79 protein-coding genes, 3 tRNA genes, 2 pseudogenes and 1 riboswitch are annotated in these 99,917 nt (G+C 62.3%); of the genes and pseudogenes, 31 read left to right on the top strand and 53 right to left on the bottom strand.

The window, feature by feature from the left end:
- Positions 1-142: 142 nt before the first annotated feature.
- Positions 143-912 (bottom strand): IS5 family transposase gene (locus MPC4_RS07405; RefSeq protein WP_425312431.1). Its coding sequence is split into 2 segments (ribosomal slippage): positions 143-595 and positions 598-912, totalling 768 coding nucleotides; the frame shifts between segments, so codons are not numbered across the junction.
- 164 nt (positions 913-1,076) lie between these two features.
- On the opposite strand from MPC4_RS07405, the gene MPC4_RS07400 reads away from it, so the two are divergent.
- A complete protein-coding gene (locus MPC4_RS07400) occupies positions 1,077-1,259 on the top strand; it encodes a hypothetical protein (RefSeq protein WP_174511954.1) in 183 nt (60 codons plus the stop codon).
- A gap of 27 nt (positions 1,260-1,286) precedes the next feature.
- On the opposite strand, the gene MPC4_RS07395 is transcribed toward MPC4_RS07400, so the two are convergent.
- The 5 genes from MPC4_RS07395 to fabB form a co-directional block, all read right to left on the bottom strand.
- Positions 1,287-1,661, bottom strand: a complete 375-nt coding sequence (locus MPC4_RS07395) for a hypothetical protein (RefSeq protein WP_174511953.1) — start codon at positions 1,659-1,661, stop codon at positions 1,287-1,289.
- Between the two features lie 129 nt (positions 1,662-1,790).
- Complete coding sequence (locus MPC4_RS07390) at positions 1,791-2,081, bottom strand: hypothetical protein (RefSeq protein ID WP_174511952.1); 291 nt, start codon at positions 2,079-2,081, stop codon at positions 1,791-1,793.
- A gap of 164 nt (positions 2,082-2,245) precedes the next feature.
- Positions 2,246-2,335 (bottom strand) — tRNA-Ser (locus tag MPC4_RS07385).
- Between the two features lie 186 nt (positions 2,336-2,521).
- A complete protein-coding gene (fabI, locus tag MPC4_RS07380) occupies positions 2,522-3,325 on the bottom strand; it encodes an enoyl-ACP reductase FabI (protein ID WP_174511951.1) in 804 nt (267 codons plus the stop codon).
- 28 nt (positions 3,326-3,353) lie between these two features.
- Positions 3,354-4,577, bottom strand: coding sequence for a beta-ketoacyl-ACP synthase I (fabB, locus tag MPC4_RS07375; RefSeq protein ID WP_174511950.1), 1,224 nt, complete (start codon positions 4,575-4,577; stop codon positions 3,354-3,356).
- Between the two features lie 607 nt (positions 4,578-5,184).
- Between fabB and MPC4_RS07370 the strand changes: the two genes are divergently transcribed.
- Positions 5,185-7,224 (top strand): acyltransferase family protein, encoded by a 2,040-nt coding sequence (locus tag MPC4_RS07370; protein WP_174511949.1) that lies wholly within the window; start codon positions 5,185-5,187, stop codon positions 7,222-7,224.
- 42 nt (positions 7,225-7,266) lie between these two features.
- On the opposite strand, the gene fabA is transcribed toward MPC4_RS07370, so the two are convergent.
- Positions 7,267-7,788 carry a bifunctional 3-hydroxydecanoyl-ACP dehydratase/trans-2-decenoyl-ACP isomerase gene (fabA, locus tag MPC4_RS07365; protein ID WP_134491630.1) on the bottom strand — a complete coding sequence of 174 codons (522 nt, stop codon included), beginning with the start codon at positions 7,786-7,788 and terminating at the stop codon, positions 7,267-7,269.
- Between the two features lie 240 nt (positions 7,789-8,028).
- Between fabA and MPC4_RS07360 the strand changes: the two genes are divergently transcribed.
- Together MPC4_RS07360 and MPC4_RS07355 are read left to right on the top strand one after the other, a co-directional pair.
- Positions 8,029-9,000, top strand: coding sequence for a Tim44 domain-containing protein (locus MPC4_RS07360; RefSeq protein ID WP_174511948.1), 972 nt, complete (start codon positions 8,029-8,031; stop codon positions 8,998-9,000).
- 55 nt (positions 9,001-9,055) lie between these two features.
- A complete protein-coding gene (locus MPC4_RS07355) occupies positions 9,056-9,670 on the top strand; it encodes an HAD family hydrolase (protein ID WP_174511947.1) in 615 nt (204 codons plus the stop codon).
- A gap of 124 nt (positions 9,671-9,794) precedes the next feature.
- Here MPC4_RS07355 and MPC4_RS07350 read toward each other — a convergent pair whose 3' ends face one another.
- The 6 genes and pseudogenes from MPC4_RS07350 to MPC4_RS21175 form a co-directional block, all read right to left on the bottom strand.
- Positions 9,795-10,154 carry a HesB/IscA family protein gene (locus MPC4_RS07350; RefSeq protein WP_174511946.1) on the bottom strand — a complete coding sequence of 120 codons (360 nt, stop codon included), beginning with the start codon at positions 10,152-10,154 and terminating at the stop codon, positions 9,795-9,797.
- Positions 10,155-10,281: 127 nt separating this feature from the next.
- Positions 10,282-13,800, bottom strand: coding sequence for a transcription-repair coupling factor (gene mfd, locus MPC4_RS07345; RefSeq protein WP_174511945.1), 3,519 nt, complete (start codon positions 13,798-13,800; stop codon positions 10,282-10,284).
- Positions 13,801-13,858: 58 nt separating this feature from the next.
- A complete protein-coding gene (locus MPC4_RS07340; protein ID WP_174511944.1) occupies positions 13,859-14,155 on the bottom strand; it encodes an FAD assembly factor SdhE in 297 nt (98 codons plus the stop codon).
- A 186-nt stretch (positions 14,156-14,341) separates the two neighbouring features.
- A complete protein-coding gene (locus MPC4_RS07335; protein WP_174511943.1) occupies positions 14,342-14,773 on the bottom strand; it encodes a hypothetical protein in 432 nt (143 codons plus the stop codon).
- Positions 14,774-14,994: 221 nt separating this feature from the next.
- Positions 14,995-15,774, bottom strand: coding sequence for an outer membrane protein (locus MPC4_RS07330; RefSeq protein WP_174511942.1), 780 nt, complete (start codon positions 15,772-15,774; stop codon positions 14,995-14,997).
- 227 nt (positions 15,775-16,001) lie between these two features.
- Positions 16,002-16,551: pseudogene (locus tag MPC4_RS21175) on the bottom strand (transposase); the annotation flags it as partial.
- Positions 16,552-16,598: 47 nt separating this feature from the next.
- Here MPC4_RS21175 and recG point away from each other — a divergent pair.
- Positions 16,599-18,677, top strand: coding sequence for an ATP-dependent DNA helicase RecG (gene recG, locus MPC4_RS07315; RefSeq protein ID WP_174511940.1), 2,079 nt, complete (start codon positions 16,599-16,601; stop codon positions 18,675-18,677).
- On the opposite strand, the gene MPC4_RS07310 is transcribed toward recG, so the two are convergent.
- From MPC4_RS07310 to MPC4_RS07295, 4 genes are read right to left on the bottom strand one after another with little or no spacing between them, the layout of a single operon-like run.
- Positions 18,678-19,892: an MFS transporter gene (locus tag MPC4_RS07310; protein WP_134491614.1), complete on the bottom strand. Its 1,215-nt coding sequence runs from the start codon at positions 19,890-19,892 to the stop codon at positions 18,678-18,680. It lies immediately after the preceding gene.
- Positions 19,892-20,617, bottom strand: a complete 726-nt coding sequence (locus MPC4_RS07305; protein ID WP_174511939.1) for a class I SAM-dependent methyltransferase — start codon at positions 20,615-20,617, stop codon at positions 19,892-19,894. Before MPC4_RS07305 ends, MPC4_RS07310 begins: the two co-directional genes overlap by 1 nt.
- 37 nt (positions 20,618-20,654) lie before the next feature.
- On the bottom strand, positions 20,655-21,113 hold the full coding sequence (locus MPC4_RS07300) for a DNA polymerase III subunit chi (RefSeq protein ID WP_174511938.1): 459 nt from the start codon (positions 21,111-21,113) through the stop codon (positions 20,655-20,657).
- 28 nt (positions 21,114-21,141) lie between these two features.
- On the bottom strand, positions 21,142-22,779 hold the full coding sequence (locus tag MPC4_RS07295; protein ID WP_174511937.1) for a leucyl aminopeptidase: 1,638 nt from the start codon (positions 22,777-22,779) through the stop codon (positions 21,142-21,144).
- A 575-nt stretch (positions 22,780-23,354) separates the two neighbouring features.
- On the opposite strand from MPC4_RS07295, the gene lptG reads away from it, so the two are divergent.
- The 5 genes from lptG to rsmA all read left to right on the top strand — a co-directional run bounded on the left by lptG (position 23,355) and on the right by rsmA (position 30,010).
- Positions 23,355-24,440: an LPS export ABC transporter permease LptG gene (lptG, locus tag MPC4_RS07290; RefSeq protein ID WP_134491606.1), complete on the top strand. Its 1,086-nt coding sequence runs from the start codon at positions 23,355-23,357 to the stop codon at positions 24,438-24,440.
- Positions 24,440-27,082: an LPS-assembly protein LptD gene (locus MPC4_RS07285; RefSeq protein ID WP_174511936.1), complete on the top strand. Its 2,643-nt coding sequence runs from the start codon at positions 24,440-24,442 to the stop codon at positions 27,080-27,082. The genes lptG and MPC4_RS07285 overlap by 1 nt, the downstream gene beginning before the upstream one ends.
- Before the next feature lie 72 nt (positions 27,083-27,154).
- Complete coding sequence (locus MPC4_RS07280; protein ID WP_174511935.1) at positions 27,155-28,102, top strand: hypothetical protein; 948 nt, start codon at positions 27,155-27,157, stop codon at positions 28,100-28,102.
- A gap of 13 nt (positions 28,103-28,115) precedes the next feature.
- On the top strand, positions 28,116-29,150 hold the full coding sequence (gene pdxA / locus MPC4_RS07275; protein WP_174511934.1) for a 4-hydroxythreonine-4-phosphate dehydrogenase PdxA: 1,035 nt from the start codon (positions 28,116-28,118) through the stop codon (positions 29,148-29,150).
- A complete protein-coding gene (rsmA, locus tag MPC4_RS07270; protein ID WP_174511933.1) occupies positions 29,135-30,010 on the top strand; it encodes a 16S rRNA (adenine(1518)-N(6)/adenine(1519)-N(6))-dimethyltransferase RsmA in 876 nt (291 codons plus the stop codon). Before pdxA ends, rsmA begins: the two co-directional genes overlap by 16 nt.
- A 90-nt stretch (positions 30,011-30,100) precedes the next feature.
- Here rsmA and MPC4_RS07265 read toward each other — a convergent pair whose 3' ends face one another.
- From MPC4_RS07265 to MPC4_RS07250, 4 genes are all read right to left on the bottom strand, one after another.
- Complete coding sequence (locus MPC4_RS07265) at positions 30,101-30,970, bottom strand: formate/nitrite transporter family protein (RefSeq protein WP_174511932.1); 870 nt, start codon at positions 30,968-30,970, stop codon at positions 30,101-30,103.
- A 168-nt stretch (positions 30,971-31,138) separates the two neighbouring features.
- On the bottom strand, positions 31,139-31,948 hold the full coding sequence (locus tag MPC4_RS07260) for an SGNH/GDSL hydrolase family protein (RefSeq protein WP_244628895.1): 810 nt from the start codon (positions 31,946-31,948) through the stop codon (positions 31,139-31,141).
- A complete protein-coding gene (locus tag MPC4_RS07255) occupies positions 31,897-33,003 on the bottom strand; it encodes an OpgC family protein (protein WP_174511930.1) in 1,107 nt (368 codons plus the stop codon). Before MPC4_RS07255 ends, MPC4_RS07260 begins: the two co-directional genes overlap by 52 nt.
- Positions 33,004-33,185: 182 nt before the next feature.
- Positions 33,186-34,787 (bottom strand): NAD(P)H-hydrate dehydratase, encoded by a 1,602-nt coding sequence (locus MPC4_RS07250; RefSeq protein WP_174511929.1) that lies wholly within the window; start codon positions 34,785-34,787, stop codon positions 33,186-33,188.
- A gap of 137 nt (positions 34,788-34,924) precedes the next feature.
- Here MPC4_RS07250 and hspQ point away from each other — a divergent pair, with 137 nt between their 5' ends.
- Entirely contained in the window at positions 34,925-35,254 is a 330-nt protein-coding gene (gene hspQ, locus MPC4_RS07245; protein WP_134491585.1) for a heat shock protein HspQ, read from the top strand.
- On the opposite strand, the gene MPC4_RS07240 is transcribed toward hspQ, so the two are convergent.
- The 4 genes from MPC4_RS07240 to dctA all read right to left on the bottom strand — a co-directional run bounded on the left by MPC4_RS07240 (position 35,251) and on the right by dctA (position 41,184).
- Positions 35,251-35,967 carry a potassium channel family protein gene (locus tag MPC4_RS07240; RefSeq protein ID WP_244628894.1) on the bottom strand — a complete coding sequence of 239 codons (717 nt, stop codon included), beginning with the start codon at positions 35,965-35,967 and terminating at the stop codon, positions 35,251-35,253. The two genes, hspQ and MPC4_RS07240, sit on opposite strands and share 4 nt — an antisense overlap.
- A 182-nt stretch (positions 35,968-36,149) precedes the next feature.
- A complete protein-coding gene (gyrA, locus tag MPC4_RS07235) occupies positions 36,150-38,915 on the bottom strand; it encodes a DNA gyrase subunit A (protein ID WP_174511928.1) in 2,766 nt (921 codons plus the stop codon).
- A 279-nt stretch (positions 38,916-39,194) separates the two neighbouring features.
- Complete coding sequence (ssb, locus tag MPC4_RS07230) at positions 39,195-39,701, bottom strand: single-stranded DNA-binding protein (RefSeq protein WP_174511927.1); 507 nt, start codon at positions 39,699-39,701, stop codon at positions 39,195-39,197.
- A gap of 157 nt (positions 39,702-39,858) precedes the next feature.
- On the bottom strand, positions 39,859-41,184 hold the full coding sequence (dctA, locus tag MPC4_RS07225) for a C4-dicarboxylate transporter DctA (protein ID WP_174511926.1): 1,326 nt from the start codon (positions 41,182-41,184) through the stop codon (positions 39,859-39,861).
- 258 nt (positions 41,185-41,442) lie between these two features.
- Between dctA and uvrA the strand changes: the two genes are divergently transcribed.
- From uvrA to MPC4_RS07205, 4 genes are all read left to right on the top strand, one after another.
- Entirely contained in the window at positions 41,443-44,433 is a 2,991-nt protein-coding gene (gene uvrA / locus MPC4_RS07220) for an excinuclease ABC subunit UvrA (RefSeq protein ID WP_174511925.1), read from the top strand.
- A 74-nt stretch (positions 44,434-44,507) separates the two neighbouring features.
- Complete coding sequence (locus MPC4_RS07215; RefSeq protein ID WP_174511924.1) at positions 44,508-44,681, top strand: hypothetical protein; 174 nt, start codon at positions 44,508-44,510, stop codon at positions 44,679-44,681.
- Positions 44,671-45,651, top strand: a complete 981-nt coding sequence (locus tag MPC4_RS07210; RefSeq protein ID WP_174511923.1) for a class I SAM-dependent methyltransferase — start codon at positions 44,671-44,673, stop codon at positions 45,649-45,651. The genes MPC4_RS07215 and MPC4_RS07210 overlap by 11 nt, the downstream gene beginning before the upstream one ends.
- The gene (locus MPC4_RS07205; protein WP_174511922.1) at positions 45,648-46,388 is read left to right on the top strand and encodes a pseudouridine synthase; all 741 of its coding nucleotides are present in this window, start codon (positions 45,648-45,650) and stop codon (positions 46,386-46,388) included. Before MPC4_RS07210 ends, MPC4_RS07205 begins: the two co-directional genes overlap by 4 nt.
- 39 nt (positions 46,389-46,427) lie before the next feature.
- On the opposite strand, the gene MPC4_RS07200 is transcribed toward MPC4_RS07205, so the two are convergent.
- The 3 genes from MPC4_RS07200 to MPC4_RS07190 all read right to left on the bottom strand — a co-directional run bounded on the left by MPC4_RS07200 (position 46,428) and on the right by MPC4_RS07190 (position 49,288).
- On the bottom strand, positions 46,428-47,009 hold the full coding sequence (locus MPC4_RS07200; protein WP_244628893.1) for a nucleoside deaminase: 582 nt from the start codon (positions 47,007-47,009) through the stop codon (positions 46,428-46,430).
- A 20-nt stretch (positions 47,010-47,029) separates the two neighbouring features.
- Positions 47,030-47,527 carry a DUF2165 family protein gene (locus MPC4_RS07195; protein ID WP_174511921.1) on the bottom strand — a complete coding sequence of 166 codons (498 nt, stop codon included), beginning with the start codon at positions 47,525-47,527 and terminating at the stop codon, positions 47,030-47,032.
- Between the two features lie 66 nt (positions 47,528-47,593).
- A complete protein-coding gene (locus MPC4_RS07190; RefSeq protein WP_174511920.1) occupies positions 47,594-49,288 on the bottom strand; it encodes an autotransporter outer membrane beta-barrel domain-containing protein in 1,695 nt (564 codons plus the stop codon).
- A 369-nt stretch (positions 49,289-49,657) separates the two neighbouring features.
- Positions 49,658-49,757, top strand: a riboswitch (TPP riboswitch).
- Between the two features lie 73 nt (positions 49,758-49,830).
- On the opposite strand from MPC4_RS07190, the gene thiC reads away from it, so the two are divergent.
- Positions 49,831-51,663 (top strand): phosphomethylpyrimidine synthase ThiC, encoded by a 1,833-nt coding sequence (gene thiC, locus MPC4_RS07185; protein ID WP_174511919.1) that lies wholly within the window; start codon positions 49,831-49,833, stop codon positions 51,661-51,663.
- A gap of 109 nt (positions 51,664-51,772) precedes the next feature.
- On the opposite strand, the gene phbB is transcribed toward thiC, so the two are convergent.
- Positions 51,773-52,498 carry a beta-ketoacyl-ACP reductase gene (gene phbB / locus MPC4_RS07180; RefSeq protein WP_174511918.1) on the bottom strand — a complete coding sequence of 242 codons (726 nt, stop codon included), beginning with the start codon at positions 52,496-52,498 and terminating at the stop codon, positions 51,773-51,775.
- A gap of 294 nt (positions 52,499-52,792) precedes the next feature.
- On the bottom strand, positions 52,793-53,965 hold the full coding sequence (locus MPC4_RS07175; RefSeq protein WP_174511917.1) for an acetyl-CoA C-acetyltransferase: 1,173 nt from the start codon (positions 53,963-53,965) through the stop codon (positions 52,793-52,795).
- 399 nt (positions 53,966-54,364) lie between these two features.
- Here MPC4_RS07175 and phaR point away from each other — a divergent pair, with 399 nt between their 5' ends.
- Positions 54,365-54,961 (top strand): polyhydroxyalkanoate synthesis repressor PhaR, encoded by a 597-nt coding sequence (phaR, locus tag MPC4_RS07170; RefSeq protein ID WP_134491532.1) that lies wholly within the window; start codon positions 54,365-54,367, stop codon positions 54,959-54,961.
- 148 nt (positions 54,962-55,109) lie between these two features.
- Here the strand turns inward: phaR and MPC4_RS07165 are convergent, their stop codons facing one another.
- Both MPC4_RS07165 and gloB read right to left on the bottom strand, forming a co-directional pair.
- Positions 55,110-55,568, bottom strand: coding sequence for a cupin domain-containing protein (locus MPC4_RS07165; RefSeq protein ID WP_174511916.1), 459 nt, complete (start codon positions 55,566-55,568; stop codon positions 55,110-55,112).
- 5 nt (positions 55,569-55,573) lie between these two features.
- Positions 55,574-56,344, bottom strand: a complete 771-nt coding sequence (gene gloB / locus MPC4_RS07160) for a hydroxyacylglutathione hydrolase (protein WP_174511915.1) — start codon at positions 56,342-56,344, stop codon at positions 55,574-55,576.
- Between the two features lie 240 nt (positions 56,345-56,584).
- Here gloB and MPC4_RS07155 point away from each other — a divergent pair, with 240 nt between their 5' ends.
- Positions 56,585-57,337 carry a class I SAM-dependent methyltransferase gene (locus MPC4_RS07155; RefSeq protein ID WP_174511914.1) on the top strand — a complete coding sequence of 251 codons (753 nt, stop codon included), beginning with the start codon at positions 56,585-56,587 and terminating at the stop codon, positions 57,335-57,337.
- Here MPC4_RS07155 and MPC4_RS07150 read toward each other — a convergent pair.
- A complete protein-coding gene (locus tag MPC4_RS07150) occupies positions 57,321-58,019 on the bottom strand; it encodes an alpha/beta hydrolase (RefSeq protein WP_174511913.1) in 699 nt (232 codons plus the stop codon). The two genes, MPC4_RS07155 and MPC4_RS07150, sit on opposite strands and share 17 nt — an antisense overlap.
- Before the next feature lie 292 nt (positions 58,020-58,311).
- Here MPC4_RS07150 and MPC4_RS07145 point away from each other — a divergent pair, with 292 nt between their 5' ends.
- A complete protein-coding gene (locus tag MPC4_RS07145) occupies positions 58,312-58,527 on the top strand; it encodes a hypothetical protein (RefSeq protein WP_134491522.1) in 216 nt (71 codons plus the stop codon).
- A gap of 108 nt (positions 58,528-58,635) precedes the next feature.
- The gene (locus MPC4_RS07140; protein ID WP_174511912.1) at positions 58,636-59,628 is read left to right on the top strand and encodes a protein NO VEIN domain-containing protein; all 993 of its coding nucleotides are present in this window, start codon (positions 58,636-58,638) and stop codon (positions 59,626-59,628) included.
- 83 nt (positions 59,629-59,711) lie between these two features.
- Here the strand turns inward: MPC4_RS07140 and msrB are convergent, their stop codons facing one another.
- The 7 genes from msrB to htpG form a co-directional block, all read right to left on the bottom strand.
- Complete coding sequence (gene msrB, locus MPC4_RS07135; RefSeq protein WP_174511911.1) at positions 59,712-60,116, bottom strand: peptide-methionine (R)-S-oxide reductase MsrB; 405 nt, start codon at positions 60,114-60,116, stop codon at positions 59,712-59,714.
- A gap of 88 nt (positions 60,117-60,204) precedes the next feature.
- Positions 60,205-62,670: a DNA topoisomerase (ATP-hydrolyzing) subunit B gene (gyrB, locus tag MPC4_RS07130; RefSeq protein WP_174511910.1), complete on the bottom strand. Its 2,466-nt coding sequence runs from the start codon at positions 62,668-62,670 to the stop codon at positions 60,205-60,207.
- A gap of 297 nt (positions 62,671-62,967) precedes the next feature.
- Positions 62,968-65,562, bottom strand: a complete 2,595-nt coding sequence (gene clpB / locus MPC4_RS07125; protein ID WP_174511909.1) for an ATP-dependent chaperone ClpB — start codon at positions 65,560-65,562, stop codon at positions 62,968-62,970.
- Between the two features lie 254 nt (positions 65,563-65,816).
- A complete protein-coding gene (locus MPC4_RS21730; RefSeq protein ID WP_423136036.1) occupies positions 65,817-66,056 on the bottom strand; it encodes a GCG_CRPN prefix-to-repeats domain-containing protein in 240 nt (79 codons plus the stop codon).
- A 111-nt stretch (positions 66,057-66,167) separates the two neighbouring features.
- Complete coding sequence (locus MPC4_RS07120; RefSeq protein WP_244628892.1) at positions 66,168-67,220, bottom strand: DUF4167 domain-containing protein; 1,053 nt, start codon at positions 67,218-67,220, stop codon at positions 66,168-66,170.
- 448 nt (positions 67,221-67,668) lie between these two features.
- A complete protein-coding gene (gene prmC / locus MPC4_RS07115; protein WP_174511907.1) occupies positions 67,669-68,559 on the bottom strand; it encodes a peptide chain release factor N(5)-glutamine methyltransferase in 891 nt (296 codons plus the stop codon).
- A 34-nt stretch (positions 68,560-68,593) separates the two neighbouring features.
- Entirely contained in the window at positions 68,594-70,567 is a 1,974-nt protein-coding gene (gene htpG, locus MPC4_RS07110) for a molecular chaperone HtpG (protein ID WP_174511906.1), read from the bottom strand.
- Between the two features lie 345 nt (positions 70,568-70,912).
- Between htpG and MPC4_RS07105 the strand changes: the two genes are divergently transcribed.
- Positions 70,913-71,344, top strand: coding sequence for a DUF2794 domain-containing protein (locus MPC4_RS07105; protein WP_174511905.1), 432 nt, complete (start codon positions 70,913-70,915; stop codon positions 71,342-71,344).
- Between the two features lie 5 nt (positions 71,345-71,349).
- On the top strand, positions 71,350-72,276 hold the full coding sequence (locus MPC4_RS07100; RefSeq protein ID WP_174511904.1) for a DUF4436 family protein: 927 nt from the start codon (positions 71,350-71,352) through the stop codon (positions 72,274-72,276).
- Between the two features lie 65 nt (positions 72,277-72,341).
- On the opposite strand, the gene MPC4_RS07095 is transcribed toward MPC4_RS07100, so the two are convergent.
- The 4 genes from MPC4_RS07095 to MPC4_RS07080 form a co-directional block, all read right to left on the bottom strand.
- Positions 72,342-73,127 carry a Bax inhibitor-1/YccA family protein gene (locus MPC4_RS07095; protein WP_174511903.1) on the bottom strand — a complete coding sequence of 262 codons (786 nt, stop codon included), beginning with the start codon at positions 73,125-73,127 and terminating at the stop codon, positions 72,342-72,344.
- 139 nt (positions 73,128-73,266) lie between these two features.
- Positions 73,267-75,876: an ABC transporter permease gene (locus MPC4_RS07090; protein WP_174511902.1), complete on the bottom strand. Its 2,610-nt coding sequence runs from the start codon at positions 75,874-75,876 to the stop codon at positions 73,267-73,269.
- Between the two features lie 25 nt (positions 75,877-75,901).
- Positions 75,902-76,249 carry a cupin domain-containing protein gene (locus tag MPC4_RS07085; RefSeq protein WP_174511901.1) on the bottom strand — a complete coding sequence of 116 codons (348 nt, stop codon included), beginning with the start codon at positions 76,247-76,249 and terminating at the stop codon, positions 75,902-75,904.
- A 74-nt stretch (positions 76,250-76,323) separates the two neighbouring features.
- Positions 76,324-77,019, bottom strand: a complete 696-nt coding sequence (locus MPC4_RS07080; protein ID WP_134491501.1) for an ABC transporter ATP-binding protein — start codon at positions 77,017-77,019, stop codon at positions 76,324-76,326.
- A gap of 2 nt (positions 77,020-77,021) precedes the next feature.
- Here MPC4_RS07080 and MPC4_RS07075 point away from each other — a divergent pair, with 2 nt between their 5' ends.
- Positions 77,022-77,801, top strand: coding sequence for an arylesterase (locus MPC4_RS07075; protein WP_174511900.1), 780 nt, complete (start codon positions 77,022-77,024; stop codon positions 77,799-77,801).
- Positions 77,802-77,920: 119 nt separating this feature from the next.
- Positions 77,921-78,454 carry an RNA 2',3'-cyclic phosphodiesterase gene (gene thpR / locus MPC4_RS07070; protein WP_174511899.1) on the top strand — a complete coding sequence of 178 codons (534 nt, stop codon included), beginning with the start codon at positions 77,921-77,923 and terminating at the stop codon, positions 78,452-78,454.
- A gap of 20 nt (positions 78,455-78,474) precedes the next feature.
- On the opposite strand, the gene MPC4_RS07065 is transcribed toward thpR, so the two are convergent.
- On the bottom strand, positions 78,475-79,881 hold the full coding sequence (locus MPC4_RS07065; protein ID WP_174511898.1) for a cytochrome P450: 1,407 nt from the start codon (positions 79,879-79,881) through the stop codon (positions 78,475-78,477).
- Positions 79,882-80,021: 140 nt separating this feature from the next.
- On the opposite strand from MPC4_RS07065, the gene MPC4_RS07060 reads away from it, so the two are divergent.
- Positions 80,022-80,097, top strand: a tRNA-Glu gene (locus MPC4_RS07060).
- A 176-nt stretch (positions 80,098-80,273) separates the two neighbouring features.
- Complete coding sequence (locus MPC4_RS07055; protein WP_174511897.1) at positions 80,274-81,974, top strand: SulP family inorganic anion transporter; 1,701 nt, start codon at positions 80,274-80,276, stop codon at positions 81,972-81,974.
- A 1,331-nt stretch (positions 81,975-83,305) separates the two neighbouring features.
- Here the strand turns inward: MPC4_RS07055 and dinB are convergent.
- Both dinB and MPC4_RS07045 read right to left on the bottom strand, forming a co-directional pair.
- The gene (dinB, locus tag MPC4_RS07050) at positions 83,306-84,424 is read right to left on the bottom strand and encodes a DNA polymerase IV (protein WP_174511896.1); all 1,119 of its coding nucleotides are present in this window, start codon (positions 84,422-84,424) and stop codon (positions 83,306-83,308) included.
- Between the two features lie 93 nt (positions 84,425-84,517).
- Complete coding sequence (locus MPC4_RS07045; protein ID WP_174511895.1) at positions 84,518-86,587, bottom strand: ATP-dependent helicase; 2,070 nt, start codon at positions 86,585-86,587, stop codon at positions 84,518-84,520.
- Between the two features lie 415 nt (positions 86,588-87,002).
- Here MPC4_RS07045 and MPC4_RS07040 point away from each other — a divergent pair, with 415 nt between their 5' ends.
- From MPC4_RS07040 to MPC4_RS07025, 4 genes are all read left to right on the top strand, one after another.
- Positions 87,003-88,961: a hybrid sensor histidine kinase/response regulator gene (locus tag MPC4_RS07040; protein ID WP_174511894.1), complete on the top strand. Its 1,959-nt coding sequence runs from the start codon at positions 87,003-87,005 to the stop codon at positions 88,959-88,961.
- A gap of 380 nt (positions 88,962-89,341) precedes the next feature.
- Positions 89,342-89,899: a DUF4142 domain-containing protein gene (locus MPC4_RS07035; protein WP_174511893.1), complete on the top strand. Its 558-nt coding sequence runs from the start codon at positions 89,342-89,344 to the stop codon at positions 89,897-89,899.
- Between the two features lie 234 nt (positions 89,900-90,133).
- The gene (locus MPC4_RS07030; RefSeq protein ID WP_174511892.1) at positions 90,134-90,451 is read left to right on the top strand and encodes a hypothetical protein; all 318 of its coding nucleotides are present in this window, start codon (positions 90,134-90,136) and stop codon (positions 90,449-90,451) included.
- Positions 90,452-90,543: 92 nt separating this feature from the next.
- The gene (locus MPC4_RS07025; RefSeq protein ID WP_174511891.1) at positions 90,544-91,821 is read left to right on the top strand and encodes a DUF763 domain-containing protein; all 1,278 of its coding nucleotides are present in this window, start codon (positions 90,544-90,546) and stop codon (positions 91,819-91,821) included.
- Between the two features lies 1 nt (position 91,822).
- On the opposite strand, the gene MPC4_RS07020 is transcribed toward MPC4_RS07025, so the two are convergent.
- On the bottom strand, positions 91,823-92,119 hold the full coding sequence (locus MPC4_RS07020; RefSeq protein WP_174511890.1) for a DUF3175 domain-containing protein: 297 nt from the start codon (positions 92,117-92,119) through the stop codon (positions 91,823-91,825).
- Between the two features lie 193 nt (positions 92,120-92,312).
- On the opposite strand from MPC4_RS07020, the pseudogene MPC4_RS07015 reads away from it, so the two are divergent.
- Positions 92,313-92,507: pseudogene (locus MPC4_RS07015) on the top strand (hypothetical protein); the annotation flags it as partial.
- A 198-nt stretch (positions 92,508-92,705) separates the two neighbouring features.
- On the opposite strand, the gene MPC4_RS07010 reads toward MPC4_RS07015, so the two are convergent.
- The 5 genes from MPC4_RS07010 to MPC4_RS06990 form a co-directional block, all read right to left on the bottom strand.
- Positions 92,706-95,507 (bottom strand): hsp70 family protein, encoded by a 2,802-nt coding sequence (locus tag MPC4_RS07010; RefSeq protein WP_174511888.1) that lies wholly within the window; start codon positions 95,505-95,507, stop codon positions 92,706-92,708.
- 63 nt (positions 95,508-95,570) lie between these two features.
- Positions 95,571-97,412: an Hsp70 family protein gene (locus MPC4_RS07005; protein WP_174511887.1), complete on the bottom strand. Its 1,842-nt coding sequence runs from the start codon at positions 97,410-97,412 to the stop codon at positions 95,571-95,573.
- Positions 97,413-97,507: 95 nt separating this feature from the next.
- Positions 97,508-98,122: a DUF2760 domain-containing protein gene (locus MPC4_RS07000; RefSeq protein WP_174511886.1), complete on the bottom strand. Its 615-nt coding sequence runs from the start codon at positions 98,120-98,122 to the stop codon at positions 97,508-97,510.
- A 286-nt stretch (positions 98,123-98,408) separates the two neighbouring features.
- Positions 98,409-99,653, bottom strand: coding sequence for a hypothetical protein (locus MPC4_RS06995; RefSeq protein WP_174511885.1), 1,245 nt, complete (start codon positions 99,651-99,653; stop codon positions 98,409-98,411).
- Between the two features lie 139 nt (positions 99,654-99,792).
- Positions 99,793-99,869, bottom strand: a tRNA-Met gene (locus MPC4_RS06990).
- Positions 99,870-99,917: the final 48 nt, after the last annotated feature.

The raw sequence follows: 99,917 nt of genomic DNA, 5'->3' as shown, positions 1-99,917 counted from the left end.
TCGGGGGACCGCCGCCACAACCGAGCCTGCCGGCCATCAGACAAGCCATTCTCGACCTCTTCGCACGGCCTCCACCCAGACGATGCCCCCACTGTGAGAAACTCATCGCCGACGCCGTCGAACCAAAAGTGCCAAAGTAGTGCTAGGTCATCGACTCATTATGGCGCAACCAGATGCGTATTGAGGCGAGCTTGACTCCGGCGAGGAAATTGTCGGCTCGTTTGTCGTAGCGCGTGGCGACGCCGCGGTAGTGCTTGATCTTGTTGAAGAAACGCTCGACGAGGTTCCTGTAGCGATAAAGGTAAGAGCTGAACGCCGGAACGTTCTTGCGGTTTGGCATGGGCTTGATGTTGGCCCATGCGCCGCGAGCGTCGAGGCTCTGGCGCAGCGCGTCGCTGTCATAGGCGCGGTCGGCCAGAAGAATTTGCCCGTCGGCCAAAGCCTCCAGCATGTCGGCTGCGCTGCGCCCGTCATGCGCCTGACCTTCGGTCAGCTTCAGGTCGATTGGCAGACCTTCCGCGTCGACAAGCGCGTGAATTTTCGTTGTCAGGCCGCCCCGCGAGCGACCCATGCAATGGGATCCGTCGACTTTTTTTGGGTATTGGCGGCGTGCTGATGGACGCGGATCGAGGATGAGTCGATCATTTGGATATCGCCGTCATAAGCCTTTGACACGCCTTTGAGAATGCGGTTCCAGACACCAGCCTTGCGCCACCGGTTGAAGCGGTTGACGCAGGTTGTGTGCGGACCGTAGCGCCGCGGAATGTCCGCCCAGGGCGCGCCAGTCCGCAAGCGCCAGAAGATACCGTTCAAGACGCGACGATCATCGACGCGCGGAACACCCCGCGGCTTGTTCGGCAACAACGGCTCAATCACCGACCATTCGAAATCCGTCAAATCAAACCGCGCCATCTCAGCCTCCATGATCCGAAGGTTGAATCACGCCACAGCCGATTCGGGAATCCCGATAATGGGTCTATGACCTAGAGCATTTTCCCATCTGAATGAATCGTTGGGATTCCCGAATCGGCTGCTTTCTGATTCAAGCTGCGTGCTGGCGAAGGAGGCTGGCATGCATGGCCAAAGCTTTGTTGCTCGATCTTCGGCCGATCCTCGACCGCCTTGAGATGTGGCTGATATCATTCGGATCGGCCATTCAGGCGCAGGCCTCCGCGGCGGTTCGAAGCGACGCGAGCCTCATGTCGTTGAAGTCGTGTCCGGACGTCGCCATGAACAGTCGAATGACGAGCCACGGGTAGGCGCGTGAAAAGCCCTTGGCCCCCCGCTCATAGGCCATGCGCGTGAAGAAGGGCGCTGTCGCCGTCGCCCAGCAAACACAGATCCTCGATACTGCGCGCGATCGGGATCAACGGAAAAGCAGGATCATCTTTCGGCTCGTTATTCGGGACGAACAGCCGCCGCTCGACGGCGTTGTGATCGGCCTTTTTTAAGGTCGGATGGGGTACGCGTCCGGCCGTCGGCCCGCATAGATTGCCGAGGTCGACCGCCGCCCGAAACTCTGCGCCATCGAGCAAGAAATCATCGGCATCACGCATGGCGAGAAAAACCGACAACACCGTCTCGATTCTCTCGCCGAGGAAGAGACGGCGCAGGGGTTTGCAATCGCCAGGAAAGTCCGAGCCGTCGCCGCCCTTGACCAAAAGGATCGCGCCGCCCTTGATCGAGCCTCACGCTTTTTTTGCCGGCAGGATCTCGCCAGTCTCAGGACGTGCGATCAGCACTTTGCCCTTGGGCCGGCCGAGATCGATCCATGTCCGCAGACCCGGCCGTCAGGGCCTTCGATGGCCGCGATCAGCGCCGGGCCGGAATGAATGATCTGGCCGCTTTGGTTCTTCGGGCGGATCCCATAGCGGCGCGTTGGCGTGCAACCGCAGCCCCGCGCCGGGCGGCAGATAGGCTTCGCCAGGCGTGCCGGCGATCGGCGCGGCCTTGGTCCAAAGCTTACGCGCCGCCCCACGCTCGCGAAAACGCTGCGCGGAATCGGTCTCGTCCTGTTCGCGCCGCTGGCGATCGGCATCGCGGCCGGGCTTCGTCAGAGTCGCGATCGCGCGCGCGGACAATCTGTTGATTCTACTAACCACCGATTTTCGTCCGCTTCCCTTTCTGTCCTAGTCGCTGACAAGGATTGAGACAAATAATGAGGGACATGAGAAAACGGATTATCCGTCAACACGTTGATTTTTTAGGGCGCTTCGGACAATTAGGGACGGCTGAAAATGGGGGCTGGCGGAGAGGGAGGGATTTGAACCCCCGATAGGCTTGCACCTATGCCGCATTTCGAGTGCGGTGCATTCGACCACTCTGCCACCTCTCCGTGGACCGCAACGGGTTGCGCAGCCCGGTTTTGCCGAACGCGACGCAATTGATCCGGAAGCGCTTTTCGTTGCTCGAACGCAAAACGCTTCAGGCTCGGCTGCGGATGGTCGACCGGGCAAATAGCATGGCGCTTCCGGCCTTACAAGCGCTTCCATTCGTTCGCGCGGTCGGCGGTTACGCGGCCTTAATCCGGCGGCGGCGCGCCATTGCCTTTCACATCGTCCGGATGCGGCATCGAAATAATGTTGTAGCCCGCATCGACATAGTGAACCTCGCCCGTGACGCCGCTCGAAAGCTCCGACAGGAGATAGAGCGCGGAGCCGCCGACGTCCATTATGGTGACGGTGCGGCGCAGCGGCGCATGGGATTTCTGGAAGTTGAACATGAATCGCGCGTCGGTGATGCCGGCGCCGGCCAGCGTGCGCACCGGACCAGCCGAAATGGCGTTGACGCGAATCCCTTGCGGCCCGAAATCGGCGGCGAGGTAGCGCACGCTCGCCTCGAGCGCGGCTTTCGCGACGCCCATGACATTGTAATTCGGCATGACGCGCATGGAACCGCCGAACGTCAGGGTCACCATCGACCCGCCGGCCTTCATGAGCTTCGCCGCGCGGGCGGCGACCTCGGTGAAGGAAAAGGCCGAAATGAGCATGGTGCGCTGGAAATTGCTCCGCGTCGTGTCCGCGTAGCGTCCCTTCAGCTCGGATTTATCCGAAAAGGCGATGCAATGCGCGACAAAATCGAGGCCGCCCCAAACCTCGGCGATCGCCGCGAACGCCGCGTCGACGGAGGCGAGGTCTTCGACGTCGCATGGCAGGACAAGGCTCGAGCCAAGTTTTGCGGCGATCGGCTTGACCCGCTTGCCGAGCGCCTCGCCCTGATAGGTGAAAGCGAGTTCCGCCCCCTGCTCGGCGAGCGAGCGCGCGATCCCATAGGCGATCGAGTGATCATTGGCGACGCCCATGATGAGACCGCGCTTGCCGGCCATCAGGGAGCCTTTAGAGGCGAAACCGAGTTCAGGCGTCGACATGCTTGAAGACAAGGCTGGCGTTGGTGCCGCCAAAGCCGAAGGAATTCGACAATATGGCGCGCAAATTCACATTATCGCGGCGCTCGCGCACGATATTCATGTCGGCGAAAGCGGGATCGATCTCCTCGATATTGGCGCTCTCGCAGATGAAGCCGCTCTGCATCATCAGCAGAGAATAAATCGCTTCCTGCACCCCGGTTGCGCCGAGAGAATGGCCCGTCAGCGATTTCGTCGCCGAAATCGGCGGCGAAGCCTCGCCGGATCCGAACACGGCGCGGATCGCCTCGATTTCGCGCAAATCGCCGATGCCGGTCGAAGTGGCGTGCGGATTGATGTAGTCGATCGGCGTCTTGACGTTCTCGAGCGCCATATTCATGCAGCGCACCGCGCCTTCGCCTGAGGGCGCAACCATATCATAGCCGTCGGACGTCACCCCGTAGCCAACGATCTCGGCGTAGATTTTCGCGCCCCTCGCCTTGGCGCGCTCATATTCTTCCAGCACGACGACGCCTGCGCCGCCCGCGATGACGAAGCCGTCCCGGTTCTTGTCATAAGCTCTCGAGGCGACGGCCGGGCGATCATTATAGGAGGAGGACATGGCGCCCATCGCGTCGAAGAATACCGACAGGGTCCAGTCGAGCTCCTCGCTGCCGCCGGCGAACATGACGTCCTGCTTGCCATATTGGATCATCTCATAGGCGTTGCCGATGCAATGATTGGACGTCGCGCAGGCCGAAGAGATCGAATAGTTGACGCCCTTGATCTTGAACCAGGTGGCGAGCGTCGCCGAAGCGGTCGAGGACATCGCTTTAGGCACCGCGAAGGGACCGACTTTCTTCGGGCCCTTGGAGCGCGCGATGTCGGCGCCGTCGACGATGGTTTTCAGCGAGGCGCCGCCCGAGCCCATGATAATGCCGGTGCGCACATGCGAGATCTCTTCCTCGCCCAGGCCCGCGTCGAGGATCGCCTGCTCCATCGCGACATGGTTCCAGGCGCCTCCTTTTGCGAGGAAGCGCAGCGCGCGGCGATCAATCATCGGGTCCGGATCGAGCGTCGGCATGCCATGAATCTGGCTGCGGAAACCCATCTCCGCATATTTATCCGCCCGGACGATCCCGGACTTTGCTTCCCGAAGCGATGCAAGCACTTCCTGGGAATTATTGCCGATCGATGAGACGATCCCCATTCCCGTGACGACGACACGTCTCATACGATTACTCCTGCTCAACTCGAGCTTATCTATTTCTTCGCGAAGCCGATCGTTTCGCGAAAACAAAACCTGTTCAATCGACGCCGCAAAGCCCGCGCCGATTGAGCGCCCGTTCAGGCGCCCCGACAGGCTGAACATTCAGCCAAGCCGGCGCGGCGCCCTCTCATCCCATCCCAGCGGCTTCGCGCGCCATTTCAACCTGAGGCGGGCGATCGTCGCGCGCCTTCTAACATAGGGATTGCAAAGCCGGAAGTCGCCAGCGCGGCAAAGGCTTTTCGCAAATGCCCGGCCCTTTTCCGCGCGCCGGCCCGGACCGGCCCCGGCGGCGCTTTTTTCCACACGGATCCGGCATTCGCGGCGCTCTGGCTATTGCCCCAGCGCGCGTCTCATCGTTAAGCTCGCGTTAACGCCCGCGTGCTGGTTTATTCATTCGGCGAGGGGCGTGGGCGCCCGACGAAAGTCACAATCTTTGAAGAATAAATGTGTGCGGGCAGCTTTCGATGAATTGACCAGCCTTCCCGGTCGGATTTGAGAAGACAGGTGCGAGGATCGATCCTCAGATCGGTATTTTATTCGGCGATTTAAGACAATTGGCGCGCAGGGGCGAATGACGAAATTCAGATACGACATAAATGCGCTACGCGCTTTGGCGGTCACCTCGGTCGTTTTATATCACTATAACGTCAATTTTGTTCCGGGCGGCTTTGTAGGCGTCGATATTTTCTTCGTCATATCCGGCTATCTGATGACTGACATTATCGTCAGCCGGATGCAGAACGATAATTTCAACGTTCTAAAATTCTACTATGATCGCGCAAAACGGATCGTTCCAGGACTGGCCGGCCTTTGCTTCGGGCTTCTTGTAGTCGGCTATTTTATGATCGATCCAGTCCGCTACAATACTTTGAGTTACACAAGCGTTTCCGCCCTTTTATTTTATTCAAACATCCTTTTCTATCAATCTCAAGGCTATTTCAGTCCATCGGTCAATACACAGTGGCTTTTGCACACCTGGAGTCTATCCGCCGAGTGGCAGTTTTATTTGGTATATCCCCTCGTACTCATGGCGCTCAACAGGTTTTCGGCGACGAGACGCCACCTGGCGCTGGTCCTCATAACGGTAGCGTTGCTATCTTTGGCGCTCTGCATCTCGCTGTCGAGCACAGATGAGCCGGCGGCATTTTATTTGCTCCCACAGAGAGCGTGGGAAATGGCGGCGGGCGGCGTCGTCGCATTGAAATTCAAGACATGGGCGCCGAAATACGCGAGCCTATTGCTGGGCGCCGGCTTCCTGCTCATCGCCTTCTCCCTCATCTATTTCGATAAAAATACGATCTGGCCTTCTTACCGCGCCTTGATCCCGGTGATCGGCGCCTGTCTGGTCATCGCCGCGAATCGGGCCGCCGCCGCGCCTTTCAGGCTCCCCGTCGTGCAAACGCTGGGACGATGGTCCTATTCCATCTATCTTTGGCACTGGCCGATCGCAGTCGCTTTTGTCTATTTCAACTTCAAAAAGACGAACGCCGCGCTTGTCATCACTGAGCTCGCGATCCTGGCGGCGATTATTTCCGGCGGCGCCCTGCTTTTGTCAGCCGTGCGGAAACTTGGCGACGCGTCCGGCTGGCGGACAGCCTCTCCCCGGCCTGCGCGGGCCGTGGCGGCGCTCGCTTTCGGCTTTTCGATCGCCCTTGGCCTGGCGCTGACGGTCGACGTCTATCGCGGCTTTCCAAACCGCACCCCGGAAATCGCCAAGCAGGTTGCAGCCTATCGGGTGGCGTCTACGGACTGGGATTTCCCGCGTGACTGCGACGGCTCGAACGCGGCCGGCGGCGTAAGACCTTGCCGGCTCGGTAAATCAACGGGGCCAGAGACGCTGATCCTCGGCGATTCCTTCGCCATGCAGATCTACCACAGGCTGGAGGCCGAAAAAGCCAATCTTCATGGCTCGTTTGTCTTTCTGACATCCTCTGGATGTCCGCCCGTGACAGGCATCCGATTCGTCTCGGACCCGCTTCACTGCGACGGCTTTTTCGAAAAAGCCCTTGAATACGCCGCCACGCAAAACCCCAGCCGCATCGTGCTCGCGTCGAACTGGTTCGCCTATTTCCATCCCGACAATGAGAAGCTTTGCTTTATCGAAGGCGACACCTGCGTCACGCGAATACGCGATCTGCCGTGGTTTACGCCGCATGTGGAAGCCGTTTTCGCGGCGCTTGGCGAGCGCCTGCGGGCGTTCCGCGATCGCGGAGCCGAGGTCGTCCTTGTTTCGGCAACGCCCTATGGCGAGTGGGACGTCCCGTCAGAACTCCTGAAACGGCAATTCCTTGGGATGGACCTGCAAGCAATCTCTTATTTTGACCGCGACCAGTTCGACAAAACGGCGTCTCTCGTGAACCGCAATCTGGCCACGATCGCGGCGTCGATCGGCGCGACCCTGATCGATCCGGCCAAATTCCTCTGTGAAGAACATCGCTGCCCGGCGATCGACCCAGATGGCGTCTCCTACTACCGGGACAACGGGCATTTTCGCGCCGCGGCGGTCCGAACGGACCGCTTCCACTTCTTCGACGAGGCGGTCGGCGTCAACAAACAGTACACCAGCGTGCTGCCGGCGCCGTATGAGAAACAGGCGCCGGACGGCGATTGATCGTTCCGCCGGGAGTTCCGGGAGCCGCGAAGATCCTGCCGATCAGGTCGCCGCCCGGAACAATCCGACTTTCAGATCCTTCGCCTCATAAATGCGCGTTCCATCGGCTTCCAGCCAGCCGTCAGCGATGCCAAGGACAAGCTTTGTCTTAAACACGCGCTTCAGATCGACGCCATAAATGATCCGTTTGACGGTCGGCAGCACCTGATCAGCAAATTTCACCTCGCCGACGCCAAGCGCGCGGCCACGCCCCGGCAGATCGAGCCAGCCAAGATAAAAGCCGAGCAACTGCCATAAAGCGTCAAGGCCAAGACAGCCCGGCATGACCGGATCGCCCTTGAAATGGCAGCCGAAAAACCAGAGATCGGGATTGATCGCAAATTCCGCGCGAATCATGCCCTTGCCGTTGGGGCCGCCCGTTTCGGACACCTCCGCGATACGATCGAACATCAGCATGGGTGGCAACGGCAATTGCGGGTTGCCGGGCCCAAACAGCTCTCCGCGGCCACAGGCTATGAGGTCTTCATACTCGAAGCTCTGGCGCCGCTTGCTTTCTTGCGTCACTCTTTGTCTCTCCGTGCTGCGGCCGGGCGGCTGGGCCGTCGGAAATGCGGCCTTCTAACACAGGCGTCGAAGCGCCGGAAGCGCCGCCGGGCGAATTTGCGCTCCGAGGCGCGATTCCCTTGGCGCGGCAGGCATATTCTGAGGCGCGCGCGGGGCCGCGCCCTTCCTTTAGCGCAGTCCCGATCTTATATAGCTGGCGTTGGGGCTTCTGCGTCCCGCTAACGGCAGGATACGATTTCCATGGCGATTCGCCACAAGACGTTGATTTTGACCTTTGCGCTGATGCTGGCCGCGGGTTTTTCAGCCGACGCTTTCGCGCGCGCCGGCAGCGGCGGGTCCTTCGGCAGCCGCGGCTCGCGCACGTTCGGCGCGCCGTCCTCGACAATGACGGCGCCGAATGGCGCCTCGCCCTTCAGCCGGTCGATGACGTCGCCAAACCAGGGGATATTCCGCCCCGGTTTCGGCGCTTCCGGCGCGCGCGGCGGCTTTTTCTCCGGCGGCTTCGGCCGCGGCCTCCTCGGCGGCCTTCTCGGCGCCGGTCTCATCGGCATGCTGTTCGGCCATGGATTTGGCGGCGGCCTTGGGGGCGGCATGTCCTTCATCGGGCTTTTGCTGCAGCTCGCGCTTTTATTCTTCCTCTTCAAATTCGTCATGAGCTTCCTCCGTAACCGGACCCCCGCCATGCAGGGAAGCTCGTATGATCGTTCCCCCGCGCCGGGCGCGGCGCCTTTCGGGGGAAACGCCCAAGGCGCCGGCGGATACGGCGGGTTCGCCGGCAGCGCCTCGCAAGGCTCCAAGCTCGATGTCGGTCCGGCTGACTTCAGCGCTTTCGAACAGCGGCTTGGCGCCGTTCAGAAAGCCTATAGCGATGAAGATATGACCGCTTTGCGGTCGATGACGACGCCGGAAATGGCCTCTTACTTTGCTGAGGAGCTCGCGGAGAGCGCCAGGAAGGGCCTCGTCAACAAGCTCTCCAACGTCGCTTTCCTGCAAGGGGATCTGTCGGAAGCCTGGCGCGAGGCCGGCGGCGACTATGCGAGCGTCGCCATGCGCTATTCGCTGAACGACGCCATGCTCGACCGGACGACAGGGCGGGTTGTCTCGGGCGACCTCGCAACGCCGCAGGAAGCGACCGAAATCTGGACGTTCACGCGCTTTCCGGGCGGCTCGGCAAATGATTGGAAATTATCCGGGATTCAGCAGGCCACGTAGCAATCGGCTTGGCGGCGGTCTTTAAGCCGTCGCCATTTTTCGTTAGGCTGAGCGCATGAACCCTTCAGCGCCAACCATCATCTTCGATCTCGGCGGCGTCCTCATCCGCCACGACAACGACATCCTCTATGATCGGCTCGCCGCCTGTTGCGCCGACCCGGGCGGCGCCCGCGCCGTCATGGAAAACATTCTTGGCGATGAGGAGATCGGGACCGGCCAGCTCGGCGTCGACGCCCTGCACGCCCGTCTCGTGTCCGAGCAGGGCTTCGGGCAAAGCTTTGCCCATTTCCTTGACCTCTGGAGCAGCCATTTCAGCGCGGAGCCCGGGATGGAGCCGCTCCTCCTCGCCCTTGCCCAACGCTATCGCGTCGTTGTGTTCTCGAACACCAATTCGGCCCATATCGAACATATCCGGGCGAACTACCGCGTGCTCGAACATGCCCACGCCGCCTATATGTCCTACGAACTGGGGCTGGTGAAGCCTTATGCCGACGCCTTCAAGAAGGTATTGGAGCTCGAGGGACGGCGCCCCGAAGAATGCATTTTCATCGACGATCGCCCGGAGAATACAGCGGCCGCCGCGGCCCTCGGCATTAAAACGGTGACCTTCACGGACCGCGAGGCTCTGAAAGCCGCAATCGCCGAATATGGCGTCGCGGTGGACGCCTAGCGCATAGTCCGATCAGATCGGTTCGGTCTGATCGACAAGAATATGCTCAAGCTTTTGAATCTGGAGCGATTTCTGATCGATCGAATGACTCCATTCGATCGGAAAGCGCTTGCGCAGAATGCGTTCAGTCGGCCGCTGGCGTAATCGAAACCGATTCGCCGCAACCGCAGGCCGCAGTCTGATTCGGGTTCTGGAAAGTGAACGCCGAGGTGAATTTACTGGTCTCGAAATCGAGTTTCGTGCCAAGGAGAAACATCAGATCCTTCGGCGCGATCAAAATATTGACGCCCTGATCCTCGATCACTTCATCGCCCGGCAGAACCTCGTCGGCGAGGTCCAAAACATAGCTCATGCCGGCGCAGCCGCCATTTTTGATGCCGACTTTGATGCCGGCGACCGGTTTGCCGGCGGCTTCAATCAGCTCACGCGCGCGAGCGGCGGCGGCTTCGGTCAGGGAAACGGCGGCAAATTTCGGCTTGAGCATCAATCCCTCCAGGGCGCTGGCTGGCGCTTGGGCTTAATCCCCTATATAGCGCGCCTCGGCGCGAATGTTTAGGGGAATCACATCGATCGACGCCGGGACGCGCAAATGACGCCCCGCTGCGACCAGCTCAAGCCGCCTTCTTCACTGCGATGGCGGCAAGCGCGCGCATGATTTGCCGCGTTCCTTCGAGCCGGTCCTTCACCTCGTCGAAATCGCGCGCGAAAACGATCTTCATATCCGGCCGCACTTTGGCGTCGCGGCCCTGCTCGGCGACATAGCGAACGAGCCCTTGCGGATTGGCGAAGGAATTGTCGCGGAACGAGATGATGACGCCCTTTGGCCCGGCGTCGACCTTCTCGACATGGGCCTTGCGGCACAAAACCTTGATCGAGACCAGCTTCATCAATTGCTCGACTTCCGGCGGCAGAGGCCCGAAGCGATCAATCATCTCCGCGGCGAAGCTCTCGATTTCCTCGTCGGTCTCAAGACCCGCAAGACGCCTGTAGAGGCCGAGCCGCAAGGGGAGATCGGCGATGTAATCCTCGGGGATCGTCACCGGCGTTCCAAGCGTGATCGTCGGCGACCAAGCCTCGTCCACAGGCTCCGCTATGCCGGCCTTCAAGGCTTCCACCGCCTCCTGCAGCATTTGCTGATACAGTTCATAGCCAACTTCCTTGATATGGCCGGACTGGTCGTCGCCGAGCAGATTGCCGGCGCCCCGGATGTCGAGATCATGGCTCGCAAGCTGGAAGCCGGCCCCCAGCGTATCGAGCGACTGCAGCACTTTCAGCCGCTTTTCGGCCTGCGGCGTCATGGCGCGATCGGCGGGAACGGTGAACAGCGCATAGGCGCGGATCTTCGAGCGCCCGACCCGCCCGCGCAATTGATAGAGCTGCGCGAGCCCGAACATATCGGCGCGGTGCACAATCAGCGTGTTGGCGGTTGGAATGTCGAGGCCGGATTCGACGATCGCCGTCGAGAGCAGCACGTCATACTGGCCATCGTAGAAGGCCGCCATCTTGTCTTCGAGCTCGGTCGCGGCCATCTGGCCATGCGCGATGACGAATTTAACTTCGGGCACATGCTGGCGCAGGAAGGCCGCGGCCTCCTCTATGTCGTCGATCCTTGGGCAGACGTAGAAGCTCTGGCCGCCGCGATAGCGCTCGCGCAGCAGGGCCTCGCGCACCAGCAGCGTATCGAATGGCGTGATGAAGGTTCTGACCGCCAGCCTGTCGACCGGCGGCGTCGCGATGATCGAAAGTTCGCGCACCCCTGTCAGAGCCAGCTGCAGGGTGCGCGGGATCGGCGTCGCCGAAAGCGTCAGGACATGCACCTCGGCGCGCAGCTCTTTCAGGCGCTCCTTGTGCTTGACGCCGAAATGCTGCTCTTCGTCGATCACGACAAGGCCAAGATCCTTGTACTCGACGCCTTTGCCGAGCGCCGCATGAGTGCCGACGATGATGTCGATGTCGCCCGAGGCGGCGCCGGCTTTCGCGGCCTTGAGCTCGGCCGTGCTGACCATGCGCGACATCTGCGCCACTTTGATCGGCAGATGGGCGAAGCGGTTGGAGAAATTCTTGTAGTGCTGACGCGCCAGAAGCGTCGTCGGCACGATGACGGCGACCTGCTTGCCCTCGATCGCCGCGGCGAATGCGGCGCGCAGCGCGACTTCCGTCTTGCCGAAGCCGACGTCGCCGCAAACGAGCCGGTCCATCGGCCGGCCCGAGGCCATGTCTTCCAGCACGGCCTCGATCGTCGCGAGCTGATCGTCCGTCTCATCATAGGGGAAACCGGCGCAGAATTCGGCGTAAAGTCCCTCGGGCGGGGCGAGCTTGGCCGCCGCCTTGGTCTGGCGCGCGGCGGCGATCTTGATGAGGCCCGCCGCCATTTCGAGGATGCGCTTGCGCATCTTCGCCTTGCGCTTCTGCCAGCCGCCGCCGCCGAGGCGATCAAGCTGGACCTCGGTGTCCTCGGAGCCGTAGCGCGACAGAAGCTCGAGGTTCTCCACCGGCAGAAAAAGCTTCGCCCCTTCCGCGTAATGCAGTTCGAGGCAGTCATGCGGCGCGCCGCCCGCCTCGATCGTCTGCAGGCCGATGAAGCGGCCGATGCCATGATCGACATGGACGACGATATCGCCCGCCGTCAGCGCGCCGACTTCACTAAGGAAGTCCTGCGCCTTGCGGGCTTTCTTGCGGGCGCGCAGCAGGCGGTCGCCGAGAATATCCTGCTCGCCGATGACGACGAGGTCGTCCGCCTCGAACCCCGCCTCGAGGCCGATGACGGCCAGAGCGACGCTTGCGCGCGGCAGCTCGAGCGCCTGCGCCAGCGAGGAAACCGGCGCCGGGTTGGCAAGGCCGTGATCGACGAGGACATGGGAGAGACGCTCGCGCGAGCCGTCGGACCACGCCGCCACGATCACGCGCTTCTGCTGCGCCTGAAGCGCATGGACATGCTCGACCGCCGCGCTGAAAACATTGGCGCTTTCATCGGCCCGTTCCGGCGCGAAGCTCCGCCCCGGCTTCGAGCCGCAGTCGATGACAAGGCCGCGCGCGCCCTCCGGCTGAGCAAAGGGCGTCGTGCGGATCACGCGCGCGCCGCCAAGGCGCTGCTTCCACTCCGCCTCGGAGAGATAGAGCTGGTCGGGCTTCAGCGGCTTATAGTTGGAATGGACGGGGTCAGCGTCATGGGCGCTCTTTCGCGCGTCGTAATAGTCGGCGATCAGCGCGATGCGCTCATGCGCCGCCTCATCGGCGAGCGGATCGAGAATCAGCGGCGCGCGACCGGCGTAATCGAGAATTGTGTCGAGGTGGTCGTAGAACAGCGGCAGCCAATGCTCATAGCCGGGGTGCCGGCGCCCTTCGCTGATCGCTTCATAGAGCGCGTCGCCGCGCGTCTGCGCGCCAAAATTCGCGACATAGGCCTGCCGGAAGCGCCGCATCGTGTCGCTTGTGAGCTGCACCTCGCTCATCGGCACGAGGTCGAGCCCGCGCAAGGGAAACATCGTGCGCTGCGATTCAGGATCAAAAGCGCGGATCGATTCCAGCGTGTCGCCGAAGAAATCGAGGCGCACGGGCTGCGCCATGCCGGGCGCGAAAAGATCGAGAATGCCGCCTCTCACCGCATATTCGCCGGCGTCGCGCACGCTGGAGGCCCGAGCGAAGCCATTGGTCTCCAACCACAGCGTCAGCGCGTCCATATCGACGACATTGCCGGGCGCCGCCGAAAACGTGTCCGCCGCCATCTGCTGAATGGGCGCGACGCGCTGGACCAGCGCCTTGACGGTCGTGCTCAAAATGCGCGGGCGCTCGACGCTCGAACGCGAACGGGCGAGGCGCGACAGAACGATCATGCGCCTCGCGGAGACCGAGGCGTTGGGCGAAACCCGGTCATAGGGCTGGCAGTCCCAGCCCGGAAAATCGAGGATTTCGATGTCGGGCGCTGCGAAAGACAGCGCCTCGGTAAAGGCCGCGGCGCGCTGGCTGTCGCGCGCGACATGCACCAGCACGACGGCGCGATCCTCCGCCTCCCTTGCGAGCGCGCGCGTCAGATCGGCGGCGCAAAAGGCGTCAAAACCATCGGTCAGGGAGGAAAGCGTCAGCGAGCCGCCTTTGGCGAGTTCGGCGAGCGCACGTTTAAGATCAGCCACGTTGCAAAATCAATTCAAGCGTTTTTCCTGGCGCAAGCGTCAGGGAGTAAAAAAGCGATCAGACGTTCGCAGGATCAAAACCGGCATGGAAAGCGACGATTCTGTGGAACAGCGGCGTATCATAGGCCTCGGGCGTTGGCGCTTCGCCGGTCGCCCAGCTGAACACATCGCGGTCGAGAGCCTCGAGCAGCGCCTCGAAATCATCGAGCTCATTCTCACTCAGACGCTCCACCTCGGCGTCGGCGAAACGGCCGAGCAGGAGATCGGTTTCCAGCATGCCGCGATGCCACGAGCGAAATTTGATGCGCCGGCGTCTTGCGTCGACGGTCACGTCAGCCGTTTGCGGGACGGACATGGATGGATCTCCGGTCTTCAAGGCGTTTCCCCGCCGCGCGCGGAACTCCCCGCAGCCATATAGTCTTTGCGCGCACAACTGTCAGCCCTTTCCGGCGGCGGTATAATGCGTGGAGCGCTCGGACGGCACGCCGGCAAGCCCCCGCGTGACGCGCAGGCGGGGCGCCTTGTTTACTGGTTTACTGTTTTACTGGCAAAATTCGAGCAGCGCGGCTTTCCTAGCGTCGCTGGCGATGATGCGCCCCCTCGCGTTCGGCTGCAACGTGATCCCGCCCGGCTCGAAGCCCGCGGCGAGAAGCACCGCCTCCACGGGCGCGAAACTGCTCTTGACCGCCGTCTCCGCGGCTAGATCGGAATGCCGCGAGTTCGAACGGCGGCACATCGGGATTATGCTGACTTGAGTACCGGTTGTCGAAGATAGCGTAGGCTTTTTTTCGTCCCCTGTCATCGTGTGGATAGACGCGAGCGAAAATGGCGCCTGAATTTTGCGATACGTCAGGGCTCCAGCGTCGAAGATCCAAAGTTTGTCGCTGTCGTAGGCGATAAATGCGAAATGGTCGTCGAAACAATATGCGGCCTCGACCTCCATGAAATTATAGGCATCGCGCGGCTCTTTCATCTAGTTTGAGATTGCGGGCAGTTGACCGTCGACATCATCGAACTGGCCAAGGCCTATGGCCGCTACGGCTACCGACGCAGAACGGCGCTGCTGGGTCATGCCGGCTGGGCTGCGAACGCCATAGACAATGCGTCAGTTTGATGGTCTTACGCAAGAGAAAGGCCCGGCGAACCATTCGCCGAGCCTTCTGCTTCTCACCCTGAAAGTTGACGTGTGGTTCTTTAGTATTTGGCAACGACCGGCACCGGAGCGGCGGTGTCGAACTTGTAGCTGACCCCGACCTCCACGCGGTTCAGGTTGGTCGTGCGACTGGCGATAACGCCGAGCGCGGCCAGGCCGGGAGTGGCGAAGGCGTTGTCGGCGGCAAAGCTGGAATGACCGAATTGCGCGTAACGGTATTCGGCGCGAATCGACCAGTTGTTGGTGACGGCGTATTCAAGCCCGCCGCCGACAGTCCAGCCGACGCGGGTCGACGAGGAGCTAACCTGGCCGCCAAAGGGCCCGTAAATGGTGCCTCCGACGCCCGCGAAGGCGACGCCGCCGGTGGCGTAGAGGAGGACGCGATCCCAGGCGTAGCCGACGCGGCCGCGGATCGAACCCATAATGTCCGCTTTGGTGGACACCGTGACCGGCACAGAACCAAATCCTTCGAAGAAGGGGCTGCCCGACCTGGTTTTGCTGAGGCTGGTTCCCTCAACGTCGCCCTCGAGGCCGACCACGAACTGGTTGAACTGCAGATTGTAGCCAATGTGGCCGCCGCCGATGACGCCGCTGTTACTGCTCTGGAAGCTTGCAAAGTCGCCGAAGCTATCGGTGACATTGATGTTGGACGTGCCCCAGGCGTAGCCGATCTGGGCGCCGACATAGATGCCGGTCCAGGTGAAGATCGGGACCGGCGGCACATAGACCGGCGGCGGAGCGCGGGAGGGAAGATCGGCGGCGAAGGCCGATCCGGCGAGCGCGATCGCGCCAGCCGAAGCGAGTAACAGGCGACGTAACATGAGGTGCCACTCCTTTTGGATATCAGAGATAACGCGAATGTGATGGAGGCTACGTGGTTTGCGTGCGGTTGCAATTTCAAATTGCAACCTGACGGCGATTCAAGGTCGCATTTTGGAATGGTGTGGCGGATTTACAGCAGTGAAGAGTTTTCAGACCGGATGTGACGCGATGTCACACTTCGTCATCGGTCTATCACTATTTGCATCGGAATTTTGCCCGTTGCTCATCAAGCGCGCTCAAAAACAATCTTCCCCTCGCCCGCGCGATACTTGCAGCGCATGCAGACTGTGGTGAGGAAGTTTATGGCGTTTCGGTCATAGCGCGTAGCCACGCGCCTGAAATCTTTCAGACGGCAGAACATGCGTTCGATGGCGTTCCGGTTTCGATAGAGAAGCAGTTCTTCCATTTGCGATTGGCCTTGGGCGGGATGTTCGGCATAGCTCCGCGCTCCTCGACTTGCCGGCCGATGGCGTCGCTATCGTAGCCCTTAGGGCCGTGCAGGATTTCGCAGACGGAAAGCTTTTCCAATAAATGCGCGCCCGCCGTGCAGTCGGCGACGTGGCCGCCGGTGAGCATAAAGGCGAGCGGCCGATGGCCTGATTTTTCTCCCCCTTCGCCGCCGCTGGCCAGCGATGCGCCTTCACCGCCGAGGAGTCGATGAGCACTTGCACAGGCGGCCCGCCTGCTTGTGCAAGCGCGTGGAACAACTCACTACCGTCGAACAGGGTCCGCGCGGCGGGCCGTCCGATGCGTCCCGATAGGATCATTGCCTCCCCGGCGGCGGGCGGCGCATAAAGCGGGAAACCCGCTGAGCATCGACCCCATGCGCCCATCGATTCTGAACCCCCTCTTCGCCTCGGCCGCAAGCCTGCCGGGCGTTGGGCCCAAAACCGGCAAGCTGCTCGACCGGCTGCTGGCGGAGGGCGGCAAAGAGGCGCGCGTTCTCGATCTCCTGTTCCATCTGCCGGTCGGCGTCCTCGATCGCCGCAACCGGCCGAAGATCACCGAGGCCCCGCTGAATACGGTGGTGGTGATCGAGGGAACGATCATTGAGCACCGGCCGCCCCGCGCGAAGGGTCCATATCGCGTGCTGATCGAGGATGAGACCGGCGATGTTCTGCTCGTGTTTTTCCTCGCCAATCATCAGTGGATCGAGAAAAGCCTGCCCGTCGGCGCGCGGCGCTGGGTGTCCGGCAAGCTCGAACTCTGGGACGGCCATCGCCAGATGGTTCACCCTGACCGGATTCTCGACGCCGAAGGCCTCGCCAAACTGGCGCCCGTCGAGCCGATCTATCCTTTGACCGAAGGGCTCTCATCGCGGCTTCTCTCAAAGGCCATCGAGGGCGCATTGGCTCGCTTGCCCGCGCTGCCGGAGTGGCGCCCCGCTCCCGCTCTGCCCTCTTTCACCGAGGCCCTGCGCCGCGTGCATCGCCCGCAGACGCCGGAAGAAATCGCGCCCGACGCGCCGGCGCGCAAAGGCCTCGCCTTTGACGAAATGCTCGCCGGCCAGCTCGCGCTGGGGCTGATGCGCGCAAGAGCGCGGCGCGCGCCGGGCCGCGCCAACGCGGGCGACGGGCGCCTCGTTGATAAAATCCTCAATACCCTGCCCTTTACGCCGACGGACGCGCAGAAAGACGCCTTCGCGGAAATCCGCGCCGATCTCGCAAGCGAGGCGCGCATGTTGCGGCTGCTGCAGGGCGACGTCGGCTCTGGCAAAACGGTCGTCGCGCTGCTCGCCATGGCGTCCTGCGTCGAAGCCGGGCGGCAGGCGGCCCTGATGGCGCCGACGGAAATTCTGGCGCGCCAGCATTTTGCCGCGCTCGGCGCCTTCGCCGGCGCCGCCGGACTGAGGCTCGCGCTGCTCACTGGCCGCGACAAGGGCTCCGGGCGGGCCAAAACGCTCGAGGCGCTGGCCTCGGGCGCGATCGACATCATCATCGGCACCCATGCGCTGTTTCAGGAGAGCGTCGCCTTCCACGATCTCGGCCTTGCCGTGGTCGACGAGCAGCATCGTTTCGGCGTGCATCAGCGTCTGGCGCTCGGCGAAAAAGGCGAGCGCGCCGACATTCTGGTGATGACCGCGACGCCGATCCCGCGCAGCCTCGTACTCACCTATTTCGGCGACATGGACGTCTCGCTGATCCGCGAAAAGCCTGTTGGCCGCAAGCCGATCGAGACCCGGGCTCTGCCGGCCGAGCGAATCGGCGAACTCGTCGAGCGGCTGCGCGGGGCGTTGGAGACTGGCGCGCAGGCTTTCTGGGTTTGCCCGCTGGTCGAGGAAAGCGAACTTCTCGACGTCGCCGCCGCCGAGGAGCGTTTCGCGGATCTGCGCCAATTCTTCGGCGACGAGGTCGGCCTTGTCCACGGCAGGATGAAAGGGCGCGACAAGGACGCGGCCATGGCCGCCTTCGCTGGCGGAGAGACGAAAATTCTGGTGGCGACGACGGTGATCGAGGTCGGCGTCGACGTGCCGAAGGCCAGCATCATGGTCATCGAACATGCCGAGCGCTTCGGCCTCGCGCAATTGCATCAGCTGCGCGGCCGGGTCGGACGCGGCGCGGCGAAGTCGTCCTGCATCCTTCTCTATAAAGGCCCGCTCGGCGAGACCGCGAAGGCCCGCATCGAAATTCTGCGCGAGAGCGAGGATGGGTTCCGCATCGCCGAGGAAGATTTGCGCTTGCGCGGCGAAGGCGAGGTGCTCGGCTCGAAACAGTCCGGCCTGCCGGGCTTTCGCCTCGCTGACCCCGCCGCGCATGGGGATCTGCTGGCCGAGGCGCGCCGGCAGGCGCAAGGCATCGTCGCGGAAAATCCCCGGCTCGAAGGAGAGAACGGCGAGGCGCTGCGCCTTTTGCTCAATATTTTCGAGCGCGCCGAAGCGATAAGATTGCTGGGGGCGGGCTGACTACGCCTCGCCCGGGAAAAACCTCAGCGCGAACATCGCGAGGGCCGCGAAAATGGCGAGAGCGGCCAAGAACATCGCCGTCGCGCCATAGCCGAAAGCGCCGATGAGCAGCGCCTGCGGATAGGGCATCAGGAAAATGCCGATGTTGAACGCTGTATTGAGCAGCGCCTGCGGGCCGGCGCGCTCGGCCGGCTCGACCCCTTCGCTCATCCAGGCGGACAGGACCGGATAGACCACGCTATAGCCTATGCCAAAAAGCACGCCCGAGACGACGATCAGCCATGATTGTCCGGCGTAGGCGAGAAGCACGAAGCCCGCGCCCTGCGCCAGAAATCCGCCGGCGACGAGAACGCGCCGGTCGAGAGACTCGAAAATGCCCATCGCAAGAAAGCGGCTGGCGAAAAGGGTTGTCGTCGAGGCGAAGAAAAACGCGCCGATCGGCAGCGCCTTCGCCTGCAACAAGGCGGCGAGATAGGCGGCTGTGAAGCCGAACATCGTTCCGTTGACGAAAACGGCAAAAAAAGCCGGGATGCGGCTGCGCCGCAGGCCGCCCAGAAAATTGAGCGCGCGCGCCTGCCGCGGGCGCGGGATCGGCCGGACGCCGAAGGTGAGCGCAAGCCCGAGACAGGCGGGAATGGCGCCTTCCAGAAACATCGCCGGAGCGCCGAACTTATTCAGGATAAAGGCGCCGAATGGCGGCGCGAAGGCCTGAGCCACGGCGAACATGCTCGAAAACAGCCCGTTCAGATAGACGAACTTGCGCGCATTGAGGCGGCTCTGCCCATAGGTGACGAAGGAGCTGAGCAAGAGCCCCTGCCCGACGCCCTGAACGAGACGGGAGGCGAGCGCCGGCCAGAACGCGCCCGCGGTATAACGCAGGCTGAAAAAGCCGACGACCATGAGGGCCACGGAGACCCGGCAGGTGTTGAGAACGCCAATGCGCGCGGCCACAGCGCCGGACAAAAAGGTGAAAAGAATGACCGGAAATGCGTAGAGCGAGAGCAAAAGCCCGACCGTATGAAGATCGAAACCTTCGCGGGCGAAGACCACGGCGAGCAGCGCGGCGTGCGAATACATGAAAGAGACGAGAAAAGCGGCCAGCGCCAGCTGAAAATATTCGCGCCGCGCCCGCGCGTCGATGAAGCCGGCTCTGATCGCGCGATCTTCAGACTCTGGGGCGATGGGCGCATCGGATGCGCCGCGCAAGGCGCCCATCAAGCCGCGTCGGAGCGGCGCAGCAGGGCGCGCCAATGGCGGATTGGAACCTCCGCCGTCGCGGCGATGTCCTCGATGACGATCCTGCGCAAGCCGTGGCGTTCGGCTTCTGCGAAAATTGACGGCGGCAGCGGCCAGGGCGGCCCCGAGGCTGGCGCGTCCTCGTCACGCGCCCGCGCGATCACCAGAAGTTTTCCATCTGGCGCAAGAAGCGAGGCGAGAGCGGCGAGCGCCTTCGGCAGGAGTTCTGGCGCCAGGGCCTGCAAAGTGTAGCATTCATGGACAAGATCGAATTTCTCGCGCCACTCGGGAGGGACTTTGAAGAGATCCTCCGCGCTGTAGGCGACTTTGCTATCTGGAAAACGCCGTTTTGCCCATTGGACGGCTTCCTCGACCAGATCGAAAGCCGTAACGTCAGCGCCGGCGGCGGAAAAACACTCGGCATTGTCGCCAAGGCCGCAGCCGACGTCGAGCGCGCAAAGCCCTTCGAGGCCGCGGATTTGCAAATCGACGAAAGATCGGGTGAGCGGATGGGGCGAAAGATTGGCCCAGGGCACCCGCGCGGCATCATTTTCGGCAAGGGCATAGACAGCCTCGAACCAGCCCCTTCGCAGCGGATCGGAGGCGTCTGGCGCCGCCCCTTTGGCCGGATCGATCGCGTCGAGCTCGATCCGCGCCCTGGCGCGGCGCTCGGCAAAGCCGGGATCGGACGAAAATCCGCTCATGCTGCTTTTCCTTTCAGGGATTGAGGCGCGGCCGCGTTCAGGCCTTCTTTTCCCAGCGCCCGGCCTCGCTCTGCTGCCAATAGGTCAAAGCAAAGCCCCGTTCCTTCAGCTCTTTCCATTGCAGCCGGGCGGCGGCAAGCTCGTCCTCATTGGCTCCGTCGAAGACGACGATCGCGCGTTCATAGGCCGCATCATCGCCGAGCGAGGCGGCAATCTGCGCCCCCTCGACAAAGAAGCGCGCCGCCGCGCCATTCGGATTTTCCGCCCCCGTGCAAAGATAGACCGGCTGCGATTCGACATCGCCGTCGGCGGCGCGGCCATGCGCGATAAAGCTGGCGTCGGAATAAGTCCAGAGCCACTGATCCAGCGCCTCCAGCCGCTCTTCGCTTCGCGCCTGGATGACGACGCGCCAGCCTCTCTCGAGCGATTTCTCGATGAGGCCGGGAAGCGCCTGGTCGAGGCTTTGGCGCTGGAGGTGGTAGAACCAGATCTCCATTACGGCATGGGCTCCGACGCCATCAGGGTCATGCCTTGTCCGCGCTCGCCTCGTAATTGTCGAAGACGAGCCGGTCCAGAAGCCGGACGCCAAAGCCGGAGGCCCAGCCCTGATTGACGTCGCTCGCCGGCGAACTCATGCCGGTGCCGGCGATGTCGAGATGCGCCCAAGGCGCGCCATTGACGAATCTTTGCAGGAACTGCGCGGCGGTGATCGAGCCCGCGTGACGCCCGCCGGTGTTCTTCATATCGGCGAATTTCGAGTCGATCAGCTTGTCATAGGCCGGGGCGAGCGGCAGCCGCCAGAGCTTTTCCCCCGTCGCCTTGCCGGCGGCGAGCAGCTTCTCGCCAAGATCGTCGTCGTTGGTGAAAAGTCCGGCGTGCTCCTGGCCAAGGGCGACCAGCACGGCGCCGGTCAGCGTCGCGAGGTCAACGATGAATTTCGGCTTGAAACGGTCCTGCACATACCACAGCACGTCGGCGAGTACGAGACGGCCTTCGGCGTCCGTATTGATGACCTCGATCGTCTGCCCCGACATGGACGTCACGATATCGCCCGGGCGCTGCGCTTCCGGCCCCGGCATGTTTTCGACGAGGCCGACGACGCCGACGGCGTCGACCTTGGCCTTGCGGGCGGCGAGCGCCTGCATGAGGCCGACGACGCAGGCGGCGCCCGCCATGTCGCCCTTCATATCCTCCATGCCGCCGGCCGGCTTGATCGAAATGCCGCCGGTGTCGAAGGTGACGCCCTTGCCGACGAAGGCGACCGGCTGGGCCTTGCCCTTGTAGGAGCCCTTTCCTCCGCGCCAGCGCATGACGACGACGCGGCTTTGCCGGGCGGACCCCTGGCCAACCCCAAGGAGCGCCCCCATGCGCAGCGCCTTCAAGGCGGGCTCATCGAGAATCTCGACCTCGACGCCGATCTTTTCGAGCTCCCGCGCGCGACTGGCGAACTCCTCCGGATAGAGCACATTGGCGGGCTCGTTGACGAGGGTGCGCGCGGTAAGAACCCCTTCCGCGACGGCGGCGCGACGCCTCGCTTCGCCGCGCGCGGCGGCGGGGTCCGCGACGGCGAGCACGAGTTCGCTCGATCCATTGTCGTCGGAATCGTCCTTTTTCTTGGTCTTGTAGCGGTCGAAACGATAATCGCGCAGCTGAGCGCCTAGCGCGAATTCGGCGGCCGCCGCGGCCGGATCGGCCGGCGCGTCCGGCGGATCGAAGACAATTGTCGCCGCGCCGCCGCGACCCAGCTTGCCAAGGACAAAACCGCCGAGATTGGCGTAATCGACGGGCGCGGGAGCGGCGGGTTTGATCTTGGCCGCCTCCGGCGAATCGGCGTCGTTGCGCTCGCTTGCCTCGGCTTGCGGGCCCGGCGCTCCGATGACGAGCAGGCGATCAGTCGCGATCCCGGCCGGAGCGATGATGTCGAGCGCCGTCGAAGCCTTGCCCTTGAACCTGGCGACGGCGGCGGCTTTGCGAATCAGAGCTTCCCCATCGGCGCCGAGCAGCTTCAGCGTCGCATCGCCGAATTTGAAGTCAGGTCCGCTGAAAACCACCAGCGATTGCGCGCCTTTCGCGGGTTGGGCCGCCGTCTTGGCGTCGGGCTGCGGCCGGGCGCCGGTCAACGAAGCCAGCGCGGCAAATTCGATTTTCACGGACTGCGACATTTGATCCTCAAAAAAGCGTGACCGCCGCGCTCACGGCGTCCTCGACGGGAGCCGAACTCGACGGCGTAAATCATGCGAAAGAACGGGGAAACTGGTTCAGGTCATATCAAACTCGCATTGAAAATGCCTTTTCATACGCATATGTCGGACCGTGAGCGGTTCAGCAAGGGCAGCCCGCGCCGCCTGGCCGTCGCCCTGGCGGCGGGGCCGCGCCGAAAAATTGCCGTGAGCTTCGACTTTAGTCACGCCGGCTCCAAAGCAAAAGGGCAAAAGCCCGCTTTTGCGCCAAGAGGCGCGGTCGTGTCTTTCTCGACGGTTCGCCGGCGGAGGGCGATCTGTGATGCGAAGGTCACGGGATGGGAAATATCGCAGCGCAACAGCTCCAACAGGGGCGAGATGACTGGCGGCGGCGGCTGCATTGTAGCAAATTGGGCGCGGGGCGGTACGGGTTTGAGTTTCAAAATGTCGAGCATCACCGTTGACGCTGCCAACCCCATCGGCCCCGCGCCCGGCGATTGCCGCCGCCAGGGCGCGGCATGCCCTGTTGTTGCGCGCGCGGACGGATTCGCGGCGCGATGATTGGTTGGACCCTCGGCCGCTATTTTTCAGCCCGTTTTCTGACCCTGATCATGGCGGTGTTTCTGACCGTCTGCGGCATGATCTTTGTCGTTGATTTCGTGGAAATGCTACGCCGCACCAATGACATGGTAGGCGCTTCGACGCGCTCGGTCGCGGTTCTGTCCTTGTTGCGCGCGCCTTCCGCCTCGGAACAGTTGATGCCGTTCTGCGTCCTGTGCGGCGCCATGGCGGCGTTTCTCGACCTGACGCGCAAGCTGGAGCTCCTCGTCGCGCGCGCCGTCGGCGTTTCGGTTTGGGGCTTTCTCGTCCCGCCCGTGGCGATCGCCATCATCATCGGCGTTGGCTCCGTCACGCTGTTCAATCCGGTCTCGGCCATGATGAAGCAACGCGCCGACCGAATCGAGACGCAGATCTTCGGCCGCGTGACCCAAGCGGACCCCGAATCAGGAATTTGGCTCCGGCAAAAAGGGGTCGACGGTGAAGCGATCATCAAGGCCAAGTCTGCTTCCCGCGACGGCTCGCATATCGCCTCCGTGACGGCCTATGTCTACGATCGGCGCGGCAAGTTCGAGGCCGAGGTGGAAGCGAGGCGCGGAGAGCTCCAGCCGGGGGTCTGGCGGCTCGAAAATGCGCGCATTTTCATGCCGGGAGAAGAAATACAAGAAGTCAGCGCCTATCTTCTCGCCACCAATCTGACGCCAGAGCAAGTGGCGAAGGGGCCGGTGGCGCCGGACTCCGTGCCATTTTGGGACCTGCAGGCGATGCGCCGGGAGACCGACAGGGCGGGCCTCGACTCGACAGGCTTTAAACTGCAATTTCAGTCGCTTCTGGCGCGGCCTCTGCTGTTCGTGGCGATGGTTTTGATCGCCGCGGCCTTTTCCTTAAGATTTTTCCGTTTTGGTGGAATCGGCAAGATGGTTGGCGGTGGCGTGGCGACGGGCTTCGTGCTTTATGTGGCGACTAAGCTTGTCGGCGACCTCGGCGGAGCCGGATTGCTCAGCGCGCCTGTCGCTGCGTGGTCTCCCGCCATCGTCGCCAGCATGCTCGGCGCGCTCGCGTTGCTGAATCAGGAGGATGGTTGATGGGGCGGCGTTTTTGCCCCAATGGCGCGCGGGCTTGCGTATCTGGCCTTCGCGGCTTGTTTGGCCCTGTCCGGGGCCGGATTTTCCACGCCCTCGCTTCGGCGCCGCCCCAGCGTTCCCCGGCGCGGGCGTCGCTCGCCGCCCTCCTTGCCCTCCTTTGCCTCGCCGCCGTCAGCGCCCCCGCCGCCATCGCGGCGACGGAGCGGGCGCCGCAGCCGCCGGCCGGCCAGCCGCCCGACAAGATGTTCGTCGAGGCGAACGAACTTCGCTACGATACGGTGAAGAATACGGTTGCCGCCGTCGGCGATGCGCGCGTCTATTATAAGGGCCGCGTTCTCGAAGCCGACCGCGTCACCTATGACCGCAAGACCGGCCGCGTCTTAGCCGAAGGTCACGCCAAGCTCACCGAAACCGACGGCAGCATCCTGCACGGCGATCAATTCGACCTGACCGACGATTTTCGCGACGGATTCATCGAAAGCCTGCGCGCCGACACCTCGGACAAGACCTTTTTCAGCGCGCCGCACGCCGAGCGCATCGAGGGCGACACCACCGTTTTCAACAAAGGCACCTATACCGCCTGCGCCGCCTGCACAGGCAGCCCCGACAAGCCGCCGCTGTGGCGGGTGCGCGCCAAGCGCATCGTCCACAAGAACGACGAGCAGATGATTTATTACGAGGACGCTTCGCTCGAGTTCCTCGGCGTTCCGCTCGCCTATGTGCCGTTCTTTTCGGCGCCCGATCCCACGGTCACGCGCAAATCCGGCATTCTGTCGCCGCATCTCATCGACAGGTCGACGCTCGGCTATGGCGTCGGCATTCCAATCTTTTGGGCGCTCGCGCCCGACTATGATTTGACGTTCACGCCGACCGCCCTGTCAAAGCAGGGCTTCCTCGCCAGCGGAGAATGGCGCCAGCGCTTCGACATCGGCCAATATTACATCAGGGCGAACGGCATCTCGCAGATGAACCCGAGCTTTTTCCCGACGTCCCCGTGGGGCGCCGGCAACCAGACGCTGCGCGGATCGTTCGAGAGCGCGGGCGAACTCGCCATCGCCGATCAATGGAAATTCGGCTGGGCGTTCACGCTGCTGTCGGATAAATGGTTCCTGAATGATTACAACGTCCCGAGCCAGACACTTTCGTCCAATTATATCGCCGAGACGACCTCGACGGTTTATCTGACCGGCCAGAGCAATCGCGGCTATTTCGACCTGCGCGGCTATTATTTCGAAGGTCTGTCGACGCACGACTTCCAGCCGCAGCAGCCGCTCGCCCACCCGGTCTGGGATTACAACAAAACGATAGACATCGATCCGGCAAATTCCTGGGGGATCGGCGGCGAGGTTGAGGCCGACTTCAACCTGACGAGCCTTTCCGCCGCCGCCGCGAGCTATCAGTCCGTCGGCACGCAGGTGCTCGACAACGCCTATCAAATGTATAACGTCTGCACCAATTATGTGCCGGGCACCGTCGCCGGCAAATGTCTTCTGCGCGGCGTCGGCGGCGAATATACGCGGACGACGGTGGATATTTCCTGGAAGCGCAAGCTGATCGACCCGATCGGCGAGGTCTGGACGCCTTTCGCCTTCGCGCACGTCAACGGCGAGTGGCTCGATCTCAACACCACGAATTCCTATACGTTTTCGTCGAGTTTCGGCTCCTCGACGTTCAGCAATTCGTCTCAGCTGAACTTCCTCGGCAACCGGGACGTGAGCTTCTACGGCGCGTTCGTGCCCGGCGTCGGGCTTGAATATCGCTATCCATTCTTCGCAAAACTTGGCTTTGGCTCGGTCACTGTCGAGCCGATCGCGCAGATCATCATGCGCCCGAACAATCCGATCGGCGCTTTTTCCAACGTCAATCTCGACGCGCAAAGCCTCGTCTTCGACGAGTCGACTTTGTTTGATTGGAATAAATATTCGGGCTACGACCGCTTTGAGACCGGCATGAGAGCCAATTACGGAGGCCAGTTCACGCTGAACTTCAAAGACGGCGGCTACATCAACGTCATCGGCGGCCAATCCTATCAGGTCGCCGGCACCAATTCCTATGCGACGGCGGACGCCGCCAATGTCGGGCTGAGCTCGGGCCTCGACACGAGGGCTTCCGACTACGTCGGCGCGCTTTCGATCGCCCCCAACTCCGCGTTCTCATTCACCGCCAAAAGCCGCTTCGACGTAAACACCTTCGAGCCAAGGCGCATCGACCTTGTCGGCAACTATAACCTCGGCGCCTGGACAGGGGGAATCCAATATGCAAATTACCAGGCCCAGCCGGTGATCGGATATTATGTGCGCCGGGAGGGTCTTTCCCTGAATTCGCGCTATAAGATCAGCGACAACTATTTCGCTCAGGGAAACATTACCTTTGACATGAGCCGTCAGTTCTATCCTGCTGCTCTCATCGGCTATACGAGCCCCGGTCCTTTCGCCATCGCCGCGTTTGGCATGGGCGCCGGCTATAACGATGATTGCACTACTTTCTCGGTGAATTATTCTTCGATTTATCAGGACAATGGCAATGGCGCTCTTATTCGTAACCAGACAGTCCTGTTACAACTGCAATTGCGGACCCTTGGCGGCACCAAACTCAGTGAAAGCTTCAACAACACCGCCGCGCTTGACGGCGTGAAATACTGACCGCCGCCGCGCCGGTTCGCCGACGCGCGGCGACGCCGCTGCAAAAAATGGGAATCGGGCTTGATGCGGAGAATGAATGATGTGCGTAAGGCCGGCCCCTGCGCCGGCGCTCTTTTCAGAACCTGTCTCCTGATGGCGGCGCTGGCCGGAGTATCGCTCCTCGCCGCCCGCCCGGTTCACGCTCAAACGATCGTGTCGAGCATCAATGGCGATCCCATCACCAATATCGACATTGATCAGCGCATGAAGCTGCTGCGCGTGCTGCGCAAGCCAGCGACGCGCGAAGCGGCGATCGAAAGCCTGTTCACCGAGCGCCTTGAAATCCACGAGGCGGAAAAATACGGCGTCAATCCAAAGGTTTCCGATCTTCCGCAGGAGATCGTCAGGGTTGCCCAGGAAATGAAAGTGCAGCCCGAGGCGCTGATAGCTGAGCTTCAGCGCGCGGGCGTCTCGCAAGATCATTTTCAGGCGTATTTTCGCGCCAATCTCGCCTTTGGCATTCTCGTGCAGGCGCTGAACAAGGGCGTCGAGGCGAGCGAGACGCAGGTTCGTGAGGAACTCGCAAAGGCAGGCGGCAAGGCCGCCGCCGGCACCGCCTATACCGTGCAGCAGATCATCTTCGCGCTGCCGACGACAGCAACTCCCGCCGCCGTCAGCGCCCGCGCGCATGAGGTCGAACAGCTGCGCGCACGCTTTTCCGATTGCGCGACGGGCGTTCCCATCGCCCGCGCAATCAACGACGTGACCGTGCGCGATCCCCTGACGCGAACTTCCCACGAGATCAATGACTCGCTCAAGCAATTGCTCGACAAAACGCCTGTCGGCCACTTAACGCCGCCTCAGCGCTCGGCCAACGGATTCGAGATGGTCGCCGTTTGCAGCAAAGGCCCCGCCAAGGACGACACCGCCGTGCGCCAGGCCATCGCGCAGAGGCTGCTCGCCGCCCATATCGCCGAGGACTCCGCACGACGCCTGAAGGAATTGCGCGCAAGAGCCGTCGTCGTGAAAGCGTCTCCTTGAGAGAACAGCCTTGATGACCGGCGAGCCGCATGGAAAGACCATTCTCGCGCTGACCCGCGGCGATCCATCCGGCATCGGTCCCGAGCTCGCCCTCAAGGCCTGGGCCGCGATGCATCAGGATCCGGAGGCGCCCGCGTTCCTGATCGCCGCCGAGCCGGATCATCTCGCGGTGCTGGCGCAGCGGCTGCGGCTTGCCGTTCCGATCGAGCCGATCGGCGCTGCGACGGACGCGGCCGCCCTGTTCCGACGGGCCTTGCCGGTGCTCGACTCGAAGCTGACGGTCAAGGGCAAGCCCGGCTCGCCCCACGCCGAGGACGCCGCCGGAACGATCGCCTCCATCGAGACCTGTGTGAACCTTGTCAGAACGGGCGCGGCCGCCGCGATCGTCACCAACCCGATCGCCAAAGAGGTTCTTTATCGCGCCGGATTTCCGCATCCCGGGCACACCGAATTCCTCGGCGCTCTGGCCGAGCGGCTGTATCAGTCCAGCGTACGCCCTGTCATGCTGTTGTGGTCGCCCGAACTCGCCGTCGTTCCCGCGACGATCCATATTGCGCTGAAAGACGTCCCTGCCCGCCTGACAACGGACCTTCTCTTCGAGACCGGGCGCATCGTGGCGCATGATTTCCGCCAGCGTTTTGGCCTCGCGCATCCCCGCCTCGCCTTCACGGGCCTCAATCCGCACGCAGGCGAGGGAGGCGCGATGGGGCGCGAGGAGATCGACGTCATCGCTCCAGCGCTTGCACAGCTGAAAGCCGCAGGGATCGACGTCTCGGGTCCGCATCCAGCCGACACGCTGTTCGACGCCAAAGCCCGAAAGACCTATGACGTCGTTATTGCGATGTATCACGATCAGGCTCTGATCCCGATCAAGACCATCGCCTTCGCTCACGCCGTCAACGTGACCCTTGGCCTGCCCTTCATTCGGACCTCGCCCGATCACGGCACGGCCTTCGCCATCGCCGGCCAGGGCGTCGCCGATCCCTCGAGCCTCATCGAGGCTCTGCGGTTGGCCGGGCGATTGGCGAACGAATGCCCGGCCCGTTAGACGATCTCCCCCCGCTGCGAGAGATCGTCGCCGCGCATGGGCTCGACGCGAAGAAAGCGCTCGGACAGAATTTCCTTTTCGACCTCAATCTCACGTCCCGCATCGCGCGCGCGGCAGGGCCGCTCGAGGGCGCGCTCATCGTCGAGATCGGACCTGGCCCCGGCGGCTTGACCCGCGCGCTGCTGGCCGAGGGAGCGAGAAAAGTCGTCGCCATCGAACGCGACGAGCGCTGCCTCGCGGCGCTCGCCGTAATCGCGGCCCACTATCCGGGCCGCCTCGACGTCATCGCCGGCGACGCGCTCGAGATTGATCTTGGCGCTCTTGTCGGCGAAGCGCGCCCGGCGCGGATTTGCGCCAACCTGCCTTACAATATCGCCACGGCCTTGCTGACGCGCTGGGTCGAGGCCGAAGTCTGGCCGCCCTGGTTCGACCGGCTGACCTTGATGTTTCAACGCGAGGTCGCCGAACGCATCGTCGCATCCCCATCCCAGCGCGCGGCCTATGGACGTCTTGCCGTCCTGTGCAATTGGCGCTGTGAGACCCGCATCCTGTTTGATGTGTCGCCCTCCGCCTTCACGCCGCCGCCGAAAGTCACCTCCAGCATCGTCGAGTTGCGCCCTCGCGCCGCGCCGCTTCCCTGCGAAGCGAGGCTGCTTTCGGAGGTGACGCGGGCCGCTTTCGGGCAGCGCCGGAAAATGTTGCGGCAATCGCTGAAATCCTTGCCGGTGCGCGAGATCGCAGCGCTTCTCGCCGCGGCCGGGATCGAGCCGACCGCACGCGCCGAAGAAATTGGCGTTGAAGGCTTTGCCGCTCTTGCGCGGGCTTTGCGCGATCAGCGAGCGGCGGTCCAGCCTCTCTGAGCGCGCCGCGCGCCAGCGAAAATCGGCTCCCGCTCTTCAAGCTTTCGTTTTAGCGCCTGGTCGGGTCCGACAACCCGCAGCTTTCCGGCATCATGTTCTGGGAAGGATCGGATCGGCAAGCTGAGGCGCGACCTGACCATAATTCAGGCCGGCGACGAGGGCGACGCCGCCGATCACATTGCCGAGCAGCGTCGGCAGAAAGAAGCGCAAGGCATAGTCGGCAAAGGACGCCTCGCCAGCTTCGACCGCATAGAAGGCGTCGACCGACCCGGCGATCAGATGAGAGAAGCCCGCAATGGCCACGACATAGGTGATGATGATGATGATAAACGGCCGCGCCGAGCCGACGGCCGGGAGAATCCAGACCATCAATGCGATCAGCCAGCCGGCGAAGACCGACTTCAGAACGACGGCTCCAAAAGAGCCGCGCACCGCATGGACGCTGATCTCGACAAAAGCCTTCTGAACGCCGGCGTCGAAAATTGAGAAATGCGCGAGGGCGGCTGCGAAAATCCATGTCGCCGCGATATTCGCCGCCAGCACGAGCGACCAAAGCCGCGCCACCTTGATCAGCGTTTTCCTGTCCCGGTTATGAAGCAGCGGCAGGATCGGCGTCAGCGTATTCTCGGTGAACAATTGCTGACGCCCCAGCACGACGATCAAGAATCCCGTCGTATAGCCAAAGGAGCTGATCAAAGGCCGCCACGGCGCGTCGGGAAGGCTCGCCTGCAGCACGCCCTGCACCACGATGGAGAAGCCCATCGAGAGCCCGGCCGCGAAGGCCGACAGGACCAGCGCGGTCTTGGTGCGATTAAGTTCGGCTTCGCCTTCGGCGCGGATCGTTTCATGGATAAGAGCAGCGTTAGGGTGGCTTTGCTCGGCGACCGCCGCCTTTTCCGCGCCCGAAAGATCCTCCAGCTGCGAGGCCGGGCTGAGGCTGTTGCGCTCATCGCTGGTCAAATCGGAGCCTTTCGATTGCCCGCTCACGAAAGGCTGGCGCGTTGATGGTAAAAAAGCGGCTTGGCCTGCCGGCTCGCCGCAGTCGCGGCCGATGGCCTGTAACACGGCGCGGGCTGTTCCGGTTCCAGCCAGCTTTGCCTGCGCCGCGGCGTGCGAGTGCGCGTGCGGTCAGTTCGACAGAGGCCGCACTCTTTTCATGAACAGGCTGATGATGACGGCATGGGCCACATGCTCGGCCATGCATTGATAGCCAAGATCGTTCAGGTGGAAATTGTCGCGCGACATCAGCTGCAGATTGGCGCGCGTCTGGGCGATGAACCGCATGGCGTCGTAGCGGCTGATGTAGAGGACATTTTCCTTGGCGGCGATGCTTTTCAGCGCGTCGCGGATCGCCGCGTAATTGGAATCGCGGGCGAGACGGGGCGCATATTGGAGGCCGACGAGCACGACGTCGACCTGGTTTTCCTTCAGCCATTCAATGGTGGATTGAACGGTCGCCTCGAAATCCGCAGGCGAAACCCGTGCGAGAGCGTCATTGGTCCCAAGCTGCCACAGCACCAGATCAGGCTTGCTCAACGCGACCTCGTTCCTGATGCGTTCAGAGGTGCTTTCCGCCACCTCGCCGGGCAAGCCGCGGTTGACGACGATGATATCGACGCCTTTCAGCGCATGTTCAAGGATAGCCTCGAGCAGTGACGGATAGGATTTGTTCGAGCCGGAGGATCCTATGCCGACCGTCGAGGACGAGCCAATCGCCAGAATATGCACGGCTTGATGTTTTTGCAGCGCCGCCGCGAAATTGGGAAGCGACGCAGGCGTCGCGATATCGACCGCCGGCACCTCGCATGAGGGGCTGAGCGGCGGCGCGGCGACGGGAGCCGGCGCCTCCTCGGCGCGCAAAGGAAGCGCGGCGCAGACGCAGAACGCTAGGGCGAGGGCGCCCTTTTGGGCGGATTCGCCGATAGTCTTCCGCGCCATTCCGAAGCCCATGCAACCACGCCCATAACCGATACGCCGAGAATAACGATCAGCGCATCTGTTGCAATATGTCCACCGTATACAAAGCGGAAGATCTGGCAAATGAGGCTGAGCAAAGACGCCGCGCAAAAGACGTTCAGCGAATTACGCCCAAGCATGGATAAATATTTCGCAAGGAGGGGCAGCGCCTGCCGGATGGTTACGAAAGAGCCTGCGAAAAAAGCTGTGAGCGCGAGACTATGGATGAGCCGCGCCGGCGACAGAAATGTCTTGTCAAACATGAACACGAGCTTTGGCGCCGGGGCCGCGATCGGATTGGGCGAGAAATTCATCAAGGCGACAACTGCGCCCACGAGAATGATCGGCAGCGCCACGAACCAGAGGACGCGCCGATGGCGCCGGGCGAAAGCGCCAAGGCCGTCCTTGCCGCCCAGCGCGAAGCCAAGACAATAGATCAGCTGCCAGCAGAGCGGATTGAAGAACCATGTTCCCTCGACCGGCCAGGTGGGCAAATTGACGCCCGTTATCAAGGCGAAAGCGTAGATCGTAAAGGAGATCGGGAGCAGAAGCTGCGGCGCGAAGCGATGCGTCAGCGCGATCAAAGGGGCGGCGAACACCAAGACGACATAGAGCGGCAGAATGTTGAAATAGCCAAGCTGATGAGTGAGCAGGACAAGCCCCACATGCGCCCGGACGGGATCATTGAAGACGGCCGAGGCGTTGTGCCAGTCGAGAAGAAACGGGGCGTCGAAAAGCAGCGCCGAAGCTGCGAGAAGGGCGATCGCGATCTCGGTGATGACGGTCTGGGCGACATAGACATGCAAGGCGCGGCTTTCGAGCCGGAACACGAGAGCGCCGGCCGATAGCGAGGCGACGGGGCCGTCGATCAGCTTGCGCATCGCCCAGCCGGCGAGGAACACGAAGAGTTCCGCGGAATCCGACAGCGACACGTTGCGATAGGTGAAGCGCTCGAAATAGAGGCCAGGAACATGGTTGACGAAGATCGTCAGAAGAGCAAAGCCGCGCCAGAAATCGATTTCATTAGGTGCGCGCATGAGTCTTCCGACATACGTCCCGCCGCTTCTCGCGACAGCCGATATCCTCATCGGGACATCGAAAGCCGCGTCGGCATTCTAACGACCGGTTGTTGCTTCGAACGTCCGCAACTTCCGCGCCAACTGTTGGAGCAAAGTCAGGCAAAGTAGAGACCGCGCGAAGCCCGACTCCGCGCCGCGCCTCAAGGAAAGGTCAAGCCGAAGCTCTGGAAAAGGGCCCGAAGGACCGCCGGCAGGCTCTCGGGTATATCCTCAGCCACGAGCCCAGGACCAAAATGGCGTGCGCCCGCTCCATGCAGCCAGACCGCGGCCGAGGCGGCCTCGAAAGGCGGCATGGATTGCGCGCAGAGGCCCGCGATCATTCCGGCAAGAACATCGCCCGACCCCGCCGTTGCGAGCCAGGGCGGCGACGTATCGTCGATCATTGCCCGCCCGTCGGGATGCGCCACCACCGTATCGGGGCCTTTGAGCAGCACAATGGCGCCGGCGAGGGCGGCGGCCGCCCGCGCGCGCTCAAGTTTCGAGACAGACCTCAGGCCGTTGAGCCGCTTTTGCAGCGTTTCTGGGTCCGCGTCCGACTTCAGCCAGCGGCGCTCGTCATCAGCGGAAAGATCGCCGAAAAGCCGGGCGAATTCGCCATCATGCGGCGTCAAAACGACAGGGCCGCCCGAGCCCCTGATCGCCTGCGCCAGGGAAAAGGCGTCGCCCTTGAAGCTCGACAGCGCATCGGCGTCGAGAATTTTGGCGCGCGATGCCGGCGCCAGCGCGCTAAGCGTCAGGGCGCGGGTCGCCGCGCCAACGCCAAGCCCTGGCCCCAGCACGAGGGCGTTCTTGCGCCCGTCCTCGAGGATCGCCGCGAGCTCCTCCGGACCGTCGCACACCGCCGTCATGATCGCGGTCAGCGCCGCCGCATGGGCGCCGAGCGCCTCCCTCGGCGTCGCGATGGTCACGAGGCCGGCCCCCGCACGCAAGGCGCCGCGAGCCGCAAGCCGCGCCGCGCCGGTGTGGGCGAGGTCGCCGGACAGAACAAGGGCGTGGCCGCGCGCGTATTTGTGGCCGTCGATGCGGGGAACCGGGTAGAGGCCGCCCCAGACCTCCGGCTCGTTGGCCTGCGTCGCCGGCCTCACGACATCAAGCACCGCCGAAGTGATCCCGATGTCGGCGACGATCGTCTCATTGCAATGCAGCCGTCCCGGCAGCAGCAGATGACCCGGCTTGCGACGAAAAAAAGTGATGGTTTTCGAGGCCCACACCGCGACGCCCCGGACCTGCCCGCTCGTTCCGTCAATGCCGGAGGGAACGTCAACCGCGAGCACCGGCTTTTTTCGCTCGCGCGAGAAGGCGTTGAGGCGATCAACGGCCGCCCGCGCCGGCCCGTCAAGGTCGCGGGCGAGGCCAGCCCCGAACAAAGCGTCGATGACAAGATCGGCTGCGTCGAGGTCCAGCGCCTCGATGGCGGTGATTTCGCCATTCCAGGCTCTGGCGGCGGCTGCGGCGTCGCCGCGCAACGCGTCGATGCTGACAAGCAATCCGAGCGTGACGGAAAAGTCCCGCGCCTTCAAAAGCCGGGCGGCGACAAAGCCGTCCCCGCCATTATTGCCCGGTCCGCAAAGGACCACGATGCGTCCGTGACGCGGCGCGAGCCAGCTCGCCTCCAGGGCGACCGCGGCCCCGGCGTTCTCCATCAGCGCATAGCCGGGGACCCCCGAGGCGATGGTCAGCCGGTCGGCCTCCGCCATTTCCGAATTGCTCAAAAGTTCAGGCGGCAGACGATGAGAAGTCATAGGGAACGCTTCCAGGGATCAGCGCCAGCCAAGTTGACATTGACGCAAGTGACAGATACCCGAATAATGTCCGGAAAGTTCGTCCTGACGCGGGTTTGACTGCGTCCGGCGGCGATTTTGAGTGCGGACGAGACGTCATGAAGCCTCTTATCGCAAAGTTTGGCATTGGTCAGGTGGTCAGGCACCGGAAGTATCCCTTCCGGGGCATCATCTACGACGTCGACCCGGTCTTTTCCAATACCGACGAATGGTGGCAGTCCATTCCCGAAGAGGTTCGTCCGCGCAAGGACCAACCCTTCTATCATCTCTTCGCGGAAAACGCCGAAACGGAATATATCGCCTATGTCTCGGAGCAGAATTTATTGCCCGACACGTCCGGTGACCCCATCCGTCATCCGCAGGTCGATGAAATCTTCGTGCGCGCGCAGGACGGCGCCTATCAGATCAGGACCGCGCGCCGGAACTAATCCTTGCCCTTGAGGCGATCGTGGCGGTCCTGCAGTTCGAGCGTCACCAGGCGGGCGAGCAAGGTCGCTGGAAAAAGCTGCCCGATAATCCCTTCGAGATTTGCGAGCGCGCGCGCCATTGGGTGAACCGGCGCGATGTCGCCGTACCCGACCGAGGTCAGCGTGACAAAACTGAAATAGATGACGCTGCTCGCCATCCCCTTTTCGTGATAGACGACGAGGCCGGAAAACGCGTTCGGAGACCACAGGCCGACAAGCGTGTAAAGCCCGACAAAAGTCATGCCTATGGTCAGATAAAGCAGCACCGCGCCATTGACGCGATGATAGGTGACGCGGCCGGGAGCAAACACCGCTCCGGCGATGACGAAAATCAGCGCGATGTCGATGATCACCCACGCAATCGCTTCAAGGAGGATGTCGACGGCCGAGGGGGATCGGGAACGAAGGACCACGGCGGCGGCGGCCAGCGCGACGCCGCTGAACAGAACCACCAGCACGACCCATCTTGTCGACTGCATGAGCACGCAGCTGGCGAGCAAAAGGACGATGATGAAGCCGTAACCCTCGGCCGAGATCGTTCCCGCGGCATGGAGCGGCACGATCACGAAAAGGAACAGGATCAGCAAAAGGGTGAGCACGGAAAGAAGCGGGTCGCGCAACTCGTCCCGCTTGGCGCGGAAGCGGGTTACCGCGACCCTTTTGATCATCGCCATCGGCCGCTCCGCCAGCATCAGTCTTATAACAGCCGCCGCCTTCAGGCGTTCTGGCGTCGAAACAGCGCGGCGCGATCATCCGAGGCTAGAGCATGACGCCGAAAAGCTGCAGCTTGCATTAGCCTCTTAATGAGAAACTTTGAATGGAATCGCGGCGCGATTCCGTCCAAAGCCGTCGGGCGCTAAGCGTCGTCGTCCGGCTGCGCCGCCGGCGGTTCTTCATCCGCCTCGGTCCGGGCGGCGTCTTCCTCGCTGATCCGCTCGACCGACACGACCTGTTCGTCTGCGCCGGTGTTGAAGACGATGACGCCTTGCGTGCCGCGCCCCGCGACGCGGATGCCATCGACAGGACAACGGATCAACTGGCCGCCGTTAGTCACCAGCATGATCTCGTCGCCGTCTTCGACCGGCATTGAGGCGATGAGCTGGCCATTGCGCTGGTTGACCGCCATGGCGACGATGCCTTTGCCGCCGCGCCCGGTGATCCGGTATTCATAAGACGAGGTGCGCTTGCCGAAACCATTGGAGGACAGCGTCAGAATGATTTGTTCGTCTGCCGACATCCGCGCGTAGCGCTCGGGGCTGAGGCTCAAGGCAGGCGCCTCCTCGGCGCCGGCTTCCTCCGCCGCGGCCTCCGCATTGCCCTCGATCGTGGCCTCGCCGGCGACGGCGCGCCGCATTTTGAGATAAGCGATGCGCTCGCCGCTGTCAGCCTCGATATGGCGTAAAATCGCCAGCGATATCACGCGGTCGCCCTCACCCAGCAAGATGCCGCGCACGCCCATCGAATCCCGCCCCTTGAACACCCTGACGTCGGTGACCGGGAAGCGGATGCACTGGCCTTTCGCGGTGGTGAGGAGCACGTCGGCGTCTTCCGAGCAGATCTGCACGTCGACGATTTCTTCGCCCTCGTCGAGCCGCATGGCGATCTTGCCGGCGCGATTGACCTGCGCGAAATCGGACAGCTTGTTGCGCCTCACCGTGCCGCGCGTCGTTGCGAATACGACGTCGAGCGTCGCCCAGGCGGCCTCGTCTTCCGGCAAAGGCATGATGGTCGTAATGCGTTCGCGCTGCTCGAGCGGCAGGATGTTGACGAGCGCCTTGCCGCGCGCCTGCGGAGCCGACAAAGGCAGCCGCCAGATTTTTTCCTTATAGACCTGTCCGCGCGACGAAAAGAAAAGCACCGGCGTATGGGTCGAGCCGACGAACAGCCTTGCGACGAAATCCTCGTCCTTCGTCTGCATGGCGGCGCGACCTTTGCCGCCGCGTCTTTGCGCGCGATAGGTCGCCAGCGGCACGCGCTTGATGTAGCCAAGATGCGAGACGGTGACGACCATATCCTCGCGCTGGATCAGATCCTCATCCTCGACGCCGGGCGCGCTGTCGAGAATGATGGTGCGGCGCGGCGTTGCATGGGCGCCTTTGACCGCCAGCATCTCATCCTTGATGATGCCAAAGAGGCGCTCGCGCGAATGCAGGATTTCGAGATAGTCGGCGATTTCGACGGCGAGCTTGTTCAGCGCTTCGGCGATTTCCTCGCGTCCCAGCGCCGTCAGCCGCTGCAGGCGCAATTCCAGAATGGCGCGCGCCTGCGCCTCCGAGAGACGGCAATGGCCGTCCTCCGACACGATATGGCGCGGATCGGCGATGAGCAGGATCAGCGGCGCCATGTCGTGCGCCGGCCAGGTGCGGGCCATCAAAGCCTCGCGCGCCGCGCCGGCGTCCGCCGAGGTGCGGATCAGCCGAATGACTTCATCGATATTGGCGACCGCGATGGCGAGGCCGACCTGGAGATGGGCGGCGTCGCGCGCCTTGGCCAGCAGGTGCTTTGTGCGCCGTGTGACGACCTCTTCGCGGAAATCGATAAAGGCGGTCAGGAAATCCTTGAGCGTCAGCATTTCCGGACGGCCGCCATTCAAGGCGATCATGTTGCACGGAAAGCTCGACTGCAGCGCGGTGAAGCGCCAGAGCTGGTTCAAAACAACGTCGGCGACGGCGTCGCGCTTCAGTTCGATGACGATGCGCATGCCGTCGCGGTCGGATTCATCGCGCAGATCAGAAATGCCCTCGACGCGCTTGTCGCGCACGAGTTCCGCGATCTTCTCGATCAGGGTCGCCTTGTTCACCTGATAAGGGATCTCGGTGACGATCAGCGCCTCGCGCTCCTTGCGCAAAACCTCGACCTCGACCTTCGCCCGCGTCAGGATCGATCCGCGTCCGGTAAGATAGGCGGACTGGACGCCGGCGCGGCCGAGAATGGCGCCGCCGGTCGGGAAATCCGGCCCCGGCACATAGGCGATCAGCTCTTCGATCGTGAGTTCGGGCTGCTCGATCAGCGCGATCACCGCGTCGATCACCTCGCCCAGATTATGCGGCGGGATGTTCGTCGCCATGCCGACGGCGATGCCGCCCGCGCCATTGACGAGAAGGTTCGGAAAGCGCGCCGGCAGCACGACCGGCTCATGTTCCTTGCCATCGTAATTCGGCTGAAAATCGACGGTATCGGAATCGATGTCTTCGAGCAGCGCCATGGCCGGACGCGCGAGGCGCGATTCGGTGTAGCGCATCGCCGCCGCCGGATCGCCGTCGACCGAGCCGAAATTACCCTGGCCGTCGATGAGAGGCAGACGCATCGAAAAGGATTGCGCCATGCGCACCAGCGCATCATAGATCGCCGAGTCGCCGTGCGGATGATATTTACCCATGACGTCGCCGACGATACGCGCGCATTTGACGTAAGGACGGTCGGGCGTGTGGTTGTTCTCGTTCATCGAGAACAAAATGCGCCGGTGCACCGGCTTCAGACCGTCTCGCACGTCGGGCAAGGCCCGGCTGACGATCACGCTCATCGCATAATCGAGATAGCTGCGGCGCATCTCGTCAGAGATGGAAACGGGTCTGATGTCGGATCCGGGGGCAGCCGGTCCGGTGTCGTCAGTATCGGCCAATGAAAGCTAATCCAAAAATGAGTTCAAGGCCCAATATTAGAGGCCCACGCGCCAAAACGCCAGCTTTACGCGGCGAAAACCGAGCAAAACCAGAGATTGCACACAAAGGCCCGACCGCACGGCGACAGGCCGGGCAGCCTTCATGGCGACTACATTCGCAGAACGCCTAACCACTTTCCGATCGAATGGAGTCATTCGATCGATCAGAAATCGCTCCAGATTCAAAAGCTTGAGCATATTCGCGTCGATCGTATCGAACCGATCTGATCGGAATATCCTCTAGAATGGAATATCGTCGTCGATGATGTCGGCGGTGCGGCCAGCGCCCGCAGTGGCGGGACGGCGATCGGGCACGCGCTCCATCGGCGACGACCGGCCGAAACTCGAACTCGCGTCCTCAAATCCGCCGCGGTCAGCCTCCGAATCGCCTCGGCCGCGGCTATCGAGCAGAGTCAGTTCGCCGCGAAATCTTTGCAGCACGACTTCCGTCGTCTTGCGCTGGTTGCCTTCCTTATCGGTATACTCGCGCGTCTGCAGTTGACCCTCGAGATAAACTTTCGAGCCCTTTTTGCAATACTGCTCCGCGATTTTCCCGAGATTCTCGTTGAAGATCACGATGTTATGCCACTCAGTGCGATCCTTGCGCTCGCCGGTCGCCTTGTCGCGCCAGGACTCCGTCGTCGCCAGGCTGAAACTTACCACCGCGTCGCCGGAATTCATCCGCCGCGTTTCCGGATCGCGGCCGAGATTACCGACGAGAATTACCTTATTGACGCTCCCCGCCATTCTTTATGCTCCCTGGAAACGTTTGCAAAAAACTCGGCTGATCCGATCACTCAATGCAGTTAGCGGCACCGCGCGCGGCTTGTCCACCACCGCGCCTATGTTCTATGTATGTTCTAGCAGCCGACGCTCGCGGCGGCAAGCGCCGAAGACGGAAATCTCAGCCCGTCGAGACGCCGGCGCGAACGTCGGACACGTCGACCTTGCGGTCGAGCGCGGCCTTGAGCTTGGCGCGATCAAGTTCGCCTTCCGACCATGAAATGACGACGGTTGCAACGCCATTGCCGATGATATTGGTCAAGGCGCGGCATTCGCTCATGAATTTGTCGACGCCAAGCACGATCGCCATACCCGGAACAAGCGCCGGATCGACCACGGCAAGCGTGCCGGCCAGCGTAATGAAGCCAGCCCCCGTGACGCCGCTCGCGCCCTTTGAGGTCAGCATGGCGACGATGAGAATGGTCATCTGCTGGCTAAAACTCAGGTCGACGCTGAGCGCCTGCGCGATGAACAGGGTCGCCAATGTCATATAGATATTGGTGCCGTCGAGATTGAAGGAATAGCCGGTCGGCACGACGAGGCCGACGACCGGCTTCGAGCAGCCGAGACGCTCAAGCTTCTCCATCAGCGCCGGCAAAGCGCTTTCCGATGAGCTCGTGCCGAGCACGATCAGAAGCTCGGATTTGATATAATTCAGGAATTTGAAAATATTGAAGCCGGCGATCCGGGCGATCGAGCCAAGGATCAGGATAATGAACAGGGCCGACGTCAAATAGAAGGTCGCGACAAGGCCAAGAAGATTGCCGAGCGAATGCGCGCCGTATTTGCCGACGGTGAAGGCCATGGCGCCAAAAGCGCCGATAGGCGCCGCCTTCATGACGATATTGATGACGCCGAAAACCGCGTGCGCCAGATCGTCGACCAAAGACAGGATGGTCTTTCCGCGCTGGCCGAGCGCCATCAGGGCGAATCCGAACAGGATCGCAAAAAGCAGCACCTGGAGCACATCGCCCTTGGCGAAGGCGCCGACAACGCTGTCTGGAATGATGTCGAGCACGAAATCGACCGCATGATGCGCTCCGGCCTGTTTCTCGAAGCCCGCGACCGCGGCGGCGTCGCCATGTCCCGTAAAGCCCGCGCCCGGCCGCAGCAGATTGCCGAAGACGAGGCCGAAGACGAGCGCGAAAGACGATACAATCTCAAAATAGACGAGAGCCTTGACGCCGACCCTGCCGACTTTTCGCGCATCCGATATATGCGCGATGCCGGAGACGACCGTGCAGAAGATGATCGGCGCGATGAGCATTTTGATCAGCTTGACGAAGCCGTCGCCGAGCGCCTTGACCCAGGCGTTGGTCGCATATTCGGGCAGGAGCCATCCGAACAGAGCGCCGAGCACGATCCCGATCAGAACCTGAACATAAAGAATTTTGTAGAAAGGCTTCGCCGCAGCGCCAGCGGGGGAGCTTGCCGAAATCGCGACCATTGGAGTCCGCTTCCAAAGCTGTCCGTGGTCCCGCCCGCGGCCGGACCACGTTTTTTTTTGTTTTTTGCCCGCGCGGGGCCGCCGCCGTCACCAGCGTCGCGCGCTCTTCAGCAGGCAGGCTTTCAGGATTCGCCCAAAATGCAATGGCAAATTGCGCGAAGCTCGCTAAATTAGGGACAGCAAAGACATGCGGAGGGCGGGCCAAATCGAGCCGTGGCCGCGTCCTGACGCTTCGATCACTCAAAGCCAGACGGATCAATGAAGACACAAAAGCCGTCCGCCGGCCGCAAGGCGGCATCGGCCTCGCCCAAAGCTGAGCCGAAGGCCGCCCCGAAGCGCGCGGCGGCGTCTGTGCCGGCCGTGCGCGCCTTCGACGGCCGCACCATCGTCATCCGCGGCGCGCGCGAGCACAATCTCAAGAATGTCGATCTGACCATTCCGCGCGACAAGCTCGTCGTTTTCACGGGGCTTTCCGGCTCGGGCAAATCATCGCTGGCGTTCGACACGATTTATGCGGAGGGCCAGCGCCGATACGTCGAATCGCTGTCGGCCTATGCGCGGCAGTTCCTGGAGATGATGCAAAAGCCGGACGTCGACCAGATCGACGGCCTCTCTCCGGCAATCTCGATCGAGCAGAAAACCACCTCCAAGAACCCGCGCTCGACGGTCGGCACCGTCACCGAAATCTACGACTATATGCGGCTTCTCTATGCACGGGTCGGCGTTCCCTACTCTCCTGCGACAGGTCTGCCGATCGAAAGCCAGACCGTGAGCCAGATGGTCGATCGCGTCATCGCTCTGCCTGAACGCACGAGGCTCTATCTGCTGGCGCCTGTCGTTCGCGGCCGCAAAGGCGAATACCGCAAGGAAATCGCCGATTTCATGAAGCGCGGCTTTCAGCGCCTGAAAATCGACGGCGAGTTCTACGAAATCGCCGACGCGCCGGCGCTCGACAAAAAGTTCAAACACGACATCGACGTCGTGGTCGACCGGATCTCGGTGCGGCCGGACATCACGCCGCGTCTTTCGGAGAGTTTCGAGACCGCGCTCGAACTCGCCGACGGCATCGCCATCGCCGAATATGCCGACGAAAAGGATGAGAAGGGCGCGCCGAAACGCATCACCTTTTCGGCCAAATTCGCCTGCCCGGTCTCCGGCTTCACGATCCCCGAGATCGAGCCGAGGCTGTTTTCCTTCAACAATCCCTTCGGCGCCTGCCCGCATTGCGGCGGCCTCGGCTTCGAACAGACCGTCGATCCCGATCTGATCGTCCCCGATCCGAAGCTGACGCTGCGCAAGGGCGCCATCGCGCCCTGGGCCCGATCGAGCTCGCCCTATTATATGCAGACTCTCGAGGCGCTCGCCCGCCATTTCAAATTCCGCCTCGACGCGCGGTTCGAAACGCTTCCAAAAGAGATCCAGGACGTCATCCTTTACGGCTCGGGCAAGGAGAGCGTGCGCTTTACCTATGAGGACGGCTTTCGCTCGCATGAGACGAACAAGCCCTTCGAGGGCGTCATACGCAATCTCGAACGGCGCTACCGCGAGACGGAGAGCGAATGGTCGCGCGAGGAAATCGGCCGCTATATGACCGCGACGCCCTGTAGCGTCTGCCTTGGCGCGCGGCTGCGGCCGGAGGCGCTGGCGGTCAAGATCGACGGGCTCCACATCGGCGAGGTCACCTCCTTTTCGGTTCGCGCGGCGGCCGCCTGGTTCGACGCGCTCGCGGAGAAGCTCGACCCGAAGCGGCGCGAGATCGCCGCCCGCATTCTGAAGGAAATCCGCGAGCGACTGTCGTTCCTGATCGACGTCGGGCTCGATTATCTGACGTTAGGCCGCGCCGCCGGCACGCTGTCGGGCGGCGAGAGCCAGCGCATCCGCCTCGCCTCCCAGATCGGCTCCGGCCTCACCGGCGTGCTCTATGTGCTGGACGAGCCCTCGATCGGCCTGCATCAGCGCGACAATGCGCGCCTGCTCGATACGCTGCGGCGCCTGCGCGATCTCGGCAATAGCGTCATCGTCGTCGAGCACGACGAAGACGCGATCCTCGCCGCCGATCATGTCGTCGACGTCGGGCCGGGCGCCGGCATTCATGGCGGCGAAATCGTCTCCCAGGGGACGGCGGCGGAGATCATGGCCGATCCCCATTCCCTGACGGGGCAATATCTCACCGGCGTTCGCGAAGTCGCGCCGCTTCGCCATCGCCGCAAGCCGGACGGCAAGCGCAAGCTCGACATTATCCACGCCAGCGGCAACAATCTGAAAAATGTCTCGGCCTCGATTCCGCTCGGGCTCTTCACCTGCATCACCGGCGTCTCGGGCGGCGGCAAATCGACCCTTGTCATCGACACCCTCTATAAGGCCGCCGCGCGCCGGCTGAACGGCGCGGCCGAGCATCCAGCGCCCTTCGAGCGGATCGACGGCCTTGAGCATCTCGACAAGGTCATCGACATCGATCAATCGCCGATCGGCCGCACGCCGCGCTCGAACCCCGCGACCTATACCGGGGCCTTCACGCCGATCCGCGAATGGTTCGCCGCCCTGCCCGAAGCCAAGGCGCGCGGCTATCAGCCGGGCCGCTTTTCCTTCAACGTCAAGGGCGGGCGCTGCGAGGCCTGCCAGGGCGACGGCGTCATCAAGATCGAGATGCATTTTCTGCCCGACGTTTATGTCACCTGCGACGTCTGCAAGGGCAAGCGTTATGATCGCGAGACGCTGGACGTCAGATACCGCAACAAATCGATCGCCGACGTGCTCGACATGACCGTCGAGGAGGCCGCTGATCTGTTCAAGGCGGTGCCGTCGATCCGCGAGAAAATGGCGACGCTGGCGCGCGTCGGGCTCGGCTACATCAAGGTCGGCCAGCAGGCCAATACGCTCTCGGGCGGCGAAGCCCAGCGCGTAAAACTCGCCAAGGAATTGTCGAAGCGCTCGACCGGGCGCACGCTCTATATCCTCGACGAGCCGACCACCGGGCTGCATTTCCACGACGTCGCCAAGCTGCTGGAGGTGCTGCAGGAGCTTGTCGATCAGGGCAATACCATTGTCGTCATCGAGCATAATCTCGAAGTCGTCAAAACCTCCGACTGGGTGATCGACCTTGGCCCTGAAGGCGGCGACGGCGGCGGCGAGATCGTCGCCGAAGGAACGCCTGAGACAATCGCCAAAACAAAAAAGAGTTATACAGGCCAGTTTTTGCGCGAAGTGCTGGAGCGACGGCCTCCCGCCAGCGTAAAAGCGGCTGAATAGCGAATCGTTTTCATCCACCGCAAACCGAGAGGGCCTTGTCCTTCTGGAGCAGAATTATTCTTTTGGAGCATAAAATGGCGCGCAAACCGAACTATGATTTTGAACGCAGGGAGCGCGAAAAGGCCAAGGCCGCGAAAACCGCGGAAAAGGCCGCCGCGCGCAAAGCGGAAAAGGAAAAAGAGAAAGCCGACGCCGACAAAGCCGCCGGCGTCGCCGGGGAAAGCGCCCCCGAGACCGATGGCGAGTGACGCCGCGGCGCCTTTGAGCGATGTTTTGCCGCCGCGGCCGGGAAGCGAGCGCCCGTCCGAATCCGAACAATGCGGCGTCTATGGCGCGCCGCCAGTCGAACTGGCCGCCGCCCCTCCCCGCGCCATCCAGTTCTCGCCGCTCGTTCCGGGCGCGGCAGTGCTCGATACGCAAGCGCCGGAGACGCTTGCCGGAATGACCATGCTAGGCCCCCCCGGCACAGTGGAGCGCCGCCGCGCGCTCGCCCTTGCATTGCGTGCTCTACGGCAAGGGGCGTTGCTGACCGCGCTGGCCCCCAAAGACAAGGGCGGCTCGCGCATCGCCGCGGAATTGCGCGCCTTCGGCTGCGTGGTGGACGAAAGCTCAAAACGTCATCATCGCGTTTGCGTCTGCGGGCGTCCGGCCGTCCTGAAAGGGATCGAGGACGCCGTCGCGGAAGGCGCTTTGCAGCGCATCGAAGAGCTCGGCCTCTGGTCGCAGCCCGGCGTCTTCAGCTGGAACCGGATCGATCCCGGCAGCGCGCTACTGGCCGCGAACCTGCCCGCCCTTTCAGGCCGCGGCGCGGATCTTGGCTGCGGCGTCGGCTATCTCTCCATCGCCGCGCTCGCCTCGCCGAAACTCGCCGAAATATCGCTGATCGACATCGACCGCCGCGCGATCGAGGCGGCGCGCCGCAATATCCAGGATCCCCGTGCGCGTTTCTTCTGGGCCGACGCCCGGCGCGAGGACGCCGACCTCAAAGACCTCGACTTTATCGTCATGAACCCGCCTTTCCACGATGGCGGCGCGGAAGATCAAAACCTCGGCAAAGCATTCATCCTTCGCGCGGCGAAAATGCTGCGCAAGGGGGGCGCGCTCTATCTCGTCGCCAACCGGCATCTGCCCTATGAGGCCGCGTTGAAACCCTTGTTCCGGCATGTCGCCATGAAGGTCGAAACGGGAGCCTACAAGATTTTCGAAGCGCAGAAATGAGCGCGTCCCTGCGGCTCGACAGGCTGCTCGCCAATCTCGGCTATGGCACGCGCAGCCAGGCGCAACAGTTGCTCCGCGCAAAGCGCGTCAGGCTGGATGGATCGGTGGTGGACGATGGCTCGCTCCGCATTGCGCTGACGCCGGATTTGTCCGAGCGCATGAGCGTCAACGGCGAAAAGCTCGATCCGCCGCCGGGGTTGGCGCTGATGCTTAACAAGCCCTGTGGCGTCACCTGTTCGCACAAGGAAGCCGGGCCGCTCGTCTACGACCTGCTGCCGCCGCGCTATCGTCTGCGTGAGCCGCCGCTCTCGACCGTCGGCCGTCTCGACAAGGAGACGTCCGGCCTGTTGCTCATCACCGACGACGGCGCGCTCCTACACAAGATCATCTCGCCGAAAAACCATGTGCCAAAGCGCTATCTCGCCACGCTCGAATCTTCCCTGCGCGGCGATGAGGCCGGGATTTTCGCCTCTGGACGTTTGATGCTGGAAGGCGAAGAGAAGCCGCTATTGCCTGCGACGCTGGAAGTTATCTCGCCGACAAGCGCCTATGTGACCGTGACCGAAGGGCGCTATCACCAAGTCCGCCGCATGTTCGCGGCGGTAGGCAATCATGTTGTGGCGCTGCATCGCGATCGCGTTGGTGGGCTGGAGTTGCCTGTTAGTCTCGCGCCGGGGGAGTTTGTGGGGTTGGGCGTAGCGGAGGCGGCGGCTGTGGTGTTTAGCGAAGCGATTTGAATTTACGACCGGGTTTGGCTTCAACGCAATATCGTCTCCTCACCCAAACAGCGCGATCGACTCCGCCGCCAGCACGCCGCCTGTGATGGCGATATTGGCGAAGGGCGCCGCCTTGGCCAATTGCTCGCTCGTCACCATGATCTGCCCGATCTTTTGCGACAATTGCTCGATCGAGGCGGCGAAGACGATCCGCCCGATCCCGCACCAGAGAATTGCGCCCATGCACATCGGACAGGGCTCGCCGGAGGCATAGAGCGTCGCGCCTTTCTTCAGCACGCTCTCGCGGCGCTCGGCAATCAGGCTGCGCATCGCGACCATCTCGGCATGCGCCGTCGGATCATCATTCGTTTTGCCAAGATTGCGGCCTGTGGCAATCACCTTTCCGTCGCTGACGATGGCCGCGCCAAAGGGAAAATCGCCTTTCGCCGCTTCCGCGATGGCGATGCGCATGAAGCCTTCGTCTTCAGGCAGGGGAGGCGTCTTTGTCGCTCCCGCCGAGGCGTGCTGCGGCGCGCTGAACAGAGCGCCCGCAAGGCCCGCGCCAAGCAGCGCCGAAAAGCTTTTGCGACGGCTGAGGCCCCATTCATGTCCTCGACCGCACCGGCAAAAATCATCGCTCATGTCGCCTCCTCCTGTTGGCCTCACCCCAGATCCTCATCCCTCATCGCGATGAAAATCAACACGCCGAGCATTGTGATGGCGATGCGGAAAGCGCTCGGCAGCGCCTCGGCGCCAAGGGGCGAACGCCACATGCCGAACCATTCGCCGCCAATGGCCACGAAGCCGCCCTCAAACAGCAGGAAGCCAAGCGCAAGCCCTATGATCGCGGGGCCTTTTGCACGCGCAAACGCCTGTCCCTCGGCCTTGCGGGCGCCAATCATCGACAACAGGCCAACGCCCATCAGCGCAGTGATGGCGATCTCCGTCGCGATGATCGCAAGATAGGCCGCATGGTGCAGCGCCGGCGAGGCAAGCGCGCGCCAGCCGATCATCGAGCCGCCGGGAATCCCATCCATATCGAGCACATGCGCGACATAGGCGAAATTCGTCCCGTAATCCGTGACATTGCCGAAAGCGACGAGGGCGATGAACAGCGCGACGGCGCCAACACAGCCGATTTTAGCCAACCGAACAACCACGCAGAACCCCTGCAAGCCATAAAGGACGCTCAAACGGCAGCCACGCGCCGGAGTTGACGTCACATTTCAAAACGACACGCGTAGACCCGCCGTTGCGCTGTTGATGGAGGCCTTGCTGGCGAGGATGCCATCGTAGCGGATGAAGAGATCCCCTGGCTGCCACGGCAGCGTCAAGCGGAGGCCGACCGCCGCGGCGTCTCGCGGCGCGTTGACCCCGGCGACCGCGAAACTCGCGTCCGACAGGCCCTGAAAGCCGGCGACGACGCCACGGTGGGTATCGGCATAATCATGCGCCCATCCGACGCGCGCCGCGACATTCAAGGCGACAGAGTTCACCGGGATGTCATAGGCGAACTCCGTCCCGAGAACGCCCAGCGCGGAAGCCGTGGTGGCGGCGTTGACACGCAAGCTGATCGCGCCGGCGCCGCTTTCGCCGAAGCCGTCCTGTCCGACGACGATGCCTTGCATCGACGCGAAGGGCGTGATCGTCGCGCGATCAACAAGGGCGAAATGATAACCGGCCTCAACCCGGGACAGGAAGGCGCTGGCCGCCCAATTGGCGAAGGCCTCGCGCGACACGCCAGGAAAGGCGATAGTGCGGTTCGCCGCCGCGCTGTTGTAGGAATAGCCGAGCGCCCCATCGATATAAATATTCCCGGCCGCATAGCCGGCGTAAGTTCCCAGGGCGAAGCTGTCGAGGCTGCCGCTGCCGGAAATACCGCTGGTGTTGAAGGCGCTGCGGACGTAGGCCGCCGCGACGCCGGCCTGCAACGACGGGTTGAAAACATAGTCCACGCCGACCGCGCCGCCGCCGCCGCCATAGCCCAATCCATGAACGTCATTGCCGCCGAACAAAGCGCCGCCGCCGCCGAAGCTGCTCATCCAGGGCCGCAACCCGCTACCGTTGTTGAGGCCCGTGAGGCTGCGCGCCAAATGCGTCTGATCGTGCAAAACGTCGAGGAACATCTGGCCGACGTTGATCGCAACCGATGGCGCATCGGCGTAGATCTCGCCATCGAGTTGCGTCAACGCCAGGCGCAGGGGCGTCGGATCGCCAACATTCAGGAGATCGAGCGCGTTGTAGATCGAGTCCATGTCGCTGAACAATGGCGGCAGCATCGCGTGATCAAGAGCGTTCGCGACGGCGCCGGCGTTGCCCCCGCCTGCGCGCGGCGTATAGGCCAGGGCGTAAGCGCCGACGGGCTGCTGGTTGACATAGTCGGACGGCGACAGGCGTTGCGCGCCCTCGCATCCGGGGTTCGCGCTCGTGCCGATCAGATATTCCTGCGCCGGGCCGCCCTTCCCCCAGGGGCCCGCAGGATAGCCGCTCCGGCCTGGCACTCCAGGAAAATGTCCGAGGACCGGGCCGCCTGTCCCGACGAGGATGCAGGTTCCCGCGGGGATCGTCACGATGGTCACGTCCTCGGGCAGCCAGGGCAGCGCCAGCGCGTCCTTGATCTGCGCCGGGGTCAACCCGCGCACCGTATTTGAGCCGGCGAGAAAGCTCCCGAGCGCGGTGCTGGCGCCCGCGTTGCCCGTGGCCTTGGCGCCTTCGGGCGAATAGAAACGCACATATTGTGTGGGCGTCGAGGTCCGCACGACAACAGCCGGCGCGGAATCGAGAAAGGAAAAAGGCTCGTGAGTTTGGCCCAGATAGGCGTTGGCTTGAGCGCCGTTGATGATCGAGGGCACTGAGCCGTCGCCCCGGATGAACACTGGCCCGACGATGATCTGGCCAGGAGGCGCGGGCAACCCGTCCACGCTCTGAGCGGCCGCCGAACCGGCCAATCCGGCCGTCAGGATTATGGAGAAATACAGAAGCAAGCAGCGACGCTGTACGTGATGGAAAATATTCATAGCCGCGCCCCTGCTCAGGAATTGACTTGAATGATCCGTTCGCCGCCGCGTTTCAAGCTTTGGTCAATTTTTATTGATCATTGAAAGATGTGATATTTCGTGAATCGGCGCAATTCATTGCGCATCTCTTCAGTCTCCGAGATTTTGTTTTCAGACAGTCAGTGCTTTAGCGGCAACACTGGAGACGGGCGGCGTGGCCGATCTGTTCGCCATGCGGCGGCGCGCATAAAGTTCGCGCCCGCTTGCTCAATCCGGCGTGGCGCGCTACGCTGAGCATTCGCCCTGGGGTGCTGCTGGAGACGGCGGCTGAGATCACACCCATAGAACCTGAATCTGGATAATGCCAGCGCAGGGACCGGCAAGTCGGCTGAAGCATCGACACGATTCGCTCCATGCCCGCCGCACCCGCCTCCTGCCCTAATGTCAAACAATGAGCGGAGGAACAGATGAATATTCACGACAAGCCACAAAATCTCGCGCCGCAATCCGTGACCTCGGGTCCGCTGCCGGGCTCCAGGAAAATCTATGCGCGGCCGGCGGGGCGCGCCGATATCGCCGTGCCGCTGCGTGAGATCGCGCTTGACCCTTCCGCCAAGGAGCCGCCTGTCCGCGTCTACGACGCCTCGGGCCCCTATTCGGAAGACGATCCGCAGATCAATCTGTCGGCGGGCCTGCCGCGCGTCCGCGAATCCTGGATCGCCAAGCGACAAGGACTGGAGTTCTACTCAGGCCGCGAAGTGCGCCCCGAGGACAATGGCGTCGTCTCTCCCGACCGGCTCGTTCCGCCCTGCCCGGCCAATACGTCGCCGCGCAAGGCGCGCGACGGCGCGCTCGTCACGCAATATGAATTTGCGCGCGCGGGGATCATCACCGAGGAGATGATCTACGTCGCGGCGCGCGAAAACCTCGGCCGCGAACATATGGTGGAGGGCGCCGAGGCGCGGCTCAATGACGGCGAAAGCTTCGGCGCTTCGATCCCCGCTTTCATAACGCCCGAATTCGTGCGCGACGAAATCGCGCGCGGGCGCGCCATCATCCCGGCCAACATCAACCATTCCGAACTCGAGCCGATGATCATCGGCCGCAATTTCCTCGTGAAGGTCAACGCCAATATCGGCAATTCGGCGGTGACCTCCTCCGTCGCCGAAGAGGTTGAGAAAATGGTGTGGGCGATCCGCTGGGGCGCCGACACCGTGATGGACCTCTCGACAGGGCGCAACATCCACAATATCCGCGACTGGATCATGCGCAATTCGCCAGTGCCGATCGGCACTGTTCCGATCTATCAGGCGCTCGAAAAAGTCGACGGCGATCCGACCAAGCTCACCTTCGAAATTTTCCGCGACACGCTGATCGAACAGGCCGAGCAGGGCGTCGATTATTTCACCATCCATGCCGGGGTGCGGCTCGGTTACATTCCGCTGACGGCGCGGCGCACGACCGGCATCGTCTCGCGCGGCGGCTCGATCATGGCGCGCTGGTGCCTTGCTCATCACAAGGAGAGCTTCCTTTATGAGCGTTTCGACGAAATCTGCGACGTCATGCGCGCCTATGACGTATCGTTCTCGCTCGGCGACGGGCTGCGTCCGGGCTCAATCGCCGACGCCAACGACAGGGCGCAGTTCGCCGAACTCGAGACGCTCGGCGAACTGACCAAGATCGCCTGGGAGAAAGGCTGTCAGGTGATGATCGAAGGCCCCGGCCATGTGCCGATGCACAAGATCAAGATCAATATGGAAAAGCAGCTCAAGGAATGTCATGAGGCGCCCTTCTATACGCTCGGGCCGCTGACGACGGACATCGCGCCCGGCTATGATCATATTACCTCCGGCATCGGCGCCGCCATGATCGGCTGGTTCGGCTGCGCCATGCTCTGTTACGTGACCCCGAAGGAGCATCTCGGCCTGCCCGATCGCGACGATGTCAAGACCGGCGTCATCACCTATCGCATCGCGGCCCATGCCGGCGATCTCGCCAAGGGTCATCCGGCCGCACAGCTGCGCGATGACGCGGTTTCGCGCGCGCGCTTTGATTTCCGCTGGCAGGATCAGTTCAACCTGGGGCTGGACCCTGAAACCGCGCGGCTGTTCCATGACGAGACGCTGCCGAAGGACGCGCATAAGACAGCGCATTTCTGCTCGATGTGCGGGCCGCAGTTCTGCTCGATGAAGATCACGCAGGATATTCGCGACGAGGTCGCGGCGATCGAGGAGCGCGAAAAAGGAATGGCCGGCAAGAGCGCCGAGTTTCTCGAAGGCGGCGGCAAGCTCTACGTTTGAGCGCCGCCGCTAACGCGCCTCTACATCGCAAAAGCTTGAGGGACCAATCATCTCCCTCAAGCCCCTCCGGGCTTTCGCCGGGCGCGCGGCAGACTCGAGAGTCGGCCGTTCAGATCATATACTGGCCGCCATTGGCGGTCAGCGTCGAACCGGTGATGAAACCGGCGTCATCGGCGACAAGAAAGACGACGCATCTTGCGACTTCTTCCGGTTCGCCGAGCCGGCGCACCGGGATCTGCGACAGGATCGACTTTTCCAGAACCTCTTTCGGCACCGCCTTGACCATATCCGTCGCGATATAGCCAGGACAGATGGCGTTGACCGTGATCCCCTTGCCGGCGCTTTCCTGAGCGAGGGCCTTGGTAAAGCCAAGATCGCCCGATTTCGCGGCGGAGTAGTTCGTCTGACCGAACTGACCTTTTTGGCCATTGATCGAGGAAATATTGACGATACGGCCAAATCCGCGTTCGCGCATGCCCTCGATGACGGGACGCGTCATGTTGAAGAGCGAGTTCAGATTGGTGTTGATCACCTCGTACCATTGCTCGGGCGTCATTTTGTGGAACGGGGTGTCGCGCGTGATTCCGGCATTGTTGACGAGGATCTCGACGGGGCCGACGTCCGCTTCGACTTTCTTCAGCCCCTCCGCGCATTCCTTGTAGTTGGACACGTCCCATTTATAGACAGGAATGCCTGTCTCCGCCTTGAATTTGGCGGCGACGGCATCGTTTCCGGCGTAGGTTGCCGCGACCTGATAGCCGGCCGCCTTCAAAGCCTTGCTGACGGCGGCCCCGATTCCCCGCGTGCCGCCGCTCACTACCGCCACTCGCGCCATTTTCATCTCCCCAGTTCAGCCTTGAGGCTTGTTGAAGCGCGCCTTACCCGGCGAGACGCGCTTTCGATGTTTTCGATGTGCGAACTGATTCCTATCGCGAAAGCAGTTCGGGCCCATTGATGTAGCGCACTCCACCACGCGCAACGCACTCCGGCGGGGCAGCGCCTTAAACTGATCCGACCAAGTTTCAATCGACCCGTTCTGGCGGCGTTTTCCGCAACTCGCGCGCAGTGAAAAACGCCCCGATTTTAGCCCTGCCCCGCAGCCGCCGGCGTAATCCCGACGGTTGTGCGATCAGCGCTCGACCGTCAGCGCGATGCCCATGCCGCCGCCGATGCACAGCGTCGCCAGCCCCTTCTTGGCGTCGCGACGGCGCAATTCATGCAGCAGCGTGACCAGCACCCGGGCGCCGGAAGCGCCGATCGGATGGCCGATCGCGATCGCGCCGCCGTTGACATTGACCCGCGCCGGATCGAGGGCGAGGTCCTTGGCGACGGCGAGCGCCTGCGCCGCGAAGGCCTCATTGGCTTCAATCAGATCGAGATCCTGGATTTTCCAGCCGGCCTTTTCGAGCGCCTTGCGCGAGGCTGGAATAGGTCCCGTACCCATGATTGTCGGATCGACGCCCGCGGTCGCCCAGGAAACGATGCGCGCCAGCGGCTCGAGCCCACGCCGGGCGGCCTCGTGAGCGCTCATCAGCACGACCGCGGCGGCGCCGTCATTGATGCCCGATGCATTGCCCGCCGTTACGGTGCCTTCCTTGGTGAAGGCGGGGCGCAGCTTGGCGAGCGCGTCGAGCGTCGCGCCGTGACGGATGAATTCATCCTTGTCGACGATGACGTCTCCCTTCTTGCCGCTGATCGTGAAGGGGAGGATTTCCTCGTCGAACTTGCCGGCCTTTTGCGCGGCCTCCGCCTTGTTCTGCGATGCGACGGCGAAACGGTCCTGTTCGTCGCGGGTCAATTGCCATTTGGCCGCGACGTTTTCCGCCGTCTGACCCATGTGATAGCGATTGAAGGCGTCGGTCAGGCCTTCGCTGAGCATCGTATCGACAAATTTAAGATCGCCCATTTTGACGCCGGAGCGCAGATAGGCGCTGTGCTGCGCCTGCGACATGCTCTCCTGACCGCCGGCGACAATGATAGTGGCGTCGCCGCTGGCGATCTGCTGCATCCCGAGAGCCACGGCGCGCAGCCCTGAGCCGCAAACCTGATTAAGGCCGAAGGCGGTCTTTTCCTGCGGAACGCCCGCCTTCATCGCCGCCTGCCGCGCGGGATTCTGCCCCTGGCCCGCGGTGAGCACCTGACCCAAAATCACTTCATCGACTTCGGACGGCTCTACCTTCGCGCGTTCAAGCACGCCTTTGATCGCGGCGGCGCCGAGTTCATGCGCTGGAACTGAGGCGAAGGCTCCGTTGAAGGAGCCGACAGCCGTACGCGCTGCGCTCACGATAACAATATCAGACATTGGGCATCCTCCGTGGTCCGGCCGTTGAGGAGCGCATGCTCCCTGGCTCTTGCCGGGTAAGATAACACGACAACTGAGCGCCGTCGGGACCGGATTATAGTGGGCTCGCAAAAAAAGGGAGGAAAAAATCGCCTTCGAAAAATAGTTCTCGCTTTGAAATAATAGGAATATCCTACACCCTCTCTGGCTGGCGGGGAGAGGTTGAGACGGCCCGCGGCAAAGTTGGAGACGCCAGCGAAGCGGCGTCAGACATTCCGTTGCGGGGATTGAGACTTGACCAGGACGCTTTGATTTGGGATCGATGCTTGTGGAATAAAATTCATACCGAGATCGAATGATCATCGAGGCGCGGCGATGCAGACGGTTCCCAAAGCGACTTCCGAAGGCGGGCGACTGACCATGGCGAATGACAAGCAGCCGATCACGATCAAGAAATACGCAAACCGGCGCCTCTATAATACCGGAACCAGCGCCTATGTGACCCTCGAAGACCTCGCCGGCATGGTCAAAAAGGGCGAAGATTTCGTCGTCTTCGACGCCAAAAGCAGTGAGGACATCACGCGATCGGTTTTGACGCAGATTATTTTTGAACAGGAAGGCAAAGGCGGCCAGAGCCTTCTGCCGATCGCTTTTTTGCGCCAGCTTATCCGCTTCTATGGCGACAGCATGCAGATGCTCGTGCCAAGCTATCTCGAATTCTCGATCGACAAATTGACGAGCGAACAAGGCAAGTTCCGCGACAAGGTCGCCGGCGGCTTCGGCGCGCAGGGCATCGGGCCAAGCTTTGGCTCTCTCGAGGAAACCGCCCGCAAGAACATGGCGTTGTTCAATCAGGCGCTCGCCATGTTCAGCCCCTTCGTCGCGCCGCTTGCGCCCGCCGAGACGACCCCGCCCAAGGCGGAGCCGGAGGCCACGACGAAAAACGACATCGACGAGATGAGGCGTCAGCTCGAGGAAATGCAAAAACGAATCGAGAGCATGACGCCGAAAGAGTGAGGTTTTGCCCGGCGCGTGATTTCAGGGAAGCTGCTCTAGAGCATATTCCGATCAGATCGGTCGATCTGATCGGCAAGAATATGCTCAAGCTTTTGAATCTGGCGCGATGTCTGATCGATCGAATGACTCCATTCGATCGGAAAGCGCTTTATCGGGCTACTGAACGCGGCCCCCACCCCGGCGGCGCGATTTCGAAATGCGCGAATTCAAACCCCGGAGCGACGCCGCAGCCAACGAGCGTCCAGGCCCCAAGACTTGTCGCGCTCTGCCACCAATGCGCCGGAACGATGAATTGCGGGCTCTCCCCTTTGAAGAGATCGGGGCCGAGCAGATGCCGGCTCAAATCCTCGCCCGTTTGCGAAACGCTGATCGTGAGCGGCGCGCCAGCGTAAAAATGCCAGCTCTCGGCCGCATCGACCCGGTGCCAATGCGAGATCTGCCCCGCCGCGAGTAGAAAATAGATCGCCGTGGAGGCGGCGCGGCCTGCCTCATTCGTCGCAGGATCGCGAAAAGTCTCGCGGTAGAAGCCGCCTTCTGGATGCGGGCTCAAATCCAGCAGGCGAATAACATCTTCCGCACTCGCGCTGGCGATTGAATCTTCCGCCATCGCGTTCAGGCGCGGTTCTTGCGGTCGCGCAATTCCGCGAAGACCGCGGCCGGGTCGGCGCCGGGCATGCCGACAGCCGCCTGAACCTCGGGCTCTTCCGCCCGCAAAAACGGGTTGGTGGCGAGTTCGATCGCGATCGTTGTCGGCAGAGTATATTTGCCCGCCGCGCGCAAAGCGGCGACCTCCGCGGCGCGCTCTCGCAGAATCTCATTGGCGGAATCAACGCCCAGCGCAAATTTCGCATTGGCCAGCGTATATTCATGACCGCAATAAACCTCGGTCTCTCCCGGCAGGGCGGCAAGTTTCATCAGCGAATGAAACAGCACCTGCGGCGGCTCCTCGAATGCCCGCCCGCAGCCCATCGCGAAGAGAGTGTCGCCGACAAAAACGATGTCGGCTTCCTCGAACCAATAAGCGACGTGACCGCTGGTATGGCCCGGAACCTCGATCACACGCCCCTCCAAGGCTCCGATCCTGACCGTGTCGCCTTCGCCGACTTCCTGATCGAGGCCGCCAATCTTCGCGGCCTCCTTGCGCGGGCCGGCGACCCGCGCGCGCGGAAAGGCGGCTTTGAGGGCGCCGACGCCCTGCACATGGTCGGCGTGATGATGCGTCAACAGAATGTCGGTCAACGTCCACTCGCGGGCAGCGAGCGCCGCGAGAATTGGCGCCGCCTCAGGCGCGTCGATCGCAACGGTCGACCGCGTTTCGGGGTCATGGACGAGCACTCCGAAATTGTCCTTGAGGCACATGAACTGATAAATATGAGGCGCCATCGTTTTCTTTCCTGTTCGACGCCTGATTTTGCCACGCCGACGCCCGGCGTGAAACCCCGCGCCGCCGGGCTTTCTTTTCGAACCTTAACGGCCGATGATCGCAGGACAGGTTCGGCACATCCAAATCGCGCGAAATCGGGCCGATCGCGCTTTCCATTTTTCTGTTTCGACGCAAAATCTTAATACGCATATCGGCTTTATCTTAAGCCGCGCCAAAGCTCCAAATGAAGCCAGCCCCAGATGTCGCTCGACGTCGTCGATCTTCGCTCTTTCTACGATTCGCCGGCCGGTGAGGTTGCGCGGCGGCTGATCGGACGCATCGTGCGTCATCGCTTTTCCAATTGCACCGGCTATTCGATTCTCGGCGTTGGCTATGCGACGCCCTATCTCGGCGTTTTCCGCGAGGAGGCGGTGCGCGTGCTGGCTTTCATGCCGGCGCAGCAAGGAGTGATCAACTGGCCGTCTTCCGGCTATTCGGCCTCCGCGCTGGTCGAGACGACGACGATGCCCTTGCCGGATTCCTCGATCGACCGGGCGATCCTGATCCATGGGCTCGAGATCACCGAACATCCGCGCGATCTGCTCGCCGAGCTCTGGCGCATCCTGACCCCCGGCGGGCGCATTCTCGTCATTGCGCCAAGCCGCTCAGGCCTCTGGGCGCGTCTTGACAGTACGCCCTTCGGGCATGGCCAGCCATTCTCGCGCAGCCAATTGCGCGATCTGATGCGCGAAACGCTGTTTTCGCCGACGCATTGGTCAGAAGCGCTTTATGTGCCGCCGTTCAAACATCGCACGCTGCTGCGCTCCGGGATTATGTTCGAGCGCATCGGCGGGTTTTTCGGCCTTCCCGGCGCCGGCGTTTTGATCGTCGAAGCGACCAAGCAGCTTTATCGTCCGATCCCGAGCCTGCGCCGCGTGCAGGACTCCCGGCCGCAGTTCGCGCCCGCGCCGGAGCCCGTTGGCATCGCGCCGGTTTCTACGTTCGAGCCTTGACTCCGTCAGGCAGCTTCAGATTGAAGCGGTTCGCCAGGAACAGGCCGCCGTGCGTCAGCCCGGCGGCGTCAATGCCATGTCCGAGCCCGGCCGAGAAATGCCATTGGCACGGAATTTCGGCTTGCGCCAGCGCCTCGGCGCCAAGAAACAGCGCTTCTGGCGAAATCACATCATCCTCGCTGCCATGCACCAGAAGAATCGCGGGTGACCTGCCTCCACCCTTGCGGGCGCTTGCTTCCGCAAGATGCTCCGGCCCGACGAGCGCGCCGGAATAGCCGACGACGCCCGCGGGCGCTTTGGCGCGACGAAGCCCGACATGGAGCGCGAGCATGGTCCCCTGGCTGAAGCCGACGAGAGCCAGCTTCGAATCATCGAGGCCATGACGCTCCAGTTCCGCATCGAGAAAGCCGTTGAGCACGGGCGCCGCCTTGTTGACGCCGACCCAGCGCTCCTCGGGATCGCGCATCGTCAAAGGAAACCATTGCCGCCCGCCCGGAGCCTGCACGCAAGGGTCCGGCGCATTGGGCGAAACGAAGGCCGTATCAGGCATAAAGGGCTGCCACTGCTTGGCGATGGCGATCAGGTCCGTGCCGTCGGCGCCATAGCCATGCAGGAACACGACGAGCTGTTTCGTCTTACGCGATTTCGCCGCCAGGCGCGGGCCGTCGATCAAAGCCGCCATAAGGATCATCCGCTGATTGGGAGGGGTTTGGCTATACCGCCACTTAGCGCATGACGCCCGAAAGTGGAAACCTGTTTTCGGGCGGCGCCATCCTCGAACTTATCAGTGAGGGCGTTTCGTTCCGAACGGAACCAGACCCGGCGCTAAATCGATACGTGCGGAGCGGCGCAAAATCGCATTTACCGGGAGACGCGGCGAGATTAAGATTTTTTCGAGATCGAGGCCATTTTTCGACGCATGAGCCCGCCGCCTTCAGGCCATGCCGCAAGGACTCGCGCCAAGGACTCCCAAAATGTACATCATAGCCCGCAACATCACCGGACCGCGGCTTCGCTGCGAAGCCTTGATGGTCGACAAGAAAACCTTCACGCCCTGGCCGCCGACGAGCGAGGACGGCTGGCGCCGCGCCTATAAATTTCGCGACAAGCTGATGGCCGAGGTCGTGCGCATGGAGGCCGATCCCATGGGCGAGCAGCTCAAGGTCATCGAGGCGGTGTATATTCCTTGAGCGCCTTGACTGACCCTCGTCAGTGGTTTTCACTGATGCTCGGAAGAGTTTCGCCCTCAATTTGACTGAAGATTTATTTTCGGCGTCACGAGCTGGAGCCTTAAAATCATGTCTGTCGTGTTTGCGCGCATCGGGTGGATGGAATATTATAGCGGCATCAAAAATGAACGACCGGTTGGCGGCGGCGAATACAACGTCGATCAAATAGGATCTGAAGCGTATAATTTCTTTCCAATGTCGGGGCGCTTATTGGGATATTTCCGAGGGCCAGGCCCTGATGGCCAAGTCAATTTGGACCGTGTCGACTGCAACAATCCAAACAACGAATATGTTGACCATGCGCTGATAATATTCGTTGCAACACAGCCTCATACAGGAGGCCAGTGGATTGTCGGATGGTATAGCGACGCGAAGCTTTTTCGTGAGTCGATACCTCGCCCTTTCTCAGACATTTCTTACAATTGTCAGACTAAAATTGAAAACAGCGTTCTATTGCCTTCAGCTCAGCGCACTCACCGTGTCCCAGGCGCGGAACAGAATGGGGGGATGGGAACGGCGAACGTTCGCTATACACTACAGCCCGGAGGCGCTCCTGATCCCGCCATGGGTCAGGGCTGGATGGCGCGGGCAATTGATTACGTAAACAATTACGCGGGAGCAAACGCCGTCGCGAGCGGCGCGACTTTGGAAGACGCGGCGGAAGAAACGGCTCTCGGGAGACAGGGATTTCGAACAACGCCAGCGCAAAGGCGCGCGATCGAACGACATGCGATGGCAATTGCGAAATCTTACTATAAAGAAAGCGGGTATACGGTAGACGATACTTCTGATTCCAATCCATATGATCTCGAATGCAGTAGAAACGACGAGGCACCCCTTCGAGTAGAAGTTAAGGGGACATGCTTAAACGGCGCCTCAATAATACTGACACGAAATGAGGTTTTACATGCAAAAACGTTTGCTAATATGCACTTGTTTATAGTTTATTCGGTCGCTTTGAAAGGCGATGAAGCTTTTGGAGGCGACACATTTGTCGTGGAAAATTGGCGGCCGGAAGAAGAAAATCTTTCTCCAATTTCTTATACCTACCGCGTTCCTTAAAGCCTTGAGCGCCGACGCCGTATATTTTGAATGTAGACTCGCTGATCCGTATTGCGTCGCTCCTGACGCCGCCCTGTTCGGGTTCAGTCGTCCGCCAAAAAATTCATCGCGACGCCGTTGATGCAATAGCGAAGGCCGGTCGGCGGCGGACCATCGGGGAATACATGTCCGAGGTGGCTGCCGCAGCGGCTGCAATGCACTTCCACGCGGCGCATGCCGTAGTTGCGATCCTCTGAGGTCTCGACCGCCCCCTCGATCGGATCGTTAAAACTCGGCCAGCCGGTGCCGCTCTCGAATTTGCCATTGGAGGCGAAGAGTTTTTGCTCGCATCCGGCGCAGACGAACGTCCCGGCGCGTTTCTCATGATTGAGGGCGCAGCTTCCCGGCGCCTCCGTGCCATGCTCGCGCATGATATGAAACTGCTCGGGCGTCAAGATCTTGCGCCACTCAGCTTCGCTATGCGTCACGGGGAAAGTCGTCGTGTGCATGATTGACGCTCCAAAAGGCGTTGGTTCACGCCGTTATATAGGCGCGCGATCTTGTCCGAAAAAGGCCGCACCTCTGGAGGATCAAGCTCTACACGTCGAGATTGGCGACGTTCAGCGCATTGTCCTGAATGAACTCGCGCCGCGGCTCGACGACATCGCCCATCAGCTTGACGAAAATATCGTCGGCGTCATCGCCTTCCTTGATCTTGACCTGCAGCAGAGAACGCGCCTCGCGGTCGAGCGTCGTCTCCCAGAGCTGCTCCGGGTTCATTTCCCCGAGGCCTTTATAGCGCTGCATTTGGGAAATGCCCTTTTGGCCTGCCGCCATCACGGCGTCGAGAAGTTCGCCCGAGCCGGAGACCTGCGTCTGATCGGCGCGCCGGACAAAAGTCGCCGGTCGCGCAAAAACGTCGTGCAATGTCGTCGCGTGCTCATTGAGGCGGCGCGCCTCGCTCGAGGCGAGCAATCCGGCGTCAATGGTCGCAGCCTGGCGGACGCCGCGCACCTGCCGGCTGAAGACATAGCCGCCATTGACGACGCCGCCCTGCCACCCGCGCTCCATATCGTCGGCGAGTTCGTCGAGACGCGCGGCGATGGAGGCGGCGAAACCTTCGGCGGCCTCTTCATCATCCGGCCCGATCGGCTTCAGCGCCCCGGCGATGGCGGCCTGCTCGACCACCATACGGTCATAGCGCGAATGCATGGCGTTGAGGATGTGGCGCACCGTCCGCGCCTCCTCGATGATGGAGCGCAGATCCGCGCCGGCGCGTTCGACGCCGCCGGCAAGGCGCAGCACAGCGCCATCAAGGCCATTGCCGATCAGATAATCTTCCCGCGCATGTTCATCCTTCAGATATTGCTCGGAGCTGCCGCGCTTCACCTTGTAGAGCGGCGGCTGCGCAATATAGAGATGGCCGCGCTCGATCAATTCGCGCATCTGGCGGAAGAAGAACGTCAGCAACAGCGTGCGGATATGCGAGCCGTCGACATCCGCGTCGGTCATGATGATGATCTTGTGGTAGCGCAATTTGTCGACGTTGAAGTCGTCGCGGCCGATGCCTGTGCCGAGCGCCGTGATCAGCGTGCCGATTTCCTGACTGGACAGCATCTTGTCGAAGCGGGCGCGCTCGACATTGAGAATCTTGCCGCGCAGCGGGAGCACAGCCTGATATTCGCGGTTGCGGCCCTGTTTGGCCGAACCGCCGGCCGAATCGCCCTCGACCAGAAAAAGCTCGGCCTTGGAAGGATCGCGCTCCTGACAGTCGGCGAGCTTGCCCGGCAGATTGGCGACATCGAGCGCGCCTTTGCGCCTTGTGAGTTCGCGCGCCTTGCGCGCCGCCTCGCGCGCCTGCGCCGCCTCGACGACCTTGCCGACCACCGTGCGGGCGTCCTGCGGATGCTCCTCGAACCAGGAGCCGAGCATCTCATTGACAAGCCCCTCGACCGCCGGCCGCACCTCGGACGAGACCAGCTTCTCCTTGGTCTGCGAGGAAAATTTGGGGTCAGGAACCTTGACGGACAGCACGCAGGTCAGGCCCTCGCGGCAATCGTCGCCGGTGAGATCGACTTTTTCGCGCTTCAGCAGGCCGGAGCGCTCGGCATAGCCGGTCACCTGCCGCGTGAGGCCGGAGCGCAGCCCCGCGAGATGGGTGCCGCCGTCGCGCTGCGGGATGTTGTTGGTGAAAGGGAGCACGTTCTCGTGGTAGGAATCATTCCACCACAGGGCGACCTCGACGACGATATTCTCACGCTCACCCTTGATCAGAATGGGCTTGGCGATGAGCGGGCTTTTGGCGCGGTCGAGATAGCGCACGAAGGCCTCGAGGCCGCCCTCGTAAAACAGCTCCTCCGTCTTGACCTCGGCGCCGCGGGCGTCGGTCAGTTCGATGCGCACGCCTGAGTTCAGAAAAGCCAGTTCGCGCAGCCGGTGCTCGATCGTCGCGAAATTATACTCGACCATGGTGAAGGTCGCGGGCGAGGCGAAAAACGTGACTTCCGTGCCGCGTTTGGGCTTTCCGTCGATGATGGGCGCGGGGCCGGTGACTTCAAGCGGCGTCACGGCGTCGCCATGCTCAAAGCGGATCAGATGCTCCTTGCCGTCGCGCCAGATGCGCAGCTTCAGCCAGGTCGAGAGCGCATTGACGACGGAGACGCCGACGCCATGCAGACCGCCGGAAACCTTGTAGGAATTCTGGTCGAATTTTCCGCCGGCGTGCAACTGGGTCATGATGACCTCGGCCGCCGAGACGCCTTCCTCGCTGTGAATGTCGGTTGGAATGCCGCGCCCGTCGTCGGTGACGGTCACGGAGCCATCGGCGTTGAGCGTCACCGTGACTCTCGTCGCGTGTCCTGCGAGCGCCTCGTCGATGGCGTTGTCGACGACCTCATAGACCATGTGATGCAGGCCGGAGCCGTCGTCGGTGTCGCCGATATACATGCCCGGCCGCTTGCGCACCGCGTCGAGGCCGCGCAAAACCTTGATCGAGTCAGCGCCATAATAGGCTTCCGCCTCTGGAGGAACGGAGACCTTGGACACGGCGGCGGGTTCACCCATTTGATCTGCGGACTTTCTTTGTAAAGCGTTGATTTCCGGCGCATCTCGCCAAGGCGACGCCGACAGCCTTCCCTTATAGACGAAACGTCTGCGAAGGTCATGTTTTTTAATGTTTTTTGGCCCGGTTTGCGGCCTTTTCGGCGACCTGTCCACATCTACGCTTTCCGAGCGAGATCACTTGCGTGGACGGCGGCGGCGCAGACCGGCAAAAAGCCGCGGCCTCGCCATTTTCGCGCCCCCGGGGCGACCGGAGGCGCATTTTTGAGGTCCGCCCTACGGCTATCGGTGGCGGCGGCGCTACGCCGCCGCCTGGATCGCGTCTTCGCCGATCAGCAGGCCGGTCTCATCCGCGCCGATGCGAACGCGCTCGCCATCATGCACCTTGCCGGAGAGGATCAGTTCGGCCAAAGGGTCCTGCACGTTCTTCTGGATGACGCGCTTCAGGGGCCGCGCGCCATAGGCTGGATCATAGCCCTTTTCCGCCAGCCAAGACCGCGCCGCGGGCGTCAATTCCAACTCGATCTTGCGATCCTCCAGCAGCTTGGCGAGGCGTTTCAGCTGGATCTCGACGATCGCCCCCATATCCTCGCGGCGCAGGCGATGGAACAGGATGATTTCGTCGACGCGGTTCAGGAATTCAGGCCTGAAATGCGCCCGCACCACCTGCATCACCTCATCATGAACGGCGCCCGAATCCTCGCCGTCCTTCTGAAGCACCAGGAATTCAGAGCCCAGATTCGACGTCATGATGATCAGCACATTGCGGAAATCCACCGTGCGCCCCTGCCCGTCCGTCAGGCGGCCGTCGTCCAGAACCTGCAGCAGGATGTTGAAGACGTCGGGGTGCGCTTTCTCGATCTCGTCGAAAAGCACGACCTGATAGGGGCGGCGGCGCACCGCCTCCGTCAAAGCCCCGCCTTCCTCATAGCCGACATAGCCGGGCGGCGCCCCGATCAGCCGCGCCACCGAATGCTTTTCCATATATTCCGACATGTCGATGCGCAGCAGCGCGTTCTCATCGTCGAACAGGAAAGCTGCGAGGGCCTTGGTCAGTTCGGTCTTGCCGACGCCCGTCGGCCCAAGGAACATAAAGGAGCCTATCGGACGGTTCGGGTCCTGAAGCCCCGCCCGCGCGCGTCGAACCGCGGTCGAAACCGCTTTCACGGCCTCGGCCTGGCCGACGACGCGAGAGCTCAGCACCTCCTCCATCTTCAGCAATTTGTCACGCTCGCCCTCGAGCATCTTGTCGACCGGAATGCCCGTCCAGCGCGAGACGACCTGCGCGATATGTTCCGGCGTCACCGCCTCTTCGACGAGGACGCCGCCGCGCTTCGATTCGATCTCGGCGAGCTTGCGTTCGAGGTCCGGAATGACGCCATAGGTCAATTCGCCGGCGCGCTGATATTCGCCGCGGCGCTGCGCCTGCACCAGTTCGTTGCGGGCGGTCTCGAGTTGCTCCTTCAGCTTCTGCTCGGAGCCGAGCTTGTCCTTCTCGGCGTGCCAGCGCGCGGTCAGCGCGTCGGATTTTTCCTGCAACTCCGCGAGTTCTGACTCGAGCTTGACGAGCCGCTCCTTCGAGGCCGTGTCGGTCTCCTTTTTCAGGGCTTCCTGCTCGATTTTCAGCTGGATGATGCGGCGATCGAGTTCATCCAGCTCCTCGGGCTTCGAATCGATCGCCATGCGCAGGCGGGCGCTGGCCTCGTCGATGAGATCAATGGCTTTGTCGGGCAAGAACCGGTCCGCGATGTAGCGGTGCGACAGCGTCGCCGCCGCGACAATCGCGCCATCGGTGATGCGCACGCCGTGGTGCAGCTCATATTTTTCCTTGAGGCCGCGCAAAATCGAAATCGTATCCGCGACCGTCGGCTCAGAGACAAAGACGGGCTGGAAACGCCTCGCCAGCGCCGCGTCTTTCTCGACGTGCTTGCGATATTCGTCCAGCGTCGTGGCGCCGACGCAATGCAATTCGCCGCGCGCGAGGGCGGGCTTCAAAAGATTCGAGGCGTCCATCGCGCCATCGGCCTTGCCGGCGCCGACCAGCGTATGCATCTCGTCGATGAAGAGGATAATGCCCCCGGCCGCGGCGGTGACTTCGGTCAGAATGCCTTTCAGCCGCTCTTCAAACTCGCCGCGATATTTGGCGCCGGCGATCAGTGATCCCATATCGAGCGCCAGCAGTTTCTTGTCGCGCAGGCTTTCCGGCACGTCGCCATTGACGATGCGCAACGCCAGGCCTTCCACGATCGCGGTCTTGCCGACGCCGGGTTCGCCGATGAGCACGGGATTGTTCTTGGTGCGGCGCGACAGAACCTGAATGGTGCGGCGGATTTCCTCGTCGCGGCCGATCACCGGATCGAGCTTGCCCGTGCGGGCGGCTTCCGTCAGATCGCGCGTATATTTCTTCAGGGCGTCATAGGCGTTTTCCGCAGTCGCATTGTCGGCGGTGCGGCCCTTGCGCAATTCCTCGATCGCCTTGTTGAGGTTCTGCGGATTGACGCCGGCCTTTTCGAGAATTTTCCCCGCCTCGGTGTTCTTCTCCATCGCGAGCGCGAGCAACAGACGCTCCACCGTCACATAGGAGTCGCCCGCCTTCTCGGCGATCTTCTCCGCATTGTCGAAGAGACGCGCAAGCGCAGGCGTCAGATAAACCTGACCCGCGCCGGATCCTTCGACTTTGGGCAATTTCCCCAAAGCGAGATCGGTTGCGACCAGCGCATCGCGCGAGCGCCCCCCCGCCTTGTCGATGAGCCCGCCCGCGAGACCCTGTTCGTCGTCGAGCAGCACCTTCAGCAGATGCTCGGGTGTGAACTGCTGGTGTCCTTCGCGCATGGCGAGGGACTGCGCGCTCTGCACGAAGCCCCGCGCTCTCTCGGTGTATTTCTCAAAATTCATGGCTGTATGTCTCCCCCGCAAAAGCACCCGTCGGCGGGCATTGGCGGCTTAACTCAATTCGTCTGGCTACCCAGGTTGCTTGAGTCAAATGTAGGAAAAAAAAGCCTGGGCGGAAGGTTATTCGCCTTCAGAAAAAATGATGCGGCGCAGAAATCGCTTACGCCACAACGGTCAGGCCCACCGGAAGCGGCCTCAGCCGCCACGGCGAGGTCGCTTTCATCTTTGCATTCACGGACGCGACTACGACGGAGCCGTCACCACGCGCAGACGCGGCGCGGTCCCCAAGGCGTCCCCCGCCACCAGCAACGCGGCCCCGGCCGCCGCCAATAGCCATTCGGACGGCAACCGCCCCAAGGCCCTCGATGCCAGCCTAATCCGCAGCCGCCCCGAATCAAAATTGTCTCGGAAGACGGCGGCAGCGGCGACGGGGCGCTCGGCAAAGCCTGAGCCTCGAATGACGTCAGCGAAAGAGAAATTCCCAAGGCGGCGAGCATTGCTTTGGAGATCATGGCTTCACCTGTTTCCGTCCCAACATTGAAACGGAAACACCATAATCCGGCGAGCGCAAGACCTTGGCCCTTAAGATTGATAAAATCTCTCGCGCGTCAATCTCCGACAGGGTCTTTCGCGCTGCTTTCCGCGTGATTGGAATCATCAGCGGAGGCCGAATCGATCGCCATCTCCGCCTTGCTGCGACGCCGGCGCCGCGGCCGCAGGTGAAAGCCGTTCGGCTCGCGCTCAGCATCCGAGTGGCCGTCGCCGATGGGGTTCAGCGTTTCAACGCTGGCGTTTGCTTCGAGCGGTTCACTTAATGCGTCGGACACGGCGCGGACCGGCGCGGTTATGAATGCAGGAAGGCCTTTGGGTTCGCCATCATCGACCGGCGCCCTGTCGCCGCGCTGCTCGCGCGGGGCCTCGCCACGAAAATCACGCTGGCTGCGGCCACCGCGCGACGCCCGGCTTTCCTGCTCGCGCCCCGGAGCGTCGCGTCCCGGCGCGTGGCCGGACGCCGGCTCGCCGCGCGAGCCCTGCTCTCTGGACGGACCACCGCGATCCGAACCATACCGCTCTTGTCCACCGCGGTCCTGGCCGCCGCGGTCCTGGCTGCGATCCTGGCTACTGCGTTCGGAATAAGGGCGATCCTGATAGGATCTTTCCTGATAGGGCGCCCGCTCCTGACGCGGACCACGCTCCGGCCGTTCAAATCCCTGCTTTTCAGCGTTGCCGCCGCCGCTTCCATAAAAGCCGCGATCCTGAGGCTGTTGCGGATTGCCGGATTGCGGCTGCGGCGCGAAAGCCGGCTGCGGCGCTGCGAAGCGCTCCGGCGGCGAAGCGAACCGGTCTGGAATACCGGTAAAATCGTCTCCATCGTCGGTCTCGTCGGCGATGGCGTCGCCCGGCTGGCGCTGGTAGCCGGCGGCGCTCTGCTGCTGCGCCTGTTGGGCCACCGCGATGAGCCGGAAATAATGTTCGGCGTGCTGGAGATAGCTCTCCGCCGTGACGGGATCCCCCGAGGACTGCGCGTCGCGCGCCAATTGCAGATATTTCTCGCCGATATGATGTGCGGTGCCGCGAATTTTGACGTCCGGACCACTCGATTCATAGGAGCGCGTCAAAGGGTTCGGCCCTTTGCGATTACTGTTAGGTCGACCGCGCATGCGTTTGTTGTTCTGTCCTGGTCTCATCGATGATCCTTGAGTGGCGCCGTAGTCGCGACCCCCGAGCATCGCCTTATCGGCGAGTCGTCACGGTCCTTATCGAACCATTTTTCAAAGAGTTAAGGCGCGAGCAGTTGTTTGGGCTCTCCAGCCGGTGACGATACTCACGGAGCTTCCGTGGCATCAATCCTAGACCCTGTATAGCCAGGATCTTGGAGCTTGGGGGACGTTACCTCGGTTTCGCCGAGCGTCTCAGCTTAGCCGGAAGCGGGCTCACCACGTTCACACACTGCGTATTATGCGAGGACAGGTGGATCTCGACGCTAACCGCAGCTTTACAGGAGCGAAAAGGCAATCCTTATTCCGTGAAACTAGCCGCTTTCGAATGAAACGCCAAGGGCTTTTAGAAAATATCTCCAAGCGACAATTTGCTGCGTCCGAAGTGCGATCAGGCCGAGGTCAGCTCGCTTGCCAAAATAATACGTTCGCGACCGCCGAGGTCAAGTCGGAACTTGAAATTCGAAAAAGAAGCCTCTCGAAGCAAGGCCGCGACCGCATCCCCTTGCCCCTCGCCAAACTCCAGTGCGACGACGCCCCGAGGGGCGAGCAGCGACGCGGCTGCGGGGACGATGGCGCGAAAGGCCGCGAGCCCATCTTCGCCGCCGTCGAGCGCCAGACGCGGATCATAAACACGCACTTCCGGCGCGAGGCTTTCGATCTCGCTGCTCGCTATATAGGGTGGGTTGGAGACGATGCAATCGAAGCGCGCGCTCAAAGCAGACGCCCAGTCGCCACAGATGATTTGTCCGCGAGAGCCCAGCCCATGCGCGGAAAGATTGCTGCTCGCCACGGCGCAGGCGGCTGGCGAAAGGTCGACTCCGACGCCAAACGCGCCCGGCAGGCCTTGCAGCAGAGCGCTCAGAATGGCGCCAGAGCCCGCGCCGAGATCAAGGATGCGCCAGCTTCCCTCGATATTCCCGGCAAAATGATCGAGCACGGCCTCAATCAGGGTTTCCGTGTCTGGGCGCGGATCAAGGGTCGCCGAGCCCAGCGCGAATCGCGCGCCCCAAAATTCCCGGTACCCGAGGATTCGGGAAACCGGCTCCCTGCCGAGACGCCGCGAGGCGAGGGTCTTGAGACGATCCGCGCCTTGGCCGAGGGGCGCGTTGGGATCGCGCACAAGTCCCGCGTGATCGATCCCCAATGCCGCGCAGAGCAGGACGCGCGCATCAAGTTCGGCGGACGCAATCTCGCCATCGGCGAAGGCGCGGGCCAAAATGCGCCGCGCCTCATCGCGCGGCGTCGCAGCGTCGAATCCAAAGGCGCTGTCCGATTTCACCGCGGCAAGCGCCCCTTTTTGCGCTTCAACGCCCTCACGCCGCCGAACGCCCCGCCGCCTCGAGCAGAATCCGAGTCAATCGGGTGGCGAATTCCGGCGCATTGGCCGGCTTTTCGCCTTCCATCAGGCGGGCCTCGTCGAAGATCAGCCAGGTGATGTCCTCAATCTTCTGCCTGTCGGGCGAACCGACAAGGGACGCCAGCGCCTGGATCAGAGGATGTTTGGGATTGATCTCAAGAATCGGCTTCGTCGCTGCGCCGAGCTGACCATGTTCGGCAAGCAGTTGTTCGAGCCGCCGGTCAGGGCCGCGGTCCGGCGCGATGAGGCAGGCTGGGCTCTGCGCCAGCCTATCGGACGCGCGCACCTCGGCCACGGAGTCTTCAAGGGTCTGTTTCATCAGCGCGAAAAGAGCCGCGAGGCCGGCTGGCGGCTGCGCCTCGGGGGCTTCGCCGGCCGCGGCGTCGAGCAGCGGGATCGAGGCGATGTCGGCTGCGCCCTGCGTTACGGATTTGAAAGGCTTGCCCTCATATCCGACGGCGGTCGAGACCCAGAAGGCGTCAATCGGATCTGGCAGGAGCAAAACCTCGACGCCGCGAGCGGCAAATCCTTCGAGCTGGGGGCTCGCCGCGAGCCGTTTCAGATCATCGCCAAGGAGATAATAGATCGCCGTCTGATTTTCCTTGAGGCCGGCGATATAGTCCTTCAGCGTGCGCCCGCCCTCGGGGTGGGACGAACTCGCAAAGCGCGCCAGCGCGAACAAAGCGTCGCGCTTTTCCGGCTCCTCATAGAGTCCCTCTTTCAATACGACGCCAAAATGCTTCCAGACGTCGTCGAATTTGGCGGAATCATTTTCGGCAAGCTTTGTGAGTTCGTGCAGGATCTTGTTGGCGACGCCCTTCTTGATCGCGCCAAAGACCGGGCTTTCCTGGATCATCTCACGCGAGACGTTCAGCGGAAGATCGGCGGAATCGACGACAAGCCGCACGAAGCGCAGCCATCTTGGCAGGACGTCGGCGTCGTCGGTGATCAGAACATGGCGGACATAAAGCCTGGCGCGGCCATGACGCTCGGGATTGAAGAGATCGAACGGGCGCGAGGACGGCACGAAGGCGAGAACCGTGTATTCGTGACGCCCTTCCGCGCGCCAATGGATGGTCAGGGCCGGGGCGTCGAACTGGCCGGCGAGCGTATGATAGAAATCAGCGTATTCTTCCGCCGTGATAGCGCTCTTGGGCTTCGTCCAGAGCGCCTGGCCATCGCTAAGCCGGCGCGGCTCGGCGCCTGGCGATTCGACGAGTTCGATCGGCGCAGCGAGCGCGCTTGAATGTTCACGCACGATCCCTTCGATCTTGTACGCGTCGAGATAGTCTTTGGAGGCCTCGGTCAGATGAAGCACGACCCGTGTCCCATGCTCCGGCGCATGGTCGAGGTCGAGCGGCGTAATGGTAAAAGACCCCTTGCCGTCGGAACTCCAGACGAAAGCCTCGTCCGATCCGGCGCGCCGGGAGAAGACCTCGACACGATCGGCGACCATGAAGGCCGAATAGAAGCCGATGCCGAATTGGCCGATAAGGTCCACATGGGCCCCGCCTTTGCTCTCCAGCTCGGTCTCTCGCACGTCCTCGGCTTCTTGCGGGGACAGTTCGCCGCTTTCGGGCCTCGCGCCAAGCCGGTCGAGAAAGGCGCGGGTGCCGGAACGCGCAATCGTGCCGAGCGAATCGGCGAGGTCCTCGCGCGTCATGCCAACGCCATTGTCCTCGATCGCGAGGGTTCCGGCATCCTTGTCGACGCCAATCGTGATGTTGAACGGCTGCTTCGCGAGGGCAGGATCGGCAAGCGCCTCGTAACGCAATTTCTCACAGGCGTCGGCGGCGTTGGACAGCAATTCGCGCAGAAAAATATCGCGGTCCGAATAGATCGAATGCACCATGAGATGGAGCAGCCTGGCGACATCGGCCTGAAAAGGCTGTGCCTGAAAGGATTGGGATTGACCAGCAGCTTCTGACATGACGAGCGACTCTTTCCTCAAAATCAATTACCGTTCGGAGCAGAATGCGCCAAATCGCATTTTGCTCTTTAAGCCTTTGCTCTGACGCATGATACGGGTCCGAAAAGTCGGCAACTTTTCGGCATCACGTCGAATGGAGGCGCGTAAATAAGCCACGCCCGCTCCTTGGCGGCGCGCGCGGCCCCGCAAGGCGCTGATATTGCCTTTGCGCAGCTTCGATGCAAGTGCCGCGAGCGTGGAAAACGGCTGCGCCAGATCTGTCGCATAAGCGTCAAGATAGGCCTTGCCCTGCCCTAATCAGCGCGCGATGATGCCGCCCATTCCTGGCCGTGAGCAGCAAAACGCATGAATGATCCGGAGCCTGCCGAGGATAGCCGCCTTCCGATCATGACCGACGGCAGGGTGCAGGCGTTCGCCTCCCGCGCTCCTCTCGTCTCGCCGCGCCTCGTTGCAGGCGCGCCCCCGGTTCATGGCTCAGAGACGGTGTCGTTCGACCGGTTCGAATTGCGCGAGATCTTAAATCTTTACGGCCGCAAGGTCGCCGAGGGCGAGTGGCGCGATTACGCCGTCGATTTCACGCCGCAAAAGGCAGTGTTCTCGATCTACCGCCGCGCTTCGGAATGCGCCCTGTTCAGGATCGAGAAAACCCCGAAACTGGCTAAGAAGCAGGGCGCCTATAGCGTCGTCGCGACGACGGGCCTTGTGCTGAAGCGTGGCCATGATCTGCGCCGCGTGATAGCCATTCTCGACAAGAGACTGAAGCTCGTCTCGGGGTAGACCACTTGGAAGCATCGCCCACCCCCGACGGCGCCCCGCCGGACGGTCAAGCCGCGCCCGCCGCCCGCATCCGGCGCCTGCGTCTTGCGGCGCTGTGCCTTGCCCTGTCGGTCCTCGGCGTGGGCTATGCCGTCCTGATTTCGGATTTCTACCACCTCACCGAACCCACGGAATCCGTCTTTCGGGAACGGCAAGCGGACGCGAGGGCGCCGCTCGACATTTACCTCGAGGTGCTCGCCGTAGAGCCGGCGCGACAAGCCATCGAGGTGCGGCTCGACTTTGCAACCCAAAGCGACTCCGGCGCCCCGCGCTTTCCCGGCTTGCCCGGAACGGACATTCTGGTCGAAGTGAATGACGGCGGCGACGTCCAGGAGATCGCACTGCAGGCCGGACAGCCGGCGATTTCGAAGACGCTTTCGCTCAGCGTGGACGGCCCATTCGAGAATTATCCGCTCGACCGTTACGACGGGACGTTGCGGATCCGGGCGATCGAGGGCAAGGACGCCGCCGGCGGGGTCAGCGTCCCGCTGCGCCTTAGGACATGGGAGAATATCGCCAGCTGGGAGGTCGCAATGTCCCCTCGCTACGCCGCAGCTGGCGACAAGGGGCTGTCGCTCCATGTGCGGGCGCAGCGCCCTTCCGCGCAGATCCTTTTCGCGTTCGTCGTCTTCGCCGGAATGATCCTCCTCGCCGCCAGCGCGTTGACGATTGGAGGCCTCGTCTTCCTCGGCGCGCGCAAGATCGAAGCGGCCTTGACCGGCGCCCTCGGAGCGATGATCTTCGCCGTGCCGATGCTGCGCAACGTGTTGCCGGGCGCTCCGCCCCTCGGCGTTCGCGCCGACGCCTTCGTCTTTCTCTGGGTTCAGATCGGGGTCATCCTCGGCCTTGCGCTCTTCGTGGCGGCCTGGGCGCGACGCGGTCCGCCGCCATAAGGCGAGGGCCAAATAAAAAAGGCCCCGCTTGCGCGGAGCCTTCCTTAACCGTGCCCGAGCGGGGCCTAATTGTTCCTGCTGCCGGTGAGGTAGAGGAGCGACTGGAAGATATTGATGAAATCCAGATAAAGCATCAAAGCGCCATTCACGGATTTCTTGGTCGCGACCTCGTAGCCGTCGCTCTCGTAATACATTTCCTTGATCGCCTGCGTATCCCAGGCGGTGAGGCCCGAGAAGATGAGGACCGAGAGGATCGACAGGCCGAACTGGAAAGCCGAGCTCTGGACAAAGAGGTTAACGACGCTCGCGATGACGAGACCGATCAGCCCCATGACGAGGAACGCCCCCATCGCGGAGAGGTCACGCTTCGTTGTGTAGCCGTAGAGGCTGAGGCCGCCGAACGCCGCGGAGGTGATGAAGAAAGCCCTGGCGACGGAATTGCCGGTGTAAATCAGCAAAATCGACGACAGCGAGAGGCCCATCGCCGCCGCGAAGGCGAAGAACAGGGCGCGCGCGGACGAAGCCGACATCTGGTTGATGCGGAACGAAAAGAACAGCACAAAGGCAAGCGGCGCCAGCATCAGGACATAACGCAGCGGGCTGCCGTAGATCGCAGCGCCGAACGCTGTCAGCGGGATACGGCCCATCTGTGCGACCGCCTGGGAGGAATCGCCGGCGACTGCGAGCATGTTGACGCCGAGCGCCACCAAACCGGTCAAGGCGAGGCCCACCACCATATTATTGTAAACACCGAGCATAAAGGTGCGCAGGCCCTGGTCGATTTCGGCGCGACCTGCCCGTGCGACGCCCTGACCCCAGCGGGCGCTTGCGTTGCGGTCGAAGTCGGACATGAGTTCCTCTGGAAGTTATGGAGGCTTCACCGCCCCCGGCCGCCGCCGTTTCTGACACGCCAGCGTATGCTCCAATATGGCCCAGAGGCCAAACCCATTCAAGGGCGCGCAACATGAACTATACTTAAGGTTGCCAAAGTCAAAGATCGCGCAGATAGGGCCCCGGCTTTCGCCCGAGGATGCGAAAGGTTCCCATCAACCCAAGCAGAATGGTGAGGATCAGCGCGGCGGCGGCGCTGCCGAGCGCCTCACGCCAGAAGAATATAAAGTCGAGATCCATGATCTTCCGCAACACGCCATAGGCGGCGGCTGCGCCGGCCGCGACGCCAAAAAGGGCCGTGGCGAAACCGATGAGGCCATATTCATAGAGGAACGCGGCGAGAAGCCGCCCGCGCGTGGCGCCGAGGGTTTTTAGAACCACGGCGTCATGCACGCGCGCCTGCTGGCCCGCCGCGACGGCGCCGCCGAGCACCAGGATCGATGCGAGCAGCGCGACGCTCGAAGCGCCCCTGACGGCGGCGGCAAGCTCCGCCAAGATGGCGCTCGCAGCCTCGAGCGCATCCTTGACCCTTATGCTCGTCACAGCGGGAAAGGCGGCGGCGCTCTCGCGCAAAAGGCTCATTTCGCGGGCCTGATCGGCGCCGGCCGGAAAAGTCAGCGTCGCGAGATCGGTATAAGGCGCGCCAGCGAATGTGTTCGGCGAAAAAATCAGCACGAAATTGATGCCGAAGCTGCGCCAGTTCACCTTTCGGATATTGGCGACAGCGCCGACAATCGTGCGGCCGAGAACATTGACGGCGATTTCGTCGCCGATCTCGAGCCCCAGACCGTCCGCGATTTCGCTTTCCAGCGAAATCAGCGGCGGGCCGCTGTAATCCTTCGGCCACCATTGCCCTTTGACGAGCGTCGACCCGGCGGGGAGACTATCCGCGAATGTGACGCCCCGATCGCCCCGCAGCGCCCAGGCCGCGCTCTCCTTCGGCCGTGCGAGATCGGTCGACAGGCCGTTCAGCTTGACGATGCGTCCGCGCAGCATTGGAACCAGCTCGATTTTGCCATCGGGCGCGCGCTCTTTCAGGAATTGCGTGAAAGCGCCCGCCTCGGCGCCCTGCACGTCGAGAAAAAAGAAGCTTGGCGCCGTTCCCGCATTGCCGGCCTTGAGTTCGCCGCGAAGATTGCCGTCGATCAGCGCGAGCGTGACGAGGAGGGCGAGGCCAAGACCGAGCGACAGCACGACCGAGGCGGTCAGGGCGCCGGGACGATGGATGTTGCCGATCGCAAGGCGCAGCGCGACGTTGCGCGGGTGCGGCAGCTTCCGCGCGAAAAACATGATGGCGAGAGCGACGAGGCGCAGCAGGACAAAGGCTGCGAGCGTCGCGCCAAGATAGATTAGCGCGAGCTTGCGGTCGCTGGAAAACAGCAGCGCGGCCGCGACAAGGGCGCAGGCGGCGGCGAGCGTCAGCGAAATATAACGCGGTCGCGGCCAGGCCCGCAGCGGCTCGACGCTCTCGCGAAAAATCGCCTGCGCCGGCACGTCATGCACAACGCCGAGCGGACCGACGGAAAAGCTCAGCGCGGTCAAGAAGCCATAGAGCGCCCCCTCGCCGATCGCGCTCGGGTGAATCGAAGGGACAAGCGGAAAAGGAAGCAGCGCGCCAAATCCCCAAACGGCGATGAAAGGCATGGCGGCGCCGATCAACGCGCCAAACGCGATGCCGAGACAGGCGACCAGCATGACCTCCGTCAGCATCATGGCGAAGGCCGCCGCGCCGCTGGCGCCGAGTGATTTCAGCGTCGCGATCGTCTGGCGCTTGCGCTCGACATGGGCGCGGATCGCATTGGCGACGCCGACGCCGCCGATGATCAGGGAGGTCAGCCCGACAAGGGTCAGGAATTGCGTAAAGCGGTCGAGGTTGCGCGAAAACTGCGGCGATATGTTTTTTCGCGTGCGCACCTCCCAGCCGGCGTCCGGCAAGTCGGCGCGGGCATGATTGGCGGCGTCATCGACGGCGGCGTCGCCCGCAGGCGCCGACGGCGAGCCAAGCGCCACGCGATAGAGCCAATGGGTGAGCGCGCCCGGCTGCAGCAACCCCGTCGCCCGAAGCCCCGCCTCGCTCATCATGACGCGCGGGCCGAAGCCGACGCCTCCCGCCAATTGGTCCGGCTCCTTCGTCAGAAGCGCGCGCAACTGATAGCGCGCGTCGCCAATTGAAATCAGATCGCCTATCGCAAGGTTAAGCCGCGGCAAAAGGGCGGCGTCGACGGCGACGCCAAAAACCCCGTCTCGCTCCGACAGCGCGCCGTCGAGGGATTGCTCCGGCTCGAGGCCGACCTCGCCAGCCAGTGGGTAAAGCGCGTCGACCGCCTTGATCTCGACCATCGCCGCCTCGCCGTTCGGGCGGCGCGCCATGGCGCGCATCAGGGCGACCGAGGACAGGCGTCCGCTCGCGGCCAGAAAGGCGCGCTCGGAGGCCGTCGCTTCACGCTGGGCGAGATCGAATGAGAGGTCGCCGCCGAGGATCGCGCGGCCATCGCGCGCAAGACCGTCCTGCAGCGAAAGCGAAACCGATTCGACGCCAACGATCGCGGCTACGCCAAGCGCGATGCAGCCGAGGAAAATGCCGAATCCGCCGAGGCCTCCACGCAGATCGCGCCATGCGACCCTCAAGACGAAAGGCAAGCGCGTCGCCCGCCCCGCCTCCGCCCGCGCGTCTTTCGCGCGGACCGGCGCAGTTCCCAGCTTGTTCATGCAGGCGCCTTCTCGAATGGAGACATCAGCTGAAATGGACAGCGAGCCAGATGGTCGCGCCCGATTTGTCGGTCCATTCCACGCGATGCTTTTGCTTCGCGGGGATGAGCAACCAATCGCCGGGATGCAAAACCCGTGGATGGGCCTCCCCCTCGAAGCGCAACGCGGCCGATCCGGCGAGCACAAGCACCCATTCGGCGAGATCCTGATCGTACCAAAACCCCGGCGGGCTCGCTTGCCCGGCCGAGACGATGCGCTCGATCTTTAGATTTTTCGCCTCGACCAGAGGCGTGAACTGCTCCGCGCGCGTGTCGAGCGCGGCAATGTCGAAGAGATTGCCAACGCCATCATGCGCCGACGCCGAATCGATCATGCAGCCATCCTGTTGCGATAGGCCATCTCGATACAGATTATGGCAAACCTCCATATACGCAAAAAATCGCGGCGCTAAAGCGGAACAGCCAATGGCTCCTCTTGCTCGACGCGGCCGGAACTGATCTTGACCGTGCGGTCGCATCTGGCGGCGAGGCCGGGATCATGCGTGACGAGAACGAGGGTCGCGCCGCGATCGCGCCTTAGCGCGAACATCAGCTCGATGATGCTCGCCCCTGTGGCGGCGTCGAGATTGCCGGTCGGCTCGTCGGCGACGAGAATTGAGGGGTTCGGCGCAAGGGCTCTTGCGAGCGCTGCTCTTTGCTGTTCGCCGCCCGACAATTGCGCTGGATAATGCCGCAACCTATCTTTCAGTCCAACAGACTGAAGTTCAGCCTCGGCGCGCGAAAAGGCGTCGCCCGCGCCTGCCAGCTCAAGAGGAATTGCGACGTTTTCGAGAGCCGTCATGGTCGGGATGAGGTGAAAGGATTGGAAGACGATGCCGATATTCGCGCCGCGAAAGCGCGCCAGCGCATCCTCACTGAGGCCGTTGAGGCTCGCGCCGGCGATTTTGACAGTTCCGGAATCCGGCCGCTCAAGACCCGCAAGCACCATGAGAAGGGTCGATTTGCCCGATCCCGATGGTCCGACGAGCCCAACCGTCTCGCCGCGCGCAATTTTAAGTGACAGGCCTTTGAGGATATGAACCCGCGCCGCGCCGCGGCCAAGGCTCAGATGCACGTTTTCGAGTTCAACAGCGGGTTCAAGCATCCATGACATCCAAAACGCCGCCGCAAGCAGACCCGCGCCGCCTCAATTCTCAGGCGCAGGCCCCGATCGCCAATGCGCGGGCTGAGCCTGTCCGATATAGGGATCGTCGCGACTTTCTCCAAGGCGTCCTCCAGACTGGCGCCGCGCTGCTGCTGGCGCTTCCGCTTGACGCCGGACGCCGGGGCGCCGCCGCCGAAGAAAACCCTCGAGTGACAAGACTGATTGCATTCGGCGATAGTTTGACGGCCGGCTATCTCCTGCCGGCCAATGCCGCTTTTCCCGCCGTGCTCGAAACCGCGCTCCACAAGGAGGGCTATCGCGTCGCCATCGCCAATGCCGGCGTGTCCGGCGACACCTCATCGGGCGGCCTTGCGCGGCTCGACTGGGCGATCGGCGATGGCGCGGATGGCCTCATCCTCGAACTCGGCGCGAATGACATGCTGCGCGGAACCGACCCCAAGGTGACGAAATCCGCCCTTGAGGCCATTCTCGCCAAACTCAAAGAGAAGGACGTCAAGGTTCTGCTCGCCGGGATGCTGGCGAGCCCGAACCTTGGCAAAGACTATCAAACGCAGTTCGACGCCATCTATCCCGAACTCGCCGCCGAATATGGCGCCCTGTTCTACCCCTTCTTTCTCGATGGCGTCGCCGACCGGCCCGATCTCAAGCTTGCCGACGGGCTTCACCCCAATCCGGACGGCGTTAAAGAAATCGTCCAGAACATCCTGCCGAGCGTCCGGGCGCTTCTCGCCGAGCTTGGGGATAAGCCGGCGCGCGGCTGAGAATTTTTCGCGACCGCAGCATGAGCCGATTTTCGCCGCGAAGAAAATTTGCTAGATAGAGCCAGTTCGGCGATGGCCGCGCGATTCGGCTTTTCACTCCAGTATTTTAAGGAGGGACCATGCCTCGCCTGTTCACCGGCCTCGAGATTCCTCCAGATCTCGCCATGGACCTCGCCATGATGCGCGGCGGCATTTACGGCGCGCGCTGGATCGACGTCGAAAACTACCACATCACCTTGCGCTTCATCGGCGACATCGATGACGCCACCGCACGCGACGTGCACGCCTCGCTGGAGCAAATCCGGCGCAAACCCTTCACCGTCGAGATCGAGACGCTGAGCTCCTTTGGCGGCGACAAACCAAGAGCGATCGTCGCCAAGGCGAAGCCCGCGACGCCCCTCGTGGAGCTTCAGGCGCAACAGGAGCGGCTGCTGCGGCGCATGGGCATTCCGCCCGAGCCGCGCAAATTTACGCCGCATGTCACCTTGGCGCGGCTGCGGGCGGCGTCCTCCATGGCGGTCGCCGATTATCTCTCGACGCGCGGCTTTTTCTTTTCGCGCCGTTTCGAGGCGCAGCGCTTCGTGCTTTTTTCGTCCCGGGCGTCGACCGGCGGCGGCCCCTACGTCATCGAGGCGGCATACCCGCTGGGTTAAGATTTTGCCTGGCGCCCGCCTCAATTGTGTGAGCGCGTGCGCCGCCGCAGGATCATCGGCAGGCCGCCTTCCGGCCGCAGCGTAATGTGCTGCACGGGCTTCACCTCGTGACCCTTTGGAACCTCGAGGGTGAACGAGCGCATGACGTGGGCGAGGATGATCGCGGCCTCCTGCAAAGCGAAGGCCGCGCCGATGCAGACGCGAGGGCCGGCGCCGAATGGCAGATAGGCGAAGCGGTCGATTTTTTCACGGGCGCCTGGAAGGAAGCGGCGCGGATCAAAGACATCCGGCTGATCCCATAAAAGCTTATGCCGGTGCAGCACCCATTGCGACACCATGACGAGCGCGCCTTTGCGAATGCGACGGCCGGCGAGCGTATCGCAGTCGAGCGCGTGACGGCTCATGCTCGCCACCGGCGGATAAAGCCGCATCGCCTCCTCGATCACGGCTTTGGTCTCGACCAGCCTTTCGGCGTAATGCTCGATGGGGCCGGGCAGCACCGCGTCGGCCTCAGCCGCGAGGCGCTGGCGCCATTCCTCCGACATCGAGAGCAAAAACAATGACCAGATCAGCGCATTGGCGGTCGTCTCATGACCGGCGCCGATGAAGGTCACGATATTGGCCCTGATTTCAGCATCGCTAAGGCCCGCGCCGGTCTGCGGATCCTCGGCCTCCAGCAGTAATGTCAGTATGTCGCGCGGCGCGGCGGCGCCCTTTTGGGCCAGCAGCCGCTTGCGGCGCTCAATGATGGCGTCGACGACGTCCTCAAAAAAATTCAGCGCGGCGCCGCTGGTCAGTTTGGTCCAGCGCGGCACCCAATCGGGGAAATCAAGGAGATCGAACGGATCGAGGCGCCCGAGCGTGAGGAAATAGCGCGTGAGCGCGGCGGTGAACTCGGACGGATCGCGCCCGAGCCCATCGGAAAAGATGGTGCGGCCGAGCACGTCGAGCGTCACCCGCGCCATCTCGGGCTGAATGTCGAACATTCGCCCCTGGCGCAGCCGCAGCCATCGCGCGATGAGTTCTTTCGCCGCTTCATCCGTGGCGGCGGCAAAAGAGGCGATGTTTTTCGGCGTGAACAGAGGCGCCAGGGTGCGGCGCTGCGCGCGCCACTCGTCGCCTTCGACGATGAGCAATCCCTCGCGCAGACCTTCGCCGAGGACGCGCTTTTGCAAAGCGTCCTTATTGTAATTGGCGGCGTTGTCGAGCAGGACGCGCCTGATCGCCGCCGGTTCATTGATGACCGCGATCGTGCCGAGAATCGTCGGACCGATGATGATCGGCAATTCGAAATGGGCGCGGGTCCAGGTCTCGATTGGATTTTTGCGCAAGACGCGCATCGTGGAGATTGGCCCGAGCGGCGCGGCAAGCGGAACCGGCGCGGGCGGGCGAGGCAGAGCCGTCGCATGGGAGGAAACATCCGTCATCGCGTCAGTCTATGCCGCGAGCCGGCGCGCGCAAGAGCCGTTCCTGTCGGGACGGGCGCCGAACCAATTCAACAAAACAACAGCGACGATTGGCTTGCAGGCGTGGCCGCGCCGATATAAAAGCCTGTCTCACGCGCTGCGCTCCCTTCGTCTAGCGGTCTAGGACGTCGCCCTCTCACGGCGAAAACAGGGGTTCGATTCCCCTAGGGAGCGCCAATTGCGTCAAAATGTCGAACACCCGCGCGGATTGCGGATTTGTGCTCAGGCGATGACGGCCTGTTCGAGGCGTCGATCCCGATTATCGGCTCAGGCTTAGGCCTGCATTGTTCCAGAGCAGGACGAGATCAAGCACGATCGACCGGATTCCACCAGGCAGTGTCGAGGCGCGGCGCATGAAGGAATCGACGGGCCGCCGGATTAGGCTGACGTGGCTTTGGCATATCCCGTCGGTTCGCTGGCTCGCGGAATACCGCGCCGCCTGGCTGCCCGCTGACATCGTCGCCGGCGTGACCCTCGCGGCCTACGGCATTCCCGTCTCTCTTGCATATGCCGGACTGGCCGGATTGCCTCCGCAAGTTGGCGTATATGGCTATTTATTGGGGGGACTGGGCTACGCTTTGCTCGGATCGTCGCGTCAACTGGCGATCGGGCCCACATCCGCCATTTCACTTATGATTGCCGGAACCGTGGGCGCGATGGCGGCCGGGGACGCGCAACGCTACGCACAGATCGCCAGCCTTACGGGTTTCACCGTAGCCGCCCTTTGCCTGATCGCCTGGGCGTTAAAGCTCAGCGTGCTCATTAAGCTGGTTAGCGACAGCATACTTGTTGGATTCAAGGCGGGGGCGGGCTTGACGATTGCCGCGACCCAGCTGCCAAGCCTCATTGGCGCGCCTGGCGGCGGGCACAATTTTTTTGAACGGGTGATTCTGTTTGCCGGACAGTTAGGCGAAACGCATTCCCTCGTGCTTGCGGTCGGCGCCGTCGCAATCGTGCTGCTGACAGTCGGCGAGCGCCTGCTGCCGGGGAAACCGGTCGCGCTCGGCGTTGTTGCGCTGTCGATCGTGATCGCATCCGTGCTGGGGCTTCCCGCTCTCGGCGTGCCAACGACGGGAAAGATTCCGGCCGGCTTACCCACGCTGGAAGGTCCGGCGTTGCGGCTGCGCGATGTAGAGGGCATAGTTCCTCTGGCCGCCGGATGCCTGCTGCTCGCCTATATTGAAAGCGTCTCCGCCGCGCGCGCCTTCGCCGCCAAGCATGGATATGCTCTCGACACGAGGCAAGAGCTGCTCGGGATCGGCGCGGCAAATCTCGCGACGGCGCTGGGCCAAGGCTATCCCGTCGCAGGCGGATTGTCGCAGACGGCCGTCAACGACAAGGCCGGCGCACGCACGCCACTCGCCCTTGTCTTTGCCTCGATGACGCTTGCCATATGCCTGCTCTTCCTCACAGGGCTGCTGGAAAACCTGCCCAAGGCAATTCTGGCCGCCGTCGTTCTGACGGCCGTGTCCGGATTGTTGGATTTTCCGGCGCTGTTCCGCATGTGGCGGGTAAGCCGGCTGGATTTCTACGCCGCAACAATTGCTCTTTTCGGCGTCCTGTTGCTGGGCATACTTCAAGGCATCCTCCTCGCTGCGCTGGCGTCCGTCCTGATGCTGCTGGCCCGTGCGTCACGCCCGCATGTAGCGTTTCTTGGCCGCGTTCCCGGCACGAAAAGCTACTCCGACATCGGCCGGCACCCGGAAAACGAGCCGCTCTCCGGCGTCATCGCCTTCCGTCCCGAAGCGTCGCTGATCTACGTCAACGCCAGCTCTGTGCTCGAGACGGTTCTGAACCACCTTGGCGCGTCAGCTCCGTCCGACATCCGCCTGATGATCTGCGATCTCTCGGCATCGCCCTACCTTGATCTCGCGGGTTCTCGAATGCTGCATGAGTTGCACAGCGAACTTGCCGCCCGTGGCATTGTGCTGCGAATCATCGGGGCGCATGGACGGGTGCGCGACCTGCTGCGAGCGGACGGCATCGGTGAAAAAGTCGGGGGGCTCGAAAGGGTCGTAACGCTTGATGCGGCGCTTGGCGGCGGCGGCGGGTGAAGGCCCGGCCGGCTCCAAAGATGGTCCGGCTCAAACAAGCCCGAGTCACAAGCAATAGTTGCGGATGAGCTGTGGCTTAAGCACACGAAGGGAGCCCGGCAAAAAGCCGCACGCACGCGAACGAAGGACTGGCGGGGGGACGCCAATCCTTCGCGCACTATCAAGGACTAGGTAATGAAATATGGCGGACTAACGCCTTTTGAAAAAATTTAGTGATCACTAGACGGCTAATAACGTGCGTTCCTAAAATATCGCTTCCAAACCAGAACGGATCCGCTGTAGACGTCAGTACTATAAGTTGAAATTTTCACGTGGTCGTATATTGGTTAGCTAACAAATGAATACTGATACAAATGGGGCCGAATAGCAAGACTGAATTGTTAATTACTTCTTTTTTGTGCAAGTAACTATTCTTATTATTTAACAGTTCAATATCGTCAGGAGCGCGAAGGCGGACGGCGGTCCACCGGGTATGGGGGCAAGAGCGGCCTCTGGCGATTAAGCCGGCCTTAGCGCCGCCCTAAGTGCGGTACAACCTTCGCTGGCGAGAAAAGCGGGAAGCCCGCAGACGGACGTAAAGCGAAGGGAGCCACCACCAGGGAAAACAAAAAATAGCCCCGTACGGGGCTATTCCTTGGCAGGCGTCAGGCGGCTCACTTATCGCCGCGGCCCATCCCCGAGTCCGGCTCTCCAGATGGCGTGTTACCGCTGGACGGCGCCATTGACGGTGTTCCCGTCATATCCGATGGATGGCCTGAGGTCCCAACGGGCCCCTCCGGGCTATCGGCGGCGGAGCGGCCTTCGGGCCCAACTGTCGCGGGCGCGGAACGCGAGCCTTGATCGGGAGGGCTCATCGACTGGGCAAGGGCGACGCCCGGCGTAATCGCGACCATTGCGGCGAATAGAGTTCCAAGCTTCATGAATACGGCTCCTTAGGTTCTGCGTGTCGTGAGCGCTCTAACGGGCGCAAGCGGAAAAAGTTCATGGTTTTATGCTTTTCCTATCGTGCCCTGTATGCGCTCAGCCGAGCGTGGTCTCTCCGCCACACGTTCCCCGGCGGTTCTTCGCGATTGCGGTTGGAATAAGGCGTCCGCTCGGGCGATGCATCCCGCAATAAGGGCCATCATCACGGCGATTGCATTGAATTTAATGAAATATCACGATGGAAATGGTGATTGGACAGCCAAGGCAAGCTGCCGCAATATCGCCATATTTCAGCACCTATCAATTTTCCCTTTTATTCGCGGCGAATGTCTTCGCTAAAGGCCGCCGATACGCCCTGGCGCGTGCGCTCGCGTGACGGCGATCAGGCCCCCAGCGGGGCCGCGTTTTCAAAGCGCCAGAGCGAGCTGGCCTCGATCCTTCACCCGCGCCTGCGACAACGAGGAAAGCGATACTCCGAGCAGGCGCACGCCTTTTTTGACCGGCAGAAGCGGCGCAAGCAGCCCAAGACTCAAACGTTCCAGATCGGCGAGGCTTGCGATGACGTCCTCGCCGGATCGGCTGCGCGTGATCTGCTTGAAATCGGCGTATTTGACTTTCAGCGTGATAGTTCGGCCCCGGATGTCGCTTGCCTCGCAATGCCGCCAGACTTTGGCGAGGACCGGCCGCAGCGCCTCACACATCGCCTCGAATTCAAACAGATCCCGCGGAAAGGTGTTTTCCGCGCCGATCGATTTGCGAACCCGGTCGGCGCGCACAGGCCTTTCATCGACGCCACGGGATATCCAGTAATAGGCCTCGCCCGACTTGCCGAAGCTCTGTTGAAGAAAGGCCAAAGGTCTTGCGCGAAGGTCAAGTCCTGTCTCGATTCCGAGCCGCTTCATCTTCGCCGCCGTCGCCGGTCCAACACCCTGGAATGTTTCGACCGGCAGGGTCTCGACGAAGCGCGTCCCCATCTTCGGCGTGATGACGAAGAGACCATCGGGCTTGCGATGATCGGAGGCGAGCTTGGCCAAAAACTTATTATAGCTGACGCCAGCGGATGCGGTGAGATGCGTTAAGCGACGGATCTTCGCGCGGATCTGCTCGGCGATCTCCGTCGCCGACGCGACGCCTTGTAGATTCTCGGTGACGTCGAGATAGGCTTCATCGAGCGACAATGGCTCGATCAGGGGCGTATATTCGGCGAAAATCTCGCGGATCTGGAGCGACACTGCTTTGTAGACATCGAAGCGCGGCGTCACAAAGATGAGTTCGGGGCATTTGCGCTTCGCCGTCACAGATGGCATCGCCGATCGCACGCCGAACTTTCTCGCCTCATAGCTCGCCGCCGCGACAACGCCTCGCTCGGAAGAACCACCGACGGCGACAGGCCTGCCGCGCAGCTCCGCATTGTCGCGCTGCTCGACCGAGGCAAAAAAGGCGTCCATGTCGACATGGATGATTTTCCGGCGCGCGCCACCAGCCGGCGCATCCCCGTCGAGCGCTTCAGGCTCGGGCGCGCGCATATGAATCACGCCGGGAAGCGCGGGGATTTCGTATCAAAGACACTGGCCCATCATCCGATGATCTGTTGTCGAGAGCAAACAATCCCTGCCTCCTCATCGCCACATGCCGCGCATACGGGCGCCGAGGTCAATTCGAACGCCAACAGCCGGGCCGCGCGCGACGGCGGCCCCCGCCGCCGCGGTCGGCCACGCCGTACGCTCGAACAGATGCAACAGCGCATTCGGGATAAAGCGCGTTCGCGAGGCGTAAACGTGCCGGTCGCCCCGCGCGTTCTGCCCGTGCGTAAAAAAGCGTTGCGGCACGATGAGATGCAGATCATCCCTTGCGCGCGTCATCGCCACATAAAGCAGGCGGCGCTCCTCCTCGATCTCGTCCGAAGTCCCCGCGCCAAGATCAGATGGCATGCAGCCGTCGACGACGTTCAGCACGAAGACGGATTTCCATTCCTGCCCCTTGGCGGAATGAATGGTCGAAAGAATGAGATAATCTTCATCGAGATGTGGCGGGCCCGCCTGATCGCTGGTGGCGTCCGGCGGATCGAGCGTCAGCTCCGTCAGGAACCGCTCGCGCGAGGGATAGCCGGCGGCTATCTGTTCCAATTGCACAAGATCGGCGAGGCGCGGCGTCGCATCCTCGTGAATCCGCTCAAGATGAGGCTCGTACCAAAGCCGCGCGCACAAAAGCTCAGCCGGCCACCCGGCGGTTCTGCCGCGCAGCGCCATGACCGTCGCGACAAATGCGGTCCAATGCACGCTGGCGCGCGGCGGCGCGGGCGCGGAGCCGAGCGCGGCGATCGGATCGGACGCCGCCGCCATATGGTCGAGCGCGCGCTGCGCCGACGCCGGGCCGACGCCCGGCATCAGTAGCATGACGCGAAAGCCGGCGACGCGATCGCGCGGATTTTCGACAAAGCGCAGCAGCGCCAGAATATCTTTGACATGGGCGGCGTCGAGGAACTTCAACCCGCCGAATTTAACGAAGGGAATGTTGCGGCGGGTGAGCTCCACTTCGAGCGGGCCGCTGTGGTGCGACGTGCGGAATAAGACCGCCTGTTGCTTCAGCGTCGATCCGCTCTCGCGGTTTTCGAGCACCCGTTCGACGATGTAGCGGGCCTGATCGGCCTCATCGCGAACAGCGACGAGTTGCGGGCCCTGCTGCGCATTGCGGTCGGTCCAGAGATTTTTCGTGAATCGCTCGGCGGCCAGATCGATGACGCCGTTGGCGGCGGCGAGGATCGGCCGCGTCGAGCGGTAATTGCGATCGAGCGTCACGATCTCGGCCGGCGGGCTGAACTGGCCTGGAAAGTCGAGGATGTTGCGCACCGTCGCCGCGCGAAATGAATAGATCGACTGCGCGTCATCCCCGACAACCGTGAGCCCGCGGCCGGTCGGCTTCAGCGCCATGAGTATCGAGGATTGCAGCCTGTTGGTGTCCTGATACTCATCGACCATGACGTGATCGAAGCGCTCGCCGATGTCGGCGGCGAGCGCGGGATCGCTCATCGTCTGCGCCCAGTAGAGCAGAAGATCATCGTAATCGAGAACGTTCTGGCGCTGCTTTGCTTCGACGTAAGCGGCAAACAGCTGGCCCAGTTCCGCGGTCCAGGCGAGGCACCATGGAAAGGACGCTCCAAGGACTTCCCCGATGGCAAGTTCGGCGTTGACGCAGCGCGAATAGATCGAAAGGCATGCGCCCTTGGCCGGGAAGCGTTTCTGGGTCTTCGAGAAACCAAGCTCGTGCCGCACCAGATTCATGAGATCGGCTGAATCCTCGCGATCATGAATCGTGAATGCCGGATCAAGCCCGATCGCCTCGGCGTAGTCGCGGAGCAGCCGGGCGCCGACGCCATGAAATGTCCCCGCCCAACCGAGCGCGTCCGTCATGACGCCGGCGCTATCGCCGATCACCTTGCGCGAGATGCGCTCGACCCTGCGCGTCATCTCGGCCGCCGCGCGCCGGGAGAAAGTCAGAAGCAGGATGCGCCTCGGATCGGCGCCGTTGACGATCAGATGCGCGACGCGATGCGCCAAAGTGTTGGTCTTGCCCGACCCCGCCCCCGCGATGACGAGCAGCGGCGCGCAATCCCTCGCACCCGCGCCGTGCTCAACGGCGCGGCGCTGTTCAGGATTGAGCGCTTCAAGATAGGCGGCGGCAGCGGGCAAGGATTCGAATCATCTTTCTGGCTGAAAAATGCACGATCGCAGATTCCTGTTTTGTTCGCAATCGCCGTCTGTTTGTTGACCGTATTGAGGACCTGGCTTTTCCGGCCACAGATCCCGTCAACGGGGGCCGGCGGGTCCTTGTTAGTGAGGGATCATCTTGATCCGCTCGAAGCGAGAAGCCTCAAATGGGCGAGAGGTCGAGGGCGTTGCAAACCATAATTTCAAAGCTAAAGTTGGGCGCGATGATCCCCGCGCTTTAACCTGCCGCCAGATTGCTTGGCGCCACTGCGACATTGAGGGTGAAAGCCAATGCGCCGCCGCCTGCGTTCGCTACGCGAAAACAAAAGGCGGAACGTTCCGCGTCGGTCGCCATTCTCCGCGCCTAGGAGCGTCGTCGGGCGGAAAGGAACCCTTGATGGATAACCTCGAGCGGTTCGACGCCTCTGCCATGGACGACGGGCGATACCGCCTCCTCGTCAACGCGGTGACGGATTACGCCATTTTCATGCTCGACCCGGAAGGCGTGGTGACGAGCTGGAACCCTGGCGCGCGACGCTTCAAGGGATATGAGGCTTCGGAAATTCTCGGCGAAAATTTTTCGCGCTTCTATGTAGAGGAGGACCAGCGCGCCGGACTGCCAAGGCGCGCGCTCGATACCGCCGCGAGGGAAGGAAAATTCGAGACTGAAGCCTGGCGGGTGCGCAAGGATGGCGCCCGCTTCTGGGCTCATGTCGTCATTGATCCGATCCGCGGTCCGTCAGGCGAGTTGCTCGGATTCACCAAGATCACCCGCGACCTTACCGAACGCAAGTTCGCTGAGGAAACCTTGAAGCGCAGTGAAGAGCAGTTCAGGATCCTCGTCCAAAGCGTCGCCGATTACTCGATCTTTATGCTTGATTCTGAAGGCCATGTGAGCAGCTGGAACCTGGGGGCCGAGCGGATCAAGGGCTATCTCCGCGAGGAGGTCATCGGCGAGCATTTCTCGAAATTCTATACGCCGGAGGATCTTGAAAAGGGAGAGCCTCAGCGGGCGATCGAGACCGCGGCTCGCGAGGGCAGGTTCGAGAAAGAGGGCTGGCGCGTCCGCAAGGACGGCAGCCGTTTCTGGGCCAATGTGGTCATCGACGCCATCCGCGACGAGAACGGCGCGGTCATCGGCTTCGCCAAAATCACGCGCGATATTACGGAGCGGCGGGAGGCTCAACGCGCCATCGAGGAAGCCCGCGAGGCGCTCTTTCAATCGCAGAAGATGGACGCCATCGGGCAGCTCACGGGCGGCGTCGCGCATGATTTCAACAACCTCCTGATGGCGATTCTCGGCAGCCTCGAACTGGTCCGCAAAAGGCTGCCGGACGAGCCTAAATTCACCTCTCTGATCGACAATGCGATGCAGGCCGCGCAACGGGGGGCGTCGCTGACGCAGCGCATGCTCGCCTTCGCCCGCCGCCAGGAGCTGAAGCTGGAGCCGGTCGATCTGCCGATCCTCGTGCGGGGAATGACCGATCTTCTGCAGCGCTCGCTCGGGCCCGCCATGTCGATCGAGACCCGCTTCCCGCTCGCTCTGCCTTCTGTCCAGGCCGACACCAACCAGCTGGAATTGTCCCTGCTGAATCTTGCGGTGAACGCCCGCGACGCCATGCCGGAAGGCGGCGTGATCATTATCGCGGCGCGGGCGGAAACCGTCTCCGGGGCCTCCCAAAATGGGCTGGCCGGCGGCGCCTATGTGTGTCTTTCCGTGACAGATACGGGAGAGGGCATGGACGAGGCGACACTGTCGCGCGCCATGGAGCCCTTCTTCACAACCAAAGGCATAGGTAAGGGCACGGGGCTCGGACTGCCCATGGTCCACGGATTGGCGGAGCAATCCGGTGGGCGGCTCGCCCTCAAAAGTCAGAAGGGCCAAGGCACAACCGCCGAGCTTTGGCTCCCGGTGGCGCAACGGGCCGCCGCGCCGGCCAGTGACGACGAGCAGCCGCCAACGTTGGAAAACAGTCGGGAGGTGAGACGGCTCGTCGTGGTCGCCGTGGACGATGATCCTCTCGTGCTGACCAACACCGCCGCGATGCTCGCAGATCTTGGGCATACGGTGTTTGAAGCTTCCGGCGGGAGGCAGGCGCTCAGTATTCTGCGGCGCGAGAGCGTCGATCTGGTCATTACCGACCAGGCGATGCCGCGCATGACAGGGACACAGCTTGCCGACGCGATCAGAGCGGAGTGGCCCGCGCTGCCGGTTGTTCTGGCCACGGGATATGCGGAGCTAAGCTCAGCCGACACAGTGCATCTGCCGCGTCTTTCAAAGCCGTTCCGGCAAGACGACCTCATGCGGGCGATCGCTGACACGCTCGCGGCGAACCGCCGGCGCGTTGACCGCTAAGGTTCCAGGCTGCCGATCTCCCTGCGCTCGATGAGCATGCGGCCGCGCCTTCGCCCCAGCTGTGGATCATCACAACAGGAGCCGCCGTGTAGACGAATTCCGATGTTGGCTCGAAGCATGATCCTTCAAATCATACCATGATGCCGGAAAGTGGAATCCGGTTTTCGGTTGGCGTTCTGCTCCAACTGATCGATGCGGGACGGATTCCGGCTTTGGAGGGAGTCGCGGCGCGATGTCATCCGAAGTCATCCGGCTCCAGCGGCGCCGGCGCGTCGTTATCGCCGCCTTGAGGGAGACGCGCCCTCAGCCGGTAGAGCCGGAACCATACGTTTCCTCAGGCATTCGTTTCCCAGATCTTTTTCTCATGTCAAGGAGCGATTATGAAACGCACGATCAATATTGGCCTTGCAGGAGCTGTGGCTCTGTTGCTTGGCGGGGCTGCGTCGGCGGAGACGCTGGCGGAGAAGACGGGAGTTAATGAAGTGTTGGGCGTTAGCCCGACGACAGCCGATTTCGTCAACGAAGTTGCGCGCAGCGACATGTTTGAGATTCAGTCGAGCGAACTCGCTAAGCAGAAGGCGCAAGGCGCAACCGCAACATTCGCCGACCGAATGATCTCCGATCACGCCAAAACGTCGAATGAGCTGAATTCTCTCGTCCGGAATGGTTCGGTCAAGGCCGCTCTTCCATCGGCCATCGACGACTCTCATCAAAAGATGCTCGACAAGCTGAGATCCTTGAGCGGCGCAGACTTTGCAAAGACATATATCGACGATCAGATCTCCGCGCACAAAGACGCCGTGAACCTCTTTGAGCGTTATTCAAAGGGCGGCGATAGCGAACCCCTGAAGCAATGGGCGGCCAAAACGCTCCCGACGCTGAAAGAGCACCTGAAGATGGCGCAGGATTTGAACCGCAATCGCGTCGCATCGCCCTGACGACGCGCGGCGGGACAATCGCTTCGAGCCGTCTGTGATCCTGGACCGGAAGGTTCTTTGAAGGCGGTGGCGCGGCGGCTTCAGGCGGCCTCGCAGCGTCGTGACAAAGGGGCAGTCAAATCGCGTTCAAATCAACCGAATGCCGCTGGCAAAGATCATCGATCGGGGGGATGATGCCTTGACTGATTCCGGGCTTTAAGCAAGCCGGGAGGGTTCGTTCTTCTGGGGATGCCCATGCGCGACTTCGGCAAAGCCATTTTGATTTGCGCGGCGGCGTTGATTTCGCCCGCCGCCGCAAAGGCGAATGTGTACCTCTTTGAAGTAACCTGCTCGAACGATAAATATGTCGCCCAGTGGGAAAGCGGCGACGCCGACCCCGGCAAAGAGCACTTTCGTATCGCAACCGGAGACGTCAACCTCGACTGCTCAATTTACGACTATAATCCAAAGACAGATAGGGACATGCCTCGGCGCTGGTGCAGCGATCCGAACGGCGTCGTCCGCGGCTTTCCGCCGATCCTCATTCTGATTGGATATTCTCACTGCCGTTAGGCGGTCGGAGGCCAGCCGACGTAACCCACAATCGCTGGCAAATTCTTCCTTGCTCGTGAACACGAAGGCCGAATGACCGCGGAAACCCAATCATGACGCGAAGAGGTGGAAGCGCTGATCTGCCGTTACATGGCGGCCATGTGCCGAGGTGGCTCGCGGATCGTATGACGCGCCTCGGCGCCGTCATGAGCGAGGCCATCATCCATCACTATGGCCGCGACGAATTGCTGCGGCGTCTTGCGCACCCTTTCTGGTTTCAGTCCTTCGGCGCGGTCATGGGGATGGATTGGCATTCCTCGGGCGTTACCACAAGCGTCATCGGCGCGCTGAAGCGCGGGTTGGCGCCCCTTTCGAGCGAGCTCGGGATTCATGTTTGCGGCGGCCGCGGAAAGCACTCGCGCCAAACGCCGCATGAGCTTGTGGCGATCGGCGAGCGCGTTGGATTTGACGGGTCGGCCCTCGCTACCGCCAGTCGGCTCGTCGCCAAGGTCGACAGCGCCGCCCTGCAGGACGGCTTCGATCTTTATCTCCACGGATTCATCGTGACCGACGACGGCCATTGGGTCGTGGTTCAACAGGGCATGAATGAAAACCGCAAGCAAGCGCGCCGGTATCATTGGCTGTCGGAAGGGCTGACGAGTTTCGTCGAAGAGCCACATACCGCCATCGAAGGCGCCGGGCGCGGCGAGATCATCAATCTCACAGACCGCCGCGCAAAGGCGTCACGCCACAGTCAACTCGATCTTCTGCGGCTGCTTGGCCCAGACGCCATCGCGCGGCGCGCCGCGTTCATTGAAGGGCGGCCAGAAACACACCCGAAGGCAAGTGCGCCGGATCAACTTGTTCTGCCGCATTTGACCATGCCAGCCCATCATGATGTCCGCGCGAGCGATGTGCTGGCGCCGCGTCTTCGCGCCAGCCTCGCCGCCGCGGCCGACCGCGGCCCCGCCGATTTCGCCGAGCTACTGCTTGTCCCCGGCGTTGGAGCGCGCACCGTGCGCGCGCTGGCTATGGTCGCTGAGGTCCTGCACGGGACGCCCTGCCGCTTCGCCGATCCGGCGCGTTTCTCCTTTGCGCACGGCGGCAAGGACCGGCATCCGTTTCCTGTGCCTTTGAAGGTTTACGATCAGACGATCCAGGTGCTGAAGTCCGCTGTCAGGAACGCAAAGCTCGGACGAGAGGACGAGCTTGCGGCATTGAAGCGGCTCGATGATCAGGCTCGAGGGATCGAGCTTCGCGCCTCGGATCGCCCTGTAGAAGAGTTGATCGCCGAAGAGCTAAGGCTCTCGCATTCCTACGGAGGGCGCAGCGTCTTCGGCTGGGAGGGCCCAGACGGGCATGGCGCGGATCAGGCCGGCCTGATCGCATGATCTAGACCGGCTTTCGGCCAAATAGCTTGCGCAATTCAACCTTGGCGGCGTCGAGCTTTCTTGTGCGGGCCGCGCTCAAGTTCTTGCCGGCCCTGTTGAGATAAAACGTCAGCATCGACATGGCCGAACGGAACGGTGAGGATTTTCGCCGGCCGCTTTGCTCCGCCGAGCGCTTGAGCGATCGCGCGATGTGCGCCGGATCATCGCTGTTGAAAACTCCCGTCTCAAGATCCAGGGCGTCGCTCGTCTGTGTGACCTCCGCCGACCATTTGCGCGTCTTTCGCTTTCGCTCGGACATGGCTGTCTCCCTCGCATGTGTGACTGGGCAAACCGGGTTCAGGGCGATCCGTTCCACGCAAGCGCGCGCCCGCTTTCAACACCCATTATTTTGCTTAGGCGCCCGGAACGGATTCGATTGCGCCCGGTTAGGAGGGCCAGACCGAGCGGTTATAACCGGGTCTGATCACAATAATCTTCAAAGGGATGATGCAATGGCAAAGGAAGAGCATACCCGTGGCGGATCGCACGAACAGCACGTGAAGGCCGGCGAACAGAGCCACAAGAATACGACCGACTCGTCTGCTCAGGGTCGTGAAGGCGGCCAATCCGGCAGCGAACGCGGCAGCGGATCGTCCCGTGGCGGCACGCACGAACAGCATGTGAAGGCGGGAGAGCAAAGCCACAAGGGCGGATCGGCCAGCGGCTCGTCTCAGGGCGGCACGCACGAACAGCATGTGAAGGCGGGCCAACAGAGTCACAAGAACAGCTAAACGTCGGCGGCCCGGCAGGAGGCGGGAAGGCTTGGCCTCGACGCCTCTTTGCTCCCGGCGTGTTGCTCATCGAGGAGCGAACGGGCGTCGGGGCGTTCATGCGCCTTGCGAAAATCAATCGCTGCTCAGGATCAATCCGGGGGGTACAGCCTCTCCGTAAAAGCTCAGGCGCTCCGCGCGCTCAACCGGCACGACATTCCTGAGACGGCCAGTCTTGACAGCCGCTACGCCGCACTTTTCCAATTTGTCGGCGATTTTGTTGCGCAAGGGCGCCGGCGCATCGAGGCGGCGGTCGTCCAGGGCGCGGGCGGCGCGCTGGAACAGCGCCTGCGCCTCCGCAAATTCCGGATCGCTCCAATCGAATCGGCGAAACGCCTCGTAAGCCTTTTCCACAAGCGCCGGCGAAGCGATGGTCTCCGGACCACCGTAAAGCGGCGCGCGGTTGAGGAGGAGGCCGAGCGCCGCGAGGTAAGGCGCACAGTGCTTTTTCTGCGATGCAAGCTCCACAGCCGTCTCAATGAAACGCCCGATCAAATCCGCCTTGAGCTCAACGCCGATTCGCTCAAAAGATCCAGCCATGCGGATCAGTTCGGGCGGCGCGTTCTTTTGCTGGAAGAGCCTGTCCTGTTCCGCAAAAAGCAAAAGTTCCTGCCGTTCCCGCGAAAGGCCGCCCGCCACCCGCCGCCACAGAATATATTCTTGAAGCTTGGTCCGCTTACCGGGAAAGCGCAGCCCGTCTCCATGAATCCGCCACAGGCTATCGATGCGCGTTTCATCCCTTACGACTCCAAAGCCGGGGCGCAGCAGGAAACCCGCCAGCATCAACCACGCCTCTTCGTGCTCGACTGAAAGCGCGCGGCCGGTTTCGCAGGCTTCAAGGCTCGTCCAGAGGTCGCGTAACAGGACCCCGTTCCAATCGCCTTTGGCGCCGCCAAGAGCCTGCTCCAGACTCTGAAGGAGCTTTGGCGCGCCCGGCTTCTCGCCTTTACGGGGAGACGGCGTGAACGCCGTCCTGATCAGTCGCCCGGCCTCAGCCGATGCCTCCGGCGCGACGCCAGATCCCGCCTGCTCCGGCGCCGGGGGCTCCCTCACCGACGGCGGTGAATCGTCCTCAAGCGGGCGAAGATTGAATTCAAGCGGCCATGACCGCGCGATGCCGGGGGCGAGGCTGCGGCATGACAGCTGCAACAAGCCCAATTCATTCACGCCGGCGTCCAGTGCGACAGGAATCGTGGAAGCGGGCTCGCCGGTCAGAGGACCGGCCAGCGTCGCCGTCGTCTCGAGGGGCGGCAGGGCGCGGAACTCCTCCGGGACCAGTTCGACAATGTCGCCGACCTTTTTTTCATCATGGCGTGTCGAGGTATAGATTTGGAAACGCACGAGCGTGTTGACGCGAAGGCGCAGATCGAGGTCCGCGAGTTCAAACGTCTGTCCGGGCGAGGCCCCGTGCGGAAGAATGCAAACGAGCGAGAGCCGCGCCGCCATGCCTTCGCTATTCGCCGCCGCCCGGTGCGTTTCAACAAAAACCGCGCGCGCCGCGCCCGCCTCGATGCGGCGCGCTTTTTGGCGCAGCAGCGCGCCGGAATAGGCGGCGCCATGCGCGACGGCGAGATCAAGCTGAGCATTCTCCAGCACCATCGGCGGACGCCCGTCCTGCCATTTTCCGATCTGCTGGCGCAGCCTTTCCCGCAAGCGCCGCGGATGCAGCGAGCCGCCGTTGAAGAGCACGGCGTCGACAACTGGTCGGCCACGCAGGAATGCGGCGAGGTGCCGGGTAATCGCCCCGTCGAAGGCATAGGGCAGCCCAAACTCCTTGATCGCGCCGAGCGCCCGCCTTGGCCGGTCGGCAGCCCCGCAGTCGGGGAAGAATCCGTCAAGCAGCAAGGCCTCCAGCTCGGTGCGTGACGCCTCGGCGGATAGCGAAGCAGCAAAGAGATTCGAACCGCGGGCCGGAATCGAAACAGTGAATATCTCGTCCGGCGCGCCTTCGCCTCCGAAAACCTTTTCCTTGAGCGAGCGGCAGCGGGCGACCAGATGATCCCATTGGGCGGCCGAAAGTCCGCCCTCGCCCGTTGTGAGACGCTGTTCGAGCAGATGAGCGATGGCGAGATCGATATTGTCGCCGCCGAGCAGAATGTGGTCGCTAACGGCGACCCGCGTGATGACCGGCTCGCGGGCGCCCTCCTCGCGGCGGAGTTCGAACAGGCTGAAATCGGACGTGCCGCCGCCAATGTCGATCACAAGTACATGGCGCGCGTCGCCGTCGAGATCGGGCAGCGCCCCCCACGAATCGCCAGCCTGCCGCTCCAGCCACCAATAGAAGGCAGCCTGCGGCTCCTCGATGAGACGCACGGACGCGGGGTAGCCGGCTTGCTGCGCGGCGGCCAGCGTCAGCCGCTGCGCATCCGCGTCAAAAGAGGCGGGAACGGTGATCGTGATGTCCTGCGCGTCGAACGCGAAGCTGGAGTCTTGCCCCGGAAAGCCGGCGTTCCAGGCCGCCCGAAGATGCCCGAGAATGAGCGCGGAAGCATCAACGGGGGAAATCTTGTCCTGCTGCGCCAGCGCGTCCGATCCCCAGGGCAGAAATGACGCGGAGCGATCAGCTGCGGAATGGCAGAGCCAGGATTTCGCGGATTTGGCGACGCGCCCCGGCGTTTCGCTGGCTTTGCGCTGCGCGAGCCGGCCGACGACCCATCCGCCGAAGTCGAGGCCCCGGTCCTGGATTTGCGCGGCGACGGCTTCCTCCGGCAGGTAAAGGAAGGACGGCAGCGTCGCGGAATCAATCTGTGTCGAGGGCGTGTCCCACTGCGGGATGGCCAGAACCTGCGAGCCGCCCTCGCGCCCGAGCGGCGAAAACGCCAGCACGGAGTTGCTTGTGCCAAGGTCAATCCCGATGCTGAATTTTGGCTGCGCCATCGACTGTCCGTGCCGCGTTCTGTCAGGAAGGGCGCGCCTCGGCGGTCAGGCGGCGCTCGCAGTCTATTCCGTCCTGACCTGGAATTCGACCTTCCAGCGGCGGTCGGATTTCGCGTGTTTCATCCAAAGCTCGAGATTTCCAAGCTCGGTTACGACCGCGTTGATCTTTACGGGAACGGGCTGTCCCGCGGGAATGTCCTCGACCGCTGGCAGATCGACCTCAAGGAGGCTGATTTCCAGCAATTCACGTTCAGCGTCGGGGATGATCTGCCCCGGCGCATCGCCGCTTCTGACTTCGGATGAGAAAAACCGGAACTCGGCCGGTTGCCCCGTGACGAGAGCGAGGTCGCGGCCTTCGATCAAGATCTCGGAGCCTTCCTCCATCCCCTGGGGCACAACGCAAAGCGCCTTCAGGGGCGGAGCGAACCCCGGCACCGCCGGCATCGACGTCTCGATGCCGATATAATATGAGCGCGACGCGCCAGCCTTGACCCGGATGCCCTTCCCGGTGATGCGATTGCGGCCATAGAACGATGCGCCCTTCGCCACCGCGAGATCCGGTTGGTAGCCGGCGAGTTCGCGAACAGACCCGCCCTCGTTCCAGCTCTCCAGCAGTTCCAGCACGCGCCGTCTTATCGGCGCCGCCTTGAAGACCCCGCCGTTGAACAGCACCGCGGTCGGCGTCAAAAACGGCTTGGAACGGGCCCTTTCGCCGATCAGGGCGCGCAGCGTCTCGCTCGACTGCACGTTCTCAAGGCTGCGTGTGAGGAACCGCGCAAGATGCTTGCTGACGACTGGATCGCTCGCATAAGGCAGCCCGAATTCCTGCAGCCCAGCCCGTCGCGTCTTCTGCGGCAGATCCTCGATCCCGGTACGGGCGAAAAAGCCTTCGAGAATGACCTGTTCCAGCGTTTGCCGGTCGAGCTTCGTCGAAACGGTGGCGCCGAACAGGCTCGACCCGCGCGAGGGAACGGCGATCGGGAACTCGGCCATCGCGTCGTCTTCAAGCATGGCGACTTTGGCCTTGCCGGCGGAATGCGTCAGCGCCAGGAACTGCGTATTGCTGATGGATCTGCCATCCGCCTCCAGCTTCGCACGCAGCGTATAGGCGAGCGCCAGATCCATATTGTCGCCGCCGAGCAGGATATGCTCGCCGACGCTGACGCGGTTGAGGTCGAGGAGGCCATCTTTCTCCGAAATGGCGATGAGGCTGAAGTCCGCCGTTCCGCCGCCGATGTCGCAGACCAGCACGATGTCGCCGGGACGAACCAAAGCGCGCCAGTCCTTTCCGGCCTGCGCAGTCCATGCGTAGAATGCCGCAAGGGGTTCTTCCAGCAGAACCACCTTGCCAAGGCCGGCTGCTTCCGCCGCCTCCGCTGTGAGGTTCCTTGCTATGTCGTCGAAGGAAGCCGGGACCGTCAGCACGACCTCGGCGTCGGCCAGAGCCATATCCCAGCCCCTGCTCAGCATGGCGTAGCGGAAACTTTCCCGGATATGTTCGAGATAGCGGCGCGAGCAGTCGAACGCCGACAGTTTCTGTTCCCCGATCTCCGATTTCCAGGGAAGCACCGCCTGCCGGGGATCAACATGCGGGTTCGAGAGCCATGACTTTGCCGAGGTGATCAGGCGATCTGGAACGAGCGCGCCATGATTGAGCGCGAAATGACCCATGATCGGCTCGCCACGATCCGCGGCGCGCCATGGCAAGGGGAAGGCGCCCTCAGGAAACTCATCCGGGTGGGGAATATAAAGGGCGGAGGGCAAGGTTGGCTTGTCGCCGATCCGGTTGGGGGCCAGAACCTGCGTCAGTTCGATGACTTCGATCTGACCGCTCTCGACCTCCGAGATCGCGATCGCGCTGTTGCTCGTGCCAAGGTCGATGCCGAGACTGAATCGATGGTTCATGGAAAAGCGCAGCGTCCTTTGTTATGGAAGATGACCGGAAGATCCAGACGCACGCGAGCCGAGAAGCCGCGAGTTGCGAGCGTTGCAACCCGCCGTCATTGAAGTTCGACCTCGGCGGGAGCGATCGCGGGCAGCCGATCGCTGCTTGCCCCCGCAAGGCGTGGCAGCTTCACCCAGTCCACCTTCCATCCGTGATGAATGAGCGTCCCTGTGAACGGCGCCTCACCGCTGATCCTGCCGACCAGACGATATTCATCGGGCGCATATCCGGTGGGGACGGTAATTTTCGATCCCTCGCTTTCCTCCCGCATGGGAAGGATGCCGAAATGCTCGAGCAGCGCCGCCTTGGCTCCTTCGTGCAAAACACGACCGGCGGCGCCGACTTCTGCATCGCTGTAGCCCGTAATGTCCCCCATCAAAAAATCAACGAGGCGGCCTTTTTCCTGAAGAATGGCAAGAAAATTGACGACCTCGGCGTCGGATTGATTGCGGCTTGGCGCCGGAGCCAAAGCCGCGGGTCTCAACGGTTCAGACGCGACCCGACCGGGTTCGGCCTTCGGACGATCCGCGACAATGGAAAGAAGAAGAAGTAGCGCGGCCACGGCAATCGCCCCTGGCAGCACAGCATGAGCTGTATCGGCGTAGGGCGTCAAAGCCAAAGCGGCCAGCGCGAGAAGAATGGACGCTAGAGTGACGCTGAGTTTTCGCATGGCTTTCAAACTCTTCTTTCCGGAGCGCCTGAACCGGCTCCGCCGCCAGACATTCTGCCCAGCCTGGGCGGAGCGACGGGGAGCGCAACCGCCGAAGGCGCGGCCGATCCTCACCGAGGGCGACAGTTCATCCCATACTCGCATGACTGATTGACGCAAGGGTCCCAAGCAGATCAATGTGCCGACCGTCGGCCGCTTCCCGGTCGGAACCGCGATCGAAGCCGCCGGCAATGGCGCGGCCACAGTGTGCGTTCGGCTGGATGGGGTTTCGCCTGCGGCAGCGTGATCAGAGGCCAGTGGGCACACCTGAGACAACCGCATCAGCAATCTTAATTGCCTCCGCTGCCGTCTGTGGGAAGGCGCGAAGCAGTGCTTTGCCCTCGAACTCAGCCAACTTGGACAGGTTGCTGTTCCTACCCTTTTCTGGCGGATAGCCAACAAAGGGCACGCGAAGCTTGTCCATCAACTCGCGCAGATGCGGGTCATCTCGGAACCACATTGGCTGCTTGGTAGCCACCGCCTTGTCGAAGGCGATCGCACGTCCGTTTCTTCCAAGAAAGGCCGAAACGTATTTCGTGCCGCCGACAATTGTCTCTGACGGATGAGGGCGAAAGGACGCGTGAGCGTTCATGGATTGGAGGATGGCGTCACGCACAGGGTTGACGGGGATTGGCTTACCAACTCCTCGCGGAACGGAAGGTGTCCGAGCGGATTTTGCCATGGTGGCTGCCTTCGCCTGAAAATCGCTAGGCGTCGTGACCTTTTCGAGTTGGGGCTCGGGAACCGGTACGTCGGTCGATTTTCCTAGAGCCATCTGCGCAGCGACTCGCTTGCCGCCTTGGCGACCTTCGCCTGCAAACCACGACGCAATGTGATTTTTTCCGGGGCCGCCGACGTGCACTATATGCACCCAGGTTATCGTCTCGTCTCCATAGGCAACGTCGTTGATTCGGCGCGTGCTCGGCCGAAGGCGACGTATGGCTCCGAAGCACGCGTCGATGTAGCCGTCGTCATTAGAAAGAAGGACAACGACGCGAAGACTTGCCGGAAGGGATCGAAGGAATACTGACGAGCAGAGCGTGATCCAGCTTTGGTCGGCGGGCATCGCCGCAAGCCTCTGAACGACCGTGCCCGAACGCTCGATCGCATTGTCCGCCGTGGGAAGGCCAAGAGCACATCGAACCATTGAGCCAAATCCCCATTCCATCTCACTCGCGGAGATCTTGGACTCGATAGTCTCGGAGGTTTGAAGCAAGCCGAGAAGCTGGAGCGCCTTTGCAAGCGCGGGCCGAAACCCATCGAATGGAACGTCGTTATGAGGCTTGGCGCTGATTGCTTCGCATTGCGTTGTCCCTTTCGACACGCCGAGGACCAGATATTGAGGTTCGGCAGCACCCCAGGACATTGGATTATTCACGATGTGCCACCCGGCCGCGATCACTTCAGTTTCGTTCCAAACCGTCAGGCCACTGAAGCACTTTGAACAAGCCACACGGCCGTTTGCAGGAAGGCTCGAAACTGACTCGGACATTGCTTCTCCAGTACGATTGTTGGCCTACAACATAACGCGAGCCGCCAATTCCCGCCGCCGGTTTTGCTGACTCGGCTTGCACAGACGGCGGAACCTAAAACGAAAGCGCCCGCCAAGTCATTGACTTGGCGGGCGACTTTGGTTGCGGGGGCAGGATTTGAACCTGCGGCCTTCAGGTTATGAGCCTGACGAGCTACCGGGCTGCTCCACCCCGCGTCACAGCATGGCCCCGAAAAGTTGGCGACTTTTCGGATAAGGCCATGC

The organism is Methylocella tundrae (genome assembly GCF_901905185.1).
Taxonomy (GTDB): domain Bacteria; phylum Pseudomonadota; class Alphaproteobacteria; order Rhizobiales; family Beijerinckiaceae; genus Methylocapsa; species Methylocapsa tundrae.
The sequence above is the reverse complement of the archived record's forward strand: the minus strand, read 5'-3'. Positions and strand labels throughout refer to the sequence as shown.

What these genes read in the sequence shown, in the direction of transcription:
- MPC4_RS07360 (WP_174511948.1), top strand. Translation starts at nt 8,029, where the DNA reads ATGGCGATTCGCCACAAGACGTTGATTTTGACCTTTGCGCTGATGCTG.
- MPC4_RS07300 (WP_174511938.1), bottom strand. Translation starts at nt 21,113, where the DNA reads ATGGAGATCTGGTTCTACCACCTCCAGCGCCAAAGCCTCGACCAGGCG.
- MPC4_RS07210 (WP_174511923.1), top strand. Translation starts at nt 44,671, where the DNA reads ATGGCGAGTGACGCCGCGGCGCCTTTGAGCGATGTTTTGCCGCCGCGG.
- MPC4_RS07150 (WP_174511913.1), bottom strand. Translation starts at nt 58,019, where the DNA reads ATGGCGGCTTTGATCGACGGCCCGCGCCTGGCGGCGAAATCGCGTAAG.
- rsmA (WP_174511933.1), top strand. Translation starts at nt 29,135, where the DNA reads ATGCCCGGCCCGTTAGACGATCTCCCCCCGCTGCGAGAGATCGTCGCC.
- MPC4_RS07240 (WP_244628894.1), bottom strand. Translation starts at nt 35,967, where the DNA reads ATGGCGATGATCAAAAGGGTCGCGGTAACCCGCTTCCGCGCCAAGCGG.
- MPC4_RS07280 (WP_174511935.1), top strand. Translation starts at nt 27,155, where the DNA reads ATGAATGATGTGCGTAAGGCCGGCCCCTGCGCCGGCGCTCTTTTCAGA.
- gyrB (WP_174511910.1), bottom strand. Translation starts at nt 62,670, where the DNA reads ATGGGTGAACCCGCCGCCGTGTCCAAGGTCTCCGTTCCTCCAGAGGCG.
- MPC4_RS06995 (WP_174511885.1), bottom strand. Translation starts at nt 99,653, where the DNA reads ATGTCCGAGTCAGTTTCGAGCCTTCCTGCAAACGGCCGTGTGGCTTGT.
- MPC4_RS07065 (WP_174511898.1), bottom strand. Translation starts at nt 79,881, where the DNA reads ATGACGGATGTTTCCTCCCATGCGACGGCTCTGCCTCGCCCGCCCGCG.
- MPC4_RS07400 (WP_174511954.1), top strand. Translation starts at nt 1,077, where the DNA reads ATGGCCAAAGCTTTGTTGCTCGATCTTCGGCCGATCCTCGACCGCCTT.
- MPC4_RS07335 (WP_174511943.1), bottom strand. Translation starts at nt 14,773, where the DNA reads ATGAAAGAGCCGCGCGATGCCTATAATTTCATGGAGGTCGAGGCCGCA.
- MPC4_RS07075 (WP_174511900.1), top strand. Translation starts at nt 77,022, where the DNA reads ATGACATCCAAAACGCCGCCGCAAGCAGACCCGCGCCGCCTCAATTCT.
- clpB (WP_174511909.1), bottom strand. Translation starts at nt 65,562, where the DNA reads ATGAATTTTGAGAAATACACCGAGAGAGCGCGGGGCTTCGTGCAGAGC.
- thpR (WP_174511899.1), top strand. Translation starts at nt 77,921, where the DNA reads ATGCCTCGCCTGTTCACCGGCCTCGAGATTCCTCCAGATCTCGCCATG.
- MPC4_RS07370 (WP_174511949.1), top strand. Translation starts at nt 5,185, where the DNA reads ATGACGAAATTCAGATACGACATAAATGCGCTACGCGCTTTGGCGGTC.
- MPC4_RS07140 (WP_174511912.1), top strand. Translation starts at nt 58,636, where the DNA reads ATGTCTGTCGTGTTTGCGCGCATCGGGTGGATGGAATATTATAGCGGC.
- fabI (WP_174511951.1), bottom strand. Translation starts at nt 3,325, where the DNA reads ATGGCCGGCAAGCGCGGTCTCATCATGGGCGTCGCCAATGATCACTCG.
- MPC4_RS07095 (WP_174511903.1), bottom strand. Translation starts at nt 73,127, where the DNA reads ATGTCCGACTTCGACCGCAACGCAAGCGCCCGCTGGGGTCAGGGCGTC.
- ssb (WP_174511927.1), bottom strand. Translation starts at nt 39,701, where the DNA reads ATGGCGGGGAGCGTCAATAAGGTAATTCTCGTCGGTAATCTCGGCCGC.
- MPC4_RS07250 (WP_174511929.1), bottom strand. Translation starts at nt 34,787, where the DNA reads ATGACTTCTCATCGTCTGCCGCCTGAACTTTTGAGCAATTCGGAAATG.
- msrB (WP_174511911.1), bottom strand. Translation starts at nt 60,116, where the DNA reads ATGCACACGACGACTTTCCCCGTGACGCATAGCGAAGCTGAGTGGCGC.
- MPC4_RS21730 (WP_423136036.1), bottom strand. Translation starts at nt 66,056, where the DNA reads ATGCTCGCCGCCTTGGGAATTTCTCTTTCGCTGACGTCATTCGAGGCT.
- MPC4_RS07200 (WP_244628893.1), bottom strand. Translation starts at nt 47,009, where the DNA reads ATGAGCGATGATTTTTGCCGGTGCGGTCGAGGACATGAATGGGGCCTC.
- MPC4_RS07350 (WP_174511946.1), bottom strand. Translation starts at nt 10,154, where the DNA reads ATGCTCAAGCCGAAATTTGCCGCCGTTTCCCTGACCGAAGCCGCCGCC.
- MPC4_RS07005 (WP_174511887.1), bottom strand. Translation starts at nt 97,412, where the DNA reads ATGAACCATCGATTCAGTCTCGGCATCGACCTTGGCACGAGCAACAGC.
- MPC4_RS07355 (WP_174511947.1), top strand. Translation starts at nt 9,056, where the DNA reads ATGAACCCTTCAGCGCCAACCATCATCTTCGATCTCGGCGGCGTCCTC.
- MPC4_RS07080 (WP_134491501.1), bottom strand. Translation starts at nt 77,019, where the DNA reads ATGCTTGAACCCGCTGTTGAACTCGAAAACGTGCATCTGAGCCTTGGC.
- MPC4_RS07295 (WP_174511937.1), bottom strand. Translation starts at nt 22,779, where the DNA reads ATGTCGCAGTCCGTGAAAATCGAATTTGCCGCGCTGGCTTCGTTGACC.
- hspQ (WP_134491585.1), top strand. Translation starts at nt 34,925, where the DNA reads ATGAAGCCTCTTATCGCAAAGTTTGGCATTGGTCAGGTGGTCAGGCAC.
- lptG (WP_134491606.1), top strand. Translation starts at nt 23,355, where the DNA reads ATGATTGGTTGGACCCTCGGCCGCTATTTTTCAGCCCGTTTTCTGACC.
- recG (WP_174511940.1), top strand. Translation starts at nt 16,599, where the DNA reads ATGCGCCCATCGATTCTGAACCCCCTCTTCGCCTCGGCCGCAAGCCTG.
- MPC4_RS07330 (WP_174511942.1), bottom strand. Translation starts at nt 15,774, where the DNA reads ATGTTACGTCGCCTGTTACTCGCTTCGGCTGGCGCGATCGCGCTCGCC.
- MPC4_RS07205 (WP_174511922.1), top strand. Translation starts at nt 45,648, where the DNA reads ATGAGCGCGTCCCTGCGGCTCGACAGGCTGCTCGCCAATCTCGGCTAT.
- MPC4_RS07030 (WP_174511892.1), top strand. Translation starts at nt 90,134, where the DNA reads ATGCGCGACTTCGGCAAAGCCATTTTGATTTGCGCGGCGGCGTTGATT.
- MPC4_RS07055 (WP_174511897.1), top strand. Translation starts at nt 80,274, where the DNA reads ATGAAGGAATCGACGGGCCGCCGGATTAGGCTGACGTGGCTTTGGCAT.
- pdxA (WP_174511934.1), top strand. Translation starts at nt 28,116, where the DNA reads ATGACCGGCGAGCCGCATGGAAAGACCATTCTCGCGCTGACCCGCGGC.
- MPC4_RS07310 (WP_134491614.1), bottom strand. Translation starts at nt 19,892, where the DNA reads ATGGGCGCCTTGCGCGGCGCATCCGATGCGCCCATCGCCCCAGAGTCT.
- MPC4_RS07120 (WP_244628892.1), bottom strand. Translation starts at nt 67,220, where the DNA reads ATGCGCGGTCGACCTAACAGTAATCGCAAAGGGCCGAACCCTTTGACG.
- MPC4_RS07040 (WP_174511894.1), top strand. Translation starts at nt 87,003, where the DNA reads ATGGATAACCTCGAGCGGTTCGACGCCTCTGCCATGGACGACGGGCGA.
- MPC4_RS07285 (WP_174511936.1), top strand. Translation starts at nt 24,440, where the DNA reads ATGGGGCGGCGTTTTTGCCCCAATGGCGCGCGGGCTTGCGTATCTGGC.
- MPC4_RS07165 (WP_174511916.1), bottom strand. Translation starts at nt 55,568, where the DNA reads ATGGCGGAAGATTCAATCGCCAGCGCGAGTGCGGAAGATGTTATTCGC.
- MPC4_RS07105 (WP_174511905.1), top strand. Translation starts at nt 70,913, where the DNA reads ATGAATGATCCGGAGCCTGCCGAGGATAGCCGCCTTCCGATCATGACC.
- MPC4_RS07155 (WP_174511914.1), top strand. Translation starts at nt 56,585, where the DNA reads ATGTCGCTCGACGTCGTCGATCTTCGCTCTTTCTACGATTCGCCGGCC.
- phbB (WP_174511918.1), bottom strand. Translation starts at nt 52,498, where the DNA reads ATGGCGCGAGTGGCGGTAGTGAGCGGCGGCACGCGGGGAATCGGGGCC.
- thiC (WP_174511919.1), top strand. Translation starts at nt 49,831, where the DNA reads ATGAATATTCACGACAAGCCACAAAATCTCGCGCCGCAATCCGTGACC.
- htpG (WP_174511906.1), bottom strand. Translation starts at nt 70,567, where the DNA reads ATGTCAGAAGCTGCTGGTCAATCCCAATCCTTTCAGGCACAGCCTTTT.
- MPC4_RS07145 (WP_134491522.1), top strand. Translation starts at nt 58,312, where the DNA reads ATGTACATCATAGCCCGCAACATCACCGGACCGCGGCTTCGCTGCGAA.
- MPC4_RS07020 (WP_174511890.1), bottom strand. Translation starts at nt 92,119, where the DNA reads ATGTCCGAGCGAAAGCGAAAGACGCGCAAATGGTCGGCGGAGGTCACA.
- MPC4_RS07340 (WP_174511944.1), bottom strand. Translation starts at nt 14,155, where the DNA reads ATGTCCGTCCCGCAAACGGCTGACGTGACCGTCGACGCAAGACGCCGG.
- uvrA (WP_174511925.1), top strand. Translation starts at nt 41,443, where the DNA reads ATGAAGACACAAAAGCCGTCCGCCGGCCGCAAGGCGGCATCGGCCTCG.
- fabB (WP_174511950.1), bottom strand. Translation starts at nt 4,577, where the DNA reads ATGAGACGTGTCGTCGTCACGGGAATGGGGATCGTCTCATCGATCGGC.
- dctA (WP_174511926.1), bottom strand. Translation starts at nt 41,184, where the DNA reads ATGGTCGCGATTTCGGCAAGCTCCCCCGCTGGCGCTGCGGCGAAGCCT.
- phaR (WP_134491532.1), top strand. Translation starts at nt 54,365, where the DNA reads ATGGCGAATGACAAGCAGCCGATCACGATCAAGAAATACGCAAACCGG.
- MPC4_RS07000 (WP_174511886.1), bottom strand. Translation starts at nt 98,122, where the DNA reads ATGCGAAAACTCAGCGTCACTCTAGCGTCCATTCTTCTCGCGCTGGCC.
- MPC4_RS07260 (WP_244628895.1), bottom strand. Translation starts at nt 31,948, where the DNA reads ATGGCGCGGAAGACTATCGGCGAATCCGCCCAAAAGGGCGCCCTCGCC.
- MPC4_RS07305 (WP_174511939.1), bottom strand. Translation starts at nt 20,617, where the DNA reads ATGAGCGGATTTTCGTCCGATCCCGGCTTTGCCGAGCGCCGCGCCAGG.
- dinB (WP_174511896.1), bottom strand. Translation starts at nt 84,424, where the DNA reads ATGCGCGCGCCCGAGCCTGAAGCGCTCGACGGGGATGCGCCGGCTGGT.
- MPC4_RS07025 (WP_174511891.1), top strand. Translation starts at nt 90,544, where the DNA reads ATGACGCGAAGAGGTGGAAGCGCTGATCTGCCGTTACATGGCGGCCAT.
- MPC4_RS07010 (WP_174511888.1), bottom strand. Translation starts at nt 95,507, where the DNA reads ATGGCGCAGCCAAAATTCAGCATCGGGATTGACCTTGGCACAAGCAAC.
- MPC4_RS07090 (WP_174511902.1), bottom strand. Translation starts at nt 75,876, where the DNA reads ATGAACAAGCTGGGAACTGCGCCGGTCCGCGCGAAAGACGCGCGGGCG.
- MPC4_RS07215 (WP_174511924.1), top strand. Translation starts at nt 44,508, where the DNA reads ATGGCGCGCAAACCGAACTATGATTTTGAACGCAGGGAGCGCGAAAAG.
- MPC4_RS07085 (WP_174511901.1), bottom strand. Translation starts at nt 76,249, where the DNA reads ATGATCGATTCGGCGTCGGCGCATGATGGCGTTGGCAATCTCTTCGAC.
- MPC4_RS07175 (WP_174511917.1), bottom strand. Translation starts at nt 53,965, where the DNA reads ATGTCTGATATTGTTATCGTGAGCGCAGCGCGTACGGCTGTCGGCTCC.
- MPC4_RS07255 (WP_174511930.1), bottom strand. Translation starts at nt 33,003, where the DNA reads ATGCGCGCACCTAATGAAATCGATTTCTGGCGCGGCTTTGCTCTTCTG.
- gloB (WP_174511915.1), bottom strand. Translation starts at nt 56,344, where the DNA reads ATGGCGCCTCATATTTATCAGTTCATGTGCCTCAAGGACAATTTCGGA.
- MPC4_RS07035 (WP_174511893.1), top strand. Translation starts at nt 89,342, where the DNA reads ATGAAACGCACGATCAATATTGGCCTTGCAGGAGCTGTGGCTCTGTTG.